This is a genomic window from Telluria sp. LT2P34, from assembly GCF_059685915.1.
The window spans coordinates 1-107156 of record NZ_JCASIN010000010.1 but is presented as its reverse complement, the minus strand read 5'-3'; the positions used below and the strand labels follow the sequence as shown (position 1 = coordinate 107156).

The 107156-nt window shown below is 64.3% G+C and carries 87 protein-coding genes; 38 read left to right on the top strand and 49 right to left on the bottom strand.

Annotated elements, in window-relative coordinates; translation table 11 throughout:
- The 4 genes from AC56KZ_RS19625 to rpsL form a co-directional block, all read right to left on the bottom strand.
- Nucleotides 1-807 (bottom strand): elongation factor Tu (locus tag AC56KZ_RS19625; RefSeq protein WP_497163868.1); only part of this gene is annotated, 807 nt, incomplete at its 3' end.
- Nucleotides 808-890: 83 nt separating this feature from the next.
- On the bottom strand, nucleotides 891-2996 hold the full coding sequence (gene fusA, locus AC56KZ_RS19620) for an elongation factor G (RefSeq protein WP_497163867.1): 2106 nt from the start codon (nucleotides 2994-2996) through the stop codon (nucleotides 891-893).
- An 89-nt stretch (nucleotides 2997-3085) separates the two neighbouring features.
- On the bottom strand, nucleotides 3086-3556 hold the full coding sequence (gene rpsG, locus AC56KZ_RS19615; RefSeq protein ID WP_497163866.1) for a 30S ribosomal protein S7: 471 nt from the start codon (nucleotides 3554-3556) through the stop codon (nucleotides 3086-3088).
- 150 nt (nucleotides 3557-3706) lie between these two features.
- Nucleotides 3707-4087 carry a 30S ribosomal protein S12 gene (rpsL, locus tag AC56KZ_RS19610; RefSeq protein WP_497163865.1) on the bottom strand — a complete coding sequence of 127 codons (381 nt, stop codon included), beginning with the start codon at nucleotides 4085-4087 and terminating at the stop codon, nucleotides 3707-3709.
- A 357-nt stretch (nucleotides 4088-4444) separates the two neighbouring features.
- Between rpsL and AC56KZ_RS19605 the strand changes: the two genes are divergently transcribed.
- From AC56KZ_RS19605 to AC56KZ_RS19560, 10 genes are all read left to right on the top strand, one after another.
- Nucleotides 4445-6226 (top strand): phosphoethanolamine transferase, encoded by a 1782-nt coding sequence (locus AC56KZ_RS19605; RefSeq protein WP_497163864.1) that lies wholly within the window; start codon nucleotides 4445-4447, stop codon nucleotides 6224-6226.
- 260 nt (nucleotides 6227-6486) lie between these two features.
- Nucleotides 6487-7752 carry an efflux RND transporter periplasmic adaptor subunit gene (locus AC56KZ_RS19600; protein WP_497163863.1) on the top strand — a complete coding sequence of 422 codons (1266 nt, stop codon included), beginning with the start codon at nucleotides 6487-6489 and terminating at the stop codon, nucleotides 7750-7752.
- Nucleotides 7753-7790: 38 nt separating this feature from the next.
- Nucleotides 7791-8516, top strand: coding sequence for an ABC transporter ATP-binding protein (locus tag AC56KZ_RS19595; RefSeq protein WP_497163862.1), 726 nt, complete (start codon nucleotides 7791-7793; stop codon nucleotides 8514-8516).
- A 9-nt stretch (nucleotides 8517-8525) separates the two neighbouring features.
- Nucleotides 8526-9836: an ABC transporter permease gene (locus AC56KZ_RS19590; RefSeq protein WP_497163861.1), complete on the top strand. Its 1311-nt coding sequence runs from the start codon at nucleotides 8526-8528 to the stop codon at nucleotides 9834-9836.
- A 29-nt stretch (nucleotides 9837-9865) separates the two neighbouring features.
- Complete coding sequence (locus tag AC56KZ_RS19585; RefSeq protein WP_497163860.1) at nucleotides 9866-11101, top strand: ABC transporter permease; 1236 nt, start codon at nucleotides 9866-9868, stop codon at nucleotides 11099-11101.
- Between the two features lie 30 nt (nucleotides 11102-11131).
- The gene (locus AC56KZ_RS19580; protein WP_497163859.1) at nucleotides 11132-12469 is read left to right on the top strand and encodes a sigma-54-dependent transcriptional regulator; all 1338 of its coding nucleotides are present in this window, start codon (nucleotides 11132-11134) and stop codon (nucleotides 12467-12469) included.
- Between the two features lie 18 nt (nucleotides 12470-12487).
- Nucleotides 12488-13807, top strand: a complete 1320-nt coding sequence (locus tag AC56KZ_RS19575) for a sensor histidine kinase (protein ID WP_497163858.1) — start codon at nucleotides 12488-12490, stop codon at nucleotides 13805-13807.
- A gap of 61 nt (nucleotides 13808-13868) precedes the next feature.
- Nucleotides 13869-14645 carry a class I SAM-dependent methyltransferase gene (locus AC56KZ_RS19570; RefSeq protein WP_497163857.1) on the top strand — a complete coding sequence of 259 codons (777 nt, stop codon included), beginning with the start codon at nucleotides 13869-13871 and terminating at the stop codon, nucleotides 14643-14645.
- A gap of 169 nt (nucleotides 14646-14814) precedes the next feature.
- A complete protein-coding gene (locus AC56KZ_RS19565) occupies nucleotides 14815-15552 on the top strand; it encodes a response regulator (protein ID WP_497163856.1) in 738 nt (245 codons plus the stop codon).
- A gap of 128 nt (nucleotides 15553-15680) precedes the next feature.
- Nucleotides 15681-17387: a multicopper oxidase family protein gene (locus AC56KZ_RS19560; protein ID WP_497163855.1), complete on the top strand. Its 1707-nt coding sequence runs from the start codon at nucleotides 15681-15683 to the stop codon at nucleotides 17385-17387.
- 64 nt (nucleotides 17388-17451) lie between these two features.
- On the opposite strand, the gene AC56KZ_RS19555 is transcribed toward AC56KZ_RS19560, so the two are convergent.
- Genes AC56KZ_RS19555 through AC56KZ_RS19545 form a run of 3 tightly spaced genes read right to left on the bottom strand, consistent with a single transcriptional unit; the run spans nucleotide 17452 to nucleotide 27648 of the window.
- Entirely contained in the window at nucleotides 17452-18792 is a 1341-nt protein-coding gene (locus AC56KZ_RS19555; RefSeq protein ID WP_497163854.1) for an HlyD family type I secretion periplasmic adaptor subunit, read from the bottom strand.
- 17 nt (nucleotides 18793-18809) lie between these two features.
- A complete protein-coding gene (locus tag AC56KZ_RS19550) occupies nucleotides 18810-20498 on the bottom strand; it encodes a type I secretion system permease/ATPase (RefSeq protein WP_497163853.1) in 1689 nt (562 codons plus the stop codon).
- Nucleotides 20499-20508: 10 nt separating this feature from the next.
- Nucleotides 20509-27648 (bottom strand): peroxidase family protein, encoded by a 7140-nt coding sequence (locus AC56KZ_RS19545; protein WP_497163852.1) that lies wholly within the window; start codon nucleotides 27646-27648, stop codon nucleotides 20509-20511.
- A gap of 264 nt (nucleotides 27649-27912) precedes the next feature.
- Here AC56KZ_RS19545 and AC56KZ_RS19540 point away from each other — a divergent pair, with 264 nt between their 5' ends.
- Nucleotides 27913-28320, top strand: coding sequence for a hypothetical protein (locus AC56KZ_RS19540; RefSeq protein WP_497163851.1), 408 nt, complete (start codon nucleotides 27913-27915; stop codon nucleotides 28318-28320).
- Between the two features lie 16 nt (nucleotides 28321-28336).
- Here the strand turns inward: AC56KZ_RS19540 and AC56KZ_RS19535 are convergent, their stop codons facing one another.
- The 13 genes from AC56KZ_RS19535 to AC56KZ_RS19475 all read right to left on the bottom strand — a co-directional run bounded on the left by AC56KZ_RS19535 (nucleotide 28337) and on the right by AC56KZ_RS19475 (nucleotide 43609).
- Entirely contained in the window at nucleotides 28337-28915 is a 579-nt protein-coding gene (locus AC56KZ_RS19535) for a tetratricopeptide repeat protein (protein WP_497163850.1), read from the bottom strand.
- 72 nt (nucleotides 28916-28987) lie between these two features.
- Complete coding sequence (locus tag AC56KZ_RS19530) at nucleotides 28988-29221, bottom strand: hypothetical protein (RefSeq protein ID WP_497163849.1); 234 nt, start codon at nucleotides 29219-29221, stop codon at nucleotides 28988-28990.
- Entirely contained in the window at nucleotides 29208-30518 is a 1311-nt protein-coding gene (locus tag AC56KZ_RS19525) for a Xaa-Pro dipeptidase (RefSeq protein ID WP_497163848.1), read from the bottom strand. Before AC56KZ_RS19525 ends, AC56KZ_RS19530 begins: the two co-directional genes overlap by 14 nt.
- 23 nt (nucleotides 30519-30541) lie before the next feature.
- Nucleotides 30542-32065 (bottom strand): hypothetical protein, encoded by a 1524-nt coding sequence (locus AC56KZ_RS19520; RefSeq protein ID WP_497163847.1) that lies wholly within the window; start codon nucleotides 32063-32065, stop codon nucleotides 30542-30544.
- Nucleotides 32062-34056: a hypothetical protein gene (locus tag AC56KZ_RS19515; RefSeq protein WP_497163846.1), complete on the bottom strand. Its 1995-nt coding sequence runs from the start codon at nucleotides 34054-34056 to the stop codon at nucleotides 32062-32064. The genes AC56KZ_RS19520 and AC56KZ_RS19515 overlap by 4 nt, the downstream gene beginning before the upstream one ends.
- The gene (locus AC56KZ_RS19510) at nucleotides 34040-35023 is read right to left on the bottom strand and encodes a BatA domain-containing protein (RefSeq protein ID WP_497163845.1); all 984 of its coding nucleotides are present in this window, start codon (nucleotides 35021-35023) and stop codon (nucleotides 34040-34042) included. Before AC56KZ_RS19510 ends, AC56KZ_RS19515 begins: the two co-directional genes overlap by 17 nt.
- Nucleotides 35020-35919: a DUF58 domain-containing protein gene (locus AC56KZ_RS19505; protein ID WP_497163844.1), complete on the bottom strand. Its 900-nt coding sequence runs from the start codon at nucleotides 35917-35919 to the stop codon at nucleotides 35020-35022. The genes AC56KZ_RS19510 and AC56KZ_RS19505 overlap by 4 nt, the downstream gene beginning before the upstream one ends.
- Complete coding sequence (locus AC56KZ_RS19500; protein WP_497163870.1) at nucleotides 35920-36843, bottom strand: AAA family ATPase; 924 nt, start codon at nucleotides 36841-36843, stop codon at nucleotides 35920-35922.
- Between the two features lie 82 nt (nucleotides 36844-36925).
- Entirely contained in the window at nucleotides 36926-37546 is a 621-nt protein-coding gene (locus tag AC56KZ_RS19495; RefSeq protein WP_497163843.1) for a DUF4159 domain-containing protein, read from the bottom strand.
- A 12-nt stretch (nucleotides 37547-37558) separates the two neighbouring features.
- On the bottom strand, nucleotides 37559-38896 hold the full coding sequence (locus tag AC56KZ_RS19490) for a TldD/PmbA family protein (RefSeq protein ID WP_497163842.1): 1338 nt from the start codon (nucleotides 38894-38896) through the stop codon (nucleotides 37559-37561).
- A 19-nt stretch (nucleotides 38897-38915) separates the two neighbouring features.
- Nucleotides 38916-40553 carry a TldD/PmbA family protein gene (locus AC56KZ_RS19485; protein ID WP_497163841.1) on the bottom strand — a complete coding sequence of 546 codons (1638 nt, stop codon included), beginning with the start codon at nucleotides 40551-40553 and terminating at the stop codon, nucleotides 38916-38918.
- A 69-nt stretch (nucleotides 40554-40622) separates the two neighbouring features.
- Nucleotides 40623-41957, bottom strand: coding sequence for a TldD/PmbA family protein (locus AC56KZ_RS19480; protein ID WP_497163840.1), 1335 nt, complete (start codon nucleotides 41955-41957; stop codon nucleotides 40623-40625).
- Nucleotides 41958-41971: 14 nt separating this feature from the next.
- Complete coding sequence (locus AC56KZ_RS19475; RefSeq protein WP_497163839.1) at nucleotides 41972-43609, bottom strand: TldD/PmbA family protein; 1638 nt, start codon at nucleotides 43607-43609, stop codon at nucleotides 41972-41974.
- Between the two features lie 316 nt (nucleotides 43610-43925).
- On the opposite strand from AC56KZ_RS19475, the gene AC56KZ_RS19470 reads away from it, so the two are divergent.
- Nucleotides 43926-44723 carry a class I SAM-dependent methyltransferase gene (locus AC56KZ_RS19470; protein ID WP_497163838.1) on the top strand — a complete coding sequence of 266 codons (798 nt, stop codon included), beginning with the start codon at nucleotides 43926-43928 and terminating at the stop codon, nucleotides 44721-44723.
- 100 nt (nucleotides 44724-44823) lie between these two features.
- Here the strand turns inward: AC56KZ_RS19470 and AC56KZ_RS19465 are convergent, their stop codons facing one another.
- Entirely contained in the window at nucleotides 44824-46458 is a 1635-nt protein-coding gene (locus AC56KZ_RS19465) for a serine hydrolase (protein ID WP_497163837.1), read from the bottom strand.
- 21 nt (nucleotides 46459-46479) lie between these two features.
- Nucleotides 46480-48354: a M1 family metallopeptidase gene (locus AC56KZ_RS19460; protein WP_497163836.1), complete on the bottom strand. Its 1875-nt coding sequence runs from the start codon at nucleotides 48352-48354 to the stop codon at nucleotides 46480-46482.
- 109 nt (nucleotides 48355-48463) lie between these two features.
- On the opposite strand from AC56KZ_RS19460, the gene AC56KZ_RS19455 reads away from it, so the two are divergent.
- On the top strand, nucleotides 48464-49039 hold the full coding sequence (locus AC56KZ_RS19455; protein ID WP_497163835.1) for a TMEM165/GDT1 family protein: 576 nt from the start codon (nucleotides 48464-48466) through the stop codon (nucleotides 49037-49039).
- 64 nt (nucleotides 49040-49103) lie between these two features.
- On the opposite strand, the gene AC56KZ_RS19450 is transcribed toward AC56KZ_RS19455, so the two are convergent.
- Together AC56KZ_RS19450 and AC56KZ_RS19445 are read right to left on the bottom strand one after the other, a co-directional pair.
- Nucleotides 49104-50084 (bottom strand): PfkB family carbohydrate kinase, encoded by a 981-nt coding sequence (locus AC56KZ_RS19450; RefSeq protein WP_497163834.1) that lies wholly within the window; start codon nucleotides 50082-50084, stop codon nucleotides 49104-49106.
- The gene (locus tag AC56KZ_RS19445) at nucleotides 50081-50695 is read right to left on the bottom strand and encodes a glutathione S-transferase C-terminal domain-containing protein (protein WP_497163833.1); all 615 of its coding nucleotides are present in this window, start codon (nucleotides 50693-50695) and stop codon (nucleotides 50081-50083) included. The genes AC56KZ_RS19450 and AC56KZ_RS19445 overlap by 4 nt, the downstream gene beginning before the upstream one ends.
- Before the next feature lie 144 nt (nucleotides 50696-50839).
- Between AC56KZ_RS19445 and purB the strand changes: the two genes are divergently transcribed.
- Nucleotides 50840-52219: an adenylosuccinate lyase gene (gene purB, locus AC56KZ_RS19440; protein WP_497163832.1), complete on the top strand. Its 1380-nt coding sequence runs from the start codon at nucleotides 50840-50842 to the stop codon at nucleotides 52217-52219.
- 70 nt (nucleotides 52220-52289) lie between these two features.
- On the opposite strand, the gene AC56KZ_RS19435 is transcribed toward purB, so the two are convergent.
- Nucleotides 52290-54263: a TOL_0244 family TonB-dependent receptor gene (locus AC56KZ_RS19435; protein WP_497163831.1), complete on the bottom strand. Its 1974-nt coding sequence runs from the start codon at nucleotides 54261-54263 to the stop codon at nucleotides 52290-52292.
- 206 nt (nucleotides 54264-54469) lie between these two features.
- On the opposite strand from AC56KZ_RS19435, the gene AC56KZ_RS19430 reads away from it, so the two are divergent.
- From AC56KZ_RS19430 to AC56KZ_RS19420, 3 genes are read left to right on the top strand one after another with little or no spacing between them, the layout of a single operon-like run.
- Nucleotides 54470-55015, top strand: a complete 546-nt coding sequence (locus tag AC56KZ_RS19430; RefSeq protein ID WP_497163830.1) for a cytochrome b — start codon at nucleotides 54470-54472, stop codon at nucleotides 55013-55015.
- On the top strand, nucleotides 55012-55575 hold the full coding sequence (locus AC56KZ_RS19425) for a YceI family protein (protein WP_497163829.1): 564 nt from the start codon (nucleotides 55012-55014) through the stop codon (nucleotides 55573-55575). The genes AC56KZ_RS19430 and AC56KZ_RS19425 overlap by 4 nt, the downstream gene beginning before the upstream one ends.
- A 24-nt stretch (nucleotides 55576-55599) precedes the next feature.
- A complete protein-coding gene (locus AC56KZ_RS19420) occupies nucleotides 55600-56169 on the top strand; it encodes a YceI family protein (RefSeq protein WP_497163828.1) in 570 nt (189 codons plus the stop codon).
- Nucleotides 56170-56258: 89 nt separating this feature from the next.
- Here AC56KZ_RS19420 and AC56KZ_RS19415 read toward each other — a convergent pair whose 3' ends face one another.
- Complete coding sequence (locus tag AC56KZ_RS19415) at nucleotides 56259-57755, bottom strand: hypothetical protein (protein ID WP_497163827.1); 1497 nt, start codon at nucleotides 57753-57755, stop codon at nucleotides 56259-56261.
- 330 nt (nucleotides 57756-58085) lie between these two features.
- Between AC56KZ_RS19415 and AC56KZ_RS19410 the strand changes: the two genes are divergently transcribed.
- The 5 genes from AC56KZ_RS19410 to AC56KZ_RS19390 all read left to right on the top strand — a co-directional run bounded on the left by AC56KZ_RS19410 (nucleotide 58086) and on the right by AC56KZ_RS19390 (nucleotide 63344).
- Entirely contained in the window at nucleotides 58086-58355 is a 270-nt protein-coding gene (locus AC56KZ_RS19410) for a GlsB/YeaQ/YmgE family stress response membrane protein (RefSeq protein ID WP_435763034.1), read from the top strand.
- A 68-nt stretch (nucleotides 58356-58423) separates the two neighbouring features.
- On the top strand, nucleotides 58424-59701 hold the full coding sequence (locus tag AC56KZ_RS19405) for a phospholipase D-like domain-containing protein (RefSeq protein ID WP_497163826.1): 1278 nt from the start codon (nucleotides 58424-58426) through the stop codon (nucleotides 59699-59701).
- Between the two features lie 145 nt (nucleotides 59702-59846).
- Nucleotides 59847-62006 carry a S46 family peptidase gene (locus tag AC56KZ_RS19400; protein ID WP_497163825.1) on the top strand — a complete coding sequence of 720 codons (2160 nt, stop codon included), beginning with the start codon at nucleotides 59847-59849 and terminating at the stop codon, nucleotides 62004-62006.
- Between the two features lie 174 nt (nucleotides 62007-62180).
- The gene (locus AC56KZ_RS19395; RefSeq protein WP_497163824.1) at nucleotides 62181-62813 is read left to right on the top strand and encodes a hypothetical protein; all 633 of its coding nucleotides are present in this window, start codon (nucleotides 62181-62183) and stop codon (nucleotides 62811-62813) included.
- A 60-nt stretch (nucleotides 62814-62873) separates the two neighbouring features.
- Complete coding sequence (locus AC56KZ_RS19390) at nucleotides 62874-63344, top strand: hypothetical protein (protein ID WP_497163823.1); 471 nt, start codon at nucleotides 62874-62876, stop codon at nucleotides 63342-63344.
- Between the two features lie 66 nt (nucleotides 63345-63410).
- Here AC56KZ_RS19390 and AC56KZ_RS19385 read toward each other — a convergent pair whose 3' ends face one another.
- A complete protein-coding gene (locus AC56KZ_RS19385) occupies nucleotides 63411-64874 on the bottom strand; it encodes an APC family permease (RefSeq protein WP_497163822.1) in 1464 nt (487 codons plus the stop codon).
- A 109-nt stretch (nucleotides 64875-64983) separates the two neighbouring features.
- A complete protein-coding gene (locus AC56KZ_RS19380; protein WP_497163821.1) occupies nucleotides 64984-66099 on the bottom strand; it encodes an NADH:flavin oxidoreductase/NADH oxidase in 1116 nt (371 codons plus the stop codon).
- Nucleotides 66100-66369: 270 nt separating this feature from the next.
- Here AC56KZ_RS19380 and AC56KZ_RS19375 point away from each other — a divergent pair, with 270 nt between their 5' ends.
- From AC56KZ_RS19375 to AC56KZ_RS19340, 8 genes are all read left to right on the top strand, one after another.
- Entirely contained in the window at nucleotides 66370-66621 is a 252-nt protein-coding gene (locus AC56KZ_RS19375; RefSeq protein ID WP_497163820.1) for a hypothetical protein, read from the top strand.
- A gap of 130 nt (nucleotides 66622-66751) precedes the next feature.
- On the top strand, nucleotides 66752-66988 hold the full coding sequence (locus AC56KZ_RS19370) for a hypothetical protein (protein ID WP_497163819.1): 237 nt from the start codon (nucleotides 66752-66754) through the stop codon (nucleotides 66986-66988).
- Nucleotides 66989-67435: 447 nt separating this feature from the next.
- On the top strand, nucleotides 67436-67813 hold the full coding sequence (locus tag AC56KZ_RS19365; protein WP_497163818.1) for a VOC family protein: 378 nt from the start codon (nucleotides 67436-67438) through the stop codon (nucleotides 67811-67813).
- Nucleotides 67814-67985: 172 nt separating this feature from the next.
- Nucleotides 67986-68483: a DUF4279 domain-containing protein gene (locus AC56KZ_RS19360; RefSeq protein ID WP_497163817.1), complete on the top strand. Its 498-nt coding sequence runs from the start codon at nucleotides 67986-67988 to the stop codon at nucleotides 68481-68483.
- Between the two features lie 138 nt (nucleotides 68484-68621).
- A complete protein-coding gene (locus AC56KZ_RS19355) occupies nucleotides 68622-69065 on the top strand; it encodes a hypothetical protein (protein ID WP_497163816.1) in 444 nt (147 codons plus the stop codon).
- A gap of 82 nt (nucleotides 69066-69147) precedes the next feature.
- A complete protein-coding gene (locus AC56KZ_RS19350) occupies nucleotides 69148-69312 on the top strand; it encodes a hypothetical protein (protein WP_379725255.1) in 165 nt (54 codons plus the stop codon).
- Nucleotides 69313-69424: 112 nt separating this feature from the next.
- On the top strand, nucleotides 69425-69700 hold the full coding sequence (locus AC56KZ_RS19345) for a hypothetical protein (RefSeq protein ID WP_497163815.1): 276 nt from the start codon (nucleotides 69425-69427) through the stop codon (nucleotides 69698-69700).
- A 1052-nt stretch (nucleotides 69701-70752) separates the two neighbouring features.
- Nucleotides 70753-71733 carry a CE1 family esterase gene (locus AC56KZ_RS19340; protein ID WP_497163814.1) on the top strand — a complete coding sequence of 327 codons (981 nt, stop codon included), beginning with the start codon at nucleotides 70753-70755 and terminating at the stop codon, nucleotides 71731-71733.
- 176 nt (nucleotides 71734-71909) lie between these two features.
- Here the strand turns inward: AC56KZ_RS19340 and AC56KZ_RS19335 are convergent, their stop codons facing one another.
- Nucleotides 71910-72677, bottom strand: a complete 768-nt coding sequence (locus AC56KZ_RS19335) for a class I SAM-dependent methyltransferase (RefSeq protein WP_497163813.1) — start codon at nucleotides 72675-72677, stop codon at nucleotides 71910-71912.
- Between the two features lie 166 nt (nucleotides 72678-72843).
- On the opposite strand from AC56KZ_RS19335, the gene AC56KZ_RS19330 reads away from it, so the two are divergent.
- Nucleotides 72844-73428 carry a putative glycolipid-binding domain-containing protein gene (locus tag AC56KZ_RS19330; protein WP_497163812.1) on the top strand — a complete coding sequence of 195 codons (585 nt, stop codon included), beginning with the start codon at nucleotides 72844-72846 and terminating at the stop codon, nucleotides 73426-73428.
- 64 nt (nucleotides 73429-73492) lie between these two features.
- On the opposite strand, the gene AC56KZ_RS19325 is transcribed toward AC56KZ_RS19330, so the two are convergent.
- The 7 genes from AC56KZ_RS19325 to astC form a co-directional block, all read right to left on the bottom strand.
- A complete protein-coding gene (locus tag AC56KZ_RS19325) occupies nucleotides 73493-74491 on the bottom strand; it encodes a succinylglutamate desuccinylase (RefSeq protein ID WP_497163811.1) in 999 nt (332 codons plus the stop codon).
- A gap of 3 nt (nucleotides 74492-74494) precedes the next feature.
- Complete coding sequence (locus tag AC56KZ_RS19320) at nucleotides 74495-79189, bottom strand: NAD-glutamate dehydrogenase domain-containing protein (RefSeq protein ID WP_497163810.1); 4695 nt, start codon at nucleotides 79187-79189, stop codon at nucleotides 74495-74497.
- A 246-nt stretch (nucleotides 79190-79435) separates the two neighbouring features.
- Nucleotides 79436-80779, bottom strand: a complete 1344-nt coding sequence (gene astB / locus AC56KZ_RS19315; protein ID WP_497163809.1) for an N-succinylarginine dihydrolase — start codon at nucleotides 80777-80779, stop codon at nucleotides 79436-79438.
- Nucleotide 80780: 1 nt separating this feature from the next.
- Nucleotides 80781-82262 carry a succinylglutamate-semialdehyde dehydrogenase gene (gene astD / locus AC56KZ_RS19310; RefSeq protein ID WP_497163808.1) on the bottom strand — a complete coding sequence of 494 codons (1482 nt, stop codon included), beginning with the start codon at nucleotides 82260-82262 and terminating at the stop codon, nucleotides 80781-80783.
- A complete protein-coding gene (gene astA, locus AC56KZ_RS19305) occupies nucleotides 82255-83286 on the bottom strand; it encodes an arginine N-succinyltransferase (RefSeq protein ID WP_497163807.1) in 1032 nt (343 codons plus the stop codon). The genes astD and astA overlap by 8 nt, the downstream gene beginning before the upstream one ends.
- Nucleotides 83287-83296: 10 nt before the next feature.
- Entirely contained in the window at nucleotides 83297-84334 is a 1038-nt protein-coding gene (locus tag AC56KZ_RS19300) for an arginine N-succinyltransferase (RefSeq protein ID WP_497163806.1), read from the bottom strand.
- Nucleotides 84335-84416: 82 nt separating this feature from the next.
- Entirely contained in the window at nucleotides 84417-85661 is a 1245-nt protein-coding gene (astC, locus tag AC56KZ_RS19295) for an acetylornithine/succinylornithine family transaminase (RefSeq protein ID WP_497163805.1), read from the bottom strand.
- Between the two features lie 222 nt (nucleotides 85662-85883).
- Here astC and AC56KZ_RS19290 point away from each other — a divergent pair, with 222 nt between their 5' ends.
- From AC56KZ_RS19290 to AC56KZ_RS19280, 3 genes are all read left to right on the top strand, one after another.
- Complete coding sequence (locus tag AC56KZ_RS19290; RefSeq protein ID WP_497163804.1) at nucleotides 85884-86435, top strand: hypothetical protein; 552 nt, start codon at nucleotides 85884-85886, stop codon at nucleotides 86433-86435.
- A gap of 109 nt (nucleotides 86436-86544) precedes the next feature.
- Nucleotides 86545-88494 (top strand): metallophosphoesterase family protein, encoded by a 1950-nt coding sequence (locus AC56KZ_RS19285; protein ID WP_497163869.1) that lies wholly within the window; start codon nucleotides 86545-86547, stop codon nucleotides 88492-88494.
- 138 nt (nucleotides 88495-88632) lie between these two features.
- Nucleotides 88633-89094: a hypothetical protein gene (locus AC56KZ_RS19280; RefSeq protein WP_497163803.1), complete on the top strand. Its 462-nt coding sequence runs from the start codon at nucleotides 88633-88635 to the stop codon at nucleotides 89092-89094.
- A 48-nt stretch (nucleotides 89095-89142) separates the two neighbouring features.
- On the opposite strand, the gene katG is transcribed toward AC56KZ_RS19280, so the two are convergent.
- The 3 genes from katG to AC56KZ_RS19265 form a co-directional block, all read right to left on the bottom strand.
- Nucleotides 89143-91368 carry a catalase/peroxidase HPI gene (gene katG / locus AC56KZ_RS19275; protein ID WP_497163802.1) on the bottom strand — a complete coding sequence of 742 codons (2226 nt, stop codon included), beginning with the start codon at nucleotides 91366-91368 and terminating at the stop codon, nucleotides 89143-89145.
- A gap of 88 nt (nucleotides 91369-91456) precedes the next feature.
- On the bottom strand, nucleotides 91457-92398 hold the full coding sequence (locus tag AC56KZ_RS19270; protein WP_497163801.1) for a GlxA family transcriptional regulator: 942 nt from the start codon (nucleotides 92396-92398) through the stop codon (nucleotides 91457-91459).
- A gap of 21 nt (nucleotides 92399-92419) precedes the next feature.
- A complete protein-coding gene (locus tag AC56KZ_RS19265) occupies nucleotides 92420-93322 on the bottom strand; it encodes a DMT family transporter (RefSeq protein ID WP_497163800.1) in 903 nt (300 codons plus the stop codon).
- A 98-nt stretch (nucleotides 93323-93420) separates the two neighbouring features.
- Here AC56KZ_RS19265 and AC56KZ_RS19260 point away from each other — a divergent pair, with 98 nt between their 5' ends.
- The 3 genes from AC56KZ_RS19260 to AC56KZ_RS19250 all read left to right on the top strand — a co-directional run bounded on the left by AC56KZ_RS19260 (nucleotide 93421) and on the right by AC56KZ_RS19250 (nucleotide 95074).
- Complete coding sequence (locus AC56KZ_RS19260; protein WP_497163799.1) at nucleotides 93421-93891, top strand: MarR family winged helix-turn-helix transcriptional regulator; 471 nt, start codon at nucleotides 93421-93423, stop codon at nucleotides 93889-93891.
- Nucleotides 93888-94169, top strand: coding sequence for a hypothetical protein (locus AC56KZ_RS19255; RefSeq protein WP_497163798.1), 282 nt, complete (start codon nucleotides 93888-93890; stop codon nucleotides 94167-94169). Before AC56KZ_RS19260 ends, AC56KZ_RS19255 begins: the two co-directional genes overlap by 4 nt.
- Before the next feature lie 71 nt (nucleotides 94170-94240).
- Nucleotides 94241-95074: an HDOD domain-containing protein gene (locus AC56KZ_RS19250; RefSeq protein ID WP_497163797.1), complete on the top strand. Its 834-nt coding sequence runs from the start codon at nucleotides 94241-94243 to the stop codon at nucleotides 95072-95074.
- A 400-nt stretch (nucleotides 95075-95474) separates the two neighbouring features.
- Here AC56KZ_RS19250 and secF read toward each other — a convergent pair whose 3' ends face one another.
- The 5 genes from secF to queA form a co-directional block, all read right to left on the bottom strand.
- A complete protein-coding gene (gene secF / locus AC56KZ_RS19245; protein ID WP_497163796.1) occupies nucleotides 95475-96494 on the bottom strand; it encodes a protein translocase subunit SecF in 1020 nt (339 codons plus the stop codon).
- Between the two features lie 15 nt (nucleotides 96495-96509).
- A complete protein-coding gene (gene secD, locus AC56KZ_RS19240; RefSeq protein ID WP_497163795.1) occupies nucleotides 96510-98387 on the bottom strand; it encodes a protein translocase subunit SecD in 1878 nt (625 codons plus the stop codon).
- A gap of 78 nt (nucleotides 98388-98465) precedes the next feature.
- The gene (yajC, locus tag AC56KZ_RS19235) at nucleotides 98466-98798 is read right to left on the bottom strand and encodes a preprotein translocase subunit YajC (protein WP_497163794.1); all 333 of its coding nucleotides are present in this window, start codon (nucleotides 98796-98798) and stop codon (nucleotides 98466-98468) included.
- Between the two features lie 112 nt (nucleotides 98799-98910).
- On the bottom strand, nucleotides 98911-100050 hold the full coding sequence (gene tgt / locus AC56KZ_RS19230; protein WP_497163793.1) for a tRNA guanosine(34) transglycosylase Tgt: 1140 nt from the start codon (nucleotides 100048-100050) through the stop codon (nucleotides 98911-98913).
- A gap of 6 nt (nucleotides 100051-100056) precedes the next feature.
- Nucleotides 100057-101094, bottom strand: a complete 1038-nt coding sequence (queA, locus tag AC56KZ_RS19225) for a tRNA preQ1(34) S-adenosylmethionine ribosyltransferase-isomerase QueA (protein WP_497163792.1) — start codon at nucleotides 101092-101094, stop codon at nucleotides 100057-100059.
- A 117-nt stretch (nucleotides 101095-101211) separates the two neighbouring features.
- Between queA and recG the strand changes: the two genes are divergently transcribed.
- Entirely contained in the window at nucleotides 101212-103272 is a 2061-nt protein-coding gene (recG, locus tag AC56KZ_RS19220) for an ATP-dependent DNA helicase RecG (protein WP_497163791.1), read from the top strand.
- 22 nt (nucleotides 103273-103294) lie between these two features.
- Here the strand turns inward: recG and AC56KZ_RS19215 are convergent, their stop codons facing one another.
- From AC56KZ_RS19215 to pyrC, 5 genes are all read right to left on the bottom strand, one after another.
- Nucleotides 103295-103663 carry a glyoxalase superfamily protein gene (locus AC56KZ_RS19215; RefSeq protein WP_497163790.1) on the bottom strand — a complete coding sequence of 123 codons (369 nt, stop codon included), beginning with the start codon at nucleotides 103661-103663 and terminating at the stop codon, nucleotides 103295-103297.
- 1 nt (nucleotide 103664) lies between these two features.
- Nucleotides 103665-104006 carry a hypothetical protein gene (locus AC56KZ_RS19210; protein WP_497163789.1) on the bottom strand — a complete coding sequence of 114 codons (342 nt, stop codon included), beginning with the start codon at nucleotides 104004-104006 and terminating at the stop codon, nucleotides 103665-103667.
- 95 nt (nucleotides 104007-104101) lie between these two features.
- Nucleotides 104102-105091 (bottom strand): Gfo/Idh/MocA family protein, encoded by a 990-nt coding sequence (locus tag AC56KZ_RS19205; protein WP_497163788.1) that lies wholly within the window; start codon nucleotides 105089-105091, stop codon nucleotides 104102-104104.
- 12 nt (nucleotides 105092-105103) lie between these two features.
- Nucleotides 105104-105907 (bottom strand): DUF3025 domain-containing protein, encoded by an 804-nt coding sequence (locus AC56KZ_RS19200; RefSeq protein ID WP_497163787.1) that lies wholly within the window; start codon nucleotides 105905-105907, stop codon nucleotides 105104-105106.
- Complete coding sequence (gene pyrC, locus AC56KZ_RS19195; RefSeq protein WP_497163786.1) at nucleotides 105908-106957, bottom strand: dihydroorotase; 1050 nt, start codon at nucleotides 106955-106957, stop codon at nucleotides 105908-105910. It lies immediately after the preceding gene.
- Nucleotides 106958-107156 lie beyond the last annotated feature (199 nt).

Sequence of the window (107156 nt, the reverse complement as noted above, 5' to 3'; positions counted from 1 at the left end):
GTCCAGCAGCTTGCGGAACATTTCCACGCCGGTGCAGATGGTCTTGACGGTGTCGATGATGCCGACGATTTCGATTTCTTCGCCGACCTTGACGATACCGCGCTCGACACGACCGGTGACGACGGTGCCGCGACCCGAGATCGAGAACACGTCCTCGACTGGCATCAGGAAGGCGCCGTCAACAGCGCGCTCTGGCGTCGGGATGTAGGTGTCGAGTGCGTGGGCCAGAGCGATGATGCAGTCTTCGCCCATTTCGCCCGGCTTGCCTTCGAGGGCCATACGTGCCGAACCCTTGATGATTGGCAGGTCGTCGCCTGGGAACTCGTACTTCGACAGCAACTCGCGCACTTCCATTTCGACCAGTTCCAGCAGCTCTGCGTCGTCGACCAGGTCGCACTTGTTCAGGAACACGATGATGTACGGAACGCCGACCTGACGCGCCAGCAGGATGTGCTCGCGGGTCTGTGGCATTGGGCCGTCGGCGGCCGAGCACACCAGGATCGCGCCGTCCATCTGCGCGGCACCGGTAATCATGTTCTTGATGTAGTCGGCGTGGCCTGGGCAGTCAACGTGTGCGTAGTGACGGTTCTCGGTCTCGTACTCGACGTGTGCGGTGTTGATGGTGATGCCGCGTGCTTTTTCTTCCGGTGCTGCGTCGATCTGGTCGTAGGCCTTCGCTTCGCCGCCGAATTTCTTCGACAGGACGGTTGCGATTGCTGCGGTCAGCGTGGTCTTGCCGTGGTCAACGTGTCCGATGGTGCCGACGTTGACGTGCGGCTTGGTCCGCTCGAATTTACCTTTTGCCATTTTGATCTTCCTTTAAAAGAACGACTTATTGTGTTTTATTGTTTGCCCCGGCAGTGACGTCACCGCCAGGGCTGAATTACTGATTACTTCGACTTAGCGGTGACGATCGCGTCGATCACGTGCTTAGGCGCTTCCGAGTAGTGCTTGAATTCCATCGTGTAGGTTGCACGGCCCTGGGTCGCCGAACGCAGCGAGGTCGAGTAACCAAACATTTCCGACAGTGGCACTTCGGCTTTGATGATCTTGCCGCCGCCGCCCGGGATTTCGTCCATGCCCTGCACCATACCGCGGCGGGACGACAGGTCGCCCATCACGTTACCGGCGTAGTCTTCCGGCGTTTCCACTTCGACCGACATCATTGGCTCGAGGATGACTGGCGATGCTTTGCGGCAGCCGTCCTTGAATGCCATCGAACCGGCCATACGGAACGCGTTCTCGTTCGAGTCGACGTCGTGGTACGAACCGAAGGTGACGGTGACTTTCACGTCGACGACCGGGTAACCGGCCAGCACGCCCGACGTCAGGGTCTCGCGCACACCTTTTTCGACTGCAGGGATGTATTCGCGAGGAATCACACCGCCCTTGATGGCGTCGACGAACTCGAAGCCCTTGCCCGGCTCTTGCGGCTCGATCGTCAGGACGGCGTGGCCGTACTGACCGCGACCACCCGACTGCTTGACGAACTTGCCTTCGACGTCGGTGACGGTCTTGCGGATGGTCTCGCGGTAGGCAACCTGTGGCTTGCCGACGGTCGCTTCGACGCTGAATTCGCGCTTCATGCGGTCGACGATAATTTCCAGGTGCAGCTCGCCCATACCACCGATGATGGTCTGGCCCGACTCTTCGTCGGTACGCACGCGGAACGACGGATCTTCCTGTGCCAGGCGGTTCAGGGCCAGGCCCATCTTTTCCTGGTCGGCCTTGGTCTTCGGCTCGACAGCCTGCTGAATGACCGGCTCAGGGAAGACCATCTTTTCCAGGGTGATGATCGACGCTGGATCGCACAGGGTTTCGCCCGTGGTCGCATCTTTCAGGCCGACCGCGGCGGCGATGTCGCCGGCGTGGACTTCCTTGATCTCTTCACGCTGGTTCGCGTGCATCTGCAGAATACGGCCAAGACGCTCTTTCTTGTTCTTGACCGGATTGTAGACGGTGTCGCCCGACTTGATCGTGCCCGAGTAGACGCGGAAGAAGATCAGCTGGCCGACGAACGGGTCGGTCATGATCTTGAATGCCAGCGCCGAGAATTTCTCGTCGTCGGCTGCGCGGCGGGTGACCGGCTGGTCGTCCTCGTCGGTACCGCCGACTGGCGGGATGTCGACTGGCGACGGCAGGTATTCGATCACGCCGTCGAGCATGGCTTGAACGCCCTTGTTCTTGAACGCGGTGCCGCACATCATCGGGACGATTTCCGACGCGATGGTACGCTGGCGCAGGGCGGCCTTGATCTCTTCTTCCGAGAGGTCGCCTTCTTCCAGGTACTTGTTCATGAGCTCTTCGGTCGCTTCAGCAGCGGTCTCGACGAGCTTTTCACGCCATTCGTTGGCTTGATCGACCAGTTCGGCCGGGATCTCGCGGTAGTCGAACTTCATGCCCTGCGACGCGTCGTCCCAGTAGACTGCCTTCATCTTGACGAGGTCGACCACGCCGAGGAAGTTCTCTTCGGCGCCGATCGGGATCTGCAGCGGAATCGGGTTGGCCTTCAGGCGCGCGCGCATCTGGTCGTAGACCTTGAAGAAGTTCGCACCGGTACGGTCCATCTTGTTGACGAAGGCCAGGCGTGGCACTTTGTACTTGTTAGCCTGGCGCCACACGGTTTCCGACTGTGGCTGCACGCCGCCGACTGCACAGTAAACCATGCAGGCGCCGTCGAGCACGCGCATCGAGCGCTCGACTTCAATCGTGAAGTCGACGTGGCCCGGGGTGTCGATGATGTTGATGTGGTGCGGCTCGAAATTGTTGGCCATACCCTTCCAGAAGCAGGTCGTCGCTGCCGAGGTAATGGTAATGCCGCGTTCCTGCTCCTGCTCCATCCAGTCCATCGTTGCGGCGCCATCGTGCACCTCACCGATCTTGTGGTTCACGCCCGTGTAGAACAGGACGCGTTCGGTGGTGGTGGTCTTACCAGCATCGATGTGAGCGGAGATACCGATGTTGCGGTAGCGCTCAATGGGGGTCTTGCGTGCCATAATTTTTCCTAAATCTTTGAATGGACAAAACCGGGCGGCATCTTGGTATCAAAATGTGCCCGGCCTGAACAACAGCTACTACTGTGTGCTTAGAAGCGGAAGTGCGAGAACGCCTTGTTCGCTTCGGCCATACGGTGCACTTCGTCACGACGCTTCATGGCGCCGCCGCGCATTTCTGCGGCTTCCAACAGTTCACCGCCGAGGCGTTGTGGCATGGATTTTTCGCTGCGCTTGTTTGCGGCTTCGCGCAACCAACGCATGGACAGCGCCATACGACGAACCGGACGAACTTCCACTGGCACCTGGTAGTTGGCGCCGCCAACACGGCGGGACTTAACCTCGACCATTGGCTTGGCGTTGTTGATCGCGGCTGCGAACACTTCCAGCGGGTCCTTGCCCGATTTTTGCTGGATATGTTCAAACGCACCGTAGATGATGTTTTCAGCGACCGACTTCTTGCCGGACAACATCAGAACGTTGACGAACTTGGCGACATCCGTATTGCCGAATTTTGGATCTGGCAGGATCTCGCGCTTGGGTACTTCACGACGACGTGGCATATCAATTCCTTCCTATCTTCAGTTGAGTGCCGAATCAGCACTCGCGAGGGCCATCATGACCACTCACTTACTCGACCTTCCGGCCGGTTCAACTTAACTTTTAAATGTGACCCCGGTATGACCGAGACCGCAGAATGACTTCTCAGGCTATTACTTCTTCGCCTTGGCACGCTTGGCGCCGTACTTCGAGCGAGCCTGCTTACGGTCCTTGACGCCCTGGGTATCGAGTGCACCGCGAACCATGTGGTAACGCACACCTGGCAAGTCCTTGACACGACCGCCGCGCAGCAGGACAACGCTGTGCTCTTGCAGGTTGTGGCCCTCACCGCCGATGTACGAAATGACTTCGAAACCGTTGGTCAGGCGAACTTTGGCGACCTTACGCAGAGCCGAGTTCGGCTTCTTCGGGGTCGTGGTGTACACACGGGTGCAGACACCGCGCTTTTGCGGGCAGTTTTCAAGTGCCGGCGACTTGCTCTTCACAACCGCGGCAACGCGCGGCTTGCGAATCAGTTGATTGATGGTTGGCATCGTTCCTAATCCAACAAAGTACTACAGTTGATAACCCGAACATGGAGTCCGGGGACTGAAACCTAGTCCCGACAATTGACGGCAGAGGCGACGAAAGCCACTCACCGAAGGAGCGGCTGCGAATGCGTCAGCGATGTGCAAAGTAAATCGAGAACTCGCGAGTATAGACTCCTCGCAAATTGCGGTCAACCGATTTGCTGATTTTCCGGGCAGCGAGCCCGTCGAGGAGGCGCCCGCCTGTGGCAGGCGTGACACAGTCGACAAGCTTGCCTGCTGCGCTATTGCATGACGGGAATAGCTTTCGCGCCGATAAAGGCCGGATAATGGCCGCCTTGCCTCTGCCCTCCTCTCTCCCCGATGCGATTCTTGCTGCGCCCCGCCAACCTGACGCTGGTGCTCACTTACCTGGCCTTGTCCCTGGCGCCCCTGTTCCCGCTGGTAATCAAGCTGCCCGTCGCCGACCCGAGCCAGCTGGCCGGCATGGCCGTCTTCGCCTGGATCGGCGCCTGGGCCCTGTTCAAGCGGCCAGCGTATTTTCACTGGCTGCTGCTGCCGGCCTTCCTGGCACTCCCGGCCGAGCTCTACCTGTATACCTATTACGGCCAGGGCATCTCGACCCATCACCTCGGCATCATGGCCGAAACCAGTCCGCTCGAAGCGCTGGAATACCTCGGCGCCAGGGCCTGGCTGATGCTGGCGGTGATCGTCGCCATGGTCGCCTGGTGGGCCGGCAGTTACCGGGCCGCCCTCGCCACCCGGGACCTCGACTGGAACGACCGCTCGCGCTGGCTGGTGCTCGGCTGCCTGCTGGCGGCTGCCGCGCTGTTCGCCTACGGCGTCAAGGCCGGGCCCGCACCCAAGCGTGACGCGATGCGCCTGGAGGCCGCCAGGCCGGCGGCCGCAAACACGCTGCCGCCCCTGCCGCGCTGGGCGCAGCCCCCCTTCGACATCAAGGCGTTTGCCCGCTCCTGGCCCTTCGGCGTGGCCGTGCGCGGCCTCGACTTCTACAAGGAACGCGTCTATCTCGCCGACTTGCACCAGCGCAGCAGCAGCTTTCGCTTCGGCGCCAGCCAGGGCGACCCGGCCCGGGCGCCGGACGTGATCGTGCTGGTGCTGGGCGAATCGGCCCGCTTCGACCGCTGGAGCATCAACGGTTATGCGCGCCAGACCAATCCCCTGCTGGCGCAGGAACCCAACCTGGTGTCGCTCCAGGACCTGATTACCTCGGTGTCGGCGACGCGCCTGTCGGTGCCGGTCATCATTTCGCGCAAGCCCGCGATGCAAAGTCTGAAAGACGGCTTCACGGAAAAATCCTTCCTCAGCGCTTTCAAGGAGGCCGGCTACAAAACCTTCTGGCTGTCGAACCAGATCTCGTTCGGCAAATTCGATACCCCCGTGTCCGTGTTCGCCAAGGAAGCGGACGCGGTCGAATTCCTGAACCTGGGCGGTTTTACGGACAATTCCAACTACGACGAAGTGCTGTTCAAGCCCTTCAGCCGCGCGCTGCTGGACCCGGCGCCGAAAAAGCTGATCGTGCTGCACACGCTCGGCAGCCACTGGAATTACGCACAGCGCTACCCGCCCCGCTTCGACCAGTGGAAGCCTTCCTTGAAAGGCGTGGCGAAACCGGTGCTGACGGACGGCGCGATCGAAGCGCAGCTCAACAACAGCTACGACAACTCGATCCTGTACATGGACTGGTTCCTGGCCGGGCTGGTCGGGCAACTCAAGCAGGGCGCGCGGGCGGCGGCGCTGATGTATGTGGCCGACCATGGCCAGACCCTGTACGACGGCGCCTGCCGCCAGGTGTTCCATGGCCACAACAACCAGCACGAATTCCACGTGCCCGCCTTTGCCTGGTATTCGGACGCCTACGGCGCGCGCTTCCCGGACAAGGTGGCGCAACTGCGCGCCCACCGCGCGGCGCGCCTGTCCACCGAAAACGTGTTCCATACCCTGGTCGACCTGGGCGACATCCGCTACCCGGGCGAAAATTTACACCGCAGTATCGCCAGCGCGCAGCTGGCGCCGCACAAGCGTTATGTGGACAGTTATGGCTGGACAGACTACGACGATGCGCGCATGCAGGGCGATTGCCGTGAGGTGATCGCGAATGGGAAGCCGCTGCCGCGCAGGTAGGTGAAGGGTCGTGGGGCTGTTGCCTGTCTGTTATCGGTGTGTTGAATCCGCGTGGGCTCGAGAGCCCACGCGGATCATGCAACCCGATAACGCGACAGGCAACAGCCCCACCCTGTCCGCACCTGTGGTCCTGTCCGCGTACGTACGCCCCACCCCATCCGGACACCCCGGACACCCCGTCCGCCCAAGCAAATCAAGCACTTAGCACCTGGCACGGATCGTGCAATAACGACAGTATTCACTGTTGTTACTGGACACCCATGATCCGCGATACCTCCGAACAAGACGCCGTCCTGACTGCGGCGCCCAACAGCAAACTGAAACGCCGCTCGCTCTGGATCGGCGGCGCCGTCGCCATCGCTGCCGGCGCGGCCCTGCTCCTGTCCGCCTGGGGCGACAGCGAACACTCCGTCAACGCCAGCCGCCTGCGCATCGCCGACGTGGTCCGCGGCACGCTGGTGCGCGACGCTTCCGTGAATGGACGCGTGGTCGCCGCCGTTAGCCCGACCCTGTTTTCGACCGCCCCCGCCACGGTCAACCTGAAAGTGGCCGCCGGCGACACCGTCAAGCGCGGCGACGTGCTGGCCGTGCTCGAGTCCCCGGACCTGTCCGACGCCCTGAAACGCGAACAGTCGACCTGGGAGCAATTAAAAGCCGAAGTCGCGCGCCAGCAGATCCTGTCGCGCAAACAGAAGCTGCTGGCCCAGCGCGAAGCGGATGTCGCCGAGATCGACCGCCTGTCGGCCCAGCGCACGCTCGAGCGCTACGAGAGCGTGGCGCAAGTCGGCGTGATCGCCAAGATCGATTACCAGAAGGCCAAGGACGCCCTGAACTCGGCCGGCATCCGCGCCAAACACGCGGCCCAGGCCGCGAACCTGGAGGGCGACGACGTGGCCCTGGCGATTCGCACCAAGAGCAATGAACTGGAACGGGCGCGCCTGTCGATGGCGAATGCCCAGCGCCGCGTCGACGAACTGACCGTGCGCGCCCCGGTCGACGGCTTCATCGGCACCCTGAACGTCCAGAACCGGATGGTGGTGGCGGCCAATGCCCCCCTGATGACCCTGGTCGACCTGTCGCGCCTGGAAGTCGAAGTCGAAGTCCCGGAAACCTATGTCTCCGACATGGGGATCGGCATGACGGCGGAAATCGCCCTGCCCACGGGTACCGCCACCGGCAAGCTGGTCGCCCTGTCGCCGGAAGTGGTCAAAAACCAGGTGCTGGCGCGCGTACGTTTCGACGGCGCCCAGCCGAAGGGTCTGCGCCAGAGCCAGCGCGTCACGGCGCGTTTGCTGATCGAGGAAAAGCCGAACGTCGTGATGGTGCCCCGTGGTCCTTTTGTGGAAAGCGAAGGCGGGCGCTTTGCTTACCGCGTCGAGAACGGCGTGGCGATTCGCACCCCGATCCGGCTCGGCGCCACCAGCCTGTCCTCGGTCGAAATCGTCGACGGCTTGAAACCCGGAGACAAGGTCGTCGTCGCCGGCACCGACACCTTCGAGAACGCCGCACGCGTCTCCATTAATTAAGTCAACCCTTCATAAAAACCATCCTGAAAGGACATCCCATGCTGCGCATGACCAAGCTCTCCAAGGTGTACCGCACCCACATGATCGAGACCCACGCGCTGCGCGGCTTCGAGATCCAGGTCAACAAGGGCGAATTCGTCACCGTCACCGGTCCCTCGGGTTCGGGCAAGACCAGCTTCCTGAACATCGCCGGCCTGCTCGAAGAATTCACCAGCGGCGAGTACGTGCTCGACGGCGTCAACGTGAAGGGCATGAACGACGACGCGCGCTCGCGCCTGCGCAACGAAAAACTCGGTTTCATTTTCCAGGGTTTTAACCTGATCCCCGACCTGAACCTGTTCGACAACGTCGACGTGCCGCTGCGCTACCGCGGCTTCAACGCGGCCGAGCGCAAGGAACGCATCGAGGACGCGCTGGCGAAAGTCGGGCTGTCCTCGCGCATGAAGCATTTCCCGGCCGAGCTGTCGGGCGGCCAGCAGCAGCGCGTGGCGATCGCGCGCGCGCTGGCCGGTTCGCCGAAACTGCTGCTGGCCGACGAGCCGACAGGTAACCTCGATACCCAGATGGCGCGCGGCGTGATGGACCTGCTGGAAGAAATCAATGCGGCCGGCACCACGATCCTGATGGTCACGCACGACCCGGAACTGGCCGTGCGCACCCACCGCAACGTGCACATCATCGACGGCCAGGTGTCGGACCTGGTGCGCAAGGGCCCGACCCTGGTCGACACGACAGGCGCGGCGGCCAGCCCCGCCACCGCCTGAGGAGCCGGCATGTTCGCTTACTACCTGAAACTCGGCGTGCGCAGCCTGCGCCGCAATCCCGCGCTGACCGCGCTGATGGTGATCACCCTGGCCATCGGCGTGGCGGCCAGCGTGTCGACGCTGACCATCCTGCACATGATGTCGAACGACCCGATCCCGCAAAAAAGCGCGCGCCTGTTCGTGCCCTTGATCGACCCCGGTTCGCTCGACGGCTACACGGCGGGCGAAAAACCCGACGACATCCAGATCAGCTACCAGGATGCGATGAACGTCGTCAAGAGCGGCCTGGGCGTGCGCCGCACCGCCCTGTACGGCGTCGCCTCCCCGGTCGAGCCGCCGCGGCGCGAGCTGCCGCCCTTCACGATGGGCGGCCTGGCCCCGACACGCGACTTCTTCGCGATGTTCGACGTGCCCTTCGCCTACGGCCAGGCCTGGAGCGCGGCCGACGAAGCGCGCGGCGCCGACGTGGTGGTGCTGAGCCGCCCGATGGCCGACAAGCTGTTCGGCAACGTCAACCCGGTCGGCCAGCGCCTGAAATTGATGGGCTTCCCGTTCACCGTGGTCGGCGTCACCGAAAAATGGCGCATGCTGCCGCGCGTCTACCTGCTGCAGGGCGGTTCGCCCTACGCCACCGGCGAGGAATTCTTCATTCCGCTCTCCACCGCGGTGCGCCACGAGACCCAGCACAACGGCGGCATGAGCTGCGCCCAGGACATCGGTCCGGGCTTCGCCGCGCGCCTCACCTCGGACTGCACCTGGGTCACGGCCTGGATCGAAACGGCGTCCAGCAGCGACCGCGGCGAAGTCGAGTCCTGGCTCCAGAACTATGCCGCCGAACAGCGCAAGCTGGGGCGCCTGAAGCGCGCTACGCCAACTCACCTGTACGACGTCCGGGGCTGGATGGAATACACGGGTGTGGTCGGCAAGGACAGCAAGCTGCAGGCCTGGCTTGCCTTCGGCTTCCTGGTGCTGTGCCTGGTCAACACGGTCGGCCTGCTGCTGGCCAAGTTCTCGGTGCGCGCTTCCGAGATCGGCGTGCGGCGTGCGCTCGGCGCTTCGCGTTCCGACATCTTCCGCCAGTTCCTGACCGAGACCGTGGTGGTGGGCCTGGCCGGCGGCGTGCTCGGCCTGCTGCTGGCCCTGGGCGCATTGCAGCTGATCGGCATGACCAGCAAGGCGATGGCCAATCTGGCCACGATGGATTGGGAGATGCTGGGCCTGACCTTCGTGATCTCGGTGAGCGCCGCCATGCTGGCCGGCCTGCTGCCGACCTGGCGCGCCTGCCAGGTCACGCCGGCGATCCAGCTGAAATCACAATAAGCCCAATAAGCCCAACAAGGAAAACAGTCATGGAAATCCGTCCCATTTTTGCGGCACTCCTGCGCAACAAGACCGGCCCGATCCTGGTGGCGCTGCAGGTCGCGCTCAGCCTGGCCATCCTGGCCAATGCGCTGCACATCGTGAACGAGCGGCGCGGCCTGACCGCCCGTCCTTCGGGCATGGCCGACGAGCACGCGGTCTTCCACATCGAGGTGCGCAGCCTCGGAAACGAGACCCCGGAACAGCAGCTCGCCGATATCCGGCGCCAGACCGAAGTGCTGCGCGCCGTCGGCGGGGTCGCCGCCGCGGCCCAGGTCAGCCAGATGCCGATGTCCGGCAGCGGCAGCAACACCTCGCTGGCGCTCGATCCGCGCCAGGCCAAGGAAAGCACGGTCGGCTCGGTCTACCTGTCGGGCGACTCGCTGATCAACACGCTCGGCCTGAAGCTGGTCGAAGGGCGCGACTTCCTGGCGCCGGAACTGATCGACGTCAACGAGGCCAAGGAGAGCATCTACCCGCCGGGCGTGATCATCACCCGGCCGCTCGCCGAAAAACTGTGGCCGGGCGCCAGCGCGATCGGCAAGACCATGTATTTCGGCACCGGCGCCGACGCCAGGCCGACCCGCATCATCGGCGTGGTCGAGAACCTGATCAGCGCCCACGCCGAGTTCCGGGAACGCGCCATGCATTCGGTGATCATTCCGCAGCGCCTGTATGGCGGCGGCCGCGGTACGCTGTACGCCGTGCGCGCCGAACCCGGCCAGCGCGAGCGCGTGATGAAGGAAGCCGAAGCCGCGCTGCGCAAGTCCTCGCCCCTGCCGCTGATCCTGGAACTGACCGCGACCGACAAGGACCGCAGCACCCGCTACCGCGGCAGCGTGACGGTGCAATGGATGCTGGTGACGGTCAGCGTATTGCTGCTGCTGGTCACCTGCTGCGGCATTGTCGGCATGGCCAGCCTGTGGATCACGCAGCGGCGCAAGCAGATCGGCGTACGCCGCGCCCTCGGTGCGCGCCGGATCGATATCCTGCGCTACTTCATCACTGAAAACCTGATCATCACCAGCACTGGCGTGGCGGGCGGGATGCTGCTCGGGGTGGCGCTGAACCAGCTCCTGGTGAGCAAACTCGAGATGACGCGCCTGCCGCTTGGCTACCTGGGCGCCGGCGCCGTCGTGTTCTGGCTGCTCGGCGTGATCGCGGTGTACGGACCGGCCTGGCGCGCGGCCAGTACTTCGCCGGCGCTGGCGACCAGAAGTGCCTGATGGAAATTAAGCAGTGCTATCCTGACGCCCATGCCTACTGTACTCATCATTGACGACAACGCCGCCGTCGGCATCGCCCTCGACGTGCTGTTCTCGCTGCACGACATCGGAGCGCTGCACGCGGCCTCGCCGGAAGAAGGGCTGGCCGTGCTGGCGCGCGACAGCGTCGACCTGGTGATCCAGGACATGAACTTCACGGCGGACACCACGTCCGGCGAGGAAGGCGTGGCCTTGTTCCGCCAGATCCGGGCCTTGTACCCGGATCTGCCGGTGATTCTGCTCACGGCCTGGACCCACCTCGATGCGGCGGTCGACCTGATCAAGGCGGGCGCCGCCGACTACCTGCCCAAGCCCTGGAACGACGAGCGCCTGCTGGCGACCGTCACCAACCTGGTGGAGCTGGGCCAGGCCAACCGCGCGCTGCTGCAACGTGTCGGACGCGAGCGGCGCGAACGGCGCGAGCTGGAAACGCAGTACGACCTGCGCGGCCTGGTCTGGGCCGATCCGGCCACGGAACGGGTACTGCAGCTGGCCTGCCAGGTGGCGCGCGCCGATGTCCCGGTGCTGATCACGGGCCCGAACGGCACCGGCAAGGAACGCATCGCCGAAATCATCCAGGCCAATTCCCAGGTGGCGAACGGCCCCTTCGTGGTGCTCAACTGCGGCGCCCTGCCCTCGGAACTGATCGAAGCGGAGCTGTTCGGGGCCGAGGCGGGCGCCTATACGGGCGCGACCCGCGCGCGCGAAGGCAAGTTCGAGGCGGCCGACGGCGGCACCCTGTTTTTGGATGAGATCGGCAACCTGCCGCCCGCCGGCCAGATGAAACTGCTGCGCGTACTCGAGACCGGCCGCTTCGAGCGGCTCGGCTCGAACCGCGAGCGGCAAGTGAAGGTGCGCGTGATCAGCGCCACGAATGCCGACCTGGCAGCGATGATCCGCGCCGGCAGCTTTCGCGAAGACCTGTTTTATCGCTTGAACGTGATCGAACTGCGCCTGCCGCCACTGCATGCGCGCCCGCTCGACATCCTGCCGCTGGCCGCCAGCTTCCTGGCGCGCGGAAAACGTTTCGACCCGTCCGCCGAGCGCAGCCTGCTGGCGCACGGCTGGCCCGGCAACGTGCGCGAACTGAAAAACGTGATGGCGCGCGCCAACCTGCTGGCGCAAGGCGACACCATTCGCGCCCCGGACCTCGGCCTGCCGGCCGCCGCCTTCCAGCCCCAGGCGCTGGATGCCGAGCCGGACCGCGAGGCCATCGCCGCCGCCCTGGCGCGCGCCGGCGGCGTGGTGTCGCAGGCCGCCGCCGAACTGGGCCTGTCGCGCCAGGCCCTGTACCGCCGCATGGAGCGCCTCGGTATCGGGCGTGCCTGAATCGCGCCTGAATACTCCATGCGCCTCTCCCTGGTCACCCGCTTTTCCGCCCTGGTCGGCACCCTGCTCACGGTCGGCATCGGCATCGCCCTCACCCTCGAGCATTTCCTGCCCGGCCAGGCGGCACTTAGCGCGGGCCTGTGCCTGGCCTGCGTGATCCCGATCGCGATCATCACGGTGCGCTCGCAGGTGCAGCCGATCCTGTCGCTGTTTCGCGCGCTCGAAGGCACGGTCAGCAGCTACCGCGACGGCGATTTTTCCTTCAGCCTGCACTGGCCGCAAAACGACGAGCTGGCCGACCTGGTCAAAGCCCACAATGCGCTCGGCCAGGTGCTGCGCGAACAGCGGCGCGACCTGGTGCAGCGCGAACTGCTGCTCGACACGATGGTGCAGAACACTCCGGTGGCAATGCTGCTGGTAGCCGATGCGCCGCAGCGCGCCGGCACCATCGTGTATGCCAACCTGGCCGCGCGCCAGCTGCTGGCCGAGGGCCGCAAGCTCGAAGGCCACAGCCTGCGCGATTTGCTGGCGCAGGCCTCCCCGGCCCTGGGCGAAGCGCTCGAGCGCGGCGGCGACGGCCTGTTCACGGCCGGCGAAGGCGAGGACGAACAGGTCTACCACCTGGCGCGCAGCCATTTCAGCCTGAACGGACGGCGCCATGAACTGCTTCTGCTGCGCCACCTGACGGCCGAGCTGCGGCGCCAGGAAGTGCAGACCTGGAAAAAGGTGATCCGCGTGATCAGCCATGAACTGAACAATTCGCTGGCGCCGATCACTTCGCTGGCCCACTCAGGCGCCGAGCTGGTGCGGCGTAATCAGACCGAGCGCCTGCCGCAGATCCTGGAAACCATCGGCGAGCGAACGCGCCACCTGGAAAGCTTCATCCTCGGTTACGCGCGCTTCGCCAAGCTGCCCACGCCGCGCCTGCAAGCCTGCGCCTGGGCGCCGTTTGTCGAACGCCTATCGTCACAAGTGAGGTTCCGCCTGGGCGCAGAGGTGCCGGCTGAACCGGCGATGATCGACCCGGCGCAGCTCGAGCAGGCGCTCTTGAACCTGCTGAAGAACGCCCATGAATCCGGATCCAGCCCCGATGCCGTCGAACTGCGCGTACGCCGCGTGCACGACCTGCTGCGCATCGAAGTGATCGATCGCGGCAGCGGCATGAGCGAAGCGGTGCTGACCAATGCGCTGGTGCCCTTCTATTCGACCAAGCGCAGCGGCACCGGCCTCGGGCTGGCGCTGGCGCGCGAAATCGCCGAAGCCCACGGCGGGCGCATCCTGCTGTCGAACCGCGAGGGCGGCGGGCTGGCGGTGACGCTGATCCTGCCGGCGTCCTGAAGCCGGCTGTAACCTGACACCGCTCTGGTAAGATCGGCTTCCATCGCCGCCCTGCCGCACCATGTCCAGTCAAGCTCCGCACGATCCCCGCTTCGCCCAGCCGGGCCACCCGCCCGCCACCGTCACCGAATTCGACGGCGTGCGTTCGCTGCACCTGGGAACGTCCTGGGAACAGGGCGCCATGCGCCTGTCGCGCCCGGATGCGATCGAACTCGAGTATGTGCAGATGATGATGGCCTGGCTGCTGTTCCTGCCCGCCCCGCGCCGCATCGTGCAGCTGGGCCTGGGCAGCGCGGCGCTGACCAAGTTCTGCTACCGCCGCATGCCCGGCGCCCTGGTGACCGCGGTCGAACTCAATCCCAACGTGATCGCCATTTGCCGCGCCCTGTTCGAACTGCCGCCGAACGACGAGCGGCTCGATGTGCGCGAAATGAACGCGCTCGACTATGTGCTGGACCCGCGTCATCACGGCCATGCCGACGTGCTGCAAGTGGACCTGTACGACGAACAGGCGCGCGGACCGGTGCTCGACACGCCGGAGTTCTACCAGGGCTGCCACGATTGCCTGAGCCCTGGCGGCATCATGACCGCCAACGTGTTCGGCGAAATCGGCAACTACGACAAGAATTTGGCAGCGATGACGGCAGTCTTCGACGCCGTGGTCTGGCTGCCCGAAGTCCACGACGCCAACATCGTCGTGATCGCCTTCAAACGCGCGCCGCAACTGGATTTCTCGACCCTGTACGAACGCGCAGGCGAGATCCGGGGGCGCCTGAATCTGCCGGCCCGGGAATGGGTCGATGGTTTGAAACAATGGATGCTCGACCAGCATGATTAATTAAGCCCTGGCAATACATTTCTACTATTCAATTTACGCTCGGATCATTTTGAACGGCGTCAACATTAATGCAGAAATACCATATTTGCTCACCGCAAATCAGCCTCTTCCATATAAAGTTCCAGTTATCCATATATAAATAGCACCGATTCATTAACATGGAGGGCTCATGACAATACGCGTCTTGATTGTTGAAGAACATAATTTGGTACGTGAAGCCTTGCGTTCGCTGGTAGCGGGAATGCAGGGGTTTGAAGTGGCGGACGCCGTCTCCGACGGCAAGCAAGCCATCCGCGCCGCTGCCGCCCTGCAGCCGGAGCTGGTGTTGATGGACGTGTCGATGCCGGGAATGAGCGGCCTTGACGCGACGGTCGAGATTCGGCGGCGCCTGCCGCATGTGCACGTGGTGCTCTTGACCTTGTCGCGCAACGAGGAATTCGTGCGCGAAGCCTTTCAAATCGGCGCCGATGCTTATCTATTGAAAGGCGCGTCGCTCGCAGAATTCGAATTGGCATTAAATAGTGTTATCCGAGGAAAGAAATACATCAGCAGCGAATTATCCACCGCGATGGCGACCGGAATGAATGCCGGCAATTATTCGCCCTCGATGTCGACCTGGAAAGACCTGACTGGACGCGAACGCAGCATTCTCAAACTTATTGCCGAGGGCAATACCAATCGCGCCGCCGCCGATTATCTCTGCATTAGCACCAAGACGGTCGAAAAGCACCGCGCCAGCCTGATGCGCAAACTCGGTTTGCGCAGCGCTGCCGAGCTGGTCGTGATGGCCCTGGAAATCGGCCTGATCGAAGGTCCTGGTACGGCCAGCGCGCCGCCAAGGTCGCTGCCGGCCCGAAGGATGGCGCCGGAAGCCCCGCGCCTGGACGAAGTCGGCCTGTTCTGCTGAGCGGCCTGCGTAGCGGGTCGTCCCTACTTTGGCGGTAGGGTAATCCCTACTTCGGCAGCACGACAGGCGCGGCGCGACCCGTCCTTCCGCTACCCGGCTAGGCTGGATGGATCGATAAGGAGAAGCGCATGTTGCCTGATGAAACAGATGGCCTGGCCGATCCTGGCCGCAGGGAAGTAATCGCCGGCGGGGCGGCATTGGGAGCGGGCGTCGTCCTGGGGACTGCAAGCCTTCCTGTCGCAGCCGGAACAGTCCTCAAGAGCCCGCCGACCACACCCTTCCTGGTGCCACTCCCGGTGTATATGCCGAAAGCCCAGGCGGCGGCGCTGATGCCGCCCGCTACCCGTTTGCCGAGTGGCCAGGAAGCCGGCCGCGCCGCGCATCAGAGGAGCACTGACTTCGTCCCGAAAAAATTTTACGAACTGCGGGTCAAACCGCTGCAGCATTCCTTCCACCCCGAACTGCCGACCCAGACGGTGTGGGGCTATGACGGCATGCTGCCCGGCCCGACTATCGTGGCGCGCTACCATGAGCCGATCGTGGTGCGCATTTTCAACGAGCTGCCGGCCAACCACGTCGGTTACGGCATGCCGGAAATCTCGACGCATCTGCATAATGCCCACTGCGGTTCTGAAAGCGACGGTTTTCCCGGCGACTACTACAGCCTGTCCAAGGCCGGCCCGACCCTGACCGCGCCCGGCAAATACAAGGACCACCTGTATCCGAACGTGTATGCCGGAGTCGACCAGTACCCGGCAACCCGGGGCGACCCGCGCGAAGCCCTGGGCACCTTGTGGTACCACGACCACCGGCTCGATTTCACTGCGCAAAACGTCTACAGGGGCCTGGCCGGGTTTTATTTGCTGTTCGACGAGCTCGACTCGGGCAATGAGAACGACTCGAATCCAAAGGCGCTGCGCCTGCCGAGCGGGGTCGGCAAGTACGACATCCCGCTCGCCATCCAGGACCGCCAGTTCGACTCGGGCGGCTATGTCGCCTTCGACCAGTTCGATAACGACGGCCTGCTGGGCGACAAGACCTGCGTCAACGGCAAGGTCCAGCCATACTTCAAGGTCGAGCGCCGCAAATACCGCTTTCGGCTGCTCAATGCGAGCCTGGCCCGCTTCTACGAGTTCTACCTGGTGCACGGCAGCCTCGACCAGGCGTTTACGTATATCGCGAACGACGGCAACCTGCTGCCCAAGCCGCTCACCATGAGCAAGATCCGGATCGCGCCGGCGGAACGTGCCGACCTCGTGATCGATTTTGCGGCTTACCCGTTCGGCAGCAAGCTGTATCTGGTCAACAAGCTCGAACAGCTCGAGGGCCGCGAACCGACCGGGCGCCTGCTGGCGGCCGGCAGCCAGGTGCTGCGCTTCGACATCGACGACGAGCCGCCCCTGCCCGACGCCAGCCGCGTGCCGGCCATGCTGCGCGAGCTGCCACCGATTAACCTGGCGGAAGTGGTGCGCACCCGCGAGTGGCGCTTCGACCGCATCAACGGCGCCTGGACCGTCAACGGCAAGCTGTTCGACATCGACCAGCCGGCCGCCACCGTGAAAAAGGGCAGCGCCGAAATCTGGGTGCTGCGCGGCAGCGGCGAATGGCATCATCCGGTACACATGCACCTCGAGGAATTTCGCATCCTGTCGCGCAACGGTGTGCCGCCGCCACCGCATGAACAGGGCCGCAAGGATGTGGCCGTGGTGCGGCACGAGGAAGTGGTGCGCATCTTCGTGCGCTTTCGCGACTATGTCGGCAAGTACGTCATGCACTGCCATAACCTCACCCACGAAGACCATGCCATGATGCTGCGCTTCGACATCGTGGCCTGATCCCCTCGCACGTAAAAAAGCCGTTTCCGGCGGTACCGGAAACGGCAAGCCCACCACCATAAATCTATAGCTGGCGCCCGGCGCGGCGTATGCCCGTGGTCACCGGCTCCATCAGGTATTCCAGCGGCGTCTGCTTGGTGCCTTCGATGTAGACCTCGGCCGGCATCCCCGCCAGCAGCTTCAGGTCTCCGGCCGCTTTCACCGACGCGGCATCGGCGGCGATCAGCACATTGAAATAGGGCTGCCCGGTGCCCTTGTCCACCAGCCGGTCGGCCGAAATATAAGTGACCTTGCCGTGCACGGCACTGTTACGGTAGCGCAGCGCGCTGAACTTGATGCGCGCGAGCTGGTCCAGGTAGACGTTGTTAATCTCCTCGGGGCGGATGCGGGCTTCGAGCATCAAACCGGCGTCCTCCGGCACGATCTCGGCGATCGGATCGCCCGGGCGCACCACCGCGCCGGGCGAGGTGAACTTCAGGTCGATGATGGCGCCGGCGGCTGGCGCCGTGACGATCTGGCGGCTGGCTGCGTCCTGGGTCTTGCGCATCTCCTGCTCGACTTCCGACAGGCGCGCGCCGGCCTGGCGCAACCCATCGGTGGCGGCCTGCACATATTCGTTTTGCAGCGCGCGGATTTTCAGGTCGATGTCGGCAGTGCGCCCGCCGACCCGCGCCAGTTCCGAGCGGCGCTCTTCCAGCTTGGCGGCGTAGTCGGACACCAATGCTTCCTGCTGCGACACGCGCGCCGCCGAAATGAAGCTGTCGCGCTGCAGGCCCTGGTTCATGGCGAGGTCCTTGCGCTGCAGGCCGAGCGAGTGCTCGAGCTGCCCGATCTGCGCCTGCAAGGCCAGCGCTTCCTCCTCGATGCGCTGGCGCTGGGTGCGCAGCAGCGCCACCTCGCTCCCCAGCGACTGGCGGCGCGTCTCGAACAGCGCGCGCTCCTTGTCCATGGCCTGGCGCACGCGCGCGTCCTGCGCTCCGGCCGCCAGCAGCTCCGGCGGGAATTGCATGCCGGCCGCGCGCACCTGCTCGCTCTCGAGACGGGCGATGCCGGCCCGCTCGGCCATCGCGCGAAAGGCCAGGCGGTTGCGGTCGGCGTCGACGCCGACGTCGCCCAGTTCCAGCACCGGCTGGCCCGCCTTGACGCTCTGGCCGTCGCGCACCAGCACCGCGCGCACGATCCCGCCCTCCAAGTGCTGCACCGGGCGCCGGTTCAGGTCGACCTTCACATAAGCCGGCGCCACCACTGCCATCGACAGCGGCGCCAGCGCCAGCCAGGCGGCGATCGGCGCCACCGCCCCGGCCACGATGCACAGGCCGATCCGGGACAGGCGCCGGCCCTGGTCGGCGCAGGAAGTCGCTTCTTTGACCGATTCGTTGATCGATTCCTTGATCGAGACGTTCATGTTCGCTCCTTCTGCATTCAGGCGGATTCGACGGCGCGCAGGGCGCCTGGCTGGGCCTGGCGCCGCATTTCCTTCATGACGTCGGCGGCGGGACCGAAGCGTTTCACGCGGCCCGCTTCCAGCACCAGGATCCTGTCGACATGGGCGATCAGCGAGGGCCGGTGGGTGATGATGACCGTCGTGACACCGTCCTCGTGCAAGCCGTTGACGGCCTGCGCCAGCGCCACCTCGCCCACGCCGTCGAGGTTCGAGTTCGGCTCGTCCAGCACCACCAGGCGCGGGTTGCCGTACAGGGCGCGCGCCAGGGCGATGCGCTGGCGCTGGCCGGGCGACAGGCGCAGGCCGTGTTCGCCCACCTGCGTGTCGTAGCCCTGCGGCAGGGACAGGATCATCTCGTGGGCGTTGGCGCGCACGGCCGCCGCCACCACCGCATCCGAACTCACCTGTCCCAGGCGCGCGATGTTTTCGGCCACCGTGGCGTCGAACAGCTCGACGTCCTGCGGCACGTAGCCGATATGGGGCCCCAGGTCGGACCGCGCCCAGGTGGCGAGGTCGGCGCCGTCCAGGCGCACGCTGCCGGTCGAGGGCGCCCAGATGCCTACCAGCAGGCGCGCCAGCGTCGACTTGCCTGCCGCGCTGGGTCCCAGGATCGCCAGCGACTCGCCGGCCGCCAGGCCGAAAGCGACGTGGAACAGGATCGGCTGGTTCGAGCCCGGCGCCCGGTAGGACAGGTTGTCGACCTCAAACCGGCCCTGCGGGCAGGGCAGCGCCAGCTGGGCGGCGCGCTCCTCGACGCCAGCCGATAGCTGCGCCAGGCGGCGGTAGGCGGCGCGCCCATCAGCCAGCATGCGCCAGCTGCCGACCAGCTGCTCGACCGGCTGCAGCGCGCGCCCGAGCAGGACGGTGGTGGCGATCATGACCCCGGCCGAGGCCTGCTCGGTCAGCACCAGCCAGGCGCCCAGCGCCAGCAGCGCGACCTGGATCGCCTGGCGCAGGCAGCGCGTCAGCGCGCCGAACAGCGTGCTGCTGCGCCCGGCGCTCAGCGACAGCGCGGCGGTCTCGTCCTGGAGGGCGCGCCATCTCGCCAGCAGCGCGCCGGTCATGCCAAGCGCCTGCAGCACCTCGGCGTTGCGCAGCGAGCTTTCGACATAGCGCCCGGCGCGCCGGCCGCTGCCCTGCAAGCCTTCCAGCGCGCGCCGGCTGAGGCGGTCGTTGAGCCAGGCCAGGGCCAGCATCAGCAGCAGCGCCAGCGCCGCGCCAACGCCCAGCAGCGGGTGGAAGAACCAGATCACGAGCAGGTAGATGGGCGCCCAGGGCGCATCGAACAGGGCGGTCAGGCCGTTCGAGGCGAACACGTTCCGCAGCGAGGCGACATCGCGGATACCCTCGACGCCGCCGGCCTGCGGGCTGCGCGCGGCCCGCTCGACCAGCGTCGCCACCACCTGCGGCGCCAGGCGCTCGTCGACCAGGGTGCCGAGCACCGCCTGCAGGCGCTGGCGCACATAGTCGAGCAGCAGCATGACCAGCAGCGCCACCGCGGTACCGGCCAGCAGCACCACCAGCGTCTCCCGGCTGTAGGTGGTCAGCACCCGGTCGAACACCTGCAGCATGAACAGCGCCGGGGCCAGGCACAGCAGGTTGATACACAGGGAAAACAGCCCCATGGTGCCCAGCAGCGGGCGCAGCTCGCTCCACAAGTTCTTCATGGCCTTCTCCTCAGGCGAACAGGCCCGGATCGTTGCTCGTCTGCGCAGTCTCGGCCGGCGCCGTCCCGGCCAGCACGAAGTCGGCCGTGGTCAGCTGCGCCAGTTCGCCCACCCCCTGCAGCACGAAGCTGCTGCTGCCGTCGACCACCACCCGCAGGTTGGCGCCGAGATCCGTGATTTGCACCCGCGCCGCGAAATTGCCTTCGTTGATTCCGAGTCCGGACAGGTCGAGCAGGTCCTGGCCGCCGGCCGCATCGGCGTCGAAGCCGATGATGTTGTCGGCCCCGAAGCCGCTTGCGCCGAACACGAAAATGTCGTTGCCGGCCCCGCCGTTGAGGGTGTCGTTGCCGGCGCCCCCGTTCAGGGTATCGGCGCCATCGAGCCCGTTCAGCGTGTCGTTGCCAGCGCCGCCCGTCAGCACGTTGGCCAGTGCGTTGCCGGTGCCGGTGAAGTTGCCGGTACCGGTGAAGGTCAGGTTCTCGACGTTGTTCCACAGCGTGTACGAGAGCGCCGTCGACAGCACCTGGTCCGTACCCGCCCCTGCCGCTTCGATGGTCGCGTCGCCGCTGGTGTTGACCAGGTAAGTGTCGTTACCCAGGCCGCCGGTCATGGTGTCGGAACCACCCTGGCCATCGAGCGTATCGTTGCCGGCGCCGCCGTACAGGCCGTTCGACAGCGCATTCCCGGTGCCATTGAAATTGCCGGTGCCGGTGAAGCTCAGGTTTTCGATGTTGGCCGACAGGATGTAGGCGTTGCCGCTGCTGCGCACCTCGTCCAGGCCGCCCCCGACCGCCCCCTCGACGACCACGTCGGCCGCGGTGTCGACCATGTAGATGTCGTTGCCTGCGCCGCCGGTCATGATGTCGGCGCCACCGAGCCCGTTCAGGGTGTCGTTGCCGGCGCCGCCGTTGATCACATTGGCCAGCGCATTGCCGGTGCCGATGAAATTGCCGGTGCCCGTAAAATTCAGGTTCTCGACGTTGGCCGCCAGCGTGTAGACCCGCGCGCTCGACTGCACCGTGTCCAGGCCCGCGCCGGCCGCCTCGATGACGGTGTCGCCGGTAACGTCGGCGTGGTAGGTATCGTCGCCCAGGCCGCCGGTCAGGGTATCGGCGCCGCCCAGGCCGTTGAGGGTGTCGTTGCCGGCGCCGCCGGTCAGGATGTTGGCGGCGGCATTGCCGACACCGATGAAATTGCCGCTGCCCATAAAGCGCAGGTGCTCGACGTTGTCCTGCAGCGCATAGGCCAGCGCAGTGCTGCGCACCTCGTCGACGCCGGCGCCCACCGCCTCGACGACGACTTCGGCGCTGTTGTCGACGGTGTAGATGTCGTTGCCGGCGCCGCCGACGAGGGTATCGATGCCGCCGAAACCGTTCAGGAAATCGTTGCCGGCGCCGCCCTCGATGGTGTTGGCCAATGCATTCCCGAGGCCGACGAAATTGCCGGTGCCGGTGAAGCGCAGGTGGTCGACGTTGGCGCCGAGCGTATAGCTGGCCGCCGCGGCCTGGACCAGGTCTATCCCGGCGCCCTCGGCCTCGACCACCACGTCGGCCGTGGCGTCGACCGTATAGATGTCGTCGCCCAGCCCGCCGGCCAGGGTGTCGATCCCGGCGCCGCCGTCGAGCACGTCGCCCTGGGCGCCGCCGGTGATGGTGTTGGCCAGGGCGTTGCCGTTACCGACGAACATGCCGGTGCCGGTGAAGGTGAGGTTTTCGACATTGTCGAACAGCGTGTAGTTCTGCAGGCTGGTGCGCACCGAGTCGGTGCCCTGCCCGGCCAGCTCGTTGACCGCATCGAGCGCCTCGTCGACGATATAGGTATCGTTGCCCAGGCCCCCCGTCATGACGTCGACCCCGGTGCCGCCGTCGAGGGTGTCGGCGCCGCTGCCGCCGGTGATCTCGTTGCTGCGCTCGTTGCCGGTGCCGGTAAAGGCGGCGCTGCCGGTGTAGACCAGGTTTTGCAGGTAGTCGCCCAGCGTATAGCTGGCGAGCGAGGTGCGTACGCTGTCGACGCCTTCGTTGGCCAGCTCGGTGACGATGTCGCCCAGGTTGTCGACCACGAAGGTATCGTCGCCCTGGCCGCCGATCATGGTGTCGGCGCCGAGGCCGCCGTCGATCAGGTCGTCGCCCTCGCCGCCTTCGACCGTGTCGTCGCCGAGACCGCCGCGCAGGGTGTCGTCGCCGGCGTCGCCCAGCAGGTGGTCGTTGCCGCCCTGGCCGTCGAGGCTGTCGTCGCCAACGCCCCCGGTGAGGCTGTTGGCGCCGGCATTGCCGGTGCCGGTAAAGGCGCCGAAGCCGACATACACCATGTTTTCGACTTCGGCGCCGAGCGTGAAGCTGTCGGCGCTGGCTTGCACCAGGTCGATGCCGCCACCGGCCGCCTCGATCACGCTGTCGCCGCTGTCGAAGACCAGGTAGGTGTCGTCGCCGCCGTTGCCCACCATCCGGTCGTTGCCGTCGCCGCCGACCAGCAGGTCGTTGCCGGCGCCGCCGCTGATGATGTTGTCGAGCTCGTTGCCGATGCCGACGAAATTGCCGCTGCCGGTAAAGGCCAGGTTTTCCAGTTCGGCGCCGAGCACATAGCTCTCGATCGCGGTGCGGATGGTGTCGATGCCGCCGCCGGCCTCCTCGACGATGCTGCCGAATTCGTCGGTGATGAGATAGGTATCGTTGCCGGCGCCGCCTACCAGCAAATCCGCCCCGAGGCCGCCGTCGAGCAGGTCGTTGCCGTCCCCGCCGCGCAGTTCGTCGTTCCAGGCGGTGCCGACCAGGGTATTGTCGCCCGCGTCTCCGGTCATCAGGTCGCCGATGCGCTGGGTCGGCGTCGACACGATGGCGCGCGGTGCGCCGAACTGGTCGTTGAAGGTGGCGATCACGCGCAGCTGGGTGCCGACCTCCGATTGGCCGGGCACGAAGCTGGCGCCCACCGCCCCGGCAATGTTGACGAAGCCGGTTCCGCTGCTGCGCTGCCACTGGAAGGAGACGGCGTCGGCCGGCACGCCACTGAAGGCGACGATGGTGCCGGGCGAGGCGATCAGCACCTGGCCCTCGGTCGGCGTGGTGTCGTCGATGGTCGGCACGCCGGTCAGGTTGACGATTTCGCCGTCGGCGAACTGCAGCTGCTCGACGTTGCGCAGGCGGTCGGTGCCGTCGACCTCGCGCGCGCCGCCGGTGAGGGCGATACCGCGCACGTGGTCGACGGTCCAGGTGCCGTCGAGATTGCGGGTGACGTCGTAACTGGACCGCACGTCCCGGTACTGGGCCGTATCGACGTCACCCTGCGCGGCCGAGTTGGTGATGATCTCGCGCACGATGCGCAGCTGGCCCGGATTGATGGTCCCGGCCAGCATCTCGGCCTTGATCTCGTTCATGCTGTCGACGCTGCGGATCTCGAGGTTCGGGTTGAGCCGGTCGCGCACGCTGATGCGCACGTTGAGCCAGGCATCGCCGTCGATCAGGTCGTTGCCGGCCTTGCCCATGATGGTGTCGCTGCCCGCACCGCCGATCAGGATGTCGGCGCCGCCCGACGGGTCGAACACCACCGCTTCCGGGTCGAGCGCCGGGGCCTGGCCGAGCAGGGCCTGCAGGCCGTTGATCAGGCCGACGTTCTTTTGCAGCAGGGCGCTGCTGAGGTCGGGCGGGCCGTCCTCGACTTCGTCGCCGGCCAGGTCGATCTGTCCGGTCGGGTTGTTGGTGCCGATCAGCGTGTCGTCCAGGCGCCAGCCCGACAGGCCCTCGACCAGGTCGAAACGGTCGCGCAGGATGAACTGCTCCTGCTGGCCGAACAGGGGAATGCCGAGGTCGGAATTGGCGGCCACCGGGTCGCCCTTGTGGATCGCCCAGTCGAAGCCTTCCATCCCGTTGCTGCGCTGGATGCCGGGGCCCTGCACCATGATGTCGTCGCCGGATTCACCGTCGTAGTCGCTGTCGTTGCCCTGGCCGTTGAGGACGTCGTGACCGATGACGTCGCTGTTGAAGAAGAGCTCGGAGTTGTCGCCGGAGACGTTGTCGAAGCCTTCGCCGCCCTCGAGCCAGTCGCTGCCCTCGTTGCCCATCAGGACGTCGCTGCCGTTGCCGCCCAGGAGGAAGTCATCCCCGCGGCCGGCGAAGATTTCGGTGAAATCGGGGCCGGCGATGAAGAAGTCCTGGCCGCCGCCGCCGAACACGATGTCGTTGCCGGCGCCATTGCTGATGACGTCATTGCCTTCGTCGCCGAACAGGAAGTCGGCGGCGCCGGCCGGGGTGCCGTGGTCGGTGATGATGTCGTCGCCGTCGCCGCCATGCACCTTGTCGGCCTCGTCGCCGCCGTCGAGGCGGTCGTTGCCGCCGTCGCCCCACAGCGTGTCCATGCCGCGCCCGCCCTTGAGGGTATCGTTGCCGGCGCTGCCGCCCAGTACCACGTGGTCCGGGCCGTCGTAGGCATAAATCAGGCTGCCGCCATTGCCGTCGGCGCCGGGCGCGACCCGCGTCACCAGTGGGCTGATCAGGTCGAGGATGGCGTTGCCGCGGGTGGGGTCGGCATTCCCGTTCGCACCGAGCCCGGTCTGCTGGTTTTGCTGGTTCATTTCCAGCACATAGCTGGCCGAGGTGAACAGCATCCCCGGCAGGTGGGTATGGTTGCCATCGGCGCCGAGGTCGCTGTTGCGCATGGCCAGCGCCGAGAACGAATTGGCTTCCAGCTCGTTGAGCATGTTCAGGCCCTGGGTGCGGCTCAGGTAATAGAAGCGGTCGCCGTTCTGCAGGTTTTCCATCTGCGCTTCGAACACGAAATTAAAAGTCGGCCCCAGCATGCCGCCGAATTCGAGCTTCGCTTCGGCCAGGCCGCCGATCCAGAAATCGATGTCGTCCAGGCCCGAATTGGCCGCGTTCCAGGCGCCGCGGCTGGTCAGGAAATCGAGCCGGTCGGCCGGGGCCTGGATGATGCCGTCGCCCAGGTCGATATCGCCCATCACCATCACGGTGGCGGCCTGGCGCTTGCCGGCCAGGGTAGTTTCGCTGGTGATGCTGTCGTGCAGGCCGTAGGCGGCGATGAAGTTAATGATCGACATCGGGTTTTTCAGGTGCGGCGCCAGGTCGGTCCAGCTGGTGTAGGGCTCGAGCTGGGAGTCGCCGGTCATTTCGTAGAACACCGCGCGCGCTTCGTTGAAGGTGGGCGCGCCGGTTTCCCGTGCGCGCGCCATGTTCAGCGTGGCCAGGTCGAGCGGCAGGCCGACCAGGTTGTTGCGCAGCGCCTCGGTGACGAATTCGTCGATCTCGTTGCCGACCTGGCGCGACATGCCGCGCACGATCGCGCCGATCGCCTCCGCATGGCTGGTGGCGCCGTCCTGGTTGAATTCGACCGGATTCAGGAAGGCCTGGATCAGGCCGATGTCGCTGCTGACCAGGTTCTCGTCCAGCCGCGCCACTTCCTCGGTCAGCATCGAATGGCCGAAGCGGTACACCACGTTGGCGAATTCCTCGAAGATCGAGGGATCGATGTCGGGCGAATGCGAAAAGACGAAGGGGTCGACGCTAGGCTGCACGGCGCGCGCGAATTCCTCGAACACCAGGTGCTGGTATTCCATCTCGTTGGCGAAGCGCCCGGCCTGGAACAGGCGTTCGCCGTTCCATTCCAGCGCGGCGATGCCGGCAGCCGTGGTCGGGATGGCGTCGACATTCACCCTCAGCCACTCGTTGAGGACGGCGACGTCGCCGCTGGCCAGCAGGGTCTCCTTGTATTGATCGACCAGGCGGTCGTGTTCGGCGTGGAAGATGGCGTGGATCGAGGTCAGGCCGATGTTCTCGTTGCCGCGCCCGTCGCCGGTGATGAAGTGGCGGTCCAGCAGTTCGTTGTCGTAGGTGCCGGCCGGCTGCGGCATGAACATCGGGTTGTTCGCCGTGATCGGCTGGGTCGGATCGAAATCGGGGTTCGGCACGCTGCCGGTGGTGCTGTCGGCATCGGCGACCAGGTCGATCTGGGGCGTGCCCGGATTGCGGTCGTGGTCCCAGGTGCCGGGCGCGGCGCTGTGCGCGATGTCGTCGAGGAAGGCGTGGCCGGTGCGCAGCGTGTTGGGCGGCAGCAGCACGCCAAGCCCGCCGTTGGCGCTGGGGTCGCCCTCGACCAGGCCGGACGCGGTGACGATCTGCACGAAGCCGTTCGGGCCGCGCAGGAAAGCGCCGTAGCGGTCGGTCGCCAGCAGCGGCACGTCGAACACGTCCTTGTCGACCAGCTGGATGCCGAGCATCTGCGCGGCCTGGGCTTTCACTTCGCCCCAGTTGCCGATGCCGTGCGCGCCGCCGAGCAGGTGGCCGGTCGACACCGGCCTGCCGTCGGCCATCTCGTATTCGCGCAGGAAGACCTGGTGCGAGGGATGCGAGGTATAGGTCTGGTTCTGGTCGATGAAGGGCGTGGTGGTGTTGATGTGGCCGTGGAGGTCGTCGTCCTCGGTGTCCATCACGCCATCCGGGCCGGGCGCGCGCACATTCATGGCGCGCGAGAGCACCATGAAATTGGTGCTGCTGCCCTCGACATACAGCGGGTCGTCCGGTTTCAGGGGCACGAATACGGTGCCGCCGCCCTTGGTCAGCAGGTCCAGGCCATGGTCGAAGAACTGGCCGAACAGCGCCATCATGCCGTTGAACGGCGCCGACAGACCGATGTCGGGCGACAGGTTGGGGATGAACAGGCTGCCGTTCTGCGACACATCGATCGCATCCTGGCCGGGATAGGTGCTGAGCGCCGCGCGGTCCTCGGCCGCCTGCTGCGCCGCCGGATTGTTGGCCGTCTGGTCGACGATCAGGTTGCTGATGGTGCGCGGGCGCGAGTCGAACACCATGTTGCCGAGGGCGGTCTGGGCATAACTGCTGCCGGCGCTGCCGGGGTCGCCCGGAAAGAAGAAATTCACGGGCCGCCCCTCGGCATCGACGTACACGCCGTCCACCAGGCGCGGCATGATGTTGTCGGCCGCTCCCACGTTCTGCATGCCCGGCAGCAGATTGTTCCAGCTGCCATCGACCGTGCGCAGGCCAAACGGCAGCAGCGGGCTGCCCACCAGGTCCGGCAAGCCTTCGATCGCGCCCGTATCGGGATTGGTGCTCAGCTCCGCAATCTTGATCTGCCTGAGGATGAAGGCGAGATCGTCCAGGTTGACCGTGAAATTGTATTGCGCCATGATTGCTCTCTCCAGATGATCGGCTCGGTCGGCGGCGTCGTGCGCCGTTTAGCCGGACAGGCAGCACCGTCCGGCTCTCGAGACCAGCTTAGGATTCGCATCTGGGCGCTGTTTGCGCATGCACCGCGGCGTTGGCGGTGTAGGAGCGACCCTACCTCAGAAGTAGGGTGGCGGGGGTGGGTGCCCGTTTAAGAAAAATCAACTAACCAAAGAGGCACTGCCATGCGCAGAATGTCGATACTAGCCGGGCTCTTGATTGCCCTGATGAACACCTCCTGCGGCGGCGGCAGCGATGGCGGCTGGCCCAGCGAACAGGACATCAACAAGTCGCTGCAAGCCACGCTGCAATCGGTCGCGGGGGACTGGCAAGGGATTTCCACCGTACCGAACGCCCTGCGCCTGGATTTCAGGCTGGTGGAGGGCGCCAATGGCCAGGTAAGCGGCAGCGGCACCATGCAGGAAGGTAGCGCGGCCGCGATTCCGATTACTGTCTCGGGCACCTTCCAGCGGCCGCTGTTGACGCTTGCCTTCGACGGCATGGTCTATGAATCGCGCCAGGTCAAGGGCAGCATCCAGGGCAGCTATACGACGGTCGGCGGAATCGCGGGACCATTGACGCTGACCGCGCCCGGCTACTCGCGCGACGTGGCGGTCCTGCTGCAGGAAAAATAGGCGGGCAGTTACCCTTCTATTCCTCGCTCAAGGGGATGTCGTTTTCATCGAGCATGGTTAGCGCCCTGTCGTAGCCACGCTCGGCGGCGCGGCGCAGCCAGAAAATGCCCTGCTCTTCATCCTGCGCGACGCCATCCCCGTCGATCAGGAGATTGGCGTACACGTACTGGGCGGCGGCCTCCCCGGCCTCCGCGGCGCCAAGGATATAAGCGACCGCCTTGTGCGCATCGCGCCGCACTGCCTTACCTTCGAGATAGGCGGCGCACAGCATGATGCTCGCTTTGTGATTCCCGTTGTTGTGGGCGCGGCGTAGCCAGAAAAGACCCTGGGGGACATCCGGCTCCATGAAGTGCCCATGGAGCAGCGAGATGCCGAACACCAGTTGCGCGGTGGGGCTGCCCAGCACCGCATAATGGCGCATCAGTTCCTGCGGTTCGTTCCCGGTTGCGACGATCGCCTTCTTGAGATACTCGGCATCGAGTTCGCCGCAATGCCGATCGATCAGGTCCGAGGCCAGCGCCAGCGCGCCTTCCTCGTCGAGGCTACGAAGCTGTTCGCGGATACTGAAAAACGTGTCGTTCGCGCTGTCGCTCATGCTTTTTTCCAGATTCAAGGCTGTCGGCCAGGCGCCGAGTGCGAGTTCAGCCAACGTCAGCCGCCCCTTTTTTCACCTGCTCAGCTCATAAAAAGTATCGCCAATGATCGCCAGGACGAGGTAGAACGCGAAGACAGCGGATCGGATCATGAATTTTCCTTCCCGGCTGCCTTCCTTGGCGAGTTTGGAATAGTATTCCCACCCATTCCCGGGCTCGTAGTGTTTGCGATGCTTGCGGTCGATGATCCGGTTGGGAATTCCCAGGACAATCCCGACCACCGGCACGATGATGTCAACGGGGAGCATGTGGCAGCTGACCCTTGACCACCGCTCCGGCCTGGATCACGACCGCCGGCGCCTCCAGCAAGCGAACGTCGATCGTCGGGTCGCCCTGCACGGCAACCATGTCGGCGAAGCGGCCTGGCTCGATCACGCCGACGTCCTTGCGCGCCAGCGCTTCGGACGCATTGATGGTGGCGCTCTGGATGGCCTGCAAGGGCGTCATGCCGTACTTGACCATGACCGCGAACTGCTTGCCGTTGTTCCCGTGGGGATGCACGCCGGCGTCGGTGCCGTACACCATCTTGGCGCCGGCGGCGTGGGCGCGCCGGAAGTTCTGGCGCTGCACCTCGGTCACTTCGCGGTCTTTTCTGAGGTTATCTTCCAGCACGCCGTTCTTCTTGCCGTTTTCGGCGGTGTAGTCGCCGTTATAGATGTCCATCGACAGCCAGGCCCCATGCTTTTTTGCCAGTGCGATGCCTTCATCGTCGATCAGGCTGGCATGCTCGATCGTGTTGACGCCGGCGCGGATGGCCTCCTTGATGCCGGCGGCGCCATGTGCGTGCGCCGCCACCTGCATGCCCCACTGGCTGGCTTCCTCGACCGCGGCGCGCAGCTCGGCGAAATTCATCTGCTGCTGGCCCGGCTCGGTATTGCGCGAGAAGACGCCGCCGGTGGCGCACACCTTGATGACCTGGGCGCCGTATTTGCGCAGCGCGCGTACCGACTTGCGCACCTCGTCCGGGCCGTCGGCGTTGTACGGTCCCTTCTCTTCCATCGACGGCGGAAAATAGGTGCTGTCGCAGTGGCTGCCGGTCGGCCCGAAGGACCACGCCGCGGGGATGATGCGTGGCCCCCGGACCTTGCCGGCGGCGATGGCCTGGCTCAGTCCCACGTCGTTCCAGTCGGACGAGCCGACGTTGCGCACCGTCGTGAAACCGGCGTCCAGGGTGCGGCCGGCATGGACCACGCTCAGCGCCGACCAGAAACGGTCGTTGTATTCCAGGTAGGTGTAGCCGCCATAGGTCGGATCGGAATCGAGGTGGACGTGCATGTCGATTAGGCCGGGCACGAGGGTCATTCCCGGAAGGGCGATGCGCGTCGTGCCGGCATCGAGGGCGGGCCCGGGCGTGCCGCTACTCCGCCTGACGCTGACCACCTTGCCGTCACGTACCAGGATCTCGGGCTGTTCGATCATCCGTCCGCCCCGTACGTCCAATAAACGGTCGGCGCTGATGATGACATCGGCGGCCTGCGCTGCCGGCCAGGGCAATACGGCTGCGCAGAAGACCGCCGCGACGGCCAGAGTGTTCGTACGATTCAAAAATCACCTCTTGTGTAAAAAATCTAGCGCCGTTCGCGCCACCACAGCGCCAGCATCGCCAGTGCAAACAAGACCGCGAAGGGCCACGCCGGGAACATGCGCTCCGACGGCGGCGCCAAAACCGGCGTGCGCGCCGCATAGCGGGCGGTGGCCTCGCGTTTTTCAAGCGCCTGCCACAGCGGCCAGTCGCCCGCCGCATACACGTACACCTGGCCGACCACCGGCTTGGCGCCTTGCGTCTGCATGCGCAGCCAGCCGGCCTGCTTCGGCCACACGGCGGTGCAGGACGCATCGACGCGGTCCGGACGGCGCTGCCAGGCCAGGGTCTGGCCGAGGTCAGGGAAAGTCACCTTGCCGCGCACGCCCAGCGCGCACACTTCCAGGCGCTGGCCCGGCAGCGGCATCTCGACCGGGTCCAGCCAGCTCACTTCTTCCAGCCGTTCGATGCCGAGCGTATCCAGCACGCCCTGCCACCACAGCGCCAGTGCGCGCGGCTCGGCGATCGCCTGGCGGTGCCAGTCGGCGGCGCCCAGCCAGCCGATGCGGCCCTTGCCCCACTGGCGCGCCCAGACCGCCGATTCGGATCCGGTCCAGGCGCCGGCACTGCGCGTGGCGGGATTCAGGGGGGCGGCCGGCAGCTTCAAGGGTCCGCCCGTCAGGCGGTCGGCGGCTTGCGCCTGCAGGTTCAAGGCCAGCGTGCGCGACCAGACGCCGGCATCGTTGGCATTCGCGCCGAGCACCAGTAGCGCGGCCCCCTGCCCCACCTGTTCCAGCAAGGCCGCGCGAGTCGGCGCGGCGGCGCGTTCGAACCAGGCGGCGTCGACCACCAGCAGGTCGGGCTTATCAATTTTTTCGCGCGCGGTTTCGCTGCGGGTGACGGTTTTGCCGAGCGTGACCTGCCAGTCGATGAGGGCGCGGCTGTTGGCCAGGACTTCGTTCAGCACGCGCAGGTCGAACGAAGGGGCGCTGAAGCGGCCACGCACGACCAGCGGCCGCGACTCTTCGACGAGCACCGGCACCGGCCCTTCGGCCAGCACTTTGCCCTTCTCGCCCAGCAGGCGCGCCTTCAGTTCCAGCGTTTCCGCCAGCGGCGGCAGCCAGCTGACGGCGAGCTCGCCGGCGCCGCTGGCCTCGCCCAGCACCTGGCCGTTTTCGGCCAGCAGCTGCAGGCGCGCCTGCCCCTTGCTACTGCGTTTGACCGTCAGCGTGAACATGCGGCCCAGCGGCAGCCGGCGCGGGAATATCAATTGCAGGGTCTCGCTCGTGGGCGCCGTCCACGTCAGCGGCCGCGCCGGCAGGTCTTGCCATTGCGCGGCGCGCAGGCCATCGCCGCTCAGGGTCAGCGCACGCACACCTTGCAGCGACGCGGGCGGCTTATCGGCGTCGATCGCCAGCGTGGCGCCGGCTTCGCCCGGCAGCGGCACGCCGGCGGCCAGCAGCGCCAGCGCGGCGCCGGCAATCGCCGCCAGCACGGCATCGATCCAGCGGCGCCGCCACAGGTAGAGCAGCACGCTGAGGATGCCGATGACTGCGATGGCGACAATCATTTCGCCCCTCCTTCGCGCCAGGCCCGGGTGAACGGCGTCTGCACAACCGGTTTGGCCTGCAGCAGCACCGGGGCCTGGTTGACGCCGGCACGCAGCCAGGCGCGCAGGCTCGGGCGGCAGCGCAGGCAGCCATCCGCCACGTCCTGGATCGCACGCTGGGCGCCGAGGCGCTGGTCGTCATTCGCCAGGCGCTCGCGTACCCAGTCGTGCGCGGTGCGCGTCCACAGGGCAGGCAGCGGGCCGTCGCTCGACAAGGCCGCCACCAGTTCGCGCAGCGGCAGCGGAATCGCCCCGTCGGCGCCGGACTGCTCGCGCCCATAGCTGGCTGCACCGAGCACGTCGCCCGTCATGCGGATTTCTTCCTTGATCGGCGGCGGCACGAAGGCGGTCTTGTGCAGGTAGATGCGGTCGGCCTGCTGCAGCTCCTTGATCGCGATCAGGGCCTTGTTTTCCGGCCCCAGCGCACTCCTGGGCGTGATGGCGCGCAGCGCTTTTTCGGCATCCCACATCGCCACCAGGGCGCGGCGCAGCACGGTCTTGGTTTTTTCGTCGTACAGGGTCGCGTTCTCGGCCTCGTCGTGGGCGTGGCCGTACTGGTGCAGGATGTCTTGCGTGCTGCCCGCCGCTCCCTCTTCCTCGTGATCCTCGTCGCCGCCAAACAGCGTCGATTCCTCGCCCAGGAACTGGCCGTAGCGGCGCCGCAGCGCGCCCTGGTCGGCGGCGATCGTCTCGCTGCGTTCGCGCACTGCATCGGGACTCATGCGCGTGCTACGCATGTCGGCGATCAGCTGTTCGGTGTCGATGATGATCTGGCGCTGGCTGCGCAGGCTCTGGGGTTTCACCAGCATCGGCATGGCCGAGGTTTCCTCGTCGTCTTCCGGTTCAGGCGCCGGCAGGCGCAGCGTATAGGTGGCCGACTGCACCGTGTGCGGGCGCGCCGCATTGTCGGTGGCGCGCACGAAAAAGTAGAGTTCGTCGCCCGGCTCCATGCCCAGCTCCGCCAGGGTCCAGTTCTTCGACCAGTTGCGCAGCTTCGGGTCGTTCGAGGCCGGCAGCGGCATTTCGCGGTCGGTGAACTTGATGCTCTCACCGCTGCCGCGCGCCAGCGTCAGGTGCAGGGTGGCGCGGCGCACGGCGTAATCGTCGCGCACGCTGAGCGCCATGGCAACCGTGGTGGCGCCCTCTTTCAATTCGTGGATCATCTGGAGCGGCCGCGAAATGGTCACCAGCGGCGCGGCGTCGGGCGTGACGCGGAGCAGGTAGCGCACGCCGCGCCAGCGCCAGAACAGCGATTCGGTCGCCACCAGCGCCGCGCATTTGGCGTCGACCTTGAGTATGCGGCCATCGCTCAGCTCGAGCGTGGTGCTGCCGGCCGCAGGCTTTTTGAGACACCACTCTACCCTGCCGCCTTCGGGCAGGTCGATGTTGCGCGGGCCGCCGGTAGTGCGCGCGGCGCCCGTGTAGGCTGGCGGCGTGGCCGTGACGTTCAGTTCGGCCAGCAGCGGGGCTTTCACCAGTTGCGCACCGGGCAGCGGCGCGGCGACGACACTTGCCGGCTGCTGGCCGGCGAACCAGGCCGCAGCCGCCACGGCGAAGCAGGGCAACAGCCAGAACAGGCCCGTGGCGACGCGCGGGCCTACGATCCGGCGCACGGCCTGCGCATCGAGGGTGCTGTCGATCCGCGCGAGCAGGCGCTGGCGCTGCAAACGGGCCAGCGGCGTGTGCGCCTGGCCTTCCCCCTCGGCCAGCAGACCGCTGCTGTCCTCCAGCTCGGGCACAGCGGCATCGAGCCAGCCGGCCCAGCCGCGGCGAACCTGCCGGCGCAGGCGCACCGCGTCCCAGATGCAAAAGACCAGCCATATCACCAGGCCCGGCAGCAGGCGCATTGACAGCCACGGCAGCCAGGGCAGCGTGCCCAGCACCCACAGCGGCAGGCGCCGCAGCAATGCGGCTTGCCACAGGCGCCGCGCGATATCAGCGTCGGCGTGCATGCGTGACTATCCTCTCGAGGGCAAACAGGGCGACCAGCGCCATCATCAGCATGTCGCGCAGGGCGCCGTTGGCATACATGGTGGCTGCGGCTGAGGAAGGCGCGAAGCTGGTTGCCGGCGCCGTGTACGGGACCGGCGCGTAATGCAGCGCGCGCCAGCTTTCCAGCAGGCGGCGCGCGGCGGCGGGATTGGCCGGCGGCCAGGCGTTCGAGGCCCACACCCGGCCGCGCGCGGTATCGGTGTAGCGGATGCCGTCAACGCTCTTCGCCCTGGCCAGCTTGGGGAAGGCGGCCTCGTTCGTGGTCCACCACAGCGGCGCACGCAGCGTGCCTGGGGGCGTGGTGGCCGTGTCCCAGACGATCAGTTCCGTCTTCCCGTTCGGCGCCGCCTCGACCACGACCCGCAGCGGCCCGTCGAGGGAGGCGAACATGCGGCGCCACTCGGCCGCACGCTCGCCGACGACTGCCACCCGCACCTCGGTGCGTGCAAGCGGCGCCGGCTCGGTGCGCAGCGCGAGCGGAAGGCGGAACTGCGGCCTGGCCGCCGGCATCGGGATGTCGCCCAACACCAGCAAGCGCGCGCCGGGCTCGAATTCGCGCTCGTGCGCACGCACCCAGGCCAGCGCTTCGGCGGCCGGCATCGATTCGCGCGCCGCCTCGCCGAATCCGGCCGCGTTGATCTCGCGTTCGACCCAGGCAGCGTCCGCGCCCTGCGCCACGACGACCGTATTGCCGCGCCACGGGAAGACCGGATCGGCCAGCCAGGCAATCGCGCAGGCCAGCAGCAGGCAGCGCAGGAGCAAAAGCGCTACATCGGCCCAGCGCCAGACGCGCATCTGGCGCGGCTCGGTACGCGGCAGGAAGCGCGCGCTGGCCAGCGTCTCGGCTTTCACTTGCACGCGCTTCTTGCGGTGCCACCAGACCGGCAGCAGCAGGGTCGGCAATGCCAGCCACCATAAACTCGTCATCGACGCCCTCCGTGACCGGAGCGCGGGCGCAGCCAGGCCCGTAATACCTCGCCCGGCGCCGCCTCGATACGGGCGTGCACCAGCGGCACGTCGCTGGCGCGCAGGGCGGCAGTGACAGTGCCGAAATGCGCCTCACGCTTGCGCAGATAGTCTTCGCGCAGGTCGGCGCCGAAGCGGAACACGCCCGCTTCTCCTTCCGGATCGCGGTAGGCCGGCGCGCTGTCGAAGCCGCCGGTGCATTCGGCCTCGGTCTGCAGGCAGGCGGCGCGCACGTCGTGGCGCATGGCGCGCAGGCGCACCAGCGCTTCCGACAGGGGGGACGGCCAGTCGAGAAAATCGGTGGCGGCAAAGATCAGGGAGGGCGAGGCGGTGAAACGCAGCCCGGTGCGCAGCGCTTGCGCGTCGGGCAAGCCGCCTTCGGCCACTGCCGCCGTCAAGCTTGCCAGCACGCGCTGCAACTGGCGCGGCCCGCGCGCGGCGGGCACCAGCTGCACCCGGCCGCCTGACAGCACGGCCAGGCCAAAGGCATCGCCCTGGCGCTGCGCAATGGCCGCCACGCAGGCCAGCAGCGTGCGCGCGTAGCCCAGCTTGTCGAGTCCGGGGATCGCGCGGCTCGGCTCGGCCATCGAAGCGCTGGCGTCCAGCACCAGCCATACCGCGACATGGCTGTCGCGCTCGGCCTCGCGCACATAATAACGGTCGGCGCGCGCCAGCAGCTTCCAGTCGACGCGGCGCCACTCGTCGCCCGGCGCATAGGCCCGGTACTCGGAGAACTCGACGCCGGCGCCGCGTTCGCGGCCGGCGTGGATGCCCTGCCCGAGCCCGGCCAGCACGTGGCGGATGACGAGTTCGAGTTTGGTCGTGTGCGCGATCAGCGCCGAGCTAGTTAAAACCAATTACTCGACCCGGATCTCGGCGCGGATCGCCTGCAGGATGTCGGCCATCGCCACGCCATCGGCTTCCGCTTCGAAGTTGCGCAGCACGCGATGCGCCAGCACCGGCAGCAGCATCGCCTGCAGGTCGTCGCGCGTGACGGCCAGGCGTCCGGCCATCAGCGCCCGCGCTTTCGAAGCCAGCACCAGCGCCTGGCCGGCGCGCGGTCCGGCGCCCCAGCCGACATGCTTCTTCACAGCCGCAACCGTCGTTTCCTGGGGCCGGGTGGCGCGCACCATGCGTGTTGCATAGCGCAGCAGGTGCTCGCCGATCTCGATGTCGCGCACCAGCGTCTGCAGGCGCAGCAGGCTGGCCACGTCCAGCACCGGCTCGGCCTCGCCCAGGCCCGCCTGGGTGGTTTTCGAGACCATCATGACTTCTTCGTCTTCGGTCGGGTAGCCGACGTCGATGCGCAGCAGGAAGCGATCGAGCTGCGCTTCGGGCAGCGGGTAGGTGCCGCTCTGTTCGATCGGGTTCTGCGTGGCCAGCACGAAGAAAGGACGCGGCAAGGCGTGCGTGTGGCCGGCGAAGGTGACCGAGCGCTCCTGCATCGCTTCGAGCAGCGCCGACTGGGTTTTCGGTGGCGCGCGGTTGATCTCGTCGGCCAGCAGCACCTGGGTGAACACGGGACCAGGCTGGAAGCGGAAGGAGCGCTGGCGCGTGGCAGCGTCTTCTTCCAGGATCTCGGTGCCGACGATATCGGAGGGCATCAGGTCGGGCGTGAACTGCACCCGGCGAAACTGCATGTCGGTGGCCTGCGCCAGCGATTTCACCAGCAGCGTTTTTCCGAGTCCCGGCACACCTTCGACCAGCGCGTGGCCGCCGGCCAGCAGGCAGGTCACCAGCAGATCGACCACCTCTTCCTGGCCGATGATCACGCGCGCCATGCTCGCTTTGAGCGCCCCTACTTTTGCCACCAGATCGCCGACTTCCGACTCGCTCCAGCTTACTGCTCCGTACTCTGCCACTTCAGGCTCCCAACGCATATTGAATGATGTTGACTGCAAAACGGGTATTGTCGACAGCGAGGAAACGCTTGTTGCGGAAGTCGTAATCCCACTCGCAACCGTAGTCCTTGTTCGAGTACAGCACGCGCACGCGCCCGCCAATCTCGATCGCCTTTAAATATTCGTGCACCAGGTCGTCGCCCCAGCCGTTCAGCTCCACCGAGGTGTTCGGCGGGCCGTCGAACTTGAAGAAGCTCGAATACACCGGGTGGTTGTTCGGAATCTTGCGCAGGGCCGAGGCGCCGAAGATCTTCGCCATCTCGGCTTCGAAACTCTTGGCGAACAGGCCGTCGACGTCGTGGTTGCAGTCGTCCACGAACACAAAACCGCCGCCGCGCACATAGCGCTCGAAATTCTTGCGCTCGGCGGGAGTGAACTGCACCAGCTTGTGCCCGGCCAGGTAGCAGAACGGGCTTTCCAGCAGCTTCGGGTCGGCGAGCTGCACCATCCGTTCGGCCCGGTCCACGCGCAAGGTGGTGTACTCGACGAGCGAGTTGAGCACGTTGCTGGGCATGCGGATATCGACATCCCAGTCGCCCGACTCGTACATCAGGCGCGTGAAATAAAAATCGTAACGGGCCATTTAAAAAGCCATTTACACCGCGTCGGACAGCGAGGTGAAGTTGAAGTCGCGCACCTTCATTGGCGGCAGCACCATCTGGTACGGCACTTCGTCGCCGCCGATGACGACCGGTTTGCCCAGCTCTTCGACGTTGTTCAGGATCGAGACCGGGCTTTCGTTGAAGCGGAAGTTCTTGATCGGGTACTTGATCTTGCCGTTCTCGACATAGAAGGTGCCGTCGCGCGTCAGGCCCGTCAGCAGCAGCGACTGCGGATCGACCATGCGGATATACCAGGTGCGGGTGACGACGACGCCCTTCTTGGTCGAGGCGATCAGTTCTTCCAGCGACTTGCTGCCGCCGGCCATGATCATGTTGCCGTGGCTGGCCGTGGCCGGGACGCCCTTCTTCTGCGCCCAGTAGCGCGAATAGTCGAGCGAGGCGATGCGGCCGTTCTTGATGATGTCGGTCCGCTGGCGCGCCTGCATCGTCTGGCCATCCCAAGGCATCACCGGCACGTCCGGATTCCAGGGGTCGGCCCAGACGTTGATCTTCTCGTCGAACAGCTTGTCGCCCAGGCGGTTCTTGCCGCCGGCCTTGGTCAGGAAACTGCGTCCCTCGTCGGCATCGCGCGCTTCGAAACTGCCGAACATGTTGCCCAGGATTTCGGAGGTCGCCGCCGGTTCCAGGATGACGGTATAGCGGCCCGGCTCGAGTGCTTTCGCTTCGATCGAGCGCAGCGCCTTTTCGATCGCCACGCCGGCCGCTTCGCGCGCATCAAAACGCGCGGCGTCGACCGCCGAGCGCGTCACCCAGCCCGAACCGCGTCCGTCTTCGGTACGCACGGTGCAGGTATAGGCCAGGTCGGTCAGTTCCTGGAAGCCGAACACGCCGTTCGAGTTGGCGATCACCGAGAAGCGCTTGCTGTCGTTGAAGAAGCCGGCCGCGACCAGCTTCGCCTTTTTCGCCGCTTCGATGCTGTAGGCCGCGACCTGGGCGCGGTACTCCGGATCGATGTCGGCGGTGGCGCGCACGAAGGTCGGCGTCGCGCGGAAGGCCTGCTTGCCGATCGCCGGCATGAACTCCGGGTTTTCAGGCGCCAGCCGTGCCAGTTCCTCGGCGCGGCGCACCGCCTTTTCCAGCGACTTGTCGTCGAACTCGTTGATCTGGGCGATGCCGGCGCGCTTGCCGAAGGCGACCCGCACCGTCATCTGCATGTCTTCGTTCAGGCCCGCGGTCGAGATGCTGTTGCGCGCAAAGCGCACATTGCCCTCGCGCGAACCCTGGATCGTCACGCTGCATTCGTCGGCTTTCGAGAACTTGATGACGCGCTCGCAGATGCGCTTTGCTTCTTCCTGGTTCAGCTGTTTCATGTCGTTCCTCGTCTATACCCTAAGCAATCTTGCGTGCGGTGTTGATCACATTGATGCCGTTGAAGCGCGTCGTGCTCGAGCCGTGCGACACCGCGCTGACCTGGCTCGGCTGGCCCTTGCCGTCGAAGAAGGAGCCGCCCATGCGCCAGTCGCGCTCGTCGCAGATGGCGCTGCAGGCATTCCAGAATTCCTGGGTATTCGACTGGTAGGCCACGTCCTCCAGGGGGTTGGTGATCTTGCCGTTCTTGATTTCGTAGAACAGCGTGCCGCCGAACTGGAAGTTATAGCGCTGCTGGTCGATCGAATACGAACCGCGGCCGACGATATAGATACCCTTCTTCACGTCGGCGACCATTTCGTCCGGGGTCAGGCGTGCCTTGCCCGGTCCCATCGACACGTTCGGCATGCGCTGGAACTGCACGTTGCTCCACGAATCGGCGTAGGAGCAGCCGTGCGATTCCTTCTCGCCGATGATGTGGGCCTGGTCGCGCGTGGCCTGGTAGTTGACCAGGATGCCGTCGCGGATGATGTCCCACTCTTTGGCGCGCACGCCTTCGTCGTCATAGCCGATCAGGCCGAGCGAAGTCGGCGCGGTGCGGTCGGCGATGAAGTTCACGTTCTTGGCGCCGAACTTGAAGTTTTTGCTCTGCCACTTGTCGAGCGTGGCGAAGCTGGTGCCGGCGTAGTTCGCCTCGTAGCCCAGCACGCGGTCCAGTTCCGTCGGGTGGCCGACAGCTTCGTGGATGGTCAGGAACAGGTGTTCCGGGGCCAGCACGAGGTCGTACTTGCCCGGCTCGACCGACTTGGCCGACAGCTTTTCTCTAGCCTGCTTGCCGGCCAGGCGCGCGTCTTCGACCACGTCGTAGGATTTGGTGTACAGGGTCGTGACGCCACCGGCGGCGCGCACCTTGCCGCCGCCTGCCATGTCGAAGTATTCGTAGCCCATGCTGACCGGCGAGCCGAGGCCGGCGCGCGAGCGGAACTTGCCGCTGGCCTTGTCGACGGCGGTGGCCGTGATCGGCGCCCACAGGCGGTGGATGTCCTGGTCGATATACGAGCCGTCGGTCGAGGCGAAATACTTTTGCTGGTTAATCTGGAACAGGTTGGCCGTCATGAAGCTCGCGCCCGCCTCCAGGCCCGCCTTGTTGGCGGCGATCAGCAGCTCGGCCTTTTCCTTGACCGGCACCGCGCGCCAGTCCTTCTTGAAGGGCGTGGCCCAGGCGACTTCGCCCACGCCTTTTACCGGGGCCAGGCGCACCGGCTCGCTCTGCAGTCTGGCGTTGGCCTTGGCGATCGCCACGGCCTGGCGCGCCGCGCCCGCCACGGCGTCCGGGCTCATGTTGTTGGTCGCGGCAAAACCGTAGGCGCCGCCGGCGATCACGCGCACGCCGACGCCGGTCGATTCGGTGTTCGTGATGTTCTCGACGTTCAGGTCGCGCGTCATGATGAACTGGTTCAGGTAGCGCCCGATGCGCACGTCGCAATACGATGCGCCGGCCTTGGTGGCGGCGTTCAGCGCAGCGTCGGCGAGGGCTTTCTTGAAGCTCGTCGCCATCGGGTTCAATAAGTCTTCGGCCGCGATGGCGTTGCCGAACACCGGGACCAGCATCGCGCCTGCCGTGCCGGCGCCGATTTTCAAGAAGTTACGTCGTTCCATGTTCAATCTCCGTTTTTTTGTGGGGTAGGCACAAGTGCCCACCTCACAAAAGCGCGTCAGCGCCCTTTTTTACACCGCGTCCGACAAGGACGTGAAATTAAAGTCGCGCACTTTCATCGCCGGCACCACCCATGGGTTCGGCCCCTCGTCGCCGCCCAGCACCACCGACCTGCCGATTTCCTCGATGTTGTTGAGCATCGAGACCGGGCTTTCGTTGAAGCGGAAGTTCTTGATCGGGTGCTTGATCTTGCCGTTTTCGACGTAGAAGGTGCCGTCGCGCGTCAGGCCCGTCAGCGCCACCGATTGCGGATCGACCATGCGGATATACCAGGTGCGGGTGACCAGCACGCCCTTCTTGGTGCTGGCGATCAGCGCCTCGGTGGTCTTGTCGGTGCCGCCCATGATGAAGTTGCCCGGGGAGCCGAGCGCGCGCTTGTTCTTTTGCTTGGCCCAGAACTGCGAGTAATTCAGGTCGGCCACGCGGCCATCCTTGATCCAGTTCTGGCGCTCGCGCGGCAGCATGTTCTGGTCCCACGGCAGGACCGGCACCATCGGGTCCCACGGATCCGACCAGATGTTGACCTGCTGGTCGAACAGCTTGTCGCCCACGCGGTTCAGGCCGCCCTTTTTCGACAGGAAGCTGCGGCCCTCGTCGGTGTTGCGCGCATTGAAGCCGTTCAGCATGAAGCTCATCAGGTCGCTGGTGGCGGCCGGCTCCAGGATCACCGTGTAGCGGCCCGGCTCCAGCGCTTTCGCGTCTACCGAGCGCAGCGCCTTTTCGATGGCGACATCGGCCGCTTCGCGCGGGTCGAAGCGCGCCAGATCGCGCTCGGAGCGGCGTACCCAGCCCGAACCGCGGCCGTCTTCGGTGCGGATGGTACAGGTGAAGTCGAGCGAGGTCAGGGCCTGGTGGCCGAACACGCCATTCGAGTTGGCCACCGTCTGGAAGGAGGTGGTGTCGGTCAGGAAGCCGGCGCTGACCAGCCCCTTCTTGCGGCAGGCCTCGATCGCGTAGGCGGCGGCCTGGGCGCGGATCTCGGGATCGATGTCGGCGGTCTTCTGGACGAAGGTGTTGGTCGCCTTGTACTGCTGCTTGGCGACGGCCGGCATGAATTCCGGATTTTCCGGCGCCAGGCGCGCCAGGTCCTCGGCGCGGCGCACGGCCTTTTCCAGCGACTTGTCGTCGAACTCGTTGATGCTGGCGGTGCCCTGGCGCTTGCCGAAGGCGACGCGCACGGTGAGCGTCGTGTCGTCGGTCAGGCCGGCGGTGGAGACGGCATTCCGGGCGAAGCGGATGTTGCCGGCACGTTCGCCGCTGATGCCGACGATGCATTCGTCGGCTTTCGAAAGCGACAGCACGCGGTCGCAGATGCGTTTGGTTTGTTCCTGGTTCAGGATGGTCATGGTCGGTCCCTGCCTTAGCCGATCTTGCGAGCGGTGTTGATCACGTTGATGCCGTTGAAGCGCGCGGTCGAAGAGCCGTGCGAGACGATGCTGATTTGCGGAGGCTGTCCTTTGCCGTCGAAGAAGGAGCCGCCCATGCGCCAGTCGCTCTGGTCGCAGATGCCGGCGCAGGCTGTCCAGAATTCCTGGGTATTGGCCTGGTAGGCCACGTCTTCGAGCATCTCGCCGATCTTGCCGTCCTTGATTTCATAGAACAGCTGGCCGCCGAACTGGAAGTTGTAGCGCTGCTGGTCGATCGAGAACGAGCCGTCGCCGACGATGTAGATGCCCTTCTTGATGCCCTTGACCATGTCGTCCGGCGTCATCTTCTGCTTGCCGGCCGCCAGCGATACGTTCGGCATGCGCTGGAACTGCACATTGCTCCACGAGTCGGCGTACGAGCAGCCGTGCGATTCCTTCTCGCCGATGATGTGGGCCTGGTCGCGCGTGGCCTGGTAGTTGACCAGGATGCCGTCCTTGATGATGTCCCACTGCTTGGTGGGCACGCCTTCGTCGTCGTAGCCGACCGCGCCGAGCGAGCCCTTGGTGACCTTGTCGGCATACAGGTTGACGATCGGGGCGCCGTACTTGAATTTCTTGGTTTGCCACTTGTCGAGCGTGGCGAAGCTGGTGCCCGCGTAGTTTGCCTCGTAGCCCAGCACGCGGTCGAGTTCCGTCGGGTGGCCGACTGATTCGTGTATCGTCAGGAACAGGTGTTCCGGCGACAGCATCAGGTCGTACTTCCCCGGGGTGACCGATTTCGCCGTGAGTTTGCGCTTGGCGTCGCGGCCGGCGGCACGCGCATCCTCGACCATGTCGTAGGAATCGGTGTAGAGCGTGGCGACGCCGCCGGCGGCTTTCAGCTTGTGCTCGGGACGGGCGTCGAGGTATTCGTAGCCCATGCCGACCGGCGCGCCGAGGCCCTGGCGCGAACGGAATTTGCCGCTCGTCTTGTCGACGGCGGTGGCCGTGAGCGGCGCCCACAGGCGGTGCAGGTCCTGGTCGATGTAGGAGCCGTCGGTCGAGGCGAAGTATTTTTGCTGGTTCACCTGGAACAGCATCGACTGCATGAAGTTCGCGCCGCCGTCCATGCCGGCCTTGTTGGCGGCGATCAGCAGTTCGGCCTTTTCCTTGATCGGCACCGTGCGCCAGTCCTTCTTGAACGGCGTGGCCCAGGCCACGTTGCCGACGCCCTTCACCGGCGCCAGGCGCACGGGTTCGGTCTGCAGCTTGGCATTCGCCTTGGCGATGGCGACCGCCTGGCGCGCCGCGTTGGCGATGCCGTCCGGGGTCATGTCGGAGGTGGCCGCGAAGCCGTAGGCGCCGTTGCAGATCACGCGCACGCCGACGCCGGCCGATTCGGTATTCACGACGTTTTCGACGTTCAGGTCGCGCGTGGTGACGAACTGGTTCAGGTAGCGGCCGATGCGCACGTCGCAATACGATGCGCCGGCCTTGGTCGCCGCGTTCAGCGCGGTGTCGGCCAATGCCTTCTTGGCGGCGACCGCCATTGGACTGAGCAGCTCTTCGGCAGCGATGGCGCGCCCGGCGACCGGGATGAGCATCGTGCCGAAGGCAATGGTGCTGATGTTGAGAAAAGTACGACGTTCCATGCTGTCTCCTGAATGCAAGCTACTTCTTGGGGCGGCGCGTACACGAACACTGCCGCGTATTTATATGTATGTCCCTCTGAGTCCGCCCTGGAAACCGGACGGCAAACCGCTAAACATTAGCAGCAAGTCTCGCTTTTGAATAGGCAATCTTTGCACAAACGCAAAGTGTCAATACGCGACCTATGGCAGCGCGTTTAAAAATGTGTGACGGCACCGTCACGACAGACTTCGCTTGACTCGATCTGTTGCTTGTTCGATCATCAGGCGCGACGGTACGGCAAGACCGTGCCGCGACCAACCAACGAATGGAGACTTCATGAAACGACTGATCCTGGCTGCCATGCTGGCCATGGGCGCCGCCGGCGCTGCAAGTACCGCCTACGCCGGCGACGCGCTGAAGGCCGTCATCGCCGGCGAACACCGCGCCGCCAACAAGGCCCGCGACCAATGGCGCCACCCTTACGAAACCCTGAGCTTCTTCGGCATCAAGCCGACCATGACCGTGGTCGAACTGGTTCCGGGCGGCGGCTGGTACACCGAAATCCTGGCGCCTTACCTGGCCCCGAAGGGCAAGTACATCGGCGCCGGCCAGGCCAACGAGCCGGGTAAAAAGGGCGGCATGGCCTTCCGCGCCAGGCTCGACGCCAACCCTGCGCTCTTCGGCAAGGCCACGATGGCCGTGTTCGAGCCGCCGAGCCGCTTCGAGATCGCTCCGGCGAACAGCGTCGACATGGTGCTCACCTTCCGCAACCTCCACAACTGGATGGGCGGCGGCGAAGAGGCGGTCAAGACCACGTTCAAGGAAATCCACAAGGTCCTGAAGCCGGGCGGCGTGCTCGGCGTGGTCGAGCACCGCCTCCCCGCCGCGATGACGCAGGATGCCAAGGCGTCCACCGGCTACATGCACGAAGCCTATGTGATCAAGATGGCCGAAAGCGCCGGCTTCAAGCTGGCCGCGAAATCCGAGATCAACGCCAACCCGAAAGACACTGCGAACCACGAAAAAGGCGTCTGGACCCTGCCGCCAGTCCTGGCCAACAAGGACAAGGACCGCGAAAAATACATGGCGATCGGCGAGAGCGACCGCATGACGCTGAAGTTCGTGAAGCAGTAAGCAAGCCGCGATACGTAGGGTGGGCGGCTCGCCGCCCACCCTAGGGGTATGATCGCATCAATAAAAACGGGGCCGATAATCTTATCGGCCCCGTTCTCTTTTACAGCTTTGCCGATTTGGCTTTCACCGGCGTAAACAACAGATCGTGGAAGTCGTAGCTGAAGTCGGTCTCGGTCGACACCGCCTTCATCTTGACGCTTTCGATGCTGCCGTCGTGGTCCAGTGCGAAGGTCACGTAGGCGTCGGCGTTGAAGTTGCGCTCCTTCCAGCGGACGATGAAGGTGTCGTGCTGGAAGTGCTCCATGTCGCCGGTCAGGTCCGGCGTGCGCGTGAACGACATGACCAGCTTGTTACCCGGGCCGCGTTTGATCTGCATGGCGCCGTACCACGGGTCTTCGTACTGCCCCTCGTAGCTTGCCAGCGCCAGCGCCGGTTTCGATGCGGCGGCGCGCGTCGTCGACGTGCTCTTCAGGCGCGCCTTCTCCTTGGCATGCGCCTCGGCTTCCAGGTCGGCGATCGCCTTGATCCAGTCGGTCGGGGCGGAACCCGTCATGTACTGGTCGAGCAGGCGGTACTGCAGCGCGTTGAGCGAGCCGCCGCTTTCGGCGTTGGTAAGAATGGCCACGCCCAGCTTCGATTCCGGCACCAGCAGCACGCGCGAATAAAAGCCCTGCAGGGCGCCGCCGTGCATGGCGACGAGCTGGCCCTTGTAGTCGCGCAGCTGGAAGCCCAGGCCGTAGGCGAAGAAGTTCGGCTTGGTCGCCGCCAGCGGCGGCTTTGGCGTATTGATCTTCATCGGCGTTTGCGCGGTCCACATCTCGCGCGCCTGCGCCTCGCTGAACAGGCGCAGCTCCTTGCCGTCCGCAGCTTTGGCGCCTTCGACGCGGCCGCCGTCGAGCAGCACCTTCATCCATTTGGCGATGTCCTCAGCGCTGGTGTTGATGCCTACCGCACCGACCGCGTTATCGACCGGCATCGATTTCACGGCCGCGATGCGGTCGTTGATCTTGCTGTGCGCGTTCGAAGCGTTCGGGTTGCCCGCGTTCTCGGCCAGGCTGGTGGTGGTCGTGTTCATCCCGACCGGTTTCAGGATACGCTCGCGTACCGTGTCGCCCCAGGATTTACCCGACTTTTGCGCGATGATCTTGCCGGCCACGATGTACAGCAGGTTGTCGTAGGCATAGCTGCTGCGAAAACTCGTCGCCGGCTTCACGTAGCGCAGGCGCTCGATGATCTCGTCGGTGCTGAAATTCGTCGTCGGCCACCACAGCAGGTCGCCCGCGCCCAGACCCAGGCCGCTGCGGTGCACCAGCAGGTCGCGCACGGTCATTTCGCGCGTCACATACGGGTCGTACATCTGGAAGCCGGGCAGGTGCTTGACGACCGGGTCGTCCCATTTCAGCTTGCCTTCATCGACCAGCATCGCCAGCGCGGCGGCGGTAAAAGCTTTCGAGTTCGAGGCGATCTCGAACAGGGTCTGGCCGTCGACCCTGGCCGGCTCGCCGAGTTTACGCAGGCCGAAGCCGCGCGCGGCGACGACCTTGCCGTCCTTGACGATGGCGATCGCGATGCCCGGCACATCGAAGGCCTTCATGACGCGCGTGACGTCCTGTTCGAGGTTATAGGCGGAGGCGGGGACGGCGACCGGCGCCGCGGCCTGGGCGGCTGGCGCCTGGGCGCGGGCGGCGGGGCTGACAACGGCGGCGATCAGGATCGCGGCTGCAATGCGTTTCATCTGCTGCACTCTTCGGTTCCTTTACTTGGTTGACTTCGTCATCGGCACGGTCATTTGCTTGTCGACGCTGGCCTGGGTCTCGGGATGGTAGCGCTCGCGCGCCGCCTTGTACACCCGCTCGGCCCAGGCCCGGTCGGCAGGGTTGGCGCGCAGGCCGGTGTACAGCGGCACCACGAAGCGCTGCCGGCCGACGCTCATCAAAAAGGCCTCCAGCTGCGGCTGGATATCGCGGTAGCCGGCATGCACCGCCGCGCGGTAGAAGCGGAACGCCACTTCGTTGTTGCGCGTCCTGGCCAGGCCGAAGGCGGCGTCGAGCTCTTTCAGGCGGCCGGCGTCGGCCTTGTTGTCGATATCGTTCAGGAACTTCATCCACTCGTTGGCGGTCCAGCTCTTCGTCTCCAGCTTCGAGGTCGGCAGCGTCCCTTTCAGCCAGGCCGCCGTGGTGGCGTCGAGGGCGACCAGGCGCGGCGACTTGGCATACTGCGCGCTGGAAGGGATGCCGGGGCCGTACAGCCATGCGTCGAGCTCCGCGTCGCTCATCACCTTCGGATGCTTCGCCAGCAAGTTGCTGCGCAGGTAGGCGACAAACTGCTCGGTGGTGACGCTCTGGAAGGCGTGCTGGTCGAACCAGCCACGCAAGAAGGGATCGAACACGGCGCGCCCGGCGCGCTGCTCGAGGGTGCGCAGCAGCCAGGCGCCTTTCGGATAGGCCAGGCCTTCGTCGGTATAGGTGGCGGACCCGGTATCCGGGTCGCGCGTGAGCAGGGCCTGCTTTGCCAGCGGCAGGTCCTTCAAAGACTCGATCGCCTCTTCCTGCTCGAGCTGCAGGTTCATGGTCGCGACTTCTTCGCCGTAGAGCACCTCGAGGATGCGCGTCGTGACATAGGTGGTGACGCCTTCGTTGAGCCACCAGTGCTTCCACGAGGCGTTGGTCACCAGGTTGCCCGACCAGCTGTGCGCCAGCTCGTGCGCCACCAGGTCGACCAGGCTGCGGTCGCCGGCAATCACGGTCGGGGTCAGGAAGGTCAGGCGCGGGTTTTCCATGCCGCCGATCGGAAAGGACGGCGGCAGCACCAGCATGTCGTAACGCCCCCAGCGGTAGGGGCCATAGAGCGACTCGGCGGCGGCGATCATCTTTTCGGTGTCGGCGAATTCATAAGCAGCCGCTTCGATGCGCTGCGGTTCGGCGTAGACGCCGCTGCGCGCGCCCAGGGTGCGCGCTTCGAGTTCGCCGATGCCGATCGCCAGCAGGTAAGAAGGAATCGGCTGCGGCATGGTGAACTTCCAGCCGCCCTGCCCCGTCGCCTTCGGATCGTTGTCGGCGCTCATCACGACGCGCAGGCCGGCGGGCGCCTCGATGCGGGCGCTGTAAGTAAAGCGCACCGAGGGCGTGTCCTGTACCGGCACCCAGGAGCGGGCGTTGATCGCCTGCGACTGGCTGAACATGAAGGGGCGCTTGCCCGACATCGTCTGCGCAGGGCCCAGCCACTGCAGCGCGCTGGCGGTCGGCGCGGTGCGGTAGTGGATGCGTACTTTCGGCGACTGTGCCGGCAGCGCGATCTGCAGCGCGCGGCCTTTCTCGGCATCGAATTTGCCCTGCGTGTATTTCACCGGGCCCCAGCGCCCGTTGGTGCCGATCGCTTCCACCTTCGAGATCGCCAGGTCGCGCGTATCGAGGTCGAGCCGGCGCGCCGTTGTATCGAGCCAGTCGAGCGTCAGTTCGGCGTGGCCGGACAGCGTCTTCTTCGTGAAATCGGCCTTCAGGTCGAGGTGCAGGGCGCGTGTCCTGACCTGGTCGTAGTTGGCGTAGCTGAGAGGGTCGAGCGCAAGCGCGGCGCCGCAGGACAGGCCGAGGATGGCGCAGGCGCTGGCGCGCAGGAGGGTAGTGGTAGTCATGTCGTCGTATGCGAGGCTGAGCGGGAGGCGCGAGAAGAATAGCATGTCCCGACTCTGCTATGATCCGCGCCTTCGTACGCTTTTGCATGCCTGCCCGCTTGCGCCCCCCATGGATGCCTTTCTCGTCGCCACCGGCATCGTCGCCCTCGCTGAAATCGGCGACAAGACGCAGCTCCTTGCTTTCCTGCTGGCCGCACGCTTTCGCCGGCCGCTGCCGATCGTGCTCGGCATTTTCGTCGCCACCCTGCTGAACCACGCCTTTGCCGCCGCCGTCGGCGCCCTCGTCAGCGAGCTGCTGGGGCCGTCCGTGATGCGCTGGGTGCTCGGTCTGTCCTTCCTGGCGATGGCGGTGTGGACGATGATCCCGGACGAGATCGACGCAAACGCCGCCACGCTGGCGCGCTTCGGCGTCTTCATGACGACGCTGATCGCCTTTTTCATCGCCGAGATGGGCGACAAGACGCAGGTGGCGACCGTGGCGCTGGCGGCGCGCTACAGTGAAGTGGCAATGGTGGTGGCCGGCACCACCCTGGGAATGATGCTGGCGAACGTGCCGGCCGTGGTGTTCGGCGAGCGCATCGCGGGCAAGGCGCCGCTGGCGCTGGTGCACGGGATCGCGGCGCTGATTTTCGCGGCGCTGGGGGTGGCGACGCTGCTGGGGGCGGGGGAAGGCTTCGGGTTTTAATTGAATATTCGTGTCGCCTTCATGCCGATACGGTTTGAACGCACGGTAGAACATCCGAAGACTGTCACCGCCAGCGCGTCATCCATTTGTCGTAAAAGGCCATATCCCTCGGCACGGCGCCGGGAATGGCGCAGATCGCGCCGGCGAATTCGTTGGCGCGCGCCAGTGTCAGTTCGAGCGGCCAGCCGCGCGCGCGGCCGAGCAGGAAGATCGCCGAAAACGCGTCGCCCGCTCCCACCGTGTCGATCACGAAGGGCGGCGCCGGCGTGTCGCGGGTGTCGATGGTAGCGCCATCGGCGCCGAAATACACCGAACCGCGGTGCCCCAGCGTGACGATCAGCGCCTCCAGGCTGAACATCTGCAGCAGCGCGCGGCAGGCGGAACGGGCCTCGTCGGCGGTCAGCGGCGCGTCGTTCGGACCAAGCTGGAAATAGGTCTGGAACAGCAGCTGCAGCTCGTCCTCGTTGACCTTGACGATGTCGGCGGCGTGCAGCGAGTCGGCGATGGTGCGCTCGTCGACCTGCCCTTCGCGCAGGTTGAGGTCGAGGAAGCGGGTGACATCGGGTGCGCTGCCGAGTGCCGACAGCAGCGCCTTGAGCGTGCCGCGCGAACGCTCGCCGCGCTGGGCCAGCGTGCCGAAATACAGCGCGCCCGGCGCCGCAGCACCAGGCGCCGCCAGCGCTCCCAGCGCATCGTCGCGCGCGATGTAGTCATAGGCGACATTCGGCACGATCACGAAGCGGTGCCCTTTCGGCGTACGCTCGACCAGCACGCGGCCGCTCTCCTCGATCGCATCGACCTGCAGGCCGGTCTGCGACATGGCGAAGCGCTCGAACTCGGCGCGGATGGTGTCGCCATCCTGGTCGGCGCCGACGCGGGTAATCATCAGTTGCGGCGCCATGAAGGCGGCCAGGTGGCGCGCGACGTTGAAGGGCGCGCCGCCGACGACCTGCTCGGTGGCGAAATTATCGACCAGGGCTTCGCCGAAGACGATGGTGGACTGCCTGCTTGCGCCGCCGTTCACGCCATGCAGCTGCGCGCTCATGCTTCGAACGGGACGGTATCCCTGAAGGAAACGCGCTCGGCGAGCTTGTCGTGCAGCCTGGCCAGGTTCGGGTAGTCGCCGCGCCAGTCGATGTCGGGAAAACGGAAGCTGATCCAGCCGAGCGTGCAGCCAAGGGCCACATCGGCCAGCGTGTACGACTTGCCCATGCAAAAGGCCTGCTCGCCGAGTTTGCCGGCCATCACGCCCAGGCCGGCATGCACCTTCCCCAGCTGGCGCTCGATCCATTGCTGGCTTTGCTGCTCTTGCGGACGCAGAGTTCTTTCCAGGCGCACCAGGATGGCCGCATCGAGCACGCCGTCGGCCAGCGCTTCCCACATCTTCACATCCGCGCGGTCGCGCCCGTTCGGCGGCAGCAGCTTGCACACCGGCGTGAGCGTGTCGAGGTATTCGGCGATCACGCGCGAATCGTAGAGCGCACTGCCGTCCTCCATCACGAGGCAGGGCACCTTGCCAAGCGGATTCGACAGGTGCACTTGCGTCTCGGCGCCCCACACGTTGTCGAGCTCGAACGCATAGTCGAGCTTTTTCTCGGCCATCACGACGCGGACCTTGCGCACATAGGGACTGGTGTTCGAACCGATGAGTTTCATAGATGCTCGGAAAGGGAATTTGAACCCAGTATAACATCGGCCTCAGGCCCGAATCCGGCCAAGCTCGCCCGTTTCGCTGCGCCCGCCGCAAAGCCGCATCGGGAGCGCGGTGGTAAAATCCGCGTTTTTGCACGGACCGCCGCCATGACCGCTACCGCCCCACTTTCTTCCCTGTCGGCCCTGTCGCCGCTCGACGGCCGCTACGCCGCCAAGACCGACAAGCTGCGCCCGATCCTGTCCGAAGCCGGCTTCATGCACCATCGCGTCATGGTCGAGATTGCCTGGCTGCAGGCGCTGGCGCAGGCCGGTTTTGCCGAGATCAAGCCGTTCTCCGCGGAAGGAAGTGCTTACCTCGACCGGATCGCGTCCGGCTTCGGCGAAAACGATGCCGCGCGCATCAAGGAAATCGAGGCGGTCACGAATCACGACGTCAAGGCCGTCGAGTACTGGCTGAAGGAACAGGTCAAGGACGTGCCGGAACTGCTGGCGGCAAGCGAATTCATCCACTTCGGCTGCACCTCGGAAGACATCAACAACACCTCGCACGGCATGATGCTCAAAGCCGCGCGCGACACGGTGATGCTGCCGGCCTTGCAAAGCATCATCGCCAAGCTGACCGAGATCGCCCACACCAATGCGGCGCTGCCGATGCTCTCGCGCACCCACGGCCAGACCGCCAGCCCGACCACCCTGGGCAAGGAATTCGCCAACGTCGTCGCCCGGCTGCAGCGCGCCGTGCAGCGCATCGCCGACGTGCAAATCCTGGGCAAGATGAACGGCGCGGTCGGCAACTACAACGCGCATTTGTCGGCCTACCCCGATGTCGACTGGCCGGCATTTTCGAAAGACGTGATCGAGTCGCGCCTCGGCCTGACCTTCAACCCGTACACGATCCAGATCGAACCGCACGACTACATGGCCGAGATGTTCGACGCGATCTGCCGCGCCAACACCATCCTGCTCGACCTGAACCGCGACATCTGGACCTACGTTTCGCTCGGCTATTTCAAGCAAAGGCTGAAAGCCGGCGAGATCGGCTCGTCGACCATGCCGCATAAAGTCAACCCGATCGACTTCGAGAACTCCGAAGGCAACCTGGGCCTGGCCAATGCCGTGCTGCGCCACATGGCCGAAAAACTGCCGGTCTCGCGCATGCAGCGCGACCTGACCGACTCCACCGTGCTGCGCAACATCGGCGTCGGCTTCGGCTATGCGCTGCTGGCCTACGACAGCTGCCTGCGCGGCCTGAACAAGCTGGAAGTGAACGCCGCCCGCCTCGAGCAGGATCTCGACGCCAACTGGGAAGTGCTGGCCGAGCCGGTGCAGACGGTGATGCGCCGCTACGGCATCGAAAATCCCTACGAACAGCTGAAGGAACTGACCCGCGGCAAAGGCATCACGAAGGAAGCGCTGCGCGAATTCATCGCCACGCTGGCCATTCCGCAGGATGCAAAAGACTTGCTGCTGGCGATGACGCCGGCGAATTACACGGGTCTGGCGGCCGAGCTGGCGAAGGCGATTTAGTAGGGTGGGCGCGGCCGGCGTAGGCACCCCGTGCCCACGCGAAAGCATGCGTCGCGGTAACCCATCGTTCTCAGTCCTGCCACACCAGTTTGACCGCCACCGTGCGCGGCACTTCCGAACGGGTCGCAATCGACCCGTATTCGGCATGGCTGCCGTTGAGGTTGATGGCGGCGACCGACAGCTCGAGGCCCGGCCGCAGGCGCCAGCCAAAGCGCGCATCGACCGCGGTGTAGCCCGGCACCGGACCGCTATCGAGCACGCCGACCTTGCGCACGGCCAGCTCGGCCTCGCGCGCCGCGTCGATGGTATAGGTCGAGCGCAGCTGCAGGCTGTGGGACGGGTCGAAGCCGGCGCGCAAGGCCCCGGCGGCATCGTTGCTGCCGGGCTTCAGGTGCACCCGTTCGCGCATGGCCGTCAGCCCGCCCGACAGGCGCCATGATGTCGTCGCCTGATAACTGCCCCACATCTCGATACCCAGCGCATGGCCCTCCATCAGGTTGGCGAAGCGCACTGCCGTGCGGCTCGGCAAGAGTTCCTGGGTGCGCAGGTGGTCGTAATCGTTGTAGAACAGCGTGGCCGAGTAGGACAGGCCCGGCATTGGCTGGCCCCGGTAGCCCAGTTCGAAGACCTTGGCCACTTCCGAGCGCACCCCATGGCTGCCCGCCAGGATATACGGCGGGCGCCCCGGGATGAAGACGTCGGCGTCGAGGCGCGACGGCGCGCGCACGGTGCGCGAGGCGGCGCTCCAGAAGGAATGGCCCGGCGCCATGCTCCACGACAGGCGCGCGCTCGGCAGGAATTCGACACCGGTGTAGTCATTGTGCTCGACGCGTGCGCCGAGCGTGGCGCGCAGCGTGGGCGTGAGTGCGATCTCGTCCTGTGCGAACAGGCTGAGCCAGGTCTGGTTCAGGCGCTCAGGCAGGAATGCGACGAATTGGCTGCCTTGCACGCGGTCCCAGCTGTGGCGTGCACTCGCGCCCCAGGCCAGGCTGTGCGCGCCCTTCGGGGCCAGCGTGTGCTGGAACTGCAGGTCGGCGATATCGAGCGATTCGGTGAACGTCGGCGGCACGACACGCCGGGTGTAGTCGTAATACAGCTGCAGCTCGACGTTGCCGCCATCCTGCAGCGCATGCTGCCAGCCGGCGGTGAGGTTGACGCCACGGGTGTCAACCTCACCCAGTTGGAGATTGCTTCCGGCGACGACGAGCAGACCCGGCGCCGGCTGCCCGAAGGCGCCGCGGTTCGCGTTGCCCTTCAGGCTGAACCGGTCGGCGCCGCGGTCCCAGTCGGCGCGAAAGCCCAATTGCCCCGAATGCCAGGCATCGTCCTTCGCCGCCCCGCTCGCCAGTTCCGTATGCGAGCGTCCCTGCGCCTTGCCGTAGACGCGCCAGCTGTCTTCGCCCCTGCGTCCTCCCTGGCGAAAAGCCACGTCCGCGCCATTGTTCGCGCCGCGCAACATCGCCAGGCTGCCCTGCGTCTCATGCGCGGAGCGCGTCGTGATGTTGATAACGCCATTGACCGCATTCACGCCCCACAGGGTGCCGCCCGGACCGCTGACGACTTCGATGCGCTCGATGTCCTCGAGTATCACGTCCTGCACGTCCCAGAACACGCCCGAAAACAGCGGCGTGTACACCGAGCGTCCATCAATCAGCACCAGCAGCTTGTTCGGGGCGCTGTTGCCGCCGCCGTTCAGGCCGCGCGCCGTGATCGCATATGAGGCGCCGTTCACTTGCGCTACCTGCAAATTCGGCGCCAGGCGCAGCACTTCGGGCAAGCTGGCGGCGCCCGAGCGCCGGATGTCGTCGGCGGTGATGACGAACACCGAGGCCGGCGCGTCAAGCAGGCGTTCGGGCTTTTTCGACACCGATGTCACCTGGATGTTGGCTAGTTCCTCGATCGACAGATCGGCAAAATCCGCGCCCTGCGGCTGCGGCTGGCCGACAGCGGCCCCGGCGGCGCCCGCGGCGCCAATAGTGAGTGCGCAGCCGAGCAGCAGTGCCAGGGGACGCAGGCGTGGCTGGCTTGGATGACAGTTATACATATGATTCCTCGACACGGTGCAAACGGGCTTGACCTGGTTTTTGGGATGGCCGTGCTGCACCGATTTTACATTCCAACGCGCTTGCACCTGTGCACGTTTAACAATTGCTGATAGTGTACAAAAGAAACAGTTGACCCTTGAGCGTCAGCGGTCCTTTTTTGTTATAGTTTAGTTCTAGTCAGTACAAAGAGTCTCCCGGGCCTTTCATGCAGCGTTATTCTTCCACCGCCATCGCCTTCCACTGGCTGCTTGCCCTGCTCATCATCGGCAACTTCACGCTGGGCCTGGTCATGACCGACATTCCCGGCCTGACGCCCACCAAGCTGCGTTATTTTTCATGGCACAAATGGGCCGGGGTTACGATTTTGCTGCTTGCCACGCTGCGCCTGCTGTGGCGCCTGCGCTGCCAGCCGCCTGCCTATCCTGCGAGCATGGCGCCCTGGCAGCGTCGCGGCGCGCATCTGTCGCATGGGCTCTTGTATGTCATGATGTTCGCCGTTCCCCTGTCGGGTTATTTCTACAGCCTGGCGGCCGGCGTGCCGGTCGTGTATTTCGGCCTGGTGCCGCTGCCCGTCCTGATCGATGCCGATCCTGTCCTGAAACCCGTGCTCGGCGCCCTGCACTACTGGCTCAACATGGGACTGGCCGCGCTCGTCGTGCTGCACGTGCTGGCCGCGTTCAAGCACATGCTGGTCGACCGCGACGGTGTCATGGGACGCATGCTGCCCTTCTCCAAACAAGGAAATCGATGAAACCCCTGCATCTGCTCGCTGCCGCCGCGCTGCTCACCGGCACATTCTCCGCCTCGCTGGCGACCGCCGTCCCGCTCAAGACCGATCCTGCCAAAAGCAGCGTCAGCGCAGTGTTCCGGCAGATGGGCGTGCCGGTGGACGCTAAATTCAAGACGGTTACGGCCACCATCGACTATGACGCGGCCCGCCCGCAAGCGGCGAAAGCGGCGGTCGAGATCGCCACCGCCAGCCTCGACCTCGGCGATGCTGAATACAATCGGGAAATTGCGAAGAAGGAGTGGTTCAATACGGCGCAGTTTCCAAAGGCAAGTTTTGTATCGACCTCGATCAAGCTTGCCGCTCCCGGCAAACTGAACGTGGCGGGCAAGCTGACGCTCAAGGGCAAGGTTGCTCACGTCAGTTTTCCCCTGACAGTGAAAACCGAGGCGGGCAAAAACGTATTCGAAGGACAGTTGCCGATCCGACGGCTGGCTTTCAATATCGGCGAAGGCGAGTGGAAAGACACAAGCATGGTCGCCGACGAAGTTGTCATCAAATTCCGCGTCACCGCGGGCCAATAAAACGATTCACCAAGGACATCCCCCATGAAACTCAAGTTCCTGATCGCCGCCACCCTGGCCACCAGCGCCAGCCTCGCCTGCGCCGCCGCCGATACCTACCAGATCGAGCCGAACCACACCTTCCCGAGCTTCGAAGCCGACCACATGGGCATTTCGGTCTGGCGCGGCAAGTTCACCAAGACCAGCGGCACCGTCGTGCTCGACCGCGCAGCCAAGACCGGCAGCGTCGACATCACGATCGACATGAACAGCGTCGATTTCGGTCACCAGAAGATGAACGAGCATGCACGGAAGCCGGACATCTTCGACGTCGCCAAGTACCCGACCGCCACCTTCAAGGGCAATAAAATGCGCTTCAATGGCGACACCCCGGTGGCCGTCGATGGCGATTTCACCCTGCATGGCGTCACCAAGCCGCTGACGCTGACCATCAACAAGTTCAAGTGCATCGAGCATCCGATGCTCAAGCGCGAAGTCTGCGGCGCCGATGCCTCGGCCACCTTCCAGCGCAGCGACTACGGCGTGACCTTCGGCCTGCCGCGCTTCTCGCCGGAAGTGAAACTGGCGATCCAAGTGGAAGCCGTCAAGCAGTAAGCTTTTACAGTAGAGCGTCAAAGAAAAAGCCCCGCTACCTTTCGGTAGCGGGGCTTTTTTCATGCTACAGCGGTGACGTCGCGGCCGAATTACTTGCCGTCACGGTCCGAGTCGCCAGGAATGGCGCGCTCGACCTTGTCCCAAGCCGAGCGGCTGGCCATCTTGGCCTGCTCCCACGACAGGCGCGAATTGCCCTTGGTCGTATTCCACTCGTTCGCCAGCTGCGACTCGTTCTGGTCGTAGCTGCCTGGGTAACGGCTCTTGCCGTTGTAGCCCAGCGCGTAAGCAGGCTGGTAGTCGTCGTAGGTGTAGCCAGGCGTGTAGTGCGACTGAGTCTGGTACGCATTGCGCCAGTGTGCATCTTCCTGGGCAGGGTTGACCAGGCCGCCGACGCCCTTGCCGGCCATGCCGCCGACTGCTGCGCCGATGCCTGCACCCACGACCATGCCGATCGGGCCGCCGACCGCACCGACTGCTGCGCCAGCTGCTGCGCCGCCACCTGCGCCAACACCTTTGGCCAGATTGTGGTCGCTACGCTCGTCGTCCGGCTTCGAGTTGATGACTTCGCCAGTGCCACGGCCTGCAGCACCGCCGGCCAGGCCGCCGATGATCGCGCCCGCAGCCATGCCGATCGGGCCGCCGACTGCACCAACCGTTGCACCTGCAACTGCACCGCCGGCGCCGCCGACGCCTTGCGCCAGGTTATGGTCGTTCAGGTCATCGTCGCCCTTCGGGTTGACGACTTCGCCGGCACCGCGGCCGGCAGCACCGCCCGCCAGGCCGCCGACAACGGCGCCCGCAGCCATGCCGATCGGGCCGCCAACGGCGCCCAGCATCGCGCCGGTTGCCGCGCCAGTGCCGGCGCCAACGCCTTTGGCCAGGTGGTGTTCGTTCAGGTCGTCACCCGACTTCGGGTTGACGACTTCGCCCACGCCCTTGCCGGCCATGCCGCCGGTGATGCCGCCGATGGCAGCGCCTGCAACCGTACCGATCGGACCGGCGACGGAGCCGATAGCGGCGCCGGCCAGTGCACCGCCAACAGCGCCAACGCCGGTGCCGATGACGTGCGAACCGCCATGTTCAGTAAAGGTACGCTCGAAGTGGGCAGCGTCGTCGTCCGAACGGGCATTCACGCCCATCAGGATGCCGCCCTGCTTGATGCCCGACTCATAATGAGCGGCACGCTCTTCAGGAATGCCGGCGCCGATCAGGGCACCGATCAGGCCACCGGTCAGGCCGCCTGCACCGGCGCCGGCCAGGGCCGCTGCCAGGGGACCAGCGACAACCAGGCCAACGCCTGGCAGCACGAGGGTGGTGCCGACGGCGGCGATACCTGCCAGGACGGCGCCAATGGTGCCGCCGATGCCGGCGCCGATACCGGCGCCTTCGGCTGCTTTGCTGCCGAGTTCAGTGTCGGAGTCAGCGAAATGGGTCTTGCGGGTCTCGTCAGCCATCATCAGGTTGACGTCGTCCTTGGTGTAACCGCGCTCGGAGACGGCGCCGTAAGCGCGCTCGGCGCTGGCACGGTCCGGGAACAGGCCGGTGACCATACGCGAATTCTGGGTTTTGTTGGTGTCGTAGCTCATGGTGTATCCCTTTCAAAGGTCATTATGGCGTTCATTTCTTGCAACATTGCGTTGCCAGTGATCCCACAATATGCCCCTCGAACCCGCTCTTCTGTACGCTGACGCACTCACTTCAGGACATTCCAATATGGCAATTTTCATGGTGCCGTACTAACATTTGCGTAAAGACAGACGCACCAGCAAAAAGTTTGCGGAACGACATCACAGATTCATCGTCTAACGTTCGTTGCCGCACCGACCCGCTGTGCTGAGGTTCCGTAGACTTTTTCACATGGCCTTTGCAATTACTTGGCCTCGGTTGAATTTTTTTTACATTGAGGAGGAATCAAAATGCTATTCATTATCTGGATCGTCGTCGGTGGTATCCTGGGCTGGCTCGCAAGCATGGTCATGAAGACGGATGCTGAGCAAGGTATGATCCTGAACATCGTGGTTGGTATTATTGGCGCCTTCCTGGGTGGCTGGTTGCTCTCCCCACTGTTCGGTTCCGGCACCATCAACTCGGATGACTTCAGCGTGTCGTCGCTGCTGGTGTCCTTCCTGGGTGCTGTCATCCTGCTGGCTATCGTGAACCTGCTGCGTCGCGGCCGCGTTCGCTAATAAAAGTTGGTCTGCCCCACATAAACCAACGCTTCCATGCGTTGGTTTTTTTTCGCCCGGATGTCACTATGCGCGCCAATACCGTCGCCGTTTCAATTTCCACCAGTATCCTGACGCTCCTCGTCGGCTTTCTTGCGCTCAATTTCATGCCGAGCGAGAAGCAGATCGAGACGCAACTGACCCACCAATACAATGTGCACGACCCCCAGTTCCGGCGCTCGATGGGCGTCCTGCTGGGACCTCCCATCATCGAAGGCAACAAAGTCGATGCGCTGCTCAACGGCGACCAGATTTTCCCTGCCATGCTGACCGCCATTCGCGGTGCGCAAAAAAGTATTACCCTGGAAACGTATATTTATTGGTCCGAGTCGATCGGCAAGGAGTTTTCCGATGCCCTGTCCGAACGGGCCAGGGCCGGCGTGAAGGTTCACCTGATGCTCGACTTTGTCGGCAGCATGAAGATGGACGACGCTTCGATCCAGCGCATGCGCGATGCCGGGGTGCAAGTGCAGCGCTATCACAAGCCGACCTGGTGGAAACTTGCGCGCCTGAACAACCGCACCCACCGCAAGCTGCTCATCGTCGACGGCCTGATCGGCTTCACCGGCGGCGTCGGCATTGCCGACCAGTGGCGCGGCAATGCGCAAGACGCGAACCACTGGCGCGACACCCATTTCCGCATCGAGGGGCCGGTGATCGGCCAGATGCAGGCCGTGTTCACGGATAACTGGACCAAGGCAACCGGCAGGGTGCTCGACGGCCCGCTGTATTTCCCGCCGCTCCAGGCACGCGGAAGCATGCCGGCACAAATGTTTTCCAGTTCGCCGACCGGCGGCAGCGCCAGCATGCACCTGATGTACCTGCTTGCCATCACGGCCGCGCGCGAGTCGATCGACTTGTCGGCGTCCTACTTCGTGCCCGACGAGCTGGCCATCCGCGCCCTGGTGGCCGCCGCCAAGCGCGGCGTGCGGGTGCGCATCATCACGCCCGGCACCAAGATCGACGCGGAAGTCGTGCGCCAGGCCTCGCGCGAGCGCTGGCCAGAGCTGCTGGCGGCCGGTATCAAGATCTCCGAATACCAGCCGACGATGTACCACGTGAAGGCGCTGATCGTGGACGCGCTGATGGTGTCGGTCGGCTCGACCAACTTCGACAATCGCTCGTTCAGCATTAACGACGAAGCGAACCTGAACGTGCTCGATGCCGATTTCGCCAAGACCCAGGTGGGCATCTTCGAGGACGACTGGCGCCGGGCGCGCCCGATCACGCTGGCGGCCCTGCAGAACCGGCCGTGGCTGGAAAAACTGGGCAGCGAAGTCTTTTCGCTGTTCGGCGCGCAACTGTAAATACCCGGCGTCCGGCAAAAGGGCGCCGTCAGGAAATAACGGTTGACGAGGCGACAGAGGATTACGGATACTCTCGGGATACTCGCATGGGATCTTCCTATGGAGCCGAGACGTATCCGACAACACTCTTTCTGATCGATCGCGAATGAAAAAGACTCTCCTCTCGCTGGCCATCTTCACCAGCTTCGCCGCACAAGCGGACGAAGGCATGTGGATGCCGCAGCAGCTGCCACAAGTAGCCCAGCAACTGAAGGCTGCAGGCCTCGAACTCGACCCGGCAACGCTGACCAAACTGACCGAATTCCCGATGGGCGCGATCGTCAGCCTGGGCGGCTGCTCGGCCTCGTTCGTGTCGCCGCAGGGCCTGGTTGTCACCAACCACCACTGCGTCTACAACAGCATCGCCGTCAACTCGACCCCGCAGAAAGATCTGCTGGCAAACGGTTTCCTGGCCAAGACTTTCGCTGAAGAAGTGCCGGCCTCGCCGGGCAGCCGCGTGTTCGTGACCGAGGAAGTGGCAAATGTCACCGAGCAGATCATCGACTCCAAAGTGGCCAAGCTGACCGGCAAGGCGCGTATCGATGCGATCGAAAAGAACCAGAAAGAAATGGTTGCAGCCTGCGAAAAGACTGCCGGCTACCGCTGCACCGTGGCCAGCTATTACGGCGGCCTCGAGTTCTATCGCCTGAAGCAACTGGAAATCCGCGACGTGCGCCTGGTGCACGCGCCACCGTCGGGCGTCGGTAAATTCGGCGGCGACACCGATAACTGGATGTGGCCGCGCCACACCGGCGATTACGGTTTCTACCGCGCCTACGTGTCGAAAGACGGCAAGGCCGCCGACTACTCGACCGACAACGTTCCCTACGTGCCGAAGCACCACCTGAAGATTGCTGCCGAAGGCTCGAAGGAAGGCGATTTCGTCATGGTCCTGGGCTACCCTGGCCGCACCAACCGCCACCGCCTGCCGTCGGAAGTGCAGTACACCTTCGACTGGAACTACCCTGCATTCGTGCAAGCCTCGGGTGAGGTGCTGGCAATTATCGAGCGCGAGACCAAGAACGATCCGGCCGCCAAGCTGAAGTATGCCGGCCAGGTCGCGGGCGTGAACAATTACTACAAGAACCGCAAGGGCATGCTGACCTCCTACGGGGAAAGCGATTTCCTGGCGCGCAAGACGGCCGAGCACAATGCCCTGAAAGCCTGGGTCAACGCCGATGCCGCCCGCAAGAAGCAGTTCGGCGCAGAGATCGACACGGTCGAAAAGCTGATCGCCGAGCGCGACAGCAAGACCAAGGAAGGCTTCTATGCCACCTACGCCCAGCCACGCTTCCTGAGCACGGCACGTTCGCTGTACCGCCTGGCCAACGAGCGTACCAAGCCGGACGCCCAGCGCAAGTCGGGCTACCAGGAACGCGACATGGCGCGCCTGACCTCGGTCGTTACCGGCCAGGACCGCACCTACGACGAAAAGGTCGACAAGGCCCTGGTGCAGCACTTCCTGACCAAATACCTGGCCCAGCCGGCAGCGGAGCAGGACAAGTCGTTCAACGCCGCCCTCGGCCTGCGCGCCGGCATGAGTGCCGATGAACTGAAAGCCGCGATCGACAAGGCCTACGCCGGTTCGACCCTGGCCAACAAGGAAGCACGCACCGCGTGGCTGAAGAAGACGCCGGCCGAGTTCAAGGCCAGCAACGACAGCTTTATCCGCGCCGCCGTTGCCATGTACGAGCAGGACATGAAGGACGAAGCCAAGCAGGAAGAACTCGGCGGCAAGATCCAGAAGTCCTACGGCGCCTACATGAAGGCGAAGATCGCCTACATGAACAGCAAGGGCCAGGCCGTCTACCCTGACGCCAACGGCACCCTGCGTGTTACCTTCGGCAAGATCATGGGCCGCCCACATGGCGCCGACGGCACCGGTTCGTGGACCGCGTTCACCACTACCAAGGGTGTGGTCGCGAAGCACACCGGCGAAGGCGAGTTCAACGCCCCAACCGCCCAGCTCGCTGCGATCAAGGCCAAGGACTTCGGCAAGTATGTCGACCCTGCGCTGAAGACCGTGCCTGTCAACTACCTGGCAAACCTCGACATCACCGGCGGCAACTCGGGTTCGGCGGCACTGAACAAGCGCGGCGAACTGATCGGCCTGGCCTTTGACGGCACCCTCGATTCGATCATTTCGGACTGGGACTTCAACTCGGCCAACACCCGTTCGATCCAGGTCGACTCGCGCTACATGCTGTGGAACATGAAGCATGTGGACAAGGCGGACAACCTGCTGAAGGAAATGAACGCTCTGTAATCGGCGTTCGATGAAAGATAGCCACGCTGCCGCAAGGCGCGTGGCTTTTTTTTCGTCCGTAGCGCGACGCGATACCGCCCCGCCCTCCTGCAAATACTCCAATGACGCCGCATTCTTCAGCGTGTTCGGCAGCATACTGGTGCATTCAAATACACATTACGAGACAGGTTCACGATGAAACAACTCCTTGGCGCCCTTTTGCTGACTTCGCTGTTCCACATTCCCGCCGCAGCGTCGGAGCAAAGCCCGCTTGTGTCGTACACGCAGTGCCCGCTGAATGGAAGTTTAAAGGCGACGTCGATCATCCGCGGTGCGGTCATGCCAAGCGAGCGCAAGGTCGACACAGAAGCTGGCCAGCGCACGATTTCGGTGGCGGACGGCTACAAGGCGATGTTCGCTTTTCCAAACACCGCGGATTTCGTCAACCTCAAGGTGGAACGCTCGGTTGCCGGACGGTATGCGGCCGACAAGCAGGCGGTACGCGACCAGATGCGCCAGATGATCAAGCGCGCACCGGCGGGCTCCGGGGTGGGAATCGAGGAGCGCAGCGAGCATGGCATCGACATCGCAGCCATCAACAACACCGCGCTGGTCAATGGCGTCATCAGCTTTGTCACCCTGTTTGACGACCGGCAGGAAGTCATCGCCACGGCTTATCTGCTGAACCAGGACCCGAAACGGCGCGCGTTCCAAAGCTTCGACGAGTACAAGGTCCTGCGCGACGGGTTCATTCGTGATTTCGCGGCATGCATGGCGAGGATGAATCATGCTGGAAAGCCGATCATTGTGCCCCCGCCCGCACAATAAATTATTGCTCTTATGCAAAGATGATGGCAGGATAAAGGCTTCAAAAACGGAGGCAGTCAAATGAAGCGTGAATTGAAAACAGCTTGTGCCCTGTTCATGTTCTTGTTTGCCGGCAGCGTCAAGGCAGCCGCGCCAGCTGTCTCGCCGACCGAGGCTCCCTTGGTCGGCGCCTGGCAGGAAGGCATGACGCCGCAGGCCGCAGCATGGAATGAGAAACAACTGGCCATGGCGACGAAGGCAGGTTTGCTCGGCACGGTAACCCAGTTCAATCCGGATCATACTTTGGTTGTGTACCCGTCCTGTGGTGCGAAACGCGCTGACATGCGCAAGGCCGGTCTCGATTCACTCAAGGGAAGCTGGAAACTGACGGAAGCGGGCTACCTGATTTCGGAGTTCAAGGCCAATGGCAGGTCGATGAGAATGGAAAACAAGGTGAAATGGCAGGATGGCCAGATGATCCTGTTGAACAAGGACGGCAGCGTGGCACAAAAGGTGGGTCGTTACCTGCGCCCGCTTCCTCCGAGCTGCTGACCAGGCGCTCCTCTGTTCAAATCAAAAAAGCCGCGTTACACGCGGCTTTTCAATTCAGGCGATCGTTTAAGCCTTTTTGTTCAGCCGGCTATGCCGCACGCTGTACAGGAAATAGGTCGCCACCGCGGCCGCCATCCAGATCAGGAACACGCGGTAGGTCGCCAACGGCAGGTCTTTCATGATGTACAGGCAAGCCAGGATCGACAGGCCCGGAATCACGTAGGGGCCGAACGGCACGCGGAAACCCACTTCGGCGTTCGGACCCTGCTTGGCGCGGATCACCGGCACCGCGATCGAGACCACGATGAACGCCGTCAGCGTGCCCATGCTGACCATGTCCCACAAGAAGGTCGAGTCGACCAGGCCGGCGATCAGGCCCACCACCACGCAGACGATGATGGTGTTCGACACCGGTGCGCCGGTGCGCGGGTTCACCTTCTGGAAGGTTTTCGGAATCAGGCCGTCGCGGCTGATGGCGTACAGGATGCGCGTCTGGCCGTAGATGGTTACCAGCGTCACCGAGAACACCGACACCACGGCGCCGGCCGACAGGATCAGCGCCGGCCAGGCCTGGCCCGTGACGTTTTGCAGGATCACCGACAGACCCGCCTCTTGTCCTTCGAACAGGTGCGCCGGCTGGGCGCCCATCGCGGCCAGGGCGACCAGCATGTAGAACACGGTGACGATGACCAGGGCCGCCAGGATACCGATCGGCACATTGCGGCGCGGGTCCTTGACTTCTTCGCCGGCGGTGGCGATGGTATCCAGGCCGATGAAGGAGAAGAACACGGTACCCGCGGCGGCCGTGACGCCGGCCATGCCGGCAAAGCCCTTGCTGTTATCGGTATTGAAGAAAGGCGTGAAATTATTGGCGTCGAAACCGGTAAATGCGATGGCCGCGAAGAAGGCCAGGATCGCCAGTTTGATGACCACCATCACCGCATTCGTCGTGGCCGATTCCTTGGCGCCGCGCACCAGCAGGAAGCAGCACATGACGATCAGGATCACCGGCGGCAGGTTGAAGTTCCCGGACTGGACGCTCAAGTTGCTGTGGTCGGAGACGAACATCGGCGAGCGCAGGTGGGCGGGTATCTCCCAGCCAAAGGCGTTCAAGAGGAAATTATTCAGGTAATCGGACCAGCCGATTGCGACCGCGCTGCCGGCCAGGCCGTATTCGAGCAGCAGGCAGGCGGCGACGATGAAGGCGGCGAATTCGCCGACGGTGGCGTAAGCAAACGAATACGACGAGCCCGAGGCGGGCACGCGCCCGGCCAGTTCGGCGTAGCACAGGGCAGTGAGGCCGGCGGTGATCGCCGCGATCAAGAAGGAGAGGATCACGGCCGGGCCGGCCTTGGGCACGGCTTCCACCATCGTGAAGAAAATCCCGGTACCGACGGTGGCGCCAACGCCGATCATCGTCAGCGGGAACAGGCCCAGCGAACGTTGAAGGCCGCCGTGGGCCTGGCTGTCTTCATGCGCGCGTTCTGCCGATTTGGTACGAAACAGCTTCTGGCCCAGGGTCAAATTCACAGAGTGTCCTTTTGTTGCTTTATCGAGAAATGGCTGGGGTGAAAACCTCGCCAAAGTTCGCGATTATAGGGCGGTTCTGGACGCTTCGGCTGTTGTTGAGGAAATACTTTTAACGTTGACCCAGCCTTGTTTCGCCGAACAACTCCTTGTGCTGGTGCGGCTGCGAGCGCCAGTACTGGGGCGGCGCGGTCACCTGCGCACCGAGTTCGGCGGCGGCGTGCCAGGGCCAGCGCGGGTTGTACAGCATGGCGCGCGCCAGCGCCACCATGTCGGCCTGGCCTGACTGCAGGATATGTTCGGCCTGCTGCGGCTCGGTGATCATGCCCACGCCGATGGTCGGCATACCCGTCTCTCGCTTGATGCGCTCGGCAAAGGCGATCTGGTAGCCGGCGCCGACCGGGATTTTTTGCGCCGGCGACACCCCGCCGCTCGACACGTGCATGAAACCGCAACCGCGCTGTTCCAGCTCGCGCGCAAAGCACACGCTTTGTTCGATGTCCCACCCGCCCTCAACCCAGTCGGTGGCCGAAATGCGCATGCCGACGCACATCGAGCTTGGTGCCGCCGCGCGCACGGCCTCGAACACTTCGAGCGGAAAACGCATGCGGTTTTCCAGCGCGCCGCCGTAGTCGTCCTCGCGCCGGTTCGACAGCGGCGACAGGAACTGGTGCAGCAGGTAGCCATGCGCGCCGTGCAGTTCGATGGCGTCCAGTCCGAGCGCCTGCGCACGCAGCGTTGCGTCCACGAAACCCTGTTTGATACGCTGCAGGCCGCCGGCATCGAGCGCCAGCGGCACGGTCTCGCCTTCGGCATGCGCCAGGCTCGAGGGCGCGACCGTTTGCCAGCCGCGCTCCTCATCCGGCTTGATGTTGGCGCCGCCGAACCAGGGCGCGGCGCTCGACGCCTTGCGGCCGGCGTGCGCGAGCTGAACCGCGATTTTTATTGGCGCATGGCGGCGGATCGCAGCGATAACGGGTTTCAATGATTCCAGGTGCGCGTCGGACCACAGCCCGAGGTCGTCTGGCGAGATGCGACCCTCGGGCGTGACGGCGGTGGCCTCGATGATCAGGAGCGCCGCGCCCGACACGGCCAGCTGGCCGAGGTGGATCATGTGCCAGTCGGTGGCGTGACCGTCGATGGCCGAGTACTGGCACATCGGCGCGATGGCGATCCGGTTCGACAGCGCCAAAGGGCCGAGTTGGTAGGGGGTGAAAAGCATGCTCATGAGGGGCTTTCGGTTCTTGTTTGAACTGCAAAGTCTAGCGAACCTGGAATGATTCTGCAGATTTGGGAGGTGTACGGTAGTGACGGGCGGTTTAACAATGCACTCTGCAGAGTAATCAGATCTGCGACATCGACCGAGCGCTGCCGTGGCTTGGCGACTTGTCCGGCTAGCAACAAGCTCGTACACTGAACCATGCCGCCTTTCCGCTGTTGGCCAAGAGCGGACGTACTATAGGTACAGAATACGCAACTCATCCCTGCCAGGAGCGATATGCTGACGGACGTCCTCGAGTGGCTCTACCCCTACCGTAACTTCTTCAGTTTCCTCATCATATTTTGCGGCGTCGTGAACAACTATTTGTGGGCCAAGCATGTCAACGAAGGAAAGTGTCGTGCCGATGATTTTGGCTATTTCCTAAGGTTATGGCGAGAAAGAACACGAGACGGAGTAATCGTGATGTGGTTAAGTATTCTGGCAGTTTTTTCCGGTGCCACTTTTCTTGCCATTTTGACCGCCAACTGAACATTACACACTCGAGCACCTATGCACTCTAACTTCTGCTGTGGGTCGTTTGCGGACGTCGAGGGCGGTCTGCTTCCGGCCAGTAGCGGACATTGAGCGTGGTGGCCTTTTCTGTAGGCGGATACCCTTTATGAGCGAAACAGACCGGCTTGAACAAGAGTGGATCAGGTCCTTGATTTGTGAAGCTGAGCGCGATCTCGTTTTCCTCTGGCATGTCGCTGCCGCGAAGTTCGGCGGACCAGCTTTCACAAGGGAAGTGCTTCCCTTGGTAATTGCTCGCGTTACGACTGCCTTATTAGCTCAGGATGCACGGTTGGCTTTGGTGATCCTGACAGCAAGACATGGCAGGCGGATACCGATCTTCTAAACGCAGAAAATCCGGGAAAGATGATCGCAGCAAGATGGCTCGCCGATCCTAGCGACGTTGAGTTCATGGTTTTTGCACTACGGCGAAGCCGTTGAGATCAGAGATGCTAAAGAAGGTCCGCAATGGGTCGTGGATTGCAGACGTCCAATAGGCCGACCTGTATCGTCCGACCTGGCACCATGTGCCACCTGCATCCAGTCAAGGATGCAGGCGCAGCTGGCCGCTTCGGGTCGAAAGCAGACGCTACAATAGGTCCGCACACGGCCAAAAGCGGACCTTGGATGATTTCATTACGTATCATCCATGAGGTGCATTTGTTCTCACTATTAGGGCGTGATAAAGTCCGCTAAGTCATTGATACCTCAAAAGCGTCATCCACATGATCAAATTCAGCGACCCGACACAAAAACACCTTTTCGGGTATCTACATTACGTTAGGCCCGTTCAATGCAGCTCAACCAAATAACAATTCCAGTAATAGATGTTGGTGCCTCCGTGGCCTTCTATCGGGTGATGGGCTTCGAGCTGATTGTGAGCTCACCCCACTACGCCCGCTTCAAGTCTACTGTCGGCGATAGCACGTTTTCGGTTCACGCCGCGGACGATAGAGTTAGCTGCCCCGTGACAACGGTCTACTTCGAGTGCGCCAATGTCGACCTTCAGGCCGCAGAACTTAAGTCTCTCGGCCTGACCTTCATCCATGAGCCACAAGATCAGCCATGGCTTTGGCGAGAGGCAAGGCTTGCTGATCCGTCCGGAAATGTCGTTTGTCTCTACCATGCAGGCGAGAACAGGCTTAATCCGCCATGGCGCGTAAAGCCCTAACTATTCAATCTCAAGCGTTAGAGTCAGCCACCCAGCGGTCCCCCCGCGCGGGGCTGCTTTCGGTCGGAAGCGGACGCTGCAGTACGTCCGCTACCGGCCAATAGCGGACAATCCACAGCCCGGTGGGGCACCCGCACTTCATTGCCTATGGTGCTACCCGCTACCGTTAAGGATGAGAATGACTCGCGTAAGTACTTCGACAAAGAGAAAGCTGACGCGTATTCAAAAGCGCCACGAGAGAGTCTCGTCAATCAGACAGTATCCTGTCACATCGCCCTTTTTTCAGTTCGATGCATCCATTCGTATCGGAGGGGTCGGCGCGTATCACGAAGCGATATTTCTGACGACTGGTCTTTTGGCCTCGAAGAGTCATTTGGCAGGTGATAGGGTCTCAACCCGATCTTCAGCGATACGAAAGGAAGACTTGTGGATGCTGGCATCGCCGCTTAGTCGCAACTCTCCCATCAACGAGCACATCAACTGGTTGCTTGGTGCCGTGAGCTCTCATGAGGCGTTCTTCGCACAAATCGTGGAGAAAGCTGCTTGGGCTGATTTATGCCTGGGATGCCTGTCTGACATTCCATATCCAATGATTGTGACGGACATATCCGCAACTAGACTTGTTAAGATGTTGAACTTGTCCTTGTCGTTCAATTTTACCTGTCGCTAGCCTGAGCGCACTCTGCAGGCTGAAAAAAAGTGCCGCAGCTCTGAGTCGTAGGCGGCGCTACAATATGGCCGCTATCGGCCAAAAGCAGACGATCAGGCATGCGTTTCTGAGCACAGATAGAGGGATGAATAGATGGTGATGCCAAGAACGCTGACCGACATGGCTGATCTGTTGAACTCCGACGGCATCAACTATTCGGTGTCTCTCCGCGTGTACTCGGGCATGCCGGAAAGTACAGATGAGATCAACAGTATCGTCAACAGATTGATTGGTCATGAAGCCGTGCTTAATGGTGTACGCGACGTGGGCGCGACCGAGGTTGTAGAAACACTGCTTCAAAGCTTGGCTTATGTTGGCGACAAAGGCGCTGGACCTGGTCCAAACGTCCTCAGGTCGGCAGATTTCTCCCGCCTGTTGGGAAACATTCGCGATAGCGTCGTACAGTTGAGTCAAAGAGCCCACGAAATCAAGTCGTTTGAGTTTGCAGAGGGGCATCCCGACTACCCAGTATTCTGGGATTTTGCATATCTTTTCCTTAGAAAGGACCAGCACGTGTTACTAGTCGGGTCTAGTTCGGATTAGGTCCGCTTGGGTCGGTAGCGGACGTTACGTCAGATCTGCAAACGGCCATGAGCAGACCAAAACTCACGCAAGGAATTGTGCAATGCCCCAACTCTTTGAACAGGACCGTCTGGACGTCTGGTACGACGGTTCTGCAGTATGCGTTATCGCCGTTGGTTCGCATGGAGATCCGTTAGATCTTTCCGAAAGCGAAGTCGAAGCCCTGATCGTGAAGTTGCAGGAATCGCTCGAAAAAGCGCGTTCTTAAACCTGTGGTCTGGACGTCTGAAATGGGTCGGGAGCGGACGCAACATCAGGTCTGCAACCGGCCAGAAGCAGATGGTCACCACATAACGATTTACGACGTCGACGCGATAAATATGAACGACAGGCACGGGAACGTGGTGGAACTTGGTGACATCGTCCGCGTCGTCGAGATATGTCAAGAGTTCCTCAACGTGCTATCGGGGGATGAGCTAATCCACATCAAAAAGATGCTCAATCATGAGTATCCAATTGAAAATTTCCCGGAGCACGGCAAAGCAAGCGTTTCGATCAGTTGGGAGATTGGACCCGGGCTAACAGGACACGGCGGACTTTACATGCTGCCTCACGAGTTTGAACTCGTGCGTAAAGCCGGGACTATGGTTGGCTGATGGGGCACCGAGCATGGCGCCCATAGCGGAAGGTCCGCAATGGGTCGTAAGCAGACGCTACAACAGGTCTGCAATCGGCCAGAAGCTGACTACCGCACAACACTCAACAATAGAGGGTTTATGAACAAGGTGCTGCTATCGTTTGCACTGATTGCGTCGGTTGTGGGGCTGGTATGGACATGGGGGACTACCATGGTTTTCTGCATGTGGGGCTGTCCTCAAAGCTTCAAGCTTTTTGTTCTAAACACTTTGTTTTATGTCCTACTCAGTCTAAGCGTATGGCTAGGTTACAGATTGTTTAAGAGCATACGCAATGCTCGCTGACTGTCGCCCATCCATTACGACGTCCGCTTCGGGTCGTAAGCAGCCGCGGCCGAACGGCGGCGACCAGCCAACAGCGGCCGTGGAATATGACTAGCGAACCATCAAAAACCTTGGGGGAAGTAACGCGTGCGTAGACTAATTATTTGCGTTTTCACGCTGCTCGGAACACTTGCCCATGCGCAGCCACCAAGTCCCCAAACCGTCACCTATGAAACCGTCACGGCAACCTCTCCAATTGGCGTTAGTCGATTGCGCGTTACGCCAGTGGCTACCGGCACTTATGCGGTGGACTTCTCGATTGTTGCTCCGAATCCAACGCAGCATACCGGTCATCTTCGTGGACTAGCTACGAGCGACGGTGATCGCTTGACGCTTCGAGTGCCGATATTTCGAGATGACGGGGTGCTGGACAACCCATCGTTGTGCACCCTGGTGATCAGTACGAGTGAAGCCCGGGCCAAGGTGATTACCGAAGATCGATGCGCTGGCTTCAGCGGCGCAGCAGCAAGTTTTGTCGAGCAGGGACAGAACTTAACGCGAGTGCGTTAGCAATCTTGCTTATCGACCGTTACGGAAATCCTCGCTCGCCACGGTCCACTTCGGGTCGTTGGCGGACGTGACAGTAGGTCTCCTTCCGGCCAGCAGTGGACCTTGGTAGCGTAGCTTTGGCGCCGTGATCAGCTTAGTAATGTAGCGTAATGTCGAGCCACCCCTACCGAGACTCTACGATGACCATTCGCAGAAGCGTCACCTTGCTGTTCGCCAGCCTGATGGGCTGGCATTCGGCGTATGCCTCGACCATCACCACCCACGAGCTGGTGCGCCCGGAAGGTCTCCGGCAGTTCCGGGTCATGCAGCCAGATGGTTTGTCTGTGACATTGCGGCCGGTAGTGATTCTTCTCCACGGACATGGCGCTAACGCAGCATGGATGCTTGGACAGGACTCCTTCGGCGACTATCGCTCGCAAGACTGGGCAAGGCTTGCAGTCAACAAGAAAGTGATGCTTATTGCACCCGACGGCATCAAGGCCAGCAATGGCAAGCAGGCCTGGAATGATTGCCGCGCCGATGCCACGACTAATGCGCCGGCGGATGACGTCGGTTTCTTGTCAGAGCTGATCGACCGCGCCATTTCGGAGTTCGGTGCAGATCCCAGCCGTATCTACCTGTTCGGTACGTCGAACGGCGGGGGAATGGCTTACAGAGCCGGTATTGAGTTAGGTCCTCGACTCGCCGCGATTGGGGTGCAAAGCAGTTTGATGGCGGCGCACAGTAACTGCAAACCTCCGACGCACCCATTGTCAGTATTCGTCACCCATGGAACTGCCGATAAAATCGCTCCCTATAGCGGCGGCGCAGTTACTGCGTTCGGCCTCACAGGACGCGGCAGTGGTCGCTCAGTTGATGAGTCGGTCGCTATATGGCGGACGCTTGCTGGTTTGGCCGACACCCCAGTCTCCTATCGCTATCCGCACCTTCAGGCGAACGACCCGACAAGTGCCACCCGGGTGACCTGGGGTCTGGACCCGGCACAGCTACAAGTGGAGCTTCTCCGTATTGACGGTGGTGGACACACTGGATCGTCGCGTACGGAGAATCTTACCTGGGTACTTCGGAAACTGATCGGGGACATGAATCACGATGAGGATACGCCTGAAGCGGCGTGGCGCTTCTTTGACAATAAACGTCTTCAGGCCACGAAACGCTAGGGATGCAACCCAATGGGAATGTCAGCTTCGGGTCTTGGATTCAACTGTAGGCGCCGCCAGCTGGAAAGCCATGCAATCGCATCCTGCCATCCACGTCTGCTTAGCGGCTGAAGCTGCTTTGCCACTTCAGCCTTCAAGCCGCTACTCATCGATAGCAAGGGCAAGAAAATCCGCGCTCAGGGCTTCCTGAACACGATCGCATGCTGGATCGGCAGCGACTCGATGCTGCGTTCCCATTTCAGGCCAGGCGCCGTGGCTTCACGCCGTATCTGCTGCTGGCTCATCTTGTGCAGCGGCTTGATCGCGACTGCCGGATCCTCGGCGCGATATTCAACGAAGACCACGCGCCCGCCCGGCTTCAGGGCGCGGACGAGGCTGTCGAGGACTTCCGCGGGATAGGCGAGCTCGTGATAGACATCGACCATGATTGCCAGGTCGACGCTGGCCGGCGGCAGTTTGACGGCGGTTTCGCTGCCCAGCACCGAGACGACGTTGCGCACGCCGCGCTTTGCCATCTGGCTGTCGAGCATGCGGATCATTTCCGGCTGCACGTCGACTGCATACACACGGCCGCCGGGCCCGACCTGTTTCGCCAGCTGCCAGGTGTAGTAGCCGGTGCCGGCGCCGATGTCGGCCACCGTCATGCCGGGCGCCAAGGCCAGTTCCCGAATAAGCAATTCCGGCCGTTCCTCGCGTGCGCGGCTTTCGCGCTCGAGCCATTGCGCGCCCTCCCATCCCATCACGCCGGAGATCTCGCGGCCCATGTAGCGCTTGCCGATGCCATCCGGGCTGGGTACGATCCGCTCATAGCGCGTTTCGGCGGTCGCTGCCTGTGCCACGGCATCGATACTGGCCGATGACAGCAGCGTCAGCGCCGACAGGCAGGCCAGCAGCATGGGTCGCGTACGGTGGGTGCGGCAATTGCGGGAGCGGGTGCGGTGCATGGTCGGTTTCCGTAAGAAGTCGCTGCCTGCAACAGCATCGGCAGGCTTGCCGTGAATGGGAACGATCAGTGTAGCTGCGTTGACTTTATTAAGGAACATTCGGCGGAATCGTTCGGCACGACCTGCCGGATAATCTGGTCGCTCCGCACCCCACACCGGAGGGCGCATGCTGCGTAAAACGCCTCGAACTGTCTGCTGGTCCGCTATCTGGAATCCCAATTCAACAGGCCCGGGACTGGAAAACGTCGTTTTGACCGAGCGCGGGGCCGACAGCATACTGCTCGCCTTCACTGAAGCTGGAACGCCCTTCCGGCTGATCTATCGCCTCGCGTGGGATGACCAGGGCCGGATACGAGAAGCGGACCTGGAGGTTCAGGAAGGTGAGGAGAAGCGGCTACTGCGCCTGCGGTCCGACGGGAACGGGCACTGGCGGCACGCTCACGGAGACGAGCTTCCTGAGCTCGACGGCTGCATCGATATCGACATCTGGCCAACTCCGCTGACGAACAGCCTGCCTCTTTGGCGAACTCGCCTCGGCATCAACGAAAGGCGGGAGTATCGGATGGCATGGGTCTGCGCTCCGGAACTGACGGTGGAAGCGAAGCCTCAGGCGTACACGCGCTTGAAGGATGGCGTGTATCTCTTTGAAAGCCTGGATGGCAGTGGATTTCGAGCCGAGCTGGAGGTCGATGATGAATTAGTCGTCCTCGACTACCCAAATCTCTTTATCCGTGTCGGCGGGGGTTCGTAGGGTGGGCTCCTGAGCCCACGCGGTGCCACTACGAAAAAGCCGCGGAATCCGCGGCTTCTCTACTTCACTTTACACGCACCACCATCAAGCCGGCACGCAATCCGACCCGCACATCCGGATTCGGAAACACCACCATCTCCTCTTCATGGAAGACGGTGTACACCGTCTCCCCGTCGGTGGCGATCACGTCGCCGCGCTTGAGCGAGGCGAAGTTGGGGGTGTCGCGGCTGAAGCCCATCTTGAAATCGTCGGACGATTTGATGATCTCCTGGGCCACCTTGTACACGTGCGGCACGGTCTTGCTGCCCGCATGCGCGCCGCGCAGCAGGCCGGCGAGCGCGTTCGACGCGTCGGCAAACTGGGCCAGGTTGTTCTGCCCCAGCGCACCGACCCGTCCCAGTTCCACGGTGCTGCCGGCGGCGCCGTGGTGCTCGGCCGAGTAATAACTGTAGGTGCCGGCCGATTTCGGGTTCATGACGATGGCGCCGATCGCCGCCTGCCCCAGCCAATCGATCAGCATCGCCTGGACTTCGTCGGCGACGATGTCCGGCACGATCGCGAACATCGGATAGTGCGAGGCGCGGATCGCCGTGTGCAGGTCGAGGTGCCAGCGCACCGGCCCGGTGTCAGCGAAAAAGGCGTCGGTCGCGGCGATCAGCTCGTCGGCACGCGCGCTTTCCGCGGTCCCGGCCAGCGAACCGCGCTGCGGCCTGAACATGCGGTTCAGGTCGGCGTCGATGAAGCGCTTGCCGGCGGCGATGGCGTCGATGTTGCCGACGCAGAGCATCAGGTCCACCAGCAAGTCGCCAGGTGTGCGCGACAGCGACTCGATCACGTGCGCGACCATTTCGATCGGCCCGGTCTCGTCACCATGCACGCCCACCGACAGCAGCACCGCCGGACGCGAGATGTCCGGCTGCGCGCCCTTCACCGTCAGGATGCCTTTATAGGGCATCCCGACCACCAAGCCGGCAGCCTCGAAACGCTGCGCAACCGTGCCGAAATCGGCTTCGGCCAGCGCGCGCACCGCATCAGGCACAACCGGAATCACGGGTGCGCTCATGACTTAGGCCGCCAGGCGCTCGGGATTGACGCCTTCCGACAGCGACCAGACGTCCAGCATGGCCTGTTCGAGGTCGGTGATTGGCGCGTAGCCCTTCAAGCCCATTTCCCCGGTCAGGGTATTCACCGCCGCCAGCGCGTCGCCGCTGCCGGCACGCTCGATCACCTGCAGCAGCAGTCGCTGCTGGGTGCGGCGCAGTGCCTGCATCGCGTAGTTGCGCAGCTGTTCCTGCGACTTGCTCTGCGGCGGCAGCTTCAGGCCACGCTCGAGCGTGTCGATGCCGGCGCGCTCGCGCAGCGCCATGCCGACCTGCAGGAACTCGGCCAGCGACATGCCCGCTGGACGCTGGACCGATACCGCGGCGAACAGGAAGGTGGCCAGCGACTCGACCGTCTCGACCGTCTTCCAGGCCTGCACGAAGCTCGCGTTCAGCCCAGCATGGCCGTCGGCTTCGGATTTGGCCGGCATCAGCTGGCGCACCTGCTCGCCATTCGCGAACAAGGACTTCAGCTCGTCCATGCCATCGGCGCCCTGCGGCAGCGACAGCACGCCTTCGATCACGGCGCGCAGCAGCGCACGGGTGCGCGCATCGACCGCGATCGACACTTCACGCGGCACGGTCAAGGCATCGGCGTCGAGGGCGTCGAAGACCGGCGCCAGGTTCAGCGCGGCCCAGGCACGGCCCCAGGCCTTGACGACTTCCGCTTCGTCGACGCGGTGCTCGGCGGCCAGGTCGCGGATCATCAGCGGGCCGCAGCGGTTGACCGCCTCGTTGGCCAGCACGGTGGCCAGGATGGCGTTGGCCAGCGGGTGGTCCAGCGGGTCGCGGGTGGCGACCAGTTGGGCCGGGAAGTAAGGACGCAAGACCGTATCGGCCCATGGCTCGTCGATCAAAGGCAGGGCCGCCAGGACGCGCTTGAAGCGGTTCTTGACGTTGGCGATGACGACCGCCAGTTCAGGCGCGGTCAGGCCCATGCCCAGGGCTTTGCGGCGTTGCAGTTCGCTGTCCAGCGGCAGCTGTTCCAGCTCGCGCGACACCGCGCCTTCGCTTTCCAGGCTGGTGATCAGGGCAGCATAGCTGTCGACGATCGACGGGTTGGTCTGCGCCTGCACTTCGCGCGTGATCAGGTGGGTCTGCTGGGTGTTGTCGCGCAGGACCAGGTCCTCGACGTCGCCGGTCATGTCGTTCAGGACGCGGTTACGGTCGGCTTCAGGCAGCTTGCCGGCATTGACTTCGGTGTCGAGCCAGATCTTGATATTGACTTCGTGGTCCGAGCAGTCCACGCCGGCCGAGTTGTCGATCGCGTCGGTGAAGATGCGGCCGCCATTCAGGGCGAACTCGATACGGCCGGCCTGGGTCGCGCCCAGGTTGCCGCCTTCGGACACCACCTTGCAGCGCAGTTCGTTGCCGTCGACGCGGATGCGGTCATTCGCGCGGTCCTTCACCTGGGCGTGGGTTTCGTTTGAAGACTTGATATACGTGCCGATGCCGCCGTTGTAGAACAGGTCGACCGGGGCCAGCAGGATGCGGTGCATCAGCTCTTCCGGAGACAGCGCGGTTTCCTCGATGGCGAGGGCAGAACGGACTTGAGGACTCAAGTCGATCGAACGGGCAGAACGCGGGAATACGCCGCCGCCTGCCGAGATCAGGTCCTTGTTGTAGTCTTCCCACGAGGAGCGTGGCAGCGCGAACATGCGCTGGCGCTCGGCGAACGAGGTCGCGACGTCGGGCGCCGGATCCAGGAAGATGTGGCGGTGGTCGAAGGCGGCCAGCACTTTCAGCTGGCGCGACAGCAGCACGCCGTTGCCGAACACGTCGCCCGACATGTCGCCCACGCCGACCATCGTGATCGGCATCGTGCTCATGTCGTGGCCGATTTCGTAGAAGTGGCGCTTGACTGCTTCGAAAGCGCCCTTGGCGGTAATGCCCATCTTCTTGTGGTCGTAGCCGTTCGAGCCGCCCGAGGCAAAGGCGTCGCCCAGCCAGAAGCCGCGCTGCACCGCAATGCCGTTGGCGATGTCGGAGAAGGTTGCGGTGCCCTTGTCGGCGGCGACAACCAGGTAAGGATCGTCCTGGTCGTAACGCACGGTCGATTCCGGCGCGACGATGGCGCCGCGCACGCGGTTGTCGGTCACTTCCAGCAGGCTGGCGATGAACAGGCGATAGACGCCCTCGCCTTCGGCCGCCACGACTTCACGTGCGGCGTCCTTCGGCATCTGCTTGCAGACAAAGCCGCCCTTCGAGCCGGCCGGCACGATGACGGCGTTCTTCACCATCTGCGCCTTCACCAGGCCCAGGACTTCGGTACGGTAGTCTTCCATGCGGTCCGACCAGCGCAGGCCGCCGCGGGCGACCGGGCCGCCGCGCAGGTGCACGCCTTCGAAGCGGCGCGAGAACACGTAGATCTCGCGGTAAGGACGCGGCTCCGGCGCCAGCGACAGGTTGCTGGTGTCGAACTTGAAGATGATCTTTTCACCGTCGTTCTGGAAGTAGTTGGTGCGGACCGTTGCCTGCGCCAGCTCGACCAGCGCGGACATGATTTCTTCGGTATCGGCGTGGTTCACGCTCGACAGGCCGGCTTTGAGCGAGGCCAGCTTGGCGGTGCCCGCCGCACGCTCGGACTCGGCCAGGGCCGGGTTGAAGCGCTGCAGGAAGGCGGTGACGAATTCTTTTACCAATGCCGGCTGCGAGCGCAGCGTCTCGGCCATGTAGCGCACCGAGAACTTCGAGCCGAGCTGGCGCCAGTAGCTGATGTAGGCGCGCACCAGCTGCACTTCGCGCATGCTCAAGCCGCCTTCGATCGACAGGCCGTTCATGCGGCCGTCTTCGGCTTCGTCGTTGAACAGCGCGGCGAACAGTTCTTCGGCCACGCCCACGATGCCCGGCTTGGCCAGCTTGGCGGCCGATTCGGCATCGACCGCCAGCGCCGTCACGTAGTGGCGGCCGCCGTCGGCGGTGGTGATGCGGTAGGTCTGTTCGCGGTCGATCGCGACGCCGGCGTTATGCAGGGCCGGCAGGATGCGCGACAGCGGCGGCACGGTCTCGTCCGAGTACAGGCGCACCGACGCGGTGCCGGCGTCGCCAGCTTCGATGCGCGCCGAGACGCGATTCGTGCGCTCGTTCTGCATGATGACCTGCAGGTCGCGGAAGGCCACCGAGGGTTCGGTCGCGCCGATGTAGTTGACCGGCAGGGTCGACACCAGCTTGCGCAGGCTGCTGCGCAGGGTCGTGTCCTGCATGTCGTTGGTAAGCGTGTTGAAGCGCTCATGCCAGTCGTCCAACACCGACATCAACGGCTGCTGCACGTCTTTTTCCAGGTCGAGTTCCTTGCGGGCGCCGTGGGCGATCAGGTAGACGCGGGCCAGCGGGCCGTCGGCCACCAGAGTGAAGTAGCGCACGTCATGGGCGCCGGTGCTGTCCTTCATGGCCTGGGCCAGGGAAGCGGCCATGGACGCGCTGTAGCGCTCGCGCGGCAGGTAGACCAACGCGTTCATGTGGCGGCCATAGACGTCGCGGCGGGCGAACACTTTCGCGCGCGGCTGCTTGTACAGCGACACCACCGAGCTGCACACTTTTGCAAGCCACTCCGGATCGGCTTCCACGGTTTCGGTGCGCGGCAGGGATTCCAGGATCTCGAGGAATTTCTCGGCGCGGAAGCCTTCCTGGCGCACGCCGGCCAGGCTCAGCACCTTGGCCACGCGGCCACGCGCGAACGGCAGGCGCGCCAGCGGGGTCGAGGTGGCGGCACGGGTGAACAGGCCCACGAAGCAGTGCTCGCCGAGGATGTTGCCTTGTGCGTCGGTATTGCGCACGCCGATGAAGTCGAGCGGCTGGTCGCGGTGCAGCGTGCCCTCGACGTCGGCCTTGACGATCGACAGGGTCTCGGCACGGCTTGAGAGGGTACTCAGTTCGCCCGGGATGTTGGCCAGGCAGGTGCCGTACACCGGATGCGTGGTGTCCTTCAGCACGCCGATGCGGCTCTGGACATCGCGCGCCAGCTCGGTCTGGCCGGGCTGCACGGTGTAGTAGGCATAACCGAAGGGCTCGTAGCCTTCGTTCCTGGCCCACTCGAGGAAGGCGGCCACTTCCTGGCCGGCCGGGGTGCCGTTCGCGGCAGCCGCGGCGGCGACTGCGGTCATGCGGTCGCCCATGGCGACGGCGTCGCGGTGGACGACGGCAGCGTCGTTCGCGACCATGCGGATGCGCGCGGTCAGCTTGTCGAGTTCATCGAAAGTCAGTTCGTCGTTCATCAGCACCAGCACGACCGACTCCAGCGGCGCACCAGGGTCGCCGACGCTGGTGACGACACCATTGCCATCGCGTTGCACCGGCAGCACGGCGTTCATGACGCCGGCGGCGGTGACGCGCTCCTTGCGCAGCGCCATGACGAAGGAATCGACCAGATAAGGCATGTCTTCGTTCAGGATCAGCAGCGCCGTGTCCTTGTTGCCCTTGGCGTCAAGGTAGCGCATCTGCGCGATCTGGCAGCCAGGACCGGTGCGCTTGGCGACTTGCGTGAAGCCGTCCCACAGGACAGGGGCCAGGGCTTCGGGCGTGGTGCCGGCCAGGTCTTCCTCGTCGAGCGCGCCGAGCCAGGCGCTGATCAGGTCACGGACCTGGTCCGGGGCGCCGGCTGCAGGCTGGCTGGTCACCAGTGCGAGGGTCTGGGTACGCAAATCTTGCGTCATGTAGTTCATTGTGCTTCTCCAAAAGCTAATGTTGTCGCCCGTCGGCGCTCCGGCTTGTGGCTTTGCGCGGACCGGCGTTTGATGGACGGGGTTGGCCCGTCCAAGTCTCTGGCTTCCTTGTCCCGGAAGCGTTACGGCTGTGCTTCACATGCGGTGCTTCGTGCACCGCGCTCTTTAACGCTGCGGGCGCTTTGTCAGCGCCGTCTTCTTTTTTACTGTTGTATGGCGTGGAGTCAGGACTCCACGCGGTGTGAATTAACTAAAATCGTACAGCCCCGGCAAACCAAGAATCCGCTCCAAGGCCTCCAGCGCCGTCATGCATTCAATCGCCAGCTGCGGGTCCGCCAGATCCTTCGGCTCAACCCGGTCGCGGTAATGGCGCTCGACCCACTCTACCAGCTGCGCATGCAGCGTCTCGTTCATGATGACGCCGCCGTGCAGGGCTGCGGCCTGTTCGTCGGTCAGGGCCACGCGCAGGCGCAGGCAGGCGGGGCCGCCGCCATTGCGCATGCTCTGGCGCAGGTCGAATTCGAGCAGCTCGTCGACCGGGCCGCCGCTGGCCACCAGCCCGGCCAGGTAGTTCGCCACCGCCACGTTCTCGCGGCACTCGTGCGGCACCAGCAGCGCCATCTTGCCGTCGTCTTTTGAGAGCAGCTGGCTGTTGAACAGGTAGCTCGCCACCGCGTCCGCCACCGGCACCATGGCGCCGTCGACGCGCAGCGGCATGAACTCGGCGCCAACGGCGGCGACCGAGCGGCGCAGCGCATCGATGGTCGAGGCCTCGTCGGCAAAAGCCTGCTCATGATAAAACAAGACGTTGCCGTTGCCGACTGCGATCACGTCGTTATGGAACACGCCCTGGTCGATCACGTCCGGATTCTGCGCCGCGAACACGGTGCGCGCAGGGTCCAGGCCGTGCAGGCGGGCCACGGCCTGCGACGCTTCCAGGGTTTGGCGCGCCGGGTATTTTTTCGGAAACGGCGCCGACGGATCGAACTCGACCCGGCCGTAGACAAAGAACTCGACACCCGCCGCGCCGTGGTCGGCGGCAAAGCGCGTGTGGTTGGCCGCGCCCTCGTCGCCAAAAGCCGGCGTCGACGGCAGCGGATCGTGCACCACGAAGTGCTCGTGGTCCGCAAAAATCGCGCGCAGCGTACGCGTGGTCTGCACATGTTCTTCCGAGCGATGCAGCTTGTTGTTCAGGTTCGCGGCCGTGAAGTGCACGCGGCCGTCGCGGGTGTCGGCCGAAGGACTGACGGTCGCCGCGTTCGCGGTCCACATCGGCGCGGCCGACCAGGCGCAGGACAGGATCACCGGGGCGTCGCGCCAGGCTTGCGCCAGCACGTCGGCATCCGTTCCCGAAAAGCCCAGGCTGCGCAGCAGGCGGAAGTTCGGACGCGCCTGCGGCGGCATCACGGCCTGGGCGAAGCCGCGCGCGGCCAGGTCGCGCATCTTGGCCAGGCCCTGCAGCGCGGCCAGGCGCGGGTTCGAAGCGCTGCGCACATTGCTGAACGAGGCGACGTTGCCGAACGAAAGTCCGGCGTAGTTGTGCGAGGGCCCGACCAGACCATCGAAATTGTATTCGCGAGCGTTACGCATCTTAAAACACCAATCCTGGCGACAGTTTTGCCGGCATTTCAAGTTCAGACGTCTCGATCGAGGCGACCGGATAGGCGCAGTAATCCGCGGCGTAATAGGCGCTCGGGCGATGGTTGCCCGATTTGCCGACGCCGCCAAACGGCGCCGAACTGGCCGCACCGGTCGTCGGACGGTTCCAGTTGACGATGCCGGCGCGCGCCTTGATCGCAAAGCGCTTCCACAACTCTTCCGAAGGCGACAGCAGTGCGGCAGCCAGGCCGAATTCGGTGGCGTTCGCGGCGCGCACGGCTTCGTCGAAACTTTTTACACGGATCACCTGCAGCAGCGGGCCGAACCATTCTTCGTCGGGGATGCCTTTCGCATCGGTCACGTCGACGATGCCGGCCGTGACGAAACCGGCGTTCGGGTCGAGCTGGCGCATCTGCAGCAGCACCTTGCCGCCCTTGGCCGCCATCTCGGCCTGCGCCTGCACCAGGCGCGCGGCCACGGCACTCGAGACGACCGGCCCCATGAAGGGCTGCGGCTCGGCGGTCGAGGCGCCGACCTGCAAGCGCGAGGCGACATCGACCAGGCGCTCGATGAATTTCTGGCCCATGGCGTCGTCCTGCACCACCAGGCGGCGCGCGCAGGTGCAGCGCTGGCCGGCCGAGACAAAGGCCGACATCACGGCATGGTGCACGGCGGCGTCGATGGCTTTCGCGTCATCCTGCAAATCCCAGACCACGAGCGGGTTATTACCGCCCATTTCCAGCGCCAGCATCTTGCCCGGCTGGCCGCCGAACTGTTTATGCAGGGCGGCGCCGGTCTGGCTGCTGCCGGTAAACAGCACGCCGTCGATCAGCGCGTTCTGGCCAAGGGCGATGCCGGTGTCGCGGCCACCGTTCACCAGGTTCAGCACGCCGGGCGGCAAGCCGGCCTGCTCCCACAGCTGCACGGTTTTCACGGCGGTGCGCGGCGCGTACTCGCTCGGCTTGAACACCACCGTGTTCCCGGCGATCAGGGCCGGCACGATATGCCCGTTCGGCAGGTGGCCGGGGAAGTTATACGGGCCGAACACGCCGAATACGCCGTGCGGGCGATGGCGCAGCACGGCATTGCCGTCGGCGACCTTCGCTGCCGTCTCGCCGGTGCGCGCGCCATAGGCCTGCACCGAGATGTCGACTTTATTCGCCATGGTGGCGGCTTCCGTGCGCGCTTCCCACAAAGGCTTACCGACTTCCTCGGCGATAATCGCCGCCAGTTCTTCGGCGTGCTCCTTCAGCAGGTCGCGATAGCGCGTGCACACGGCGATGCGCTCTTCCAGCGGGCGCAGCGCCCAGGCCTCAAAAGCATCGTGCGCGGCTTGCGCGGCGCGGGCGACGTCGTCCGCCGTGGATTGCTTGCTGCTCCAGGTCTGGCGGCCGCTGGACGGGTCGATCGTGACCAGTTCCGCGCCACTGCCAGCAGACCATTCGCCGTTGATGTAGTTCGACAGATTAGCCATTGTTCTTCCTTACGTTGAGAGTCAGCATGCGCAGCGGATCGCCCGGCTGGACATGCAGCAGCGCCAGTTCCTGCGCCGACAGGGCGATGCGGGCGCCGTCGATCGTGGTCTGCGCCAGCACCATCCGGAAATCTTCGAGCTTCGTGTTCGACACCAGCAGCGCCTCGGTCTCGCCTTCCGGGCGCCCTTCGGCGGCCACGCGCAGCACGCTGTCGCGCACCGAACGCAGCTCCTTTACACGCCCCTGCAGCACCGGGCCGGCATCGAAGATATCGACATAACCTTCGTAATGCATGCCTTCCTGCTCGAGCAGTTTGCGCGCCGGCAGCGTCGAACGGTGCACCTGCCCGATCACTTCGCGCGCCGACTCCGGCAGGTAGTCGACATACAGCGGCTGGCGCGGCATCAGTTCGGCGATGAAGGATTTCTTGCCGATCGCGGTCAGGCCGTCGACGTGGTTGAAGTCCATCTTGAAGAAGTGGCGGCCCAGGCCTTCATAGAAGGGGCTGGTGCCGTCTTCCAGCAGGTAGCCGCGCATCTCGGCGATGATCTTTTCGGTGAACAGCTGCTGGAACTGGGCGATGAAGAGAAACCGGCTTTTCGAGAGCCACTTGCCGTTGTAGCCCTTGCGGTAGTCCGGCCGCAGGAACAGCGAGCACAGTTCGGTCGCGCCGGTCAGGTCGTTCGACAGGTACAGGGTCTCCATGCGCGAGAACACGTTCAGCTCGCGGCTGGAATGAACCAGGGTGCCGATCCGGTAGTTGTAGAACGGTTCGGTGAGACCGACCGCGCCCTTGATGGCGCAGATGCCGGCCAGCTGGCCGTTCTCGGTGTCTTCCATCACGAACATGTAGTCGCGCTCTTCCGGCGGGATGGTGCCGGCGAAGGAGGCCACCGCGCAGTCGACGCGGTCGCCCAGCATCTTGCGGTCGGGCTTCAGGGTGGTCATGCCGCCGCCGACCTGATGGGCCATCTCGATCAGCGGATCGAGGTCTGTAGCGGCAATAGAGCGAATGACGAGCATGGTGCCTCTTTCAGATTCTGACGCAGGTAACGAGATCGCCCGGCTGCACGCCCAGCGCTTCCTGCGCCGCGAGCGGCAGGCAGATGGCGTCGGAGGTGTCGCAGGGCGGGCAGGCCACGGTGATGGCGCGGAAGCGCTCGGCGTTGGTCGCCACCGCATAGGTGACGAGATGGTCGCTGTTACCCTCGCGCGTGGTGTCGGCTCTTGACGCTACCTTGCGCTGCTGCGAGCCACAGAACGAGCGCAGCGCGTGCCTGTGCGCCGCCAGGATCGGGCCGCCGTCGAAGATGTCGACATATTCGTCCGCTTCGAAGCCTTCTTCGGTCAGCAGGTTGAAGGCGAGTTCGCCGCTCGGATGGATCTGGCCCATCGCCGCCTGGGCGTCGCCCGGCAGCAGCGGCACGTAGACCGGATAGTGCGGCATCAGCTCGACGATCATGGTGCGGTTGCGGGTACCGCCGATGACGCGTTCGGCGTCCAGAAAATCCATCTTGAAGAACTTGCGGCCCAGCGCATTCCAGAACGGCGATTCGCCATCGGCATCGGTAACGCCGGCCAGCGGCACGAAGAAGCGGTCGCCGAAGCGGTTCGGCGCCATCACCGCATACAGCAGGCGCGCACGCGACAGCAGCGCGGCCTCGATGCCGGCATGCTCGCGGTCGCGCAAATGAAAACCGGCCAGCTGCGAGCAGGCCGTCAGCTCCGAGCACAGCGTCAGCGCATGCACGCTGTGGCAGATGTTCAGGTCGCGCGAGACCTGCTGGATGACGTCGTTGCGGAACGCGAAATAGGTGCCGTTCGAGCCGGCCGATGCATGGACCGCGGCGGTGCCGACGACCTCGCCCGTTGCCGTGTCTTCCAGCACGAACAGGTAGGACTCTTCGCTCGGAATGTCGACCTGCGCCGCAAACGAAGCCACGGACAGCTCGACGAAGGGGGCGATCGTTTCGCGCGTGCGCGGCAGCGTGTGCACGCCGGGCGTCATCACGGCCGCCAGCGTCACCAGCGCCTCGACATCCCTCAGTTCTACCGGACGGACTACATACATATGGACTCCAAGTCACTACGCTGCGAACGAACCACGGCCCGCGACGCTGCGCGGGCCGGGTGCAATGGAAAGGCGGGCAGCGTCAGGCGGCGGCCAGGAATTCCGCGATCGCGGCGCGCAGGATGCGGTCCGCTTCCATGATCTGCTCGTCGCTGACGATCAGCGCCGGCGCCATGCGAATGACATCCGGACCGGCGATCAGCAGCATCAGCCCCATCTTCTCGGCGATCTTGGTGATGTCCTTGGCGCGGCCTTTAAAGCCATCGGCCAGCGGCAGGCCGATGAGAAGACCCATGCCACGCGCCTTGCCGAACAGCTGGGGGAATTCGGCAGTGAGCTTTTCCAGGTTGGCGAAGACCTTGGTGCTCGCTTCGTTCACGCGCGCCAAAAAGGCCGGCTGGTTGATCATGTCGACCACGTTCAGCGCGATGCTCGCCGCCAGCGGATTGCCGCCGTAGGTGGTGCCGTGCGAGCCGACGTTGAAATGCTGGGCGATGTCCTCGGTGGTGAGCATGGCGCCGATCGGATAGCCGTTGCCGAGCGCCTTGGCGCTGGTCAGGATGTCCGGGATCACTGAGGTATTCATGTAGGCATACAGGGCGCCGGTGCGGCCCACGCCGGACTGCACTTCATCGAAAATCAGCAGCGCGCCGGTCTTGTCGCACAGTTCGCGCAGCGCGACGAGGAAGTCGTGGTCGCCCGGGATCACGCCGCCCTCGCCCTGGATCGGCTCGACGATCACTGCCGCCACGTCATCTAGGATGGCGGCGCGCGCCGCCTCGATGTCGTTGTACGGGATGTGACCGATTTCCTGCGGCAGCGGCTCGAAGCCTTCGGTGTACTTCGGCTGGCCGCCGACCGACACGGTGAACAGGGTACGGCCGTGGAAGGACGACAGGCAGGACACGATGCGCGACTTGTGCGGGCCAAACTTGGTGTGCGCGTACTTGCGCGCCAGTTTCAGGGCCGCTTCGTTCGCTTCCGCGCCCGAGTTGCAGAAGAAGGCGCGGTCGGCAAACGTCGCTTCGACCAGGGTCGAGGCCAGGCGCAGCACCGGCTCGTTGGTGTAGCCATTACCGAGGTGCCAGAGGGTGTTGATCTGTTTCGTCATGGCGTCGACCAGCACCGGGTGGCAGTGCCCGAGGCTGGACACGGCGATGCCCGAGGTGAAGTCGAGGTAGTGCTTGCCCTCCTGGTCCCACACACTCAGGCCCGCCGCCTTGACCGGCACCATGGCCGCCGGCGCGTAGGTCGGGACGAGGACTTCGTCGAAGGTCTGCCGAGTGACAGGCCGCGTTGTGACACCCGATTCGAGCTTTGCATTCATGACTTTTTCCTCATCCACGTTAGTGACTGGCGCGCCGGGAGGCGGACGCCGAACCTGATCATTATAGGAAGACGGGGTGGCAAGTTCTTGCAGAACTGCGACGGGGATTTTCATTTTTGACGGCCCCGGCCTCAAGAGTAGTGACATTGCCAATACGCGCAGCATGGGGCTAAGGCACAAACGCATACTAAACAAAAGTCACTTTCCGAATAAAATGCTTCTATGAAGCGTCAAGTGAACTTATTACCAAGAAGCTTTCTTGCGCTCTCCGTGTTTATGGTCGCGGTAAGCTGCCACGCCAGCGAGCCGATAGTGGATGGGCGAGGGATCGCTGACCTCATCATCGGGCGAGAGCCGCCGCCCCTCACAGGAAAGCGCCTTATCTCTCGACAATGGGAAGAAGATGAAAATGGCGAGCGATACGAGCGTTTGACAGCAAGGGTTGGGGGCATTCCAGTCGACGCAGAAATCTTCGATGGCAAGATCTGGCGAATCTCACTCATGCGTCGTGGCCTGAGGACTCGAGACGGTTCACAGGTCGGCGATAGTGTACAAAAACTGTTTCGTGCAAATCGCTCACTCCGTCGCGAAATCGGCCCTGGTTTAAGCCTTGTGCTAATACCAGCAAACCGCTGCGGGATCAGTTACATGACGAATGCAGAAATGCCGGAACGCGTCATGAACAATCCAAACGCGCAGTTGCCTGCTCATTACCAACGCAGTGCGCGCATACGCTGGATTTTTGTCACGGGCTGCAAGACACAGCAGGATTAGTAGGCCAGGGCGTGCTCAAGCCCTCCTGGCCTCTCTGCTACACTCATTTGTTCCTCAACCCAGCCTAGCGCCCCGATTGATCCAGCCTCCCGCCCCCGAGGGCCTGCCCGTGCTTGCCGGCCCCATCCTGCGCCGCCTCGAGCCGGGCCGGCTGGTGCTATGGCTGGTCGGCAGCGCGCCGCTCGAGCTGACGCTGGTGCTGGCGCCGAAGGCGAGCACGCCCCGGCGCATACTGCTGGACGCGGGCAGCTGCCGTGCGATCCCCATCGGCCGCCACGCCTTCCTGCACCTGATCGATGTCGCGCTGCCCGAGCCGCTGCCGCAGGACACACTCATCGAGTACGACCTCCTCGTCACATCGGGCGATGGCAAACAGGCGGGCATCGCACAGTGGGCGCCGCACCTGCTGCATGACGGCGCGGCGCGTTTGAGCCTGGTGCTGCGCAGCCGCAGCGACAATATCCTGTATGGCTCCTGCCGCAAGCCGCATCATCCGGTGCGGGACGGCCTGGCGCGCGGCGATGCCTTGATCGCCGAGCACCTTGAACGGGCCGACGAGCGGCCCGCGATGCTCATCATGTGCGGCGACCAGGTGTATGCGGACGATGTGGCAGGCCCGATGCTGGCGGCGATCCATGCGCTGATCCGGCGTTTGGGCCTGTATGGCGAATGCCTGGAAGGGGCAGTGGTCGCCGACAGCGAGGCCTTGTACAGCCACCAGGCCAGTTACTACCGGCGCGTCGAGCTGCTGCCTTCGTTCAAGTCGAACGATGCGCTGCGCGACCGCTTCTTCGGCGGCAGCGAAAAGCCGATCTTTACGACGGCGAATGCGCACAACCACCTGGTGACGCTGGCCGAAGTGATGGCGATGTACCTGCTGGTCTGGTCGCCGGTGCCGTGGCAACTGGTGGCCGGTGCGCCGCCGCCGGTGCTGGAGCCCAGGCATGGGGAGCGCTGGGAACGCGAGTCAAAGGCGATCGCGGGTTTTTGTCGCGATCTGCCGGCCGCCGCGCGCCTGCTGGCGCATGTGCAGACGCTGATGATCTTCGACGACCATGACATCACCGACGACTGGAACCTGTCGGCCAAGTGGGAAACCACCGTCTACGAGCACCCGTTCTCGCGACGCATTGTCGGCAATGCGCTGATCGCCTACATGCTGTGCCAGGGCTGGGGCAACCGCCCCGAGGTATTCGCGGCGGCGCTGGACGAGATGGCGGCGCTGGCCGCGACGGCCGCTGGCGACGCCCGGCTCGACGCACCAAGGCAGGACGCGCTGATCGAACGCCTGCGGTCGTTCCGCCAGTGGCATTTCGTCTTGCGGACGACGCCCACGATCATCGTCCTCGACACCCGCACCCGGCGCTGGCGCAACCGGCGCCGGCCCGGCCACCCTTCGGGCCTGATGGATTGGGAATCGCTGACCGAGCTGCAGCACGAGCTGCTGGACGAAACGGCCGCTGTCATCGTCTCGTCGACGCCGATGTTCGGGGTCAAGCTGATCGAGGTGATTCAAAGGATCGCGACCTTCGCCGGCCTGGCTTTGACCGTCGACGCCGAGAACTGGATGGCGCACCGGGGCGCAGCGAGCAGCATGCTGAATATCTTCAGCCATTCGCGCACCCCGGGCAATTACGTGCTGCTGTCGGGCGACGTGCACTACTCGTTCGCCTACGATGTCGAGGTGCGCGAGGTGGGCGACTGCGAGCGCACGCCGCATGTCTGGCAGATCACCAGCAGCGGCATCAAGAACGAGTTCCCGCGCCGCCTGCTGGACTGGCTCGATCGCCTCAACCGCTGGCTGTATTCTCCGCGCTCGCCGCTGAACTGGTTCACCAAGCGCCGCGACCTGGCCTTGACACCCTATCTGCCTGACGCACGCCGGCAAGGCGAACGTGTCTGGAACGGCGCCGGCATCGGCCAGGTATGGCTCGACGCGCAAGGACGGCCAGTGCGCATCATGCAGCACAACGCCGACGGCCAGCCGTCGACGCGCTTCCTGGCGCCGGAGCCGGAAGCGTCCGTTGCGGCGCCTGCCGAGCAGCGCCGGTATCGCTGAGGCCCGCGACCCGGCCATTGCGCGATATGTGCAGCACCGTACTGTTCCCTTCCTGCTACCGACGTATCGTGAAATCACAAACGGACGTCAGGCCCTCGGCAGGGTGCGTCCATCACTTACCGTTTCGATCGGAGCATTATGGAAAAGTACAAAGCAGCGATGTTGGGAGGCGTGATCGCCGGCTTGGTCACGACAGCGTTCATGGTGGCGGGCCGCAAGAGCGGGCTCCTGACCAAGACGCTGGACCGCGACGCGGTGGACTGGATCGACCGCACGACGGGATCGCGCGAGCTCATTGGGGACACTGGCACCAGCGCCGTTGAATTCGTCAATCACCTGGGCGCGTCAGCCGCTTTCGGCGCCGCCCTGCCGACGCTGCGCGAGTGGGCGCCGAACCTGTCGCCGGTCGCGCTGGGCACGCTGTACGGCACTGCGCTGTACGCCGTCAACATTGCCGGCATCGCGCCAGTACTCGGCATCACCGAGGGCGAAGTCAAGGCCGGCCCGCGCAAGGCCGGCGAGCGCTGGGCTGTGCACGTGCTGCAGGCCGTCGTCACCGCGCTGGTCGCCGAGCGGCTGGAGCGCCGGCGCGACTGGTAGCCTGAAACATCGACCCTGCCGCTTCATCGCGGCAGGGCCATGCACCGATCAGCCCTCCTTGCGGTACTTCAGGTCGAAGCGGTCCAGCTCCATGACCTTGACCCACGCTTTCACGAAGTCCTGCACGAAGTGCACCTCGCCATCGTGCGCGGCATAGACTTCCGACAGCGCGCGCAGTTGCGCATTGCTGCCGAAGATCAGGTCGGCCAGGGTGGCGGTCCAGCGGCGCTCGCCGCTCTGGCGGTCGCTGCCTTCGAACAGGTGCTGGCTGCCGTCGACGCGCTTCCATGCAGTACGCATATCGAGCAGGTTGATGAAGAAGTCAGGCGTGAGCGTGCCGGCGCGGGTGGTGAAGACGCCGTGCTGCACGTTGCCGCTGGTGGCGCCCAGGGCGCGCATGCCGCCCACCAGCGCCGTCATCTCGGGCGCGGTCAGCATCAGCAGATTCGCCTTGTCGATCATGGCATTGGCCACATTGCCGACGCTCCCCGCATGGATGTAGTTGCGGAAGCCGTCGACGGCCGGTTCAAGCACCTCGAAGGCCTCGACGTCGGTCTGCTCGAGCGAAGCGTCCATGCGGCCCGGACGGAAAGGCACGCGGATATCGTGGCCGGCCGCCCTGGCCGCGGCTTCCACCGCGGCGGATCCGCCCAGCACGATCAGGTCGGCCAGCGAGATGCGCTTGCCGCCGCCTGCCGCGCTATTGAACTGTTCCTGGATCGCTTCCAGGCGACCTAGCACGTCGGCCAGTTCGGCCGGATCGTTCGCTTCCCAATCCTTTTGCGGCGCCAGGCGGATGCGGGCGCCGTTCGCGCCGCCGCGCATGTCGCTGCCGCGGAAGGTGGAGGCGGAGGCCCAGGCGGCTTTCACCAGTTGCTGGGTGCTCAAACCTGAGCCGAGCAGCTGCTGTTTGAGCCGAGCGATGTCGGCATCGTCGACCAGCGGGTGGTCCGCCTCCGGAATCGGATCTTGCCAGATCAGCTCTTCCTGCGGCACCAGCGGGCCCAGGTAGCGCAGCTTCGGCCCCATGTCGCGGTGGGTCAGCTTGAACCAGGCGCGCGCGAAAGCGTCGGCGAACTGGTCAGGGTTGGCCAGGAAGCGGCGCGCGATGGCTTCATACGCCGGATCGAAGCGCAGCGCCAGGTCGGCGGTGGTCATCATCGGCTGGTGGAGTTTGCCGGGGATGTGCGCGTCGGGCACGTTGCAACCGGCGTCGCCCACCGGCTTCCACTGGTGCGCGCCGGCCGGGCTGGTGGTCAGCTCCCATTCGAAGCCGAACAGGGTCTCGAGGTAGCTCATGTCCCAGGTAATTGGCGTGGCCGTCCATGCGCCTTCCAGGCCGCTGGTGATGGCGTGCGCGCCAACGCCGCTTTCGTAGGCGCTCTTCCAGCCCAGACCCAGTTCCTCGATATTCGCGCCTTCAGGGTCGGCAGTCAGGTGGTGCGCCGGGCCGGCGCCGTGGCATTTGCCGAAGGTGTGGCCGCCGGCGACCAGCGCCACGGTTTCTTCGTCGTCCATCGCCATGCGGGCAAAGGTATCGCGGATGTCGCGTGCCGAGCCGAGGGGATCGGGCTTGCCGTTCGGGCCTTCCGGGTTCACGTAGATCAGGCCCATCTGGACGGCGGCGAGCGGCTTGGCCAGCTCGCGTTCGCCGCTGTAGCGCTCGTCGCCGAGCCAGGTCGATTCCGGGCCCCAGTCGATCGGCAGCGGCTCCCAGATGTCGTCGCGGCCGCCGCCGAAGCCGAAGGTCTTGAAGCCCATGGATTCCAGCGCCACGTTACCGGCCAGGATCATGAGGTCGGCCCAGGACAGCTGCTTGCCGTATTTCTGTTTGATCGGCCAGAGCAGCCGGCGTGCCTTGTCGAGGTTGCCGTTGTCGGGCCAGCTGTTCAGTGGTGCAAAGCGCTGCTCGCCCGAGCGGGCGCCGCCGCGGCCGTCGAAGATGCGGTAGGTGCCGGCCGAATGCCAGGCCATGCGGACAAAGAAGGGACCGTAGTGGCCATAGTCGGCCGGCCACCAGTCCTGTGAATCGGTCATCAGCGCGTTGAGGTCGGCAATGACGGCGTCGAGGTCGAGCTTTTTGAATTCGGCGACGTAGTTGAAATCTTCCAGCATCGGATCGCCGAGCTTTGCATGCTGGTGCAGGATGCCCAGGTTCAGCTGGTCCGGCCACCAATGCGCGTTCGTGCGCGTCTGCTTGGGCTTGGCGCCGTGGCCCATCGGGCACTTCAATTCCGTCTCGGCGGCTTGTACATCCATATTGTTGTCGTTCATCTCGATCCCCTTAGTTGGCGTGATATCGATAGCTTATGACAATTAATAGATAAAACCTAATTCATTTTATTAATGGAAGAGATAGCCCTTACTCGGCCAACCTGCGCTGCCGCTCTTCCCGCGGCGTGTTCCCGAACAAGGCCCCGAAGGCCGTCGAAAAATGCGAGCCCGACGAAAACCCGCACATCAGCCCCACCTGCACGATCGAGTTGTTCGTATCGAGCAGCAACTGGCGCGCCCGGTTCAGGCGCAGCTCCAGGTAATAGCGCGATGGCAAACTGCCGAGGTATTGCTTGAACAAGCGCTCCAGCTGGCGCCGCGACACTCCCGCCAGTTGCGCAATCTCGTCGGTCGAGAGCGGCTCTTCGATGTTCGCTTCCATCAAGGTCACGGCTTCCGTCAGCTTCGGCTGCAGCGTGCCGAAGCGGGCCTGCAGCGCCACGCGCTGGCGCTCTTCCCTGCCGCGCACGCGGTCGACGCAGAGCAGCTCCTTGACTGGCGCTTGCACGTTGGAGCCGAAAATGATGTCGATCAGGGTCAGGGCGAAGTCGACCGAGGCGGCGCCGCCACAGCAGGTCAGGCGGTTGCCGTCGATTTCGTAAAGGTGCGGGGTGAACGAGGCCTGGTCGGCGCGGCTGTCGGCGTCGGCATACAAAGACCAGGGCAGCGCGGTTTTCACGCCATTCAGCGCGCCGGCCTCGGCCAGCCACAGCACGCCGGCGCCGACGCCGCCCCAGAAGGGTGCGGCGCGGCAGCGTTCGACGAGGGCGCGGAAATTCGCCGGTTTCAGACCAGCTTGCGCTTCGTCGGCGGCGAGCAGCACCAGGTGCCAGTGGCGCGCGGCGTCGCTCGTGAATTTGTCGGGGCTGCGCACGTCCACGTGCAGGCGATCCGGGCCGAGGATCTTGGCGGCCTGGCGCAGCGGTTGCACCAGGCCCGACCAGGTCATGGCATCCGGTTCGCCGGCGTTGATGAGCAGGATGCGCAGCGGCCGTTCCTGCGCCAGGACGGACAGTTCAGCTTGCGGCATCGGAGAGGCGTGGAAACGTCATCACTCGGGGGCAAGCGCGGCGGCGGGCCGGCGCTCGGAATTCCATTGACTGACTATCATACCGGAGATCAACAGCAAGCCGCCGAGCCAGCCACGGCCGGTCATGGCTTCGCCCAGCCACAGGAAACCGAAAAAGGCCGCGGCGGCCGGCTCGAAGGCATACACCACGGCCGCTTCGTTGGCCGTGGTGCGCGACTGGCCCCAGGTTTGCAGCGAGATGATGGCGGCGGTAGCGACCACGCCCAGGTAGAGGAAGTTCCAGCGGTGTTCACCGATGGCGTCGACCACCGCGCCCAGCCAGGCGGCGCGGACGGCGGCATCGCCCGGCACCTCGCGCGCCAGCAGCCACAGCGCGGCGCACAGCGCCACGGTGCCAATCTGGGCGGCGGTGACGGTAAGCAGGCGGGTGGCGCGGCGGGTGCGCACTTCCATCAGCTTGACATACACGCCGAAGCACAGCGCGCTCATCAGGGCGAGCGAGTCGCCCAGGCCCCAGGCGCCGCCGTCCCAGCACAGGGCGGCCAGGCCCAGCACCGACATGATCAATGCCAGTACGATGCGGCGCTCCGGCAGGCGTCCGCCCAGCACGCCCAGCAGCGGCACGACCAATACGTTCAGGCCGCAGATGAAGGCATTGCGGTTGGAGGTGGTCAGGGCCAGGCCCTCGACCTGGAACACGAAGCAAAAGAACAGGAGCACGCCGAGGATGGCGCCGGATCGCACGTCGTCGAGTTTGGCGCGCCACAGGAAAGGCGCCAGCAGCAGTGCGCCGAGGGCGAAGCGGACCAGGATGATCCAGACCGCCGAGAAATGCCCGGTGAGGTCTTTCATGGCAGGAAAGGTCGTGCCCCAGACCAGGGTGACGAGCAGCAAGGCGAGGATGCCGTGGAGGTGGCGATGCATACACAAAAAGCCGTATGGTACGCGCCTCGTCAGTAAAAAGGGAAGCCGCGGGCGAACACCCGCTGCCAAAGCGCCGCTGGCGGCTATAATTCCACGCCATGGGGGAACGATATTTAAAGAGCGTTCGCTTGCTGGCCGAGTGCCTGCAAGGCTTCGAGCGGTATTCGGGCGAATCGGTACGGCAGTACGGCCTGACGCATGCGCAGTTCGATATCATTGCCACGCTCGGCAATACGCCGGGCATGAGTTACAAGGAACTGGGCGAGCGCACCCTGATCACCAAGGGCACGCTGACCGGCGTCATCGAGCGCCTGGAACAAAAGGGCCTGGTGCTGCGCGAGCGCAGCAGCGACGACAAACGGTCGTTTTCTGTACGCTTGAGCGATGCGGGCGAGGCTACCTTCCGCGACGTGTTCCCGAAGGTGGTATCGCATGGCAAGCGGCTGTTCGCGGAGTTTGGCGATGCCGAATTCGACGAGTTGGAAACTGTACTCAGGAAGCTGCGCGAGCGCATAGGCCAGGCCGGGCGCCCGGTCCCCTTATCACTACAACAAAAGGAAGAATCTTGAAAACTACCCTGCTCGAGGGCATGAAGCCCGCCCACTTCGACAAGCACATCATCGGCAATATTCTGCTCGACGTGGCTCCGGAAGATGAAGTGCGCCAGGAAAAGATGCTGATCGGCGTGCGCAACGAAGAGGGCGACATCTATCGCCTCATCGGTGCGATGAAAGTGAACAATTTCATGAATGCCGTCGAAGAGCTGATCGACCTCGGCCTGGTCGACGAGCTGCAGGACACCGAAGAGCCGAAAGACGGTTGCGACGCGATCTTCAGCGAAGAGTGACGAGCGTTGTAAAAGTGCCCTAGAGAAAAGTTTGTCTGGGGCACGTCTGATCGTTGAAGTATAATTTTTCGATGGACAGACTTGACGCCCTCAAGAGTATCGCGGCCCAGGCCATCCGCGGCGAACTCAGTTTCCCGACGAATGTCGACGCCACGCTCAGGCTGCAACAAGCCCTGAACGATCCCGAATGCCACGCCGACGCCGCCGCGCGCCTGGTGCAGGCCGAGCCGCTGCTTGCGGCGCGCACCGTCGCGATCGCCAACTCCGTTACCTATAACCGCTCCGGCAACGACGTCACGAATGTGCGCGCCGCCGTGCAGCGGGTCGGTTTCCGCACGCTGGGCGCACTGGCTGCGGCCGTGATCGTGCGCCAGCTGAGCAGCGAAATTACCGATCCCATCTTGCGGGCGAAAGCCGATGCCCTGTGGCGCCATACGGCCCATGTGGCCGCGCTGGCGCAGGTGATTGCGCGCCGGGTCTCGTTCGTCGATCCCGAAACGGCGATGTTCGCCGGCATCGTGCATGAAGTGGGCGGCTTTTATTTGCTGTCGCGGGCGCACGAGTTTCCGGGACTGGTCGAAGGCGGCGCCGACGAATGGCTCGAGCATGGCGAAGTGGCCATCGGCCGCGGCGTGCTGCTGCGCCTGGGCGTGCCGGCGCCGGTAATGGGCGCGATCGAGGCGATGTGGAACGGCATGCGCGCCCTGCCGCCGGAAACCCTGGGCGATACCCTGCTGCTGGCCAACGATTTGTCGCCGGTGTCCTCCCCCCTGCTCGAGCGGCCGGGGGCGACGACCATCGCCGCTGCATCTTCGATCGATTTCGCGGTTGGTGACGGCACACTGGCGCGGATCATGGAAGAGTCTGCGCATGAAGTGCAGAGCCTGACCGCCGCGCTGGTCTGAGACCGGCAAAAAAAATGCCCGCTGGGAAGCGGGCAAAGTCCAAAACTAGGGATGTCCTGAAAGAGACAGCTCCACTATAGTTCCCGGTTCCCGCACACTCTGTGCGCCAGTTCACAGTTATGTGACATTTTTCATTTTCTTCGGTGACGAAGTGAATCGGCAAAAAAAAACCCACTCCAGTGGAGCGGGTGAAGTCCAAAACTAGGGATGTCCTGAAAGAGACAGTTCCACTATACGGTTCGGCTGGCAGCCTCCTCTGTGCGTCATCTCACACAAATGCCGGTTATGTGACATTTCGTCCAAATCGGTGCAGCAGTCGTGTCGTAGAAATGAAAAACCCCGCCGAGTGTGAACCCGGCGGGGTTTTTCATTGCGGCGCCCGCAGGCGCAGCCAGGCGAATTACACGACGGCGCCGTCGGTTTCGTCCTTTTCCTTGACCGGCTTGATCAGGTCTTCGCGCTTCACGCCCAGCCACATCGCAATCGCAGCCGCCACGAACACCGACGAATAGATACCGAAGCAAATGCCGATGGTCAGCGCCATGGCGAAGTGGTGCAGCGAGGGGCCGCCGAAGAGCAGCATCGACAGCACCATCATCTGGGTACAGGCGTGGGTGATGATGGTGCGCGAAATGGTGCTGGTGATCGCGTGGTCGATGACCTCGTGCACGCTCATCTTGCGCTGCTTGCGGAAGGTTTCGCGGATCCGGTCGAAGATGACGACCGATTCGTTGACCGAGTAACCGAGCACCGCGAGCACCGCCGCCAACACCGTCAGCGAGAATTCCCACTGGAAGAAGGCGAAGAAGCCGAGAATGATGACGACGTCGTGCAGGTTGGCCAGGATGGCGGCGACGGCGAACTTCCACTCGAAGCGCACGGCCAGGTAGATCACGACGCCGACGATCACCATGATCAGCGCGTTCAGGCCGTCGGTCGCCAGTTCGTCGCCGACCTGCGGGCCGACGAAGTCGACGCGCTGCAGGGTCACCATTTCGGCGCCGGCCGGGTTGGCGCAGGTGGTGCGCGCCACTTGCTGGCCTTTCTCGAGCACGGTCACCTGCTTCGGCGAACCGCCCTCCGAAGCGCAGATCGCGTTGAACGCTTCCGACGACACGGTGGCGCCGACGGCGGTCTTGACCGGCGGCAGGCGCAGCATGACGTTCTGGGCGGTGCCGAAGGTGCTGACTTCAGGCGCTTCATGGCCGATGCCGCGCAGGGTCGCGCGGATCTTTTCCTGGTCGGCCGCGTGCGGGTAACGCAGTTCCATCACGGTGCCGCCGGTGAACTCGACCGAGAAGTGCAGTTGCTTGGTCACCAGGAAGTACACCGCGGCGACGAAGGTCAGCGCCGAGATCACGTTGAAGATCAACGCGTGGCGCATGAACGGGATGTCCCGCTTGATTTTGAAAAATTCCATGACGATTCCCTAGTCTTATTTCTTTTCAGCTGGCAGGCCCGGCGTCCAGACTGTGCCGACCGCCAGCTTCGTGAGTTTCTTGCCGCGACGGCCGTACCACAGGTTGGCGATGCCGCGCGAAACGAACACTGCCGAGAACATCGAGGTCAGGATACCCAGGGTGTGCACGACAGCAAAACCACGGACGGCGCCCGAACCGAAGATCAGCAGCGCCAGGCCGACGATCAGGGTGGTGACGTTCGAGTCGAAAATCGTGTCCCAGGCATGGCTGAAGCCGTTCGTGATCGCCATCTGCGGCGTGGCCCCGGCGCGCAATTCCTCGCGGATGCGCTCGTTGATCAGCACGTTTGCGTCAATCGCCATACCGAGGGCCAGCGCGATAGCGGCGATACCCGGCAAGGTCAAGGTCGCCTGCAGCATCGACAGCAGGGCCAGCAGGAACAGCACGTTGGCGGCCAGCGCCAGGGCGCTGAAGACGCCGAACATGTGGTAGTAGACGATCATGAAGATCACGATCGCGGCAAAACCCCAGACCGTGGAGTTCAGGCCGCGGCTGATGTTTTCAGCGCCCAGCTGCGGGCCGACCACGCGTTCCTCGATGAATTCCATCGGCGCCGACAGCGCGCCCGAGCGCAGCAGCAGCGCCAGTTCGTTGGCGTCCTCGATGCTGCCGATGCCGGTGATCTGGAAGGTCGAGCCGAGTTCGCCCTGGATGGTCGGGGCGGTCGGCACCGTGTACTTGCCCTTTTCCTTGAGCAGGATCGCCATGCGCTTGCCGATGTTTTCACGGGTGACCAGGCGCACCTTGCGCCCGCCGTCGCCGTTCAGGTCGAGCGAGACGGCCGGCTGCTGGTTCTGGTCGAAGGTGGCAACGGCGCTGGAGATGTAGTCGCCGGTGATGATGATGTCTTTCGACACCACGACCGGGGCGCCGCGGCCTTCGGTGAACAGTTCCGAATTGAGCGGAATGGCCGCCGACAGTTCGGTGCCCGGGGTGATGGTCGAATCGACCATGCGCATTTCCAGGGTCGCGGTGCGGCCGATGATGTCTTTCGCACGGGCCACGTCCTGCACGCCCGGCAATTGCACGACGATGCGGTCGGCGCCCTGGCGCTGGATGACCGGCTCGGTCACGCCCAGTTCGTTGATGCGCTTCGACAGGGTCGTGATGTTCTGGTTGACGCCCTCTTCCACCGTGCGCTTGAGCGCTTCCGGCTTGAGCGTGACCATGAGTTTCAGGTCGGTGCCGTCGGCGGCGTCGGCCAGCAGCAGGTCTTGCGACTGGCCGCCGAGGGTGGCGCGGGCCGCGCTGCGGGTGGCTTCGTCGCGGAAGGTGACTTCCACGGTGTTGCCGACGCGCTCGATACCGGCGTGGCGGATGTTCTTGTCGCGCAGGATGCTGCGCACGCTCGCTTGCGTGCCCTTCATCTTGGTTTCCAGGACGGCGCGCGAATCGACTTGCAGCAGGAAGTGGACGCCGCCGCGCAGGTCGAGGCCGAGGTTCATCGGCAGCGCGCGCAGGGACTGCATCCAGGCCGGCGTATTTTTGACCAGGTTGACGGTGACGATGTAGTCGGGATCGGCCTGGTCGCGGTTGAGCTGGCGCTCGAGCGCGAGCTTGGCCTTGAACTGGGCGTCGGTATTGTCGAAACGGGCGCGTACGGCCGAGGAATTACCCGAACCTTCCAGGCTCACCTGGTTGGCCGGAACACCTTCGCGTTTCAACGCGTCTCCGACCTGCTGCGCAGTGTCGCTCGTGATCTTGACCGCCGTTTTGCCGGTCGTGACCTGCAAGGCCGGCGATTCGCCGAAGTAGTTGGGCGCCGTGTACAGCGCACCCAGCAGGAGCGCGACAGCGATCAGTATGTATTTCCAGACGGGATAGCGATTCATAGTGTTCCAGCGTTCAATGTTGAGCGGCGTACGGCCCGGACGGGAAGCCCTGGGCAATGCCCGGGGCTGCGCGCGTGCTTACAGCGACTTGAGCGTGCCCTTCGGCAGCAGCGTCGTGACGGCGTTCTTTTGCACAATCATCTCGGTACCGGCCGCCACTTCCAGCGTGACATAGGCATCTTTTACTTGCACGACACGGCCCAGGACGCCGCCGGCGGTAATGACTTCGTCGCCCTTGGTCAGCGCTTCCATCATCGCCTTCATTTCTTTCTGGCGCTTTTGCTGGGGACGGATCATGAGGAAATACATGACCACGAACATGATGATCAGCGGTGCGAAGGTCGTCAGGTTGGCCATCAGGCCAGGATCGGCAGCGGTGGTGGTTTGCGCGTACGCGTTGGAAATGAACACAAGGACTCCGATTATGAGATAAAAATTAGCGCTGTATTCTAGCACCGGCGAACCGGCAGCGGCCATTTCGGGTAGTTGGAGGGACTTTCGGAAATTGCAAGTAGGAAATCGTTTAAATCCCGCGTGCGCGGTCCGCCGCGAACTGCAGTCTAAACGCGTTGAACCCGTCCGCATCGATCGCATCGCGCATCTCCTGCATCAGGTTCAGGTAATAGTGCAGGTTGTGGATCGTGTTCAGGCGCGCGCCCAAAATTTCGTTCGAGCGGTGCAGGTGGTGCAGGTAGGCGCGCGAGAAATTCTTGCAGCAGTAGCAGGTGCAGGACTCGTCCAGCGGCGCGGTGTCTTCCTTGTAGCGCGCGTTCTTGATCTTCACGTCGCCGAAACGCGTGAACAGCCAGCCGTTGCGGGCATTTCGGGTCGGCATGACGCAATCGAACATGTCGACGCCATTGGCCACGCCGTCGACCAGGTCTTCCGGCGTGCCGACGCCCATCAGGTAATGCGGCTTGTTTTCCGGCAGGCGCGGGCCGACGTGGGCCAGGATGCGCTGCATGTCTTCCTTCGGTTCGCCCACCGACAGGCCGCCGATGGCGAGGCCCGGGAAATCGATCTCTTCCAGTCCGGCCAGGGATTCGTCGCGCAGGTGCTCGTACATGCCGCCCTGGACGATGCCGAACAGCGCATTCGGATTTTCACCGCGGTTAAATTCGTTCATCGAGCGCTGGGCCCAGCGCAGCGACATGCGCATCGACTTCGCCGCTTCTTCGGCGGTGGCGGCGCGGCCATCGATCTCGTAGGGCGTGCATTCGTCGAACTGCATCACGACGTCCGAGTTCAGCGCGCGCTGGATCTGCATCGACACTTCCGGCGACAGGAAGCGGCGCGAACCGTCGATCGGCGAAGCAAAAGTGACGCCCTCTTCCGTGATCTTGCGCATTGCGCCCAGCGAAAACACCTGGAAGCCGCCCGAGTCGGTGAGGATCGGCTTGTCCCAGCCCATGAAGCCGTGCAGGCCGCCGAACTTGTTGAACACTTCCACGCCCGGGCGCAGCCACAGGTGGAAGGTGTTGCCGAGGATGATCTGCGAGCCGACTTCTTTCAATTCGACCGGGTCCATCGCCTTGACCGTGCCATAGGTCCCGACCGGCATGAAGATCGGCGTCTCGATCGTGCCGTGGTTCAGAGTCAGGCGGCCGCGGCGCGCGTTCGACAGGCCGCTGGTGTCTTTTTTAAGGAGGGTAAATTCGAGCATCGGTAATTATTGACGTGAAGTGGTTGTCAGCAGCATGGCGTCGCCGTAGCTGAAGAAGCGGTATTCGTTGGCGATCGCGTGGACATAGGCCGCACGGATCGGCGCGTAACCGGCAAAGGCCGACACCAGCATCAGGAGGGTCGACTTCGGCAGGTGAAAATTGGTGATCAGGCGCGTGACGGTCTTGAATGTGTAGCCGGGCGTGATGAACAGGGCCGTGTCGGCGCTGCCGGCGACCAGCTCGCCCGATTGCGAGGCCGACTCGAGCGCGCGCAGGGAGGTGGTGCCGACGGCGACCACATCGCGTCCGGCGGCTTTGGCCGCGCGCACGGCATCGACCGTCTCTTGCCCGATTGTGTACCACTCGGTGTGCATCTGGTGCGCCGACAGGTCTTCCACGCGCACCGGCTGGAAGGTGCCGGCGCCGACGTGCAGCGTGACATACGCGAAGTTGACGCCCTTGGCTTTCAGCTTGTCGAGCAGCGGCTGGTCGAAATGCAGGCCGGCGGTGGGCGCGGCCACCGCCCCCGGCTCTTTCGAGTACACCGTCTGGTAACGCTGCTCGTCGAAGTCGTCAGCCGCATGCTCGATATACGGCGGCAGCGGCAGGCGGCCGTGCGCCTCGATCAGCTCGAAGACGTCGCCTTCGAAGTGCAGGGTGAAGAACTCGCCGGCGCGCTCGCCCGTGGTGACATCGAAGGCGTCGGCCAGGCGGATGCGGTTGCCGGGTTTTGGCGACTTGGAAGCGCGCACCTGCGCCAGCACCGTGCGCTCGTCCAGCACGCGCTCGACCAGCACCTCGACCTGGCCGCCGGTTTCCTTGACGCCGAAAAAGCGCGCCTTCAGAACGCGCGTGTCGTTCATCACGAGCAGGTCGCCAGGCTGGAGCTGGTCGACGATGTCGGCGAAATGGCGGTCCAGGATCTGGTCGCCGTCGAGCTGGAGCAGGCGCGAAGCGCTGCGGCTAGCCAGGGGCAATTGCGCAATGCGCTCGGGCGGCAGTTCGAAATCGAAATCGGAGAGCGAGTACGGGAGCGGGGACATAAGCGAATGCGTTCTGTTCAATTCTGGGAAAATGTATGCTGGCAGCCTTACAATATGGGCCAAGCATGTGTGGCGAACCCTCTATTTTAGCCTGATGCATGCCAATCTGCCGTGTTTATGCCCGCTCCCAAGACCCCAGCCGCCCCTAAAACGACACAAACCAAGCTCGCCAAGCTCGGCCTGCGCACGGACATGGACCTGGTCCTGCACCTGCCGATGCGCTACGAGGACGAGACCAAGATCGTGTCCATTCGCGAGGCCTGCCTGCGCGGCGGCCATGTGTCGCAGGTCGAGGGCGTCGTCACGAAAAACGAGATCAGCCTGAAGCCGCGGCGCCAGCTGCTCGTCACCATTGCCGACGCGTCCGGCGAGCTGCTGCTGCGCTTCATGAATTTCTACGGCAGCCAGGTCAAGCAGCTGTCCGAAGGCGTGCGCGTGCGCGCCCGCACCGAGATCAAGCACGGCTTCTTCGGCGCCGAGATGGTGCACCCGATCTACAAGGTGGTGAACGAAAACGCGCCGCTGCCGACCTCGCTCACGCCGGTGTATCCGTCGGGCGAGGGCCTGTCGCAGCCGATCCTGCGGCGCGCGATCGCCGACGCGATGCGGCGCGTCAGCTGGGTCGACACCGTGCCGGTCGCCATCCGGCGCCAGATGGACCTGATCGACTTCGAGCCGGCGGTGAAACTGCTGCACTACCCGCCGGTGGATGCCGACGAATACGCGCTGATGGAAAAATCGCATCCGGCCTGGACGCGCATGAAGTTCGACGAGTTGCTGGCGCAGCAGCTGTCTTTGAAACGCGCCCAGCGCGCCCGCCGCGACAAGGGTGCGCCGACGCTGCGCACGGTCGGCGCCTTGTCGGAAGGTTTTCTGGCCACGCTCCCCTTCGCGCTGACCGGCGCCCAGCAGCGCGTGGTGAAAGAGATCCGCGCCGACCTGCGCGAGGGTTACCCGATGCAGCGCCTGTTGCAGGGCGACGTCGGCAGCGGCAAGACGGTGGTGGCGGCGCTGGCCGCCGCCCAGGCCATCGACAGCGGCTACCAGGCGGCGCTGATGGCGCCCACCGAAATCCTGGCCGAGCAGCATTTCAGGAAAATCGCCGCGTGGATGGAGCCGCTCGGCGTGAAAGTGGCCTGGCTGACCGGCAGCCTGAAGAAAAAGGACAAGGCGGCGGCCAACGAACTGGTCGAGTCGGGCGAGGCGCACCTGGTGATCGGCACCCACGCCCTGATCCAGGACACGGTGCAGTTCGCGAAACTGGGCCTGGTGATCGTCGACGAGCAGCACCGCTTCGGCGTCGGCCAGCGCCTGACCCTGCGCAACAAGGGCAGCGACGGCCTGGTGCCGCACCAATTGATGATGTCGGCCACGCCGATCCCGCGCACCCTGGCGATGACCTATTACGCGGATCTGGAGGTCTCGGTGATCGACGAGCTGCCGCCCGGCCGCAGCCCGATCGTCACGCGCGCGATCGACCAGAACCGGCGCGAGGAAGTCATCGAACGCGTGCACGCTGCCGCGCTCGAGGGGCGCCAGGTCTACTGGGTCTGCCCCCTGATCGAGGAATCGGAAGTGCTGCAGCTGCAAACGGCCACCGAAACCTACGACACCCTGGCCGAAGCGCTGCCCGACCTGCAGGTCGGGCTGGTGCACGGGCGCATGAAGCCGGCCGAGAAGCAGGCGGTGATGGATGCGTTTACCGCGGCCGAGGTGCACGTGCTGGTGGCGACCACCGTGATCGAGGTCGGCGTCGACGTGCCGAATGCCTCGCTGATGGTGATCGAGCATGCCGAGCGTTTCGGCTTGTCGCAGCTGCACCAGCTGCGCGGACGCGTCGGGCGCGGATCGGCCGCCAGCGTCTGCCTGCTGCTGTACCAGAGCCCGCTCGGGCAGGTGGCCAAGCAGCGCTTGATGACGATGCGCGAGACCACCGACGGTTTCGAGATCGCCCGCCGCGATTTGGAAATTCGCGGCCCCGGCGAGTTCTTGGGTGCGCGCCAGTCGGGGCAGGCGATGCTGCGCTTTGCCGACCTGGAAACCGACCAGTGGCTGGTGGAACATGCGCGCGATATCGCGGCCGCGCTGCTGGAGCGCGAAACGGCCGAGAACGTGGCGATCGTGGATGCGCACCTGGCGCGATGGCTGGGCGGGCGCGAGGAATTTCTGAAGGTGTGAACCGCCATCGCGGAGACGCCGGCTAGGTCCCGATCGCGCTCGTGAACGTCAACCGGTTCCCGAACGGATCCTTTACCGTCATGTCGCGCGAACCCCAGGGCGTATCGTCCACCGACGGCCGGTAGTAGCCGTACTGCTTGTTCGTCAGCTCGGCGTGATACGCGTCGATATCATCGCAGGCGATCCGCATTGCGGAGCCCGGGCAGCAATCGCCATGGTGCTCGGTCAGGTGCAGCACGCAGCCGGCGCGCGATACCTGCAGGTAGAGCGGCAAGTCTGGCTCGAAGCGGTGTTCCCAGTCGACCTGGAAGCCGAGGAAACCAAGATAAAACTCGCGTGCCTTGGTTTCGTCGAAGATGCGCAGGATCGGGGTGATTGGGGCGAGTTGCATATTATTCCGCCCTGGTCAGTTCAACCCCATCCACCGTCATTTTCCATTTGTCGCCGACGCGGTGCGGCGGCTTGCTGACGACGAAGGTAGAGCGCACCATCAAGGCGCCGACATCGAAATTGTCGCCATCGAAGCCCTGCAAATCGAGGTTCAGGTCCATCTTCTTGTTCGGGCGGTCGCGCTTGTACTTGACCTTGCCGTCCTTGCCGAGTTGCAGGCGCATGTCCTTGCCTTGCCAGTCGCCGACATAGGCGATCTTGTCGGCGGGGATGGGAAGCGGCGCTGCTTGAGCTGGTACAGACAGGAAGCAAGCGGCGAGGATGGCGGTGCGCAGGATATGCATGGAAGGCCTTGGCAAACAGTGGATGTGCAACAAGCTGCCGAGTATTCGCCTGACACCTTGCATTGTCAACATGCATACTCCAGATTGCCTGTCGCTTAAAGCGCCGTGTCCGCCTCGTAACTCACCCCGATCTGGCGCCGGATCTCGTCCATCACGCCCATCAAGGCCAGCGTCTCGTCGTGCGTCATGCCGGGGCTCTCGATGAGCCCCGCACGCCAGCAGCGCTGCGCTTCGATCACTTCGTGCACGTAGCCGTTGCCCAGGAATGGCGTGTCGACCGTGCGCGTGCTGCCATCCTCCAGCGTGACCGTCAGGGAGCGGGCGCGGTGGAACATGCTGTTCATGCGCACGTGGCCGCGCGTGCCCGACACCGTCAGTTCGCCCGGCGTGCGCGCGATGAGCGAGCAGCTGCAGACGGATAGACCGCCGCCTTCGTGACTCAGGGTGAACCCGGTCTGGACGTCGACGCCGGTTGGTCCCAGCTGCGCCTGGGCGCGCACCGAGCGCACGGGGCCGAGCAGGCTGGCCGCAATCGACAGCGGATAAATGCCCAGGTCGAGCAGCGCGCCGCCGCCCAGTTCGGGATTGAAGACGCGGTGCTCGGGATCGACCTTGGCGGTGAAGCCGAAGTCGGCCACGACCTGGCTGACGTCGCCGATCTCGCCCGAGGCGACGATGCGCTTGACCTCTGCCAGTGCCGGCATGAAGCGCGTCCACATCGCCTCCATCAGGAACAGGCGTTGATGACGCGCGCTGGCCACGACCCCTTCGGCCTCGCGCCGGTTCACCGTAAACGCTTTTTCGCACAGCACGCCCTTGCCTGCCTCCAGGGCCAGCAGCGCGTTGGCGGCGTGTTGCGGATGCGGTGTGGCGATGTAGACCAGGTCGATGTCGGGCGCTGCCACCAACGTCTCGTAAGAGCCATACGCGCTAGCTGGAAAGTCGCCGGCAAAGGCGTCGGCCTTGTCCTGGCTGCGCGAGGCGACGCCGGCCAGCACCGCATCCGGCACGTCTCGTAAAGCCTCGGCAAAGGCGCGTGCGATCTTGCCCGTGCCGAGGATGCCCCAGCGTACCGCGTCAGTCATGGCCTTGTCCTTTTATGTGATGCGCTTCGGCCGGAACACCGTCGCGTCCCGGTAGAAATCGCGGTCCTGCCCCGGCCACCAGCCCGGCACGCCCAGCACAGGCAGCGGCGTGAAGCTGGCCGTGGTCAGTTCGTCGCTGCGCAGCGCGGCGGCGACTGTCGCGTCGAGCCAGGTGCGCCGGCCGCCAGTATCGAGATCGAAATAGGCGTCGTCGGCGAAGACGATGCGGGTGTGGGCGGTGATCGCCTTGCGCGGGGCGACCAGCTTTTCCATCAGGGCGTGGCCGAACAGCCAGAGCTGGGCGTCGGCACCGAACATGGCGCGCTTTTCGAACAACACCGACTCCCAGCAGTGCGCGCGCAGCTCGTCCACCAGCTCGCGCCCCTCGCTCGACGCGCGCACCACCAGCAGCGCGGCGTTTTCGTCGAAGATGGTGGCGGCGTCGCGTGCCGGCCCGCGCGCTTTGCCGGCGCCGCCGAGGGCCGCGATCTGCGCCGCCTGCAGGGCGTTGAGTTCGCGCTTGGTGAGTGGAAAAGTCTGCCAGACGAGGCCATTGAAAAAGTCGTGCAGGTTGTCGCGCGTGGGCACCTGGCCGGTGGCGCCGATGAATTCTTCATAGGCCCTGCCCTCGGGCAGCGCTTCCTGCGGCACGAAGCTGATCGGCAGGCCCGTGTGGTTGCGCAGGTCGAGGCGCGCCGCGTTGCGGTTGAAGGCAGCGGCGAAGGTCTCGCCGTCGAGCAGCAGGGCGTCATGCGCGGGGCGCACGCTGTCGTACCACGGCCGCGACCAGTCAATCTGCGCAAGCTCCTGCGCCACTTACAGCATCTTCCAGTCGATGCGTTCGCCGGCGTTCAACGGCACCAGCGCGTCCTCACCCATCGGTACCGTCGCCGGCAGGTTCCAGGATTCGCGCACCAGCGTGATCGTGTCGACGTTGCGCGGCAGGTTGTAGAAGGCCGGACCGTTGAAGCTGGCAAAGGCTTCCAGTTTGTCAAGCGCGCCCGCCTGGGCAAAGGCTTCGGTGTACAGCTCCATCGCGTGCAGCGCCGTATAGCAGCCGGCGCAGCCGCAGCTCGACTCTTTCGCGCCGATGGCGTGCGGGGCCGAATCGGTGCCGAGGAAAAAGCGCTCGTCGCCGCTGGTGGCGGCCGTGACCAGCGCCAGGCGGTGCTCTTCGCGTTTCAGCACCGGCAGGCAGTAATAGTGCGGACGGATACCGCCGCGGAAGATCTCGTTGCGGTTGTAGAGCAGGTGGTGCGCGGTGATGGTGGCGGCGATCGGGCCTTCGGCTTCGGCCACGTACTGGGCCGCGTCGCGGGTGGTGATGTGCTCGAAGACGATGGCCAGCGCCGGCATGTCGCGGCGCAGCGGACGCATCACGCGCTCGATGAAGACGGCTTCGCGGTCGAACAGGTCGATGTCATTGTCGGTGACTTCGCCATGCACCAGCAGCGGCATGCCGACTTCCTGCATCACCTCGAGCGTGCGGTAGCATTTTTTGAGGTCGGTGACGCCGGCCTGCGAATTGGTGGTCGCGCCGGCCGGGTACAGTTTCACCGCGTGGATGAAGCCGCTGTCCTGGGCGCGCCGGATCTCGTCGGGGTCGGTGTCGTCGGTCAGGTAAAGCGTCATCAGCGGCTCGAACGCCATGCCTTCCGGGAGCGCGGCCAGGATGCGGTCGCGGTAGGCGGCAGCGGCAGCCACGGTCGTGACCGGCGGCTTCAGGTTCGGCATCACGATGGCGCGGGCGAACTGGCGCGCCGTATGCGGCAGCACGCTGGCCAGCGCCGCGCCGTCGCGCAGGTGCAGGTGCCAGTCGTCTGGACGGGTGATCGTGATGGATTGCGGGATCTCGATGGTGGACATGGCGGCTCTCGAATGCGGGACGGCGTTATTTTACCTGTATGGGCGATGTCGGGCGCGCTTGTTCAACGGCGTGGACTCGGGAGTCCACCCTTGTATCTTGATCGTATTGATGGTTAGCTACTATCAATAGAGGTGAAGGTCATCTTGGGTCCACCCTTAAGGCTCGACCTTGCAATGTAGATCAAGCCCTTCACCTCGT

Coding starts and splice junctions, on each gene's coding strand:
- fusA (WP_497163867.1), bottom strand. CDS start 2,996: ATGGCACGCAAGACCCCCATTGAGCGCTACCGCAACATCGGTATCTCC.
- rpsG (WP_497163866.1), bottom strand. CDS start 3,556: ATGCCACGTCGTCGTGAAGTACCCAAGCGCGAGATCCTGCCAGATCCA.
- rpsL (WP_497163865.1), bottom strand. CDS start 4,087: ATGCCAACCATCAATCAACTGATTCGCAAGCCGCGCGTTGCCGCGGTT.
- AC56KZ_RS19605 (WP_497163864.1), top strand. CDS start 4,445: ATGCGATTCTTGCTGCGCCCCGCCAACCTGACGCTGGTGCTCACTTAC.
- AC56KZ_RS19600 (WP_497163863.1), top strand. CDS start 6,487: ATGATCCGCGATACCTCCGAACAAGACGCCGTCCTGACTGCGGCGCCC.
- AC56KZ_RS19595 (WP_497163862.1), top strand. CDS start 7,791: ATGCTGCGCATGACCAAGCTCTCCAAGGTGTACCGCACCCACATGATC.
- AC56KZ_RS19590 (WP_497163861.1), top strand. CDS start 8,526: ATGTTCGCTTACTACCTGAAACTCGGCGTGCGCAGCCTGCGCCGCAAT.
- AC56KZ_RS19585 (WP_497163860.1), top strand. CDS start 9,866: ATGGAAATCCGTCCCATTTTTGCGGCACTCCTGCGCAACAAGACCGGC.
- AC56KZ_RS19580 (WP_497163859.1), top strand. CDS start 11,132: ATGCCTACTGTACTCATCATTGACGACAACGCCGCCGTCGGCATCGCC.
- AC56KZ_RS19575 (WP_497163858.1), top strand. CDS start 12,488: ATGCGCCTCTCCCTGGTCACCCGCTTTTCCGCCCTGGTCGGCACCCTG.
- AC56KZ_RS19570 (WP_497163857.1), top strand. CDS start 13,869: ATGTCCAGTCAAGCTCCGCACGATCCCCGCTTCGCCCAGCCGGGCCAC.
- AC56KZ_RS19565 (WP_497163856.1), top strand. CDS start 14,815: ATGACAATACGCGTCTTGATTGTTGAAGAACATAATTTGGTACGTGAA.
- AC56KZ_RS19560 (WP_497163855.1), top strand. CDS start 15,681: ATGTTGCCTGATGAAACAGATGGCCTGGCCGATCCTGGCCGCAGGGAA.
- AC56KZ_RS19555 (WP_497163854.1), bottom strand. CDS start 18,792: ATGAACGTCTCGATCAAGGAATCGATCAACGAATCGGTCAAAGAAGCG.
- AC56KZ_RS19550 (WP_497163853.1), bottom strand. CDS start 20,498: ATGAAGAACTTGTGGAGCGAGCTGCGCCCGCTGCTGGGCACCATGGGG.
- AC56KZ_RS19545 (WP_497163852.1), bottom strand. CDS start 27,648: ATGGCGCAATACAATTTCACGGTCAACCTGGACGATCTCGCCTTCATC.
- AC56KZ_RS19540 (WP_497163851.1), top strand. CDS start 27,913: ATGAACACCTCCTGCGGCGGCGGCAGCGATGGCGGCTGGCCCAGCGAA.
- AC56KZ_RS19535 (WP_497163850.1), bottom strand. CDS start 28,915: ATGAGCGACAGCGCGAACGACACGTTTTTCAGTATCCGCGAACAGCTT.
- AC56KZ_RS19530 (WP_497163849.1), bottom strand. CDS start 29,221: ATGCTCCCCGTTGACATCATCGTGCCGGTGGTCGGGATTGTCCTGGGA.
- AC56KZ_RS19520 (WP_497163847.1), bottom strand. CDS start 32,065: ATGATTGTCGCCATCGCAGTCATCGGCATCCTCAGCGTGCTGCTCTAC.
- AC56KZ_RS19515 (WP_497163846.1), bottom strand. CDS start 34,056: ATGCACGCCGACGCTGATATCGCGCGGCGCCTGTGGCAAGCCGCATTG.
- AC56KZ_RS19510 (WP_497163845.1), bottom strand. CDS start 35,023: ATGACGAGTTTATGGTGGCTGGCATTGCCGACCCTGCTGCTGCCGGTC.
- AC56KZ_RS19500 (WP_497163870.1), bottom strand. CDS start 36,843: ATGGCGCGCGTGATCATCGGCCAGGAAGAGGTGGTCGATCTGCTGGTG.
- AC56KZ_RS19495 (WP_497163843.1), bottom strand. CDS start 37,546: ATGGCCCGTTACGATTTTTATTTCACGCGCCTGATGTACGAGTCGGGC.
- AC56KZ_RS19490 (WP_497163842.1), bottom strand. CDS start 38,896: ATGAAACAGCTGAACCAGGAAGAAGCAAAGCGCATCTGCGAGCGCGTC.
- AC56KZ_RS19485 (WP_497163841.1), bottom strand. CDS start 40,553: ATGGAACGACGTAACTTCTTGAAAATCGGCGCCGGCACGGCAGGCGCG.
- AC56KZ_RS19480 (WP_497163840.1), bottom strand. CDS start 41,957: ATGACCATCCTGAACCAGGAACAAACCAAACGCATCTGCGACCGCGTG.
- AC56KZ_RS19475 (WP_497163839.1), bottom strand. CDS start 43,609: ATGGAACGTCGTACTTTTCTCAACATCAGCACCATTGCCTTCGGCACG.
- AC56KZ_RS19470 (WP_497163838.1), top strand. CDS start 43,926: ATGAAACGACTGATCCTGGCTGCCATGCTGGCCATGGGCGCCGCCGGC.
- AC56KZ_RS19465 (WP_497163837.1), bottom strand. CDS start 46,458: ATGAAACGCATTGCAGCCGCGATCCTGATCGCCGCCGTTGTCAGCCCC.
- AC56KZ_RS19460 (WP_497163836.1), bottom strand. CDS start 48,354: ATGACTACCACTACCCTCCTGCGCGCCAGCGCCTGCGCCATCCTCGGC.
- AC56KZ_RS19455 (WP_497163835.1), top strand. CDS start 48,464: ATGGATGCCTTTCTCGTCGCCACCGGCATCGTCGCCCTCGCTGAAATC.
- AC56KZ_RS19450 (WP_497163834.1), bottom strand. CDS start 50,084: ATGAGCGCGCAGCTGCATGGCGTGAACGGCGGCGCAAGCAGGCAGTCC.
- AC56KZ_RS19445 (WP_497163833.1), bottom strand. CDS start 50,695: ATGAAACTCATCGGTTCGAACACCAGTCCCTATGTGCGCAAGGTCCGC.
- purB (WP_497163832.1), top strand. CDS start 50,840: ATGACCGCTACCGCCCCACTTTCTTCCCTGTCGGCCCTGTCGCCGCTC.
- AC56KZ_RS19435 (WP_497163831.1), bottom strand. CDS start 54,263: ATGTATAACTGTCATCCAAGCCAGCCACGCCTGCGTCCCCTGGCACTG.
- AC56KZ_RS19430 (WP_497163830.1), top strand. CDS start 54,470: ATGCAGCGTTATTCTTCCACCGCCATCGCCTTCCACTGGCTGCTTGCC.
- AC56KZ_RS19425 (WP_497163829.1), top strand. CDS start 55,012: ATGAAACCCCTGCATCTGCTCGCTGCCGCCGCGCTGCTCACCGGCACA.
- AC56KZ_RS19420 (WP_497163828.1), top strand. CDS start 55,600: ATGAAACTCAAGTTCCTGATCGCCGCCACCCTGGCCACCAGCGCCAGC.
- AC56KZ_RS19415 (WP_497163827.1), bottom strand. CDS start 57,755: ATGAGCTACGACACCAACAAAACCCAGAATTCGCGTATGGTCACCGGC.
- AC56KZ_RS19410 (WP_435763034.1), top strand. CDS start 58,086: ATGCTATTCATTATCTGGATCGTCGTCGGTGGTATCCTGGGCTGGCTC.
- AC56KZ_RS19405 (WP_497163826.1), top strand. CDS start 58,424: ATGCGCGCCAATACCGTCGCCGTTTCAATTTCCACCAGTATCCTGACG.
- AC56KZ_RS19400 (WP_497163825.1), top strand. CDS start 59,847: ATGAAAAAGACTCTCCTCTCGCTGGCCATCTTCACCAGCTTCGCCGCA.
- AC56KZ_RS19395 (WP_497163824.1), top strand. CDS start 62,181: ATGAAACAACTCCTTGGCGCCCTTTTGCTGACTTCGCTGTTCCACATT.
- AC56KZ_RS19390 (WP_497163823.1), top strand. CDS start 62,874: ATGAAGCGTGAATTGAAAACAGCTTGTGCCCTGTTCATGTTCTTGTTT.
- AC56KZ_RS19380 (WP_497163821.1), bottom strand. CDS start 66,099: ATGAGCATGCTTTTCACCCCCTACCAACTCGGCCCTTTGGCGCTGTCG.
- AC56KZ_RS19375 (WP_497163820.1), top strand. CDS start 66,370: ATGCTGACGGACGTCCTCGAGTGGCTCTACCCCTACCGTAACTTCTTC.
- AC56KZ_RS19370 (WP_497163819.1), top strand. CDS start 66,752: ATGAGCGAAACAGACCGGCTTGAACAAGAGTGGATCAGGTCCTTGATT.
- AC56KZ_RS19365 (WP_497163818.1), top strand. CDS start 67,436: ATGCAGCTCAACCAAATAACAATTCCAGTAATAGATGTTGGTGCCTCC.
- AC56KZ_RS19360 (WP_497163817.1), top strand. CDS start 67,986: ATGAGAATGACTCGCGTAAGTACTTCGACAAAGAGAAAGCTGACGCGT.
- AC56KZ_RS19355 (WP_497163816.1), top strand. CDS start 68,622: ATGCCAAGAACGCTGACCGACATGGCTGATCTGTTGAACTCCGACGGC.
- AC56KZ_RS19350 (WP_379725255.1), top strand. CDS start 69,148: ATGCCCCAACTCTTTGAACAGGACCGTCTGGACGTCTGGTACGACGGT.
- AC56KZ_RS19345 (WP_497163815.1), top strand. CDS start 69,425: ATGAACGACAGGCACGGGAACGTGGTGGAACTTGGTGACATCGTCCGC.
- AC56KZ_RS19340 (WP_497163814.1), top strand. CDS start 70,753: ATGACCATTCGCAGAAGCGTCACCTTGCTGTTCGCCAGCCTGATGGGC.
- AC56KZ_RS19335 (WP_497163813.1), bottom strand. CDS start 72,677: ATGCACCGCACCCGCTCCCGCAATTGCCGCACCCACCGTACGCGACCC.
- AC56KZ_RS19330 (WP_497163812.1), top strand. CDS start 72,844: ATGCTGCGTAAAACGCCTCGAACTGTCTGCTGGTCCGCTATCTGGAAT.
- AC56KZ_RS19325 (WP_497163811.1), bottom strand. CDS start 74,491: ATGAGCGCACCCGTGATTCCGGTTGTGCCTGATGCGGTGCGCGCGCTG.
- AC56KZ_RS19320 (WP_497163810.1), bottom strand. CDS start 79,189: ATGAACTACATGACGCAAGATTTGCGTACCCAGACCCTCGCACTGGTG.
- astB (WP_497163809.1), bottom strand. CDS start 80,779: ATGCGTAACGCTCGCGAATACAATTTCGATGGTCTGGTCGGGCCCTCG.
- astD (WP_497163808.1), bottom strand. CDS start 82,262: ATGGCTAATCTGTCGAACTACATCAACGGCGAATGGTCTGCTGGCAGT.
- astA (WP_497163807.1), bottom strand. CDS start 83,286: ATGCTCGTCATTCGCTCTATTGCCGCTACAGACCTCGATCCGCTGATC.
- AC56KZ_RS19300 (WP_497163806.1), bottom strand. CDS start 84,334: ATGTATGTAGTCCGTCCGGTAGAACTGAGGGATGTCGAGGCGCTGGTG.
- astC (WP_497163805.1), bottom strand. CDS start 85,661: ATGAATGCAAAGCTCGAATCGGGTGTCACAACGCGGCCTGTCACTCGG.
- AC56KZ_RS19290 (WP_497163804.1), top strand. CDS start 85,884: ATGAAGCGTCAAGTGAACTTATTACCAAGAAGCTTTCTTGCGCTCTCC.
- AC56KZ_RS19280 (WP_497163803.1), top strand. CDS start 88,633: ATGGAAAAGTACAAAGCAGCGATGTTGGGAGGCGTGATCGCCGGCTTG.
- katG (WP_497163802.1), bottom strand. CDS start 91,368: ATGAACGACAACAATATGGATGTACAAGCCGCCGAGACGGAATTGAAG.
- AC56KZ_RS19270 (WP_497163801.1), bottom strand. CDS start 92,398: ATGCCGCAAGCTGAACTGTCCGTCCTGGCGCAGGAACGGCCGCTGCGC.
- AC56KZ_RS19265 (WP_497163800.1), bottom strand. CDS start 93,322: ATGCATCGCCACCTCCACGGCATCCTCGCCTTGCTGCTCGTCACCCTG.
- AC56KZ_RS19260 (WP_497163799.1), top strand. CDS start 93,421: ATGGGGGAACGATATTTAAAGAGCGTTCGCTTGCTGGCCGAGTGCCTG.
- AC56KZ_RS19250 (WP_497163797.1), top strand. CDS start 94,241: ATGGACAGACTTGACGCCCTCAAGAGTATCGCGGCCCAGGCCATCCGC.
- secF (WP_497163796.1), bottom strand. CDS start 96,494: ATGGAATTTTTCAAAATCAAGCGGGACATCCCGTTCATGCGCCACGCG.
- secD (WP_497163795.1), bottom strand. CDS start 98,387: ATGAATCGCTATCCCGTCTGGAAATACATACTGATCGCTGTCGCGCTC.
- tgt (WP_497163793.1), bottom strand. CDS start 100,050: ATGCTCGAATTTACCCTCCTTAAAAAAGACACCAGCGGCCTGTCGAAC.
- queA (WP_497163792.1), bottom strand. CDS start 101,094: ATGTCCCCGCTCCCGTACTCGCTCTCCGATTTCGATTTCGAACTGCCG.
- recG (WP_497163791.1), top strand. CDS start 101,212: ATGCCCGCTCCCAAGACCCCAGCCGCCCCTAAAACGACACAAACCAAG.
- AC56KZ_RS19215 (WP_497163790.1), bottom strand. CDS start 103,663: ATGCAACTCGCCCCAATCACCCCGATCCTGCGCATCTTCGACGAAACC.
- AC56KZ_RS19210 (WP_497163789.1), bottom strand. CDS start 104,006: ATGCATATCCTGCGCACCGCCATCCTCGCCGCTTGCTTCCTGTCTGTA.
- AC56KZ_RS19205 (WP_497163788.1), bottom strand. CDS start 105,091: ATGACTGACGCGGTACGCTGGGGCATCCTCGGCACGGGCAAGATCGCA.
- pyrC (WP_497163786.1), bottom strand. CDS start 106,957: ATGTCCACCATCGAGATCCCGCAATCCATCACGATCACCCGTCCAGAC.